This is a genomic window from Rhodococcus sp. NPDC047139, from assembly GCF_040643435.1.
In the GTDB taxonomy this organism is placed as follows: Bacteria; Actinomycetota; Actinomycetes; order Mycobacteriales; family Mycobacteriaceae; genus Rhodococcus.
Map to the genome: position 1 here is coordinate 1 of NZ_JBEYUH010000016.1, position 115,275 is coordinate 115,275.

97 protein-coding genes and 7 tRNA genes are annotated in these 115,275 nt (G+C 67.0%); 47 read left to right on the forward strand and 57 right to left on the reverse strand.

Going from position 1 to position 115,275, the window contains the following annotated elements:
- Nucleotides 1–777: 777 nt before the first annotated feature.
- From ABZ789_RS18355 to ABZ789_RS18380, 6 genes are all read right to left on the reverse strand, one after another.
- Nucleotides 778–945, reverse strand: a complete 168-nt coding sequence (locus ABZ789_RS18355; RefSeq protein ID WP_358426549.1) for a hypothetical protein — start codon at nt 943–945, stop codon at nt 778–780.
- A 133-nt stretch (nt 946–1,078) separates the two neighbouring features.
- Nucleotides 1,079–2,356 (reverse strand): ATP-dependent Clp protease ATP-binding subunit ClpX, encoded by a 1,278-nt coding sequence (gene clpX / locus ABZ789_RS18360; protein WP_358426552.1) that lies wholly within the window; start codon nt 2,354–2,356, stop codon nt 1,079–1,081.
- Nucleotides 2,357–2,585: 229 nt separating this feature from the next.
- Nucleotides 2,586–3,248, reverse strand: coding sequence for an ATP-dependent Clp protease proteolytic subunit (locus tag ABZ789_RS18365; protein WP_358426555.1), 663 nt, complete (start codon nt 3,246–3,248; stop codon nt 2,586–2,588).
- Nucleotides 3,249–3,294: 46 nt separating this feature from the next.
- Nucleotides 3,295–3,921 carry an ATP-dependent Clp protease proteolytic subunit gene (locus ABZ789_RS18370; protein WP_308196961.1) on the reverse strand — a complete coding sequence of 209 codons (627 nt, stop codon included), beginning with the start codon at nt 3,919–3,921 and terminating at the stop codon, nt 3,295–3,297.
- A gap of 143 nt (nt 3,922–4,064) precedes the next feature.
- Entirely contained in the window at nt 4,065–5,441 is a 1,377-nt protein-coding gene (gene tig, locus ABZ789_RS18375) for a trigger factor (RefSeq protein ID WP_358426558.1), read from the reverse strand.
- A gap of 72 nt (nt 5,442–5,513) precedes the next feature.
- Nucleotides 5,514–5,590, reverse strand: a tRNA-Pro gene (locus tag ABZ789_RS18380).
- Nucleotides 5,591–5,729: 139 nt separating this feature from the next.
- Here ABZ789_RS18380 and ABZ789_RS18385 point away from each other — a divergent pair.
- From ABZ789_RS18385 to ABZ789_RS18410, 6 genes are all read left to right on the forward strand, one after another.
- Nucleotides 5,730–5,803 (forward strand) — tRNA-Gly (locus tag ABZ789_RS18385).
- A gap of 586 nt (nt 5,804–6,389) precedes the next feature.
- Complete coding sequence (locus tag ABZ789_RS18390) at nt 6,390–7,616, forward strand: glutamate--cysteine ligase (protein WP_358426561.1); 1,227 nt, start codon at nt 6,390–6,392, stop codon at nt 7,614–7,616.
- Nucleotides 7,617–7,707: 91 nt separating this feature from the next.
- Nucleotides 7,708–8,856, forward strand: a complete 1,149-nt coding sequence (locus ABZ789_RS18395) for a zinc-dependent alcohol dehydrogenase (protein ID WP_358426564.1) — start codon at nt 7,708–7,710, stop codon at nt 8,854–8,856.
- 11 nt (nt 8,857–8,867) lie between these two features.
- On the forward strand, nt 8,868–9,461 hold the full coding sequence (locus tag ABZ789_RS18400) for a hypothetical protein (protein WP_358426567.1): 594 nt from the start codon (nt 8,868–8,870) through the stop codon (nt 9,459–9,461).
- A 100-nt stretch (nt 9,462–9,561) separates the two neighbouring features.
- Nucleotides 9,562–10,683, forward strand: a complete 1,122-nt coding sequence (locus ABZ789_RS18405) for a wax ester/triacylglycerol synthase domain-containing protein (protein WP_358426570.1) — start codon at nt 9,562–9,564, stop codon at nt 10,681–10,683.
- Nucleotides 10,684–10,738: 55 nt separating this feature from the next.
- On the forward strand, nt 10,739–11,521 hold the full coding sequence (locus ABZ789_RS18410; RefSeq protein ID WP_358426573.1) for a DUF1542 domain-containing protein: 783 nt from the start codon (nt 10,739–10,741) through the stop codon (nt 11,519–11,521).
- 29 nt (nt 11,522–11,550) lie between these two features.
- On the opposite strand, the gene ABZ789_RS18415 is transcribed toward ABZ789_RS18410, so the two are convergent.
- The 3 genes from ABZ789_RS18415 to ABZ789_RS18425 form a co-directional block, all read right to left on the reverse strand.
- Nucleotides 11,551–12,348, reverse strand: coding sequence for a zinc finger domain-containing protein (locus ABZ789_RS18415; RefSeq protein ID WP_358426576.1), 798 nt, complete (start codon nt 12,346–12,348; stop codon nt 11,551–11,553).
- 3 nt (nt 12,349–12,351) lie between these two features.
- Nucleotides 12,352–12,831 carry a ribose-5-phosphate isomerase gene (locus ABZ789_RS18420; RefSeq protein ID WP_358426579.1) on the reverse strand — a complete coding sequence of 160 codons (480 nt, stop codon included), beginning with the start codon at nt 12,829–12,831 and terminating at the stop codon, nt 12,352–12,354.
- Between the two features lie 165 nt (nt 12,832–12,996).
- Nucleotides 12,997–13,629, reverse strand: a complete 633-nt coding sequence (locus ABZ789_RS18425) for a DsbA family protein (protein WP_358426581.1) — start codon at nt 13,627–13,629, stop codon at nt 12,997–12,999.
- 160 nt (nt 13,630–13,789) lie between these two features.
- Between ABZ789_RS18425 and ABZ789_RS18430 the strand changes: the two genes are divergently transcribed.
- Both ABZ789_RS18430 and pepN read left to right on the forward strand, forming a co-directional pair.
- Nucleotides 13,790–15,031 (forward strand): FAD-dependent oxidoreductase, encoded by a 1,242-nt coding sequence (locus ABZ789_RS18430; RefSeq protein WP_358426584.1) that lies wholly within the window; start codon nt 13,790–13,792, stop codon nt 15,029–15,031.
- A 64-nt stretch (nt 15,032–15,095) separates the two neighbouring features.
- Entirely contained in the window at nt 15,096–17,678 is a 2,583-nt protein-coding gene (gene pepN, locus ABZ789_RS18435; RefSeq protein WP_358426587.1) for an aminopeptidase N, read from the forward strand.
- A gap of 88 nt (nt 17,679–17,766) precedes the next feature.
- Here pepN and ABZ789_RS18440 read toward each other — a convergent pair whose 3' ends face one another.
- The 3 genes from ABZ789_RS18440 to ABZ789_RS18450 all read right to left on the reverse strand — a co-directional run bounded on the left by ABZ789_RS18440 (nt 17,767) and on the right by ABZ789_RS18450 (nt 19,221).
- On the reverse strand, nt 17,767–18,240 hold the full coding sequence (locus ABZ789_RS18440; protein WP_358426590.1) for a DUF5130 family protein: 474 nt from the start codon (nt 18,238–18,240) through the stop codon (nt 17,767–17,769).
- A complete protein-coding gene (locus ABZ789_RS18445) occupies nt 18,227–18,499 on the reverse strand; it encodes a hypothetical protein (RefSeq protein ID WP_358426593.1) in 273 nt (90 codons plus the stop codon). The genes ABZ789_RS18440 and ABZ789_RS18445 overlap by 14 nt, the downstream gene beginning before the upstream one ends.
- Nucleotides 18,500–18,591: 92 nt before the next feature.
- A complete protein-coding gene (locus ABZ789_RS18450; protein WP_358426596.1) occupies nt 18,592–19,221 on the reverse strand; it encodes an HNH endonuclease in 630 nt (209 codons plus the stop codon).
- 185 nt (nt 19,222–19,406) lie between these two features.
- Between ABZ789_RS18450 and ABZ789_RS18455 the strand changes: the two genes are divergently transcribed.
- Nucleotides 19,407–19,799, forward strand: coding sequence for a globin (locus ABZ789_RS18455; protein WP_358426599.1), 393 nt, complete (start codon nt 19,407–19,409; stop codon nt 19,797–19,799).
- A 47-nt stretch (nt 19,800–19,846) separates the two neighbouring features.
- On the opposite strand, the gene ABZ789_RS18460 is transcribed toward ABZ789_RS18455, so the two are convergent.
- A complete protein-coding gene (locus ABZ789_RS18460) occupies nt 19,847–20,266 on the reverse strand; it encodes a cupin domain-containing protein (RefSeq protein WP_358426602.1) in 420 nt (139 codons plus the stop codon).
- A gap of 92 nt (nt 20,267–20,358) precedes the next feature.
- Between ABZ789_RS18460 and ABZ789_RS18465 the strand changes: the two genes are divergently transcribed.
- Complete coding sequence (locus ABZ789_RS18465) at nt 20,359–21,957, forward strand: glycoside hydrolase family 13 protein (RefSeq protein ID WP_358426605.1); 1,599 nt, start codon at nt 20,359–20,361, stop codon at nt 21,955–21,957.
- Between the two features lie 125 nt (nt 21,958–22,082).
- On the opposite strand, the gene ABZ789_RS18470 is transcribed toward ABZ789_RS18465, so the two are convergent.
- The 7 genes from ABZ789_RS18470 to ABZ789_RS18500 form a co-directional block, all read right to left on the reverse strand.
- The gene (locus tag ABZ789_RS18470; RefSeq protein ID WP_358426608.1) at nt 22,083–22,538 is read right to left on the reverse strand and encodes a TerB family tellurite resistance protein; all 456 of its coding nucleotides are present in this window, start codon (nt 22,536–22,538) and stop codon (nt 22,083–22,085) included.
- A 113-nt stretch (nt 22,539–22,651) separates the two neighbouring features.
- Nucleotides 22,652–23,314 (reverse strand): hypothetical protein, encoded by a 663-nt coding sequence (locus ABZ789_RS18475; RefSeq protein WP_358426810.1) that lies wholly within the window; start codon nt 23,312–23,314, stop codon nt 22,652–22,654.
- A 28-nt stretch (nt 23,315–23,342) separates the two neighbouring features.
- On the reverse strand, nt 23,343–23,777 hold the full coding sequence (locus ABZ789_RS18480) for a thioesterase family protein (protein WP_358426611.1): 435 nt from the start codon (nt 23,775–23,777) through the stop codon (nt 23,343–23,345).
- Nucleotides 23,778–23,780: 3 nt separating this feature from the next.
- Nucleotides 23,781–28,589 (reverse strand): NAD-glutamate dehydrogenase, encoded by a 4,809-nt coding sequence (locus ABZ789_RS18485; RefSeq protein WP_358426614.1) that lies wholly within the window; start codon nt 28,587–28,589, stop codon nt 23,781–23,783.
- Between the two features lie 101 nt (nt 28,590–28,690).
- Nucleotides 28,691–29,110, reverse strand: coding sequence for an acyl-CoA thioesterase (locus ABZ789_RS18490; protein WP_358426616.1), 420 nt, complete (start codon nt 29,108–29,110; stop codon nt 28,691–28,693).
- Entirely contained in the window at nt 29,103–30,776 is a 1,674-nt protein-coding gene (gene ettA / locus ABZ789_RS18495; RefSeq protein ID WP_358426619.1) for an energy-dependent translational throttle protein EttA, read from the reverse strand. The genes ABZ789_RS18490 and ettA overlap by 8 nt, the downstream gene beginning before the upstream one ends.
- Nucleotides 30,777–30,858: 82 nt before the next feature.
- Nucleotides 30,859–31,992, reverse strand: coding sequence for a lipase family protein (locus tag ABZ789_RS18500; protein WP_358426622.1), 1,134 nt, complete (start codon nt 31,990–31,992; stop codon nt 30,859–30,861).
- Nucleotides 31,993–32,088: 96 nt separating this feature from the next.
- On the opposite strand from ABZ789_RS18500, the gene ABZ789_RS18505 reads away from it, so the two are divergent.
- Entirely contained in the window at nt 32,089–32,943 is an 855-nt protein-coding gene (locus tag ABZ789_RS18505) for a tryptophan-rich sensory protein (RefSeq protein WP_358426625.1), read from the forward strand.
- A 105-nt stretch (nt 32,944–33,048) separates the two neighbouring features.
- On the opposite strand, the gene ABZ789_RS18510 is transcribed toward ABZ789_RS18505, so the two are convergent.
- The gene (locus tag ABZ789_RS18510) at nt 33,049–35,082 is read right to left on the reverse strand and encodes a cytochrome c oxidase assembly protein (RefSeq protein ID WP_358426628.1); all 2,034 of its coding nucleotides are present in this window, start codon (nt 35,080–35,082) and stop codon (nt 33,049–33,051) included.
- 200 nt (nt 35,083–35,282) lie between these two features.
- Here ABZ789_RS18510 and ABZ789_RS18515 point away from each other — a divergent pair, with 200 nt between their 5' ends.
- From ABZ789_RS18515 to gdhA, 3 genes are all read left to right on the forward strand, one after another.
- Nucleotides 35,283–35,990, forward strand: coding sequence for a DedA family protein (locus tag ABZ789_RS18515; protein WP_358426631.1), 708 nt, complete (start codon nt 35,283–35,285; stop codon nt 35,988–35,990).
- Nucleotides 35,991–36,049: 59 nt separating this feature from the next.
- Nucleotides 36,050–36,123 (forward strand) — tRNA-Arg (locus ABZ789_RS18520).
- A gap of 205 nt (nt 36,124–36,328) precedes the next feature.
- Nucleotides 36,329–37,672 (forward strand): NADP-specific glutamate dehydrogenase, encoded by a 1,344-nt coding sequence (gene gdhA, locus ABZ789_RS18525; RefSeq protein WP_358426634.1) that lies wholly within the window; start codon nt 36,329–36,331, stop codon nt 37,670–37,672.
- A gap of 99 nt (nt 37,673–37,771) precedes the next feature.
- Here the strand turns inward: gdhA and selB are convergent, their stop codons facing one another.
- The 3 genes from selB to ABZ789_RS18540 form a co-directional block, all read right to left on the reverse strand.
- The gene (gene selB / locus ABZ789_RS18530) at nt 37,772–39,514 is read right to left on the reverse strand and encodes a selenocysteine-specific translation elongation factor (protein ID WP_358426637.1); all 1,743 of its coding nucleotides are present in this window, start codon (nt 39,512–39,514) and stop codon (nt 37,772–37,774) included.
- Nucleotides 39,514–40,818, reverse strand: coding sequence for an L-seryl-tRNA(Sec) selenium transferase (selA, locus tag ABZ789_RS18535; RefSeq protein ID WP_358426640.1), 1,305 nt, complete (start codon nt 40,816–40,818; stop codon nt 39,514–39,516). The genes selB and selA overlap by 1 nt, the downstream gene beginning before the upstream one ends.
- A gap of 32 nt (nt 40,819–40,850) precedes the next feature.
- Nucleotides 40,851–40,945 (reverse strand) — tRNA-Sec (locus ABZ789_RS18540).
- A 58-nt stretch (nt 40,946–41,003) separates the two neighbouring features.
- On the opposite strand from ABZ789_RS18540, the gene selD reads away from it, so the two are divergent.
- The 5 genes from selD to ABZ789_RS18565 all read left to right on the forward strand — a co-directional run bounded on the left by selD (nt 41,004) and on the right by ABZ789_RS18565 (nt 48,720).
- Entirely contained in the window at nt 41,004–42,026 is a 1,023-nt protein-coding gene (selD, locus tag ABZ789_RS18545) for a selenide, water dikinase SelD (protein WP_358426643.1), read from the forward strand.
- Nucleotides 42,027–42,134: 108 nt separating this feature from the next.
- A complete protein-coding gene (gene fdh, locus ABZ789_RS18550) occupies nt 42,135–45,461 on the forward strand; it encodes a formate dehydrogenase (RefSeq protein ID WP_358426646.1) in 3,327 nt (1,108 codons plus the stop codon).
- On the forward strand, nt 45,458–46,372 hold the full coding sequence (locus tag ABZ789_RS18555; protein ID WP_358426649.1) for a 4Fe-4S dicluster domain-containing protein: 915 nt from the start codon (nt 45,458–45,460) through the stop codon (nt 46,370–46,372). Before fdh ends, ABZ789_RS18555 begins: the two co-directional genes overlap by 4 nt.
- Complete coding sequence (gene nrfD, locus ABZ789_RS18560; RefSeq protein ID WP_358426652.1) at nt 46,369–47,388, forward strand: NrfD/PsrC family molybdoenzyme membrane anchor subunit; 1,020 nt, start codon at nt 46,369–46,371, stop codon at nt 47,386–47,388. Before ABZ789_RS18555 ends, nrfD begins: the two co-directional genes overlap by 4 nt.
- 24 nt (nt 47,389–47,412) lie before the next feature.
- Complete coding sequence (locus ABZ789_RS18565; protein ID WP_358426655.1) at nt 47,413–48,720, forward strand: OFA family MFS transporter; 1,308 nt, start codon at nt 47,413–47,415, stop codon at nt 48,718–48,720.
- A 45-nt stretch (nt 48,721–48,765) separates the two neighbouring features.
- Here the strand turns inward: ABZ789_RS18565 and ABZ789_RS18570 are convergent, their stop codons facing one another.
- The 3 genes from ABZ789_RS18570 to ABZ789_RS18580 are packed head-to-tail and all read right to left on the reverse strand — an operon-like array spanning nt 48,766 to nt 51,217.
- Nucleotides 48,766–49,011 (reverse strand): hypothetical protein, encoded by a 246-nt coding sequence (locus ABZ789_RS18570; RefSeq protein ID WP_358426658.1) that lies wholly within the window; start codon nt 49,009–49,011, stop codon nt 48,766–48,768.
- A complete protein-coding gene (locus tag ABZ789_RS18575; protein ID WP_358426661.1) occupies nt 48,989–50,245 on the reverse strand; it encodes an acyl-CoA desaturase in 1,257 nt (418 codons plus the stop codon). The genes ABZ789_RS18570 and ABZ789_RS18575 overlap by 23 nt, the downstream gene beginning before the upstream one ends.
- A 42-nt stretch (nt 50,246–50,287) precedes the next feature.
- Nucleotides 50,288–51,217 carry an iron-sulfur cluster-binding domain-containing protein gene (locus tag ABZ789_RS18580; protein WP_358426664.1) on the reverse strand — a complete coding sequence of 310 codons (930 nt, stop codon included), beginning with the start codon at nt 51,215–51,217 and terminating at the stop codon, nt 50,288–50,290.
- A 343-nt stretch (nt 51,218–51,560) separates the two neighbouring features.
- On the opposite strand from ABZ789_RS18580, the gene ABZ789_RS18585 reads away from it, so the two are divergent.
- Nucleotides 51,561–52,217 (forward strand): TetR family transcriptional regulator, encoded by a 657-nt coding sequence (locus ABZ789_RS18585; protein ID WP_358426667.1) that lies wholly within the window; start codon nt 51,561–51,563, stop codon nt 52,215–52,217.
- 81 nt (nt 52,218–52,298) lie between these two features.
- On the forward strand, nt 52,299–53,132 hold the full coding sequence (locus ABZ789_RS18590) for an alpha/beta hydrolase (RefSeq protein ID WP_358426669.1): 834 nt from the start codon (nt 52,299–52,301) through the stop codon (nt 53,130–53,132).
- A gap of 28 nt (nt 53,133–53,160) precedes the next feature.
- On the opposite strand, the gene ABZ789_RS18595 is transcribed toward ABZ789_RS18590, so the two are convergent.
- A complete protein-coding gene (locus ABZ789_RS18595) occupies nt 53,161–53,736 on the reverse strand; it encodes a TetR/AcrR family transcriptional regulator (RefSeq protein WP_358426672.1) in 576 nt (191 codons plus the stop codon).
- Nucleotides 53,737–53,823: 87 nt separating this feature from the next.
- On the opposite strand from ABZ789_RS18595, the gene ABZ789_RS18600 reads away from it, so the two are divergent.
- Nucleotides 53,824–54,645, forward strand: a complete 822-nt coding sequence (locus ABZ789_RS18600; protein ID WP_358426675.1) for a thioesterase family protein — start codon at nt 53,824–53,826, stop codon at nt 54,643–54,645.
- Nucleotides 54,646–54,735: 90 nt separating this feature from the next.
- The gene (locus ABZ789_RS18605) at nt 54,736–55,623 is read left to right on the forward strand and encodes an SGNH/GDSL hydrolase family protein (RefSeq protein WP_358426678.1); all 888 of its coding nucleotides are present in this window, start codon (nt 54,736–54,738) and stop codon (nt 55,621–55,623) included.
- 10 nt (nt 55,624–55,633) lie between these two features.
- On the opposite strand, the gene ABZ789_RS18610 is transcribed toward ABZ789_RS18605, so the two are convergent.
- A complete protein-coding gene (locus ABZ789_RS18610) occupies nt 55,634–56,965 on the reverse strand; it encodes an MFS transporter (protein WP_358426681.1) in 1,332 nt (443 codons plus the stop codon).
- Between the two features lie 94 nt (nt 56,966–57,059).
- On the opposite strand from ABZ789_RS18610, the gene cmrA reads away from it, so the two are divergent.
- Nucleotides 57,060–57,866, forward strand: a complete 807-nt coding sequence (cmrA, locus tag ABZ789_RS18615) for a mycolate reductase (protein WP_358426684.1) — start codon at nt 57,060–57,062, stop codon at nt 57,864–57,866.
- Between the two features lie 31 nt (nt 57,867–57,897).
- On the opposite strand, the gene ABZ789_RS18620 is transcribed toward cmrA, so the two are convergent.
- Entirely contained in the window at nt 57,898–59,439 is a 1,542-nt protein-coding gene (locus ABZ789_RS18620; RefSeq protein WP_358426687.1) for a helicase HerA-like domain-containing protein, read from the reverse strand.
- 269 nt (nt 59,440–59,708) lie between these two features.
- Here ABZ789_RS18620 and ABZ789_RS18625 point away from each other — a divergent pair, with 269 nt between their 5' ends.
- The 4 genes from ABZ789_RS18625 to ABZ789_RS18640 all read left to right on the forward strand — a co-directional run bounded on the left by ABZ789_RS18625 (nt 59,709) and on the right by ABZ789_RS18640 (nt 62,484).
- The gene (locus ABZ789_RS18625; protein WP_358426690.1) at nt 59,709–61,178 is read left to right on the forward strand and encodes an NAD(P)/FAD-dependent oxidoreductase; all 1,470 of its coding nucleotides are present in this window, start codon (nt 59,709–59,711) and stop codon (nt 61,176–61,178) included.
- A gap of 70 nt (nt 61,179–61,248) precedes the next feature.
- Complete coding sequence (orn, locus tag ABZ789_RS18630) at nt 61,249–61,848, forward strand: oligoribonuclease (protein WP_358426693.1); 600 nt, start codon at nt 61,249–61,251, stop codon at nt 61,846–61,848.
- Between the two features lie 85 nt (nt 61,849–61,933).
- Nucleotides 61,934–62,006 (forward strand) — tRNA-His (locus ABZ789_RS18635).
- Between the two features lie 115 nt (nt 62,007–62,121).
- Entirely contained in the window at nt 62,122–62,484 is a 363-nt protein-coding gene (locus ABZ789_RS18640) for a hypothetical protein (protein WP_358426696.1), read from the forward strand.
- Between the two features lie 70 nt (nt 62,485–62,554).
- Here ABZ789_RS18640 and ABZ789_RS18645 read toward each other — a convergent pair whose 3' ends face one another.
- Both ABZ789_RS18645 and ABZ789_RS18650 read right to left on the reverse strand, forming a co-directional pair.
- A complete protein-coding gene (locus ABZ789_RS18645) occupies nt 62,555–63,640 on the reverse strand; it encodes a lipase family protein (protein ID WP_358426813.1) in 1,086 nt (361 codons plus the stop codon).
- 77 nt (nt 63,641–63,717) lie between these two features.
- Nucleotides 63,718–64,875, reverse strand: a complete 1,158-nt coding sequence (locus ABZ789_RS18650; protein WP_358426816.1) for an Ig-like domain-containing protein — start codon at nt 64,873–64,875, stop codon at nt 63,718–63,720.
- A gap of 321 nt (nt 64,876–65,196) precedes the next feature.
- Between ABZ789_RS18650 and ABZ789_RS18655 the strand changes: the two genes are divergently transcribed.
- Nucleotides 65,197–65,269 (forward strand) — tRNA-Lys (locus ABZ789_RS18655).
- Between the two features lie 144 nt (nt 65,270–65,413).
- On the opposite strand, the gene ABZ789_RS18660 is transcribed toward ABZ789_RS18655, so the two are convergent.
- Complete coding sequence (locus tag ABZ789_RS18660; protein WP_358426699.1) at nt 65,414–65,638, reverse strand: DUF3618 domain-containing protein; 225 nt, start codon at nt 65,636–65,638, stop codon at nt 65,414–65,416.
- Nucleotides 65,639–65,727: 89 nt separating this feature from the next.
- Between ABZ789_RS18660 and bcp the strand changes: the two genes are divergently transcribed.
- A complete protein-coding gene (gene bcp, locus ABZ789_RS18665) occupies nt 65,728–66,201 on the forward strand; it encodes a thioredoxin-dependent thiol peroxidase (RefSeq protein WP_358426702.1) in 474 nt (157 codons plus the stop codon).
- Between the two features lie 8 nt (nt 66,202–66,209).
- On the opposite strand, the gene ABZ789_RS18670 is transcribed toward bcp, so the two are convergent.
- Entirely contained in the window at nt 66,210–67,580 is a 1,371-nt protein-coding gene (locus ABZ789_RS18670) for a dipeptidase (RefSeq protein WP_358426705.1), read from the reverse strand.
- 196 nt (nt 67,581–67,776) lie between these two features.
- Here ABZ789_RS18670 and ABZ789_RS18675 point away from each other — a divergent pair, with 196 nt between their 5' ends.
- Nucleotides 67,777–68,559, forward strand: coding sequence for a TetR/AcrR family transcriptional regulator (locus tag ABZ789_RS18675; protein ID WP_358426708.1), 783 nt, complete (start codon nt 67,777–67,779; stop codon nt 68,557–68,559).
- 15 nt (nt 68,560–68,574) lie between these two features.
- Here the strand turns inward: ABZ789_RS18675 and ABZ789_RS18680 are convergent, their stop codons facing one another.
- Together ABZ789_RS18680 and ABZ789_RS18685 are read right to left on the reverse strand one after the other, a co-directional pair.
- A complete protein-coding gene (locus ABZ789_RS18680; RefSeq protein ID WP_358426710.1) occupies nt 68,575–68,976 on the reverse strand; it encodes a holo-ACP synthase in 402 nt (133 codons plus the stop codon).
- A gap of 46 nt (nt 68,977–69,022) precedes the next feature.
- Nucleotides 69,023–78,304, reverse strand: a complete 9,282-nt coding sequence (locus tag ABZ789_RS18685) for a fatty acid synthase subunit beta domain-containing protein (protein WP_358426713.1) — start codon at nt 78,302–78,304, stop codon at nt 69,023–69,025.
- A 444-nt stretch (nt 78,305–78,748) separates the two neighbouring features.
- Between ABZ789_RS18685 and ABZ789_RS18690 the strand changes: the two genes are divergently transcribed.
- The 3 genes from ABZ789_RS18690 to ABZ789_RS18700 all read left to right on the forward strand — a co-directional run bounded on the left by ABZ789_RS18690 (nt 78,749) and on the right by ABZ789_RS18700 (nt 79,696).
- Nucleotides 78,749–78,836 (forward strand) — tRNA-Leu (locus tag ABZ789_RS18690).
- 69 nt (nt 78,837–78,905) lie between these two features.
- Nucleotides 78,906–79,322, forward strand: a complete 417-nt coding sequence (locus tag ABZ789_RS18695) for a transcriptional regulator (RefSeq protein ID WP_358426716.1) — start codon at nt 78,906–78,908, stop codon at nt 79,320–79,322.
- A complete protein-coding gene (locus tag ABZ789_RS18700; RefSeq protein WP_358426719.1) occupies nt 79,319–79,696 on the forward strand; it encodes a DUF3817 domain-containing protein in 378 nt (125 codons plus the stop codon). Before ABZ789_RS18695 ends, ABZ789_RS18700 begins: the two co-directional genes overlap by 4 nt.
- 66 nt (nt 79,697–79,762) lie before the next feature.
- Here ABZ789_RS18700 and ABZ789_RS18705 read toward each other — a convergent pair whose 3' ends face one another.
- From ABZ789_RS18705 to ABZ789_RS18715, 3 genes are all read right to left on the reverse strand, one after another.
- Entirely contained in the window at nt 79,763–80,203 is a 441-nt protein-coding gene (locus ABZ789_RS18705) for a response regulator (protein WP_358426722.1), read from the reverse strand.
- Entirely contained in the window at nt 80,200–81,765 is a 1,566-nt protein-coding gene (locus ABZ789_RS18710; RefSeq protein WP_358426819.1) for a CHASE3 domain-containing protein, read from the reverse strand. The genes ABZ789_RS18705 and ABZ789_RS18710 overlap by 4 nt, the downstream gene beginning before the upstream one ends.
- Before the next feature lie 70 nt (nt 81,766–81,835).
- Nucleotides 81,836–83,026 carry a fused response regulator/phosphatase gene (locus ABZ789_RS18715; protein WP_358426725.1) on the reverse strand — a complete coding sequence of 397 codons (1,191 nt, stop codon included), beginning with the start codon at nt 83,024–83,026 and terminating at the stop codon, nt 81,836–81,838.
- Between the two features lie 127 nt (nt 83,027–83,153).
- On the opposite strand from ABZ789_RS18715, the gene ABZ789_RS18720 reads away from it, so the two are divergent.
- A complete protein-coding gene (locus ABZ789_RS18720) occupies nt 83,154–83,540 on the forward strand; it encodes an STAS domain-containing protein (RefSeq protein ID WP_358426728.1) in 387 nt (128 codons plus the stop codon).
- A gap of 28 nt (nt 83,541–83,568) precedes the next feature.
- A complete protein-coding gene (locus ABZ789_RS18725) occupies nt 83,569–84,051 on the forward strand; it encodes an ATP-binding protein (RefSeq protein ID WP_358426731.1) in 483 nt (160 codons plus the stop codon).
- Nucleotides 84,052–84,136: 85 nt separating this feature from the next.
- Here ABZ789_RS18725 and ABZ789_RS18730 read toward each other — a convergent pair whose 3' ends face one another.
- Complete coding sequence (locus ABZ789_RS18730; RefSeq protein WP_358426734.1) at nt 84,137–85,378, reverse strand: oxygenase MpaB family protein; 1,242 nt, start codon at nt 85,376–85,378, stop codon at nt 84,137–84,139.
- A gap of 56 nt (nt 85,379–85,434) precedes the next feature.
- On the opposite strand from ABZ789_RS18730, the gene ABZ789_RS18735 reads away from it, so the two are divergent.
- Complete coding sequence (locus ABZ789_RS18735) at nt 85,435–86,058, forward strand: TetR/AcrR family transcriptional regulator (RefSeq protein ID WP_358426737.1); 624 nt, start codon at nt 85,435–85,437, stop codon at nt 86,056–86,058.
- Between the two features lie 116 nt (nt 86,059–86,174).
- A complete protein-coding gene (locus tag ABZ789_RS18740; protein ID WP_358426740.1) occupies nt 86,175–86,663 on the forward strand; it encodes a DUF3349 domain-containing protein in 489 nt (162 codons plus the stop codon).
- Here the strand turns inward: ABZ789_RS18740 and rdgB are convergent.
- The 7 genes from rdgB to clpS form a co-directional block, all read right to left on the reverse strand.
- Nucleotides 86,660–87,277 (reverse strand): RdgB/HAM1 family non-canonical purine NTP pyrophosphatase, encoded by a 618-nt coding sequence (gene rdgB / locus ABZ789_RS18745; protein ID WP_358426743.1) that lies wholly within the window; start codon nt 87,275–87,277, stop codon nt 86,660–86,662. The two genes, ABZ789_RS18740 and rdgB, sit on opposite strands and share 4 nt — an antisense overlap.
- Nucleotide 87,278: 1 nt before the next feature.
- Nucleotides 87,279–88,067 carry a ribonuclease PH gene (rph, locus tag ABZ789_RS18750; RefSeq protein WP_358426746.1) on the reverse strand — a complete coding sequence of 263 codons (789 nt, stop codon included), beginning with the start codon at nt 88,065–88,067 and terminating at the stop codon, nt 87,279–87,281.
- A 34-nt stretch (nt 88,068–88,101) separates the two neighbouring features.
- The gene (locus ABZ789_RS18755) at nt 88,102–88,863 is read right to left on the reverse strand and encodes a cyclic nucleotide-degrading phosphodiesterase (RefSeq protein ID WP_358426751.1); all 762 of its coding nucleotides are present in this window, start codon (nt 88,861–88,863) and stop codon (nt 88,102–88,104) included.
- Nucleotides 88,864–88,984: 121 nt separating this feature from the next.
- The gene (locus ABZ789_RS18760; RefSeq protein ID WP_358426754.1) at nt 88,985–89,611 is read right to left on the reverse strand and encodes a rhomboid family intramembrane serine protease; all 627 of its coding nucleotides are present in this window, start codon (nt 89,609–89,611) and stop codon (nt 88,985–88,987) included.
- An 83-nt stretch (nt 89,612–89,694) separates the two neighbouring features.
- A complete protein-coding gene (locus ABZ789_RS18765) occupies nt 89,695–90,825 on the reverse strand; it encodes a P1 family peptidase (protein ID WP_358426757.1) in 1,131 nt (376 codons plus the stop codon).
- Complete coding sequence (locus tag ABZ789_RS18770; protein ID WP_358426760.1) at nt 90,786–91,361, reverse strand: DUF2017 domain-containing protein; 576 nt, start codon at nt 91,359–91,361, stop codon at nt 90,786–90,788. Before ABZ789_RS18770 ends, ABZ789_RS18765 begins: the two co-directional genes overlap by 40 nt.
- A 24-nt stretch (nt 91,362–91,385) precedes the next feature.
- On the reverse strand, nt 91,386–91,718 hold the full coding sequence (gene clpS / locus ABZ789_RS18775; RefSeq protein WP_358426763.1) for an ATP-dependent Clp protease adapter ClpS: 333 nt from the start codon (nt 91,716–91,718) through the stop codon (nt 91,386–91,388).
- A gap of 81 nt (nt 91,719–91,799) precedes the next feature.
- On the opposite strand from clpS, the gene ABZ789_RS18780 reads away from it, so the two are divergent.
- Genes ABZ789_RS18780 through ABZ789_RS18790 form a run of 3 tightly spaced genes read left to right on the forward strand, consistent with a single transcriptional unit; the run spans nt 91,800 to nt 95,768 of the window.
- Entirely contained in the window at nt 91,800–93,119 is a 1,320-nt protein-coding gene (locus tag ABZ789_RS18780; protein ID WP_358426822.1) for a nicotinate phosphoribosyltransferase, read from the forward strand.
- 5 nt (nt 93,120–93,124) lie between these two features.
- A complete protein-coding gene (locus ABZ789_RS18785; RefSeq protein ID WP_358426766.1) occupies nt 93,125–93,715 on the forward strand; it encodes an isochorismatase family protein in 591 nt (196 codons plus the stop codon).
- A 25-nt stretch (nt 93,716–93,740) separates the two neighbouring features.
- On the forward strand, nt 93,741–95,768 hold the full coding sequence (locus tag ABZ789_RS18790; RefSeq protein WP_358426769.1) for an ATP-dependent DNA helicase: 2,028 nt from the start codon (nt 93,741–93,743) through the stop codon (nt 95,766–95,768).
- Nucleotides 95,769–95,785: 17 nt separating this feature from the next.
- Here ABZ789_RS18790 and glgP read toward each other — a convergent pair whose 3' ends face one another.
- On the reverse strand, nt 95,786–98,365 hold the full coding sequence (gene glgP, locus ABZ789_RS18795; protein WP_358426771.1) for an alpha-glucan family phosphorylase: 2,580 nt from the start codon (nt 98,363–98,365) through the stop codon (nt 95,786–95,788).
- Between the two features lie 520 nt (nt 98,366–98,885).
- On the opposite strand from glgP, the gene ABZ789_RS18800 reads away from it, so the two are divergent.
- The 3 genes from ABZ789_RS18800 to ABZ789_RS18810 are packed head-to-tail and all read left to right on the forward strand — an operon-like array spanning nt 98,886 to nt 104,588.
- On the forward strand, nt 98,886–100,904 hold the full coding sequence (locus ABZ789_RS18800) for an alpha-1,4-glucan--maltose-1-phosphate maltosyltransferase (RefSeq protein WP_358426774.1): 2,019 nt from the start codon (nt 98,886–98,888) through the stop codon (nt 100,902–100,904).
- A 2-nt stretch (nt 100,905–100,906) separates the two neighbouring features.
- Complete coding sequence (gene glgB / locus ABZ789_RS18805) at nt 100,907–103,111, forward strand: 1,4-alpha-glucan branching protein GlgB (RefSeq protein WP_358426825.1); 2,205 nt, start codon at nt 100,907–100,909, stop codon at nt 103,109–103,111.
- A 28-nt stretch (nt 103,112–103,139) separates the two neighbouring features.
- A complete protein-coding gene (locus ABZ789_RS18810) occupies nt 103,140–104,588 on the forward strand; it encodes a metallopeptidase (protein WP_358426777.1) in 1,449 nt (482 codons plus the stop codon).
- A 58-nt stretch (nt 104,589–104,646) separates the two neighbouring features.
- Here ABZ789_RS18810 and ABZ789_RS18815 read toward each other — a convergent pair whose 3' ends face one another.
- The 3 genes from ABZ789_RS18815 to ABZ789_RS18825 all read right to left on the reverse strand — a co-directional run bounded on the left by ABZ789_RS18815 (nt 104,647) and on the right by ABZ789_RS18825 (nt 107,304).
- Nucleotides 104,647–105,534 (reverse strand): tetratricopeptide repeat protein, encoded by an 888-nt coding sequence (locus ABZ789_RS18815; RefSeq protein ID WP_358426828.1) that lies wholly within the window; start codon nt 105,532–105,534, stop codon nt 104,647–104,649.
- 117 nt (nt 105,535–105,651) lie between these two features.
- A complete protein-coding gene (locus ABZ789_RS18820; protein ID WP_358426780.1) occupies nt 105,652–106,011 on the reverse strand; it encodes a DUF3817 domain-containing protein in 360 nt (119 codons plus the stop codon).
- A gap of 102 nt (nt 106,012–106,113) precedes the next feature.
- Complete coding sequence (locus ABZ789_RS18825) at nt 106,114–107,304, reverse strand: acetyl-CoA C-acetyltransferase (protein WP_358426783.1); 1,191 nt, start codon at nt 107,302–107,304, stop codon at nt 106,114–106,116.
- Nucleotides 107,305–107,407: 103 nt separating this feature from the next.
- Here ABZ789_RS18825 and mce point away from each other — a divergent pair, with 103 nt between their 5' ends.
- A complete protein-coding gene (mce, locus tag ABZ789_RS18830; protein WP_358426786.1) occupies nt 107,408–107,893 on the forward strand; it encodes a methylmalonyl-CoA epimerase in 486 nt (161 codons plus the stop codon).
- A gap of 82 nt (nt 107,894–107,975) precedes the next feature.
- Nucleotides 107,976–109,265: a hypothetical protein gene (locus tag ABZ789_RS18835; RefSeq protein ID WP_358426789.1), complete on the forward strand. Its 1,290-nt coding sequence runs from the start codon at nt 107,976–107,978 to the stop codon at nt 109,263–109,265.
- A gap of 46 nt (nt 109,266–109,311) precedes the next feature.
- Here ABZ789_RS18835 and ABZ789_RS18840 read toward each other — a convergent pair whose 3' ends face one another.
- Nucleotides 109,312–109,635 carry an ATP/GTP-binding protein gene (locus ABZ789_RS18840; RefSeq protein WP_358426792.1) on the reverse strand — a complete coding sequence of 108 codons (324 nt, stop codon included), beginning with the start codon at nt 109,633–109,635 and terminating at the stop codon, nt 109,312–109,314.
- Between the two features lie 2 nt (nt 109,636–109,637).
- On the reverse strand, nt 109,638–110,312 hold the full coding sequence (nucS, locus tag ABZ789_RS18845) for an endonuclease NucS (protein ID WP_358426795.1): 675 nt from the start codon (nt 110,310–110,312) through the stop codon (nt 109,638–109,640).
- A gap of 42 nt (nt 110,313–110,354) precedes the next feature.
- On the opposite strand from nucS, the gene ABZ789_RS18850 reads away from it, so the two are divergent.
- A complete protein-coding gene (locus ABZ789_RS18850; RefSeq protein WP_358426798.1) occupies nt 110,355–111,902 on the forward strand; it encodes an adenylate/guanylate cyclase domain-containing protein in 1,548 nt (515 codons plus the stop codon).
- Nucleotides 111,903–111,914: 12 nt separating this feature from the next.
- On the opposite strand, the gene ehuA is transcribed toward ABZ789_RS18850, so the two are convergent.
- From ehuA to ehuB, 4 genes are read right to left on the reverse strand one after another with little or no spacing between them, the layout of a single operon-like run.
- Nucleotides 111,915–112,679 carry an ectoine/hydroxyectoine ABC transporter ATP-binding protein EhuA gene (ehuA, locus tag ABZ789_RS18855; RefSeq protein ID WP_358426831.1) on the reverse strand — a complete coding sequence of 255 codons (765 nt, stop codon included), beginning with the start codon at nt 112,677–112,679 and terminating at the stop codon, nt 111,915–111,917.
- Nucleotides 112,680–112,737: 58 nt separating this feature from the next.
- Complete coding sequence (ehuD, locus tag ABZ789_RS18860) at nt 112,738–113,382, reverse strand: ectoine/hydroxyectoine ABC transporter permease subunit EhuD (protein ID WP_358426801.1); 645 nt, start codon at nt 113,380–113,382, stop codon at nt 112,738–112,740.
- Nucleotides 113,379–114,113 (reverse strand): ectoine/hydroxyectoine ABC transporter permease subunit EhuC, encoded by a 735-nt coding sequence (gene ehuC / locus ABZ789_RS18865; RefSeq protein WP_358426804.1) that lies wholly within the window; start codon nt 114,111–114,113, stop codon nt 113,379–113,381. The genes ehuD and ehuC overlap by 4 nt, the downstream gene beginning before the upstream one ends.
- 16 nt (nt 114,114–114,129) lie before the next feature.
- Nucleotides 114,130–115,023 carry an ectoine/hydroxyectoine ABC transporter substrate-binding protein EhuB gene (ehuB, locus tag ABZ789_RS18870; RefSeq protein WP_358426807.1) on the reverse strand — a complete coding sequence of 298 codons (894 nt, stop codon included), beginning with the start codon at nt 115,021–115,023 and terminating at the stop codon, nt 114,130–114,132.
- Nucleotides 115,024–115,275: the final 252 nt, after the last annotated feature.

The window sequence follows — 115,275 nt, forward strand, 5'->3', positions numbered from 1 at the left end:
AGAATCAACGCCGCCGGGTACGGTGGGCCTGCACTCGACGGTCACGTCGGGTCGCATCCAGCCGGCGCCAATGCCACTGCTAACTGCGAAGAGCCCCTAATCTCTCGTACCTCGCTATCCTGACCTGGGTCGCTCAGCCGCCGGGGCCCGGAGTTTCTGGGTTTCGCCAGTTCTGCCGCGCGAGCGCTGGGCACTGACATCTTCGCGCGCTCGAAGTCGTGCATGTTTCCGAGCCGCATCGACTTGAGGAGGATCGGCGCAACCGGGTCGATGACCGAAGCTCCCCGATATGACCGTGAGCGTATTCGGCGTCGGGATCGCGCTCATTTCCGACATCGTTCAAGGCAAGAGGTTCCGCTCCCGCGGGATATTCGCACTTTTGCACGGCCGCGAAGTGCCCGGGCCGCCCCTGTCGAGTGGCATCGCGGCGATGGTCGTCGGCAATTAGGGGTGGCTGTCGGGTTGGTCGCTCTTGATCTGTTCGACCCCCTCGGCGCAGCGCCCCGGTCGTGGTGACCGCGACGACACTCGTGCTCAGGTGGCGGCACCTCGTCGGAGCCGACGGAGCGGAGCAGCTGAATGCAATCGTGCTGATGGGCGCTACGCTGACTTTCGTACCGGTCGTCGGTGGCTGGGTGCGACGGCGACCACGTTTGTTGTACTCAAGGGGTTTTGGGGCTGATGAGGCAGTGAAGAACAAGACCATCTACATACCGGAAGTTGATGCTGATCGGACGAAGTCCGTGCCGTTGTGTATGTACACACCCACGTGTTCCCCTACCCGCACACACCCGCACCTGCCAGATGTTGGGCGAGACGATTCGAGTCGGCATCGAGTTCGCGGTAGGTGAGCTGCCCATCCCCGCACACGATCACTTCGAACAGGTCCGCGAGGTTCAGCGACAGCGAGTTTCCTTCCGACACAGTGGCATGAGGTGCAGCCAAGTGCCACCTGTCACTTCACGCGTCTTCGCAACTCTCGGCGAGTGAGACCGGAGTACATCACACTCGGCGTCGGAACGATCAACGCCCCGGTGCGTTTCGCACCGGGGCGTTCGGATACATCTCCGCCTTCGGGTCAGGCGCTCTTGTCGCGACGCTCCCGATCCGCCTTGCGAGGCACGATCGTCGGGAGCACGTTGTCGTTGACGGTCTCGGCCGTCACGACGACCTTCGCCACGTCGTCGCGGCTCGGGATGTCGTACATCACGGGCAGGAGCACTTCCTCCATGATGGCGCGCAGGCCACGGGCACCGGTTCCTCGGAGGATCGCCTGGTCGGCAACCGCTTCGAGTCCGTCCTGCGTGAACTCCAGTTCGACGCCGTCCATCTCGAACAGACGCACGTACTGCTTGACCAGAGCGTTCTTGGGCTCCGACAGGATCTGCACGAGCGAATCCTTGTCGAGATTCGTCACCGACGCCAGAATCGGCAGACGGCCGATGAATTCGGGGATCAGGCCGAACTTGATCAGATCCTCCGGCATGACGTCGGCGAAGTGATCGGTGGTGTCGATCTCGGCCTTCGACCGCACCTCGGCGCCGAATCCGATACCGCGCTTACCGACACGGTCGGACACGATCTTCTCGAGGCCGGCGAACGCCCCCGCGACGATGAACAAGACGTTGGTCGTGTCGATCTGGATGAATTCCTGGTGCGGATGCTTGCGACCACCCTGCGGCGGGACGGAGGCCTGGGTGCCCTCGAGGATCTTCAGCAGTGCCTGCTGCACCCCTTCACCGGAGACGTCGCGGGTGATCGACGGGTTCTCGCTCTTCCGGGCGATCTTGTCGACCTCGTCGATGTAGATGATGCCCGTCTCGGCGCGCTTGACGTCGTAGTCGGCGGCCTGGATGAGCTTGAGGAGAATGTTCTCGACATCCTCACCGACATAGCCGGCCTCGGTCAGGGCGGTCGCGTCGGCGATGGCGAAGGGCACGTTGAGCATCTTCGCGAGAGTCTGCGCGAGATAGGTCTTGCCGCAGCCGGTCGGGCCGAGCAACAAGATGTTGGACTTCGCGAGTTCGACGGTCTCCCCGCGGGAGTCGCGGCCCTTGTCGCCGGCCTGAATGCGCTTGTAATGGTTGTAGACCGCTACGGCGAGTGTGCGCTTGGCGGCGTCCTGGCCGATCACGTAGTTGTCGAGGAAGTCACGGATCTCGGCCGGCTTGGGCAGCTCGTCGAGTTTGACCTCACTGGTCTCGGCGAGTTCCTCCTCGATGATCTCGTTGCAGAGATCGATGCACTCGTCGCAGATGTAGACACCGGGGCCCGCAATGAGCTTCTTGACCTGCTTCTGGCTCTTTCCGCAGAAGGAGCACTTGAGCAGATCTCCGCCGTCACCGATACGTGCCATCAGTCAGGTCCCTACTTCCTCGTGTACGTGCAACCGATCCCGCGACCACCGTTCGAAGAGGTCCCGGGGAGCGGGCCCTTTGATCGACCGTACCCGGATCCCGGCGCGCAGGTCGACTGGTTCTGCGCGTTTCGGATCATATTTGTACAGCACCGCCTGTGGCGGCGATCACAGTCCCGGCGGCGGCGGTCCCGAGGGAAGACCTTCCCCGGGACCGCCCGCGTCGTCGCTACTTCTGGGCCGAGAGCTTCCGGTACTCGAGGACCCGGTCGATCAAGCCGTACTCGACGGCCTGTTCCGCGGTGAGGATCTTGTCGCGGTCGGTGTCCTTGCGGATCTGCTCGGGTTCCTTGCCGGTGTGCTTCGCGAGCGTCGTCTCCATGAGGCTGCGCATGCGCTCGATCTCGGCGGCCTGGATCTCCAGATCGGAGACCTGGCCCTGGATTCCACCCGTCGCCGGCTGATGGATCAGCACGCGGGCATTCGGCAGGGCCAGACGCTTGCCGGGGGTACCGGCGGCCAGCAGAACGGCCGCGGCGGACGCCGCCTGCCCGAGGCACACCGTCGTGATATCGGCACGCACGTACTGCATGGTGTCGTAGATCGCCATGAGGGACGTGAACGAACCGCCGGGCGAGTTGATGTACATCGTGATGTCACGGTCGGGATCGAGCGACTCGAGCACGAGCAGCTGCGCCATCACGTCGTTGGCCGACGCGTCGTCCACCTGGACACCGAGGAAGATGATGCGCTCTTCGAAGAGCTTGTTGTACGGGTTGGACTCCTTGACGCCGTAGCTCGAGTGCTCGATGAACGACGGGAGGATGTAGCGGCTCGCGGGCGAGGCAGGAGCGGCGCCGCCGAGCTGACGCGGATCGAACATGTTGGTCATCGCTTCTCCAAGAATTCGGTGGGGTGAGGGCAGATCGGGCGACGGACTAGTTGCCGGTGCCGCCGGCCTGCTGTGCCCGGGACACGACGTGGTCGACGAAGCCGTATTCGAGCGCCTGCTGCGCCGTGAACCAGCGGTCGCGGTCGGAGTCCTTGGTGATCTGCTCCACCGTCTGGCCCGTGTGCTCCGCGATGAGCTCGGCCATTTCGCGCTTGGTGTGCGCGAACTGCTCCGCCATGATCGCGATGTCGCTCGCCGTACCACCGATACCTGCGGACGGCTGGTGCATCATGATCCGCGCGTGCGGAAGGGCGTAACGCTTGCCCCGGGTGCCGGCCGACAACAGGAACTGGCCCATCGACGCGGCCAGACCCATCGCGAAAGTCGCGACGTCGCATTCGACGAACTGCATCGTGTCGTAGATCGCCATGCCGGCCGTGACCGAACCGCCCGGCGAGTTGATGTACAGCGAGATGTCGCGGGTGGGGTCCTCGGCCGACAGCAGAAGGATCTGCGCGCACAGCTTGTTCGCGATGTCGTCGTCGACCTGGGTGCCCAGGAAGATGATGCGCTCGCGGAGCAGGCGTTCGTACACCGAGTCGCTGAGGTTCAGCCCAGCGGTGGCCGAGGTCATCGTGGGACCGATGGATGTCGCCGGATTCTGAGGAGTCACGGGTACCTGCCTTCTCGTCGATCGTGGATTGCTGACACTGACACTAACGAAAGGGGGCGGCACCGGATGCCCGGTGCCGCCCCTCTTCGCTCAAAGCGGAAATTCGCGTCGGTCGACTCTCGGATCTCCGCGGAACGTTCCGACTACTCGGAGGCCGAGTCCTCGGTGGTCTCCGCCTCGGCGTTCTCCTCGTCATCCTTCTTGGTGCCGAACAGCTCGCTGGTGTCGACGGTCGCGCCGGTGGTGTCGGTCACGGTAGCGCGATCGACGACGGTGCCGAGGGCCTTACCACGGCGCACGTCGGCAAAGACGGCTCCGAGCTGGTTGGCCTGGCTGATCTGCTGGATGAACTGCTCCGGCGGGATGCCGTAGCGCTGCGCCTGGAAGAAGATGCGCTCGGTCAGCTCCTGCTGCTCGACCGTGGTGCCCTCCGCTTCCGCGATCGCATCGAGAAGCAGCTGGGTCTTCACCGAGCGCTCGGCGGACTCGCGTGCTTCCTTGTCGAACTCCTCGCGGCTCGAACCCTGGGCCTCGAGCAGCTCGTTCAGCTTGCTCTCGTCGTGGTCGAGCTCGTGGATCGCGTCGTGCAGCGCGCTGTCGACCTCGGCCTTGACAGCAGCCTCGGGCACCGGGATCTCGACCTTCTCGAGGAGCTCCTCGAGCACCTTGTCCCGGATCTGCCCGGCCTGCTCGACCTGCTTGACGCGCTCGACCCGCTCACGCAGGTCGGCCTCGAGCTCGGCGATGGTGTCGAACTCGCTCGCGAGCTGAGCGAACTCGTCGTCGGCCTCGGGGAGCTCGCGCTCCTTGACGGTGTTGACCTTGACGGTGACGACGGCTTCCTTCCCGGCGTACTCACCGGCGACCAGCGTGGAGGTGAACTCCGTCGACTCGCCCGCCGACAGGCCGATGATCGCCTCGTCGAGACCGTCGATGAGCTGGCCCGAACCGACCTCGTGCGACAGCCCCTCGGTGGCGGCCTCGGGAACCTCGTTGCCGTCGACCGTCGCGGACAGGTCGATCGAGACGAAGTCGCCGTCCTGCACCGGACGCTCGACACCGGTCAGGGTGCCGAAACGCTGACGCAGCGAGAGCATCTGCTCGGCGATGTCCTCGTCGGTGATCTCGACGGGATCGACGGTGACGGCGATCTCGGAGAAGTCCGGGAGAGTGATCTCGGGACGGACGTCGACCTCGGCGGCGAACACCAGCTCGACGTTGTCCTCGAGCTTGGTGACGTCGATCTCGGGCTGGCTGATGACCTTGACGTCGTTCGCGGTCACGGCCTCGGTGTAGCGGCTCTGGATGGCTTCGTTGATCACCTGATCCAGCACGGCGCCGCGGCCGATGCGAGCCTCGAGGATCTTGCGGGGAGCCTTACCGGGACGGAAGCCCGGGATACGGACCTGGCCGGCGAGGGCCTGGAAAGCGCGGTCGAAATCAGGCTGGAGCTCCTCGAAGGGCACCTCAACATTGATACGGACTCGCGTCGGGCTCAGCTGCTCGACGGTGCTCTTCACGGACGTGCTCCTTCTGTCGTGCTCTCTTGTCGGTCGTTCGTTCACTACTGAGCGCGCTGACGCTGTTCGATCTGGTCGGGATGACAGGATTCGAACCTGCGACCCTCCGCTCCCAAAGCGGATGCGCTACCAAGCTGCGCCACATCCCGGTCGTGAAGGCACCCGCAGTCGATCCGCGGGACCCATCGCAGAATCCTACGGCCCCCCGATTATGAAATCCAAAGCGAGGTCCGGTACAGTCTCATCTCGCAAGCCGCAGCACCGGTTGATCACCGGCGCCGCAGCCTTGGGGATGTAGCTCAATGGTAGAGCCCCAGTCTTCCAAACTGGCTACGCGGGTTCGATTCCCGTCATCCCCTCCACGCCCACCCTCGGGTGGGGACAACGCCCCCGACCTGCCGCGACAGGCTCGGGGGCGTTGCTCGTTCCGGGGGCTTCGACGAGGTGACCGCGGGCCGGTACCGACATTCCCTCGACACCTCACCCGATCGATGAGATCATGCGAACGAGGTTGAGAAGCAGCCGCCACGAGTCGTTCGAATGCGACCTCGGCTGCAGTCCGCCTCGATCGATGTACCGGCGCAGACGCCGGGCACCACGCGGATCGCCCGACTCGTCTTCCGAATTCCGAACGACCACGTGGGTCACCGCCCCACGACGCCGCGTCGCGTCCACGCACGCGACCCGAATGCGGGTGGGTGGTCGTCGGGTGGCACCGCAGGGGGGTGCCCGGGAACCGGCACCGTCCCACCCTCCGGCCGACCGGAGTCGGATCGTTCGGCTCCGGTCGGTCCGGGTTCTTCGATTCTCGAGGCGAGCGGCGCGAGTTTCGGCCATCGTAGAGAAGGGAAACCCATTCGACGCGGCACAGGTCGGTCGAGAAGGCGTCGAGGTCGCCCCGACGACGTCCACCCGTGCCGAAGCGCCTCATGAGCAAGGGAGGCGGCGATGACGCGGCGCCCGAGACGGCGTTCGTTCGCACCTGCCACGGCCAGGAAATCCGGACCAGCGAACACCTCGCGCGCCGATCCCGGCCCGACGGTAGGAGTCGAGGAAGAGTTCTTCCTCGTCGACCCGGCAGCCGAGCGGCTCGCCGAGAGCAACGAACTCGTCATAGCCGCCGGGAAGCTGCTCGGGGCCCGGATCGGCCACGAACTCAAGCGTATTCAGGTCGAAGTCGATACGCCGGTCTGCCGTACCACCGCCGAACTCCGGGCCCGCGTGCTCGAAGGACGCGCCACCGCGGCTGCCGCAGCCCTGCAACATCGGATGGGGTTGCTTGCGTCGGGGGTCTCACCGACGGTTCAACCGCTCGCGCTCGTGACGGATGAGCCCCGGTACCGCGCAATGGCCGATCGTTACGGGCAACTCGTCGACGAGCAGGAGGTCTGCGGCTGCCACGTACACGTCGGCGTGGCAGACCGTGAGACAGCGGTACAGGTCTGCAATCACGTCCGGTTGTGGTTGCCCACACTGCTGGCGTCGACGGCGAACTCGCCGATCTACCGGGGCCGTGACACCGGATATGCGAGTTGGCGGGCGATCATCGCCGGCCGCTGGCCGTGCTCGGGTCCTCCACCTCATTTCACGTCGGCGGCTCACTACGATGCCGTCACCGCCATGATGCTCGACAGCGGCAACATCCTCGATGCGGGCATGATCTATTGGGATGTACGTCCGTCCGCGCATCTGCCTACTGTCGAGGTGCGGGTGAGCGACGTTCCGGCTTCGGTCGACGAAACCGTCCTTCTGGCGATCTTCGTCAGGGCCCTCGTCGCCACCGCCGAACGGGCTGTCCGAGGGGGCGTGACCGCTCCCCCGGTCCCGGACGACGTCGTTCGCGCCGCCTATCTGTGTGCAGCGCGCGAGGGGCCGACCGGCCGTGCGATAGACGTGGTCACGGGGCGGATGACGAGCGCCCCGCATTCCTTGCGCGCCCTCCTTCGGCACGTCCGCCCACAGCTCGAGGAGACGGGCGACTACCGGCGCACGGTGAAAATGATGGAGACGATCCTCGCTCGCGGCACCGGGGCGGTGTGGCAGCGGCGCGCCTTCGGAGAACGCCGCAATCCTGCCGACATCGTCGAAGTCCTGACACGGCAGTTCGTCACGGAGTCGTGGACGCGAACGGTCCCCGGCGGTAGCCGACCCACCCCGGACGTCCCGGCCGTCTGAGTAACCGGCACAGCCAGGTGTGCCGGACTCGTCGTTTGGTCGCTTCGACGCCGGGTACCCGCGACGACACGAACCACGACGAGGAGCACGCATGCGCGCGATGGTCTATCGCGGCCCGTATCGGGTCCGCGTCGAAGAGAAGGACATCCCCCGGATCGAACATCGGAACGACGCGATCGTACGCGTCGAACTCGCAGCGATCTGCGGATCCGACCTGCATCTCTACCACGGGATGATGCCCGATACCCGCGTCGGTACGACGTTCGGACACGAATTCGTCGGGGTCGTCCACGAGGTGGGCTCATCGGTGCAGAACCTGAAACCCGGCGACCGGGTGATGGTGCCGTTCAACGTCTACTGCGGGTCCTGTTTCTTCTGCGCGCGTGGTTTGTACTCGAACTGCCACAACGTCAATCCGAACGCCACGGCGGTGGGCGGTATCTACGGCTACTCGCACACGTGCGGGGGTTACGACGGCGGCCAGGCGGAGTTCGTACGGGTGCCGTTCGCAGACGTCGGTCCCACCCTCATCCCCGACTGGATGGACGGCGAGGACGCCTTGATGCTCACGGACGCGCTCGCGACCGGATATTTCGGGGCCCAACTCGGCGACATCATCGAGGGCGACACCGTCGTGGTCTTCGGCGCCGGTCCGGTGGGCCTCTATGCTGCGAAATCCGCCTGGTTCATGGGCGCCGGACGGGTCATAGTGATCGACCACCTCGAGTACCGATTGCAGAAGGCGCGGACCTTCGCGCACGCGGAGACCTACAACTTCGCCGAGTACGACGACATCGTCGTCCACTTGAAGAAGATCACCGACCATCTCGGGGCGGATGTCGCCATCGACGCGGTCGGCGCGGAAGCGGACGGCAACTTCCTGCAGCACGTCACCGCCGCGAAACTGAAGTTGCAGGGCGGGTCTCCGGTGGCACTGAACTGGGCGATCGACAGCGTCCGCAAGGGCGGCACCATCTCGGTGATGGGTGCCTACGGCCCGATCTTCAGTGCCGTGAAGTTCGGCGACGCCATGAACAAGGGGTTGACCCTGCGGATGAACCAGTGCCCGGTCAAACGCCAGTGGCCCCGATTGTTCGAGCACGTCCGCAACGGCTATCTGAAGCCGAACGACATCGTCACGCACCGCGTACCGCTCGAGCACATCGCGGAGGCCTACCACATGTCCTCGTCGAAGCTCGACGGGTGCATCAAACCGATCATCGTCACCGACGGGAACTGAGGGGATTCACCATGGCCTACACCGCAGAGAAGCCCGGACCCCGTGCGACCTCCGACCAGTTGCGCGCGCGTATCCCCGGGTGGGGAGTCGACCTGGATCCGAGGGACCGACCGTCCGTCCCGAAGGAACGGTTCGCGCCCGAGGTGACCGGCGCCCATTGGGACTTTCCCGAACGTCAACCCGGGTACGACACCCGCGAACGCTCGATCGAGCACGCCTTCGTCACGCCGGTCTTCGGCACCGCGGCACCGCTGAAAGGGCTGTCCGGTGCCGTTCGCAGGTACGCCTATCGGCGATACAGCGAAGGCCGTGCCGCGCACTGGCTGCTCCTGATCGGTGCCGATCGCATCGACGTCGTCGAGAGCCGCATCCGTGCCGTCCTACAGGGCAAGCCGGACAATCCCGTGACGGAGAGCGGCCTCCGCTCCGAGATCACCGGACACGGTGGATCGGCGCGACGCCGCAGTCCACGCGCCGACGTCAAACACCAGTGGCTCGATCCATTCGTCTCCGGAGCACCGTGGATCGCCGCTGCAGGATTCGTTGCGGCGGCCGTGGGACGCAGGAAGACCCGAGCACAGAAACGAGAGGATGCCCGTGGCTAGCCCCGGAACCGAGAACGTCGTATCACCTTTTCGGCTCGATAGTGCAAAGCGAGAGCAAAGCACCGGAGTTCGGGGTTCACAATATGAGACGGTCCCTCATGTGAAGGACGCCTCCGATGGTTCCGCGCGGCCGCATGCCGCCGGTTCCTCGGTGGCCGCTGCCGTCCTTCTCGATGCGAGCCCGGACTGGGATCGGATCGCAGAGGTACTCACACCCGGCAACCACGAGTGGCCTGTTTTCCGACACCGCGTGGTCGAACTCCCTTTCGGGCTCGACCCGCCGCGCCGGCCGGGAGATCCGGTTTCGGATCCACCGTGGCATCTCGAACGGGTCACGTTGCCCGCGCCGGCGAGTTTCGGGGAAGCGCTCGCCTTCGCACGGTCGGCAGCCGAACCGACCGACCTGCAGAATCCGGGATGGGAAGTGACCCTGCTGGACGGCCTGGACGGCGGGCAGTCGGCACTGGTGATCCGGCTCCGCCACCTCGGTTCCGCGCTGAGCAAAGATCAGTCCGATTCGATGTTGTCGTGGGCGAAGTCGGTGTCCGAACAGAGTGCCGACTCGTTCCGCACTGCCGCGAGCGTGTTCACCTCGCTCGGTACCGGGCTGGTCAGGGCCCTGCTCGGGCGTTCCGACGCGGGTGGCGACAAGCCCAGGCACCGGATCCCACGTCTGCACGTGCTCGACGCTGATCTCGACGCACTGCGACGCACCTGCGAGCGGGCCGGTTGCCGCGTCTCGAGCGGGGTGACTGCGGCGATGGTCCTCGCCTGCACCGAATATCGCCGCCGCCACGGACGCACGCTCGACGCCGGCCTGCGAGTCGTCGTTCCGGGACCGGACGGCGGGGCAATCCCGGGGCTCTCCGACCACCCGGCGGAGCTCGGCGCCCACGGCGCGGTCGATCTCATGCAGCGCATCGACATGTCGTTTCCGTCCTCCGACCGAGGGCCGTCGGCCGACTCCGACCTTTCCATCGGCCCGCGCGACCTGGTGGTATCCACGCTTCCCGGCTCCCACACACCGCTCTATGTGGGTGGCGCGAAGATCGAGCGGTACTACGGTTTCGGTACTGCCGACGGCGCCATGCTCACTGCATCGGCGATGTCCTATCGGGACACCTGCTGCATGGGCCTGACGGTGGATCCGACCGCCGTCCCGCACCGCGAATCGTTCGACTCCTGCCTGCAGGAAGCGATGCGCGCAGTTCTCGGGGAATGACCCGCGCATCGGTACGCTGGAGAACAGGAAACTCCCCCGACCGGAAGGATCGGCAGTGGAACTTCTGCTCATCATCGCGGCCGTCGGTGCCGTGGTGTATTTCGTCTCCCGGTCTCAGAAGAGCACCACGCGTCATCGGACCGACACCCTCGACGACGCCAAGGCCGACGCGCGGCAGGCCATCGAGCGCCTCGGTGGACAGATCTACAACCTCACCGGCACCGACGACGCGTCACGCCAGGCGCTCGCCGACGCCTCCGAGCGTTTCACCGCCGCAGGCTCCCAGATCGAGCAGGCCACAACTCCGATGCAGGCGCGACTGGCCAAGCAGACGGCTCTCGAAGGCCTCTACTACATCCGGGCAGCCCGTACCGCGATGGGAATGGATCCCGGCCCCGAGATCCCCACACTCGACGGACAGAAGTCGGCCGGGGAGGTCACGGAGAAGCGCACCGTCGATTTCGAAGGCCGCACGATCGCCGCGTCACCGTCGCCCTCCTCCACGACTCCGAACTATTATCCCGGCGGCCGGGTCGCGGGCCGGCCTGTCCCCGCGGGCTGGTACTCGGAGCCCTGGTGGAAACCCGCTCTCGTCGCGGGCGCATGGGGTGTCGGCTCGATGCTGCTCTTCTCCTCGCTGTTCGCCGGGATGGCCGGTGTGCCCTACGACGCGCAGGCATTCGAGTCCGGCGCAGGTGATGCGGGAGCCGACGCCGGTGGAGACTACGGTGGGGACGAATACGGCGGCGGTGAAGAATACGGCGGGGACGATCTCGGTGGCGACAGCTTCGGCGGCGGAGACTCCGGCGGTTTCGACTTCGGTGGCTTCGACTTCTGAGCCCGGCCACCGTCAGCGGGGCGGACGCCTCAGGACGGCTGACAGACCGGGCACCAGAACAGGTTCCGTGCCTGCATGACCAAGTGGAGCACGGAAGTGCCGCATACGCGGCAGGGTTCGCCGGTGCGGCGGTAGACGTACGTCCGGGGCCTGTTCTTCGCGTAGGCCGGAGCGCCATGGTCGTGTTCCGGTCGGACGACATGCATGCGCCCGTGCTTCACCCCGATATTCATCAGCTCGACGAGATCTGCCCAGATCGCATCGAACTCCTTGTGGGACAAAGCATTTCCGGGACGTTCCGGATGAATTCCGTGACGGAACAACACTTCGGCCCGGTACACATTGCCCACCCCGGCGATCACCGCCTGGTTCATCAACAACGAACCGATCGCAGTGCGCGACTTCCCGATCCGGCGCCAGGCCTGTTCCGGATCGGCGTCGGGACGTAACGGGTCGGGGCCGAGCCGCGCCTCGATCGCGTCGACCTCCCCCTCGGTGAGCACCTCACATGCAGTCGGCCCGCGCAGGTCACTGCCGTGGCAGGCCCCGATCATCCGCATGCGCACTTGCCCGACGGGTTCACCCAGAGGCAGCTCCCGGTCGGTGAACTCACCGTAGATCCCGAGATGAACGTGGACGGCGAGACCGCCCTCGTAGTGATGGAAGAGATGCTTTCCCCACGCGTCCGCGTGGGTCAGGACGCGCCCGTCCACGGCGGCAGCGCCGTCGTCGAACCGGCCCTGAGGGCTGGACACCCGCACCGGCGCACCCGAGTACCACTCGTGGTGCAACCGGGCGAGCCGGTGCAGGATGTGTCCTTCGGGCACGGATCAGGCGGGTGTGCCGGGCACTGCCGGTGCCTGACCGGTCTTCTCGTACTCGGCGAGAATGTCGATCCGGCGCTGGTGACGCTCTTCGTTCGACCACTCGGTCGACAGGAAGGCATCGACGATCGCGAGAGTCTCCTCGAGGCTGTGCATGCGACCGCCGATACCGATGAGCTGCGCATTGTTGTGCTCGCGCGCGAGCTTCGCAGTATCCACGCTCCACGCCAGAGCGCAGCGGGCGCCCGGCACCTTGTTGGCGGCGATCTGCTCACCGTTACCGCTGCCGCCGAGCACGATGCCCAGGCTGCCCTCGTCGGCCACCGTGCGCCGCGCGGCCTCGACGCAGAACGCCGGGTAGTCGTCGAGGGCGTCGTACTCGAAAGCACCGCAGTCGATCGGCTCGTGGCCGGTCTTCTTCAGATGCTCGATGATCTCATTCTTCCGTTCGAAGCCCGCGTGGTCGGCTCCCAGGTAAACGCGCATGAGCAGAGTCTATCGAGGACGGCCCGCCCGCCCGCACCGGCCGCACGACTGCAGGAGTTCGGCCACACATCACCGGCCGCCTTCCGAGATCGTGCACCGTTGCGGGCAGACCATCCGACCGTCGCTCGGGTCACGACGCTCCGTCGTGTGCCGCGCGCTGCTCCGTCAGTCGAAGGTGGGCTCCTCGTCACGGCTGCGCTTGAGTTCGAAGAAGTGCGGATAGGACGCGAGGGCGACCACGCCGTCCCACACCTTTCCGGCCTCCTCACCGCGCGGGATCTTCGAGAGCACGGGACCGAAGAAGGCGATGCCGTTGACATGGATGGTGGGGGTGCCGACGTCCTGGCCCACCTTGTCCATGCCCGCATGGTGGCTCGCGCGCAACGCCTCGTCGTAGTCCTCGCTGGTCGCCGCGCCGGCCAAGGCAAGGTCCAGGTCGAGTTCGGCGAGCGAACCGGCGATCACGTCCGCGAAATCCTTGTTGCCCTCGTTGTGGATGCGGGTACCCATCGCCGTGTACAGGGGGGACAGGATGTCGTCTCCGTACTTCTCGGCTGCGGCGATCGCCACGCGCACGGGCCCCCACGCCTTCTTCATCGCCTCTGCGTACTCCTCGGGCAGATCCCGCCCTTCGTTCAGCACTGCCAGGCTCATCACGTGGAATCGCGCCTCGATGTCGCGCACCTTCGTGACCTCGAGGATCCAGCGTGAGGTGATCCAGCACCAGGGACACACGGGGTCGAACCAGAAGTCCGCGGTGTCCTTGCCGGACGAGGACGCGGTAGTCAGGTCGCTCAAGAAGATCTCCTCACAGAGTTCGGTACGAATCCGGACGGCTACGGAGCCGTGCAACACGGATCCGTCGCCGATTCTTCCCGAACCCGGACCGGGCATGTGCAGTACCCGTACCGTCGGGACAGAGAAGTAGGTCCGGCACGCACGCAGTGGAGGCACCACGATGTCGGGTGAGGAAACGTTTCTGATCGTCGGCGCCGGTCTGGCCGGAGCCAAACTGGCAGAGGAACTGCGAGCCCGGGACTTTCCGGGACGGATCCTGCTGTTCGGCGCGGAAGAGCATCTGCCGTACGAGCGGCCACCGCTGTCGAAGGACTACTTCGCCGGGCGTAAACGACTCGCCGATTTCACCGTGCACGGCGGCGACTGGTACCGGGACCACCGCGTCGAACTGCAACTCGGTACGACCGTCACTGCACTCGACCCGGCCGCGCACCGCGTGACGTTGCCGGACGGTTCCACGCAGCGCTACGACAAGCTGGCACTCGCGACCGGCTCGACTCCCCGGACGCTCCCGCTCCCCGGTGCCGATGCCGCCGGCGTGCACGTCCTGCGCACGGTCGAGGATTCCGATGCGTTGCTCGCCGCTGTACACGGCGAGACCGACCACGCGGGGTGGCTGGCCATCATCGGGGCGGGATGGATCGGCATGGAGATCGCCGCGAATGCCCGCGGTCGCGGTGCCGGAGTGGTGCTCGTCGAGTCGGCGAGAGAACCGCTGCTCGGCTCACTCGGCGAGGAGATGGGCTCGGTGTTCGCCGACCTGCACCGCGCGCACGGTGTCGATCTGCGGACGAACACCTCGGTGCGCGAGATCGTCGCCTACGACGGTCGCGCGAGCGGCATCCGGTTCGGCGACGACAGTGTGGTGCCCGCGGACGCCGTGCTCGTCGCGGTCGGGGCGCGCCCGAACGTCGACCTGGCCCGCGATGCCGGGCTCGCGGTCGACGACGGCGTGCTCGTCGACGCATCGATGCGGACGAGCGATCCGGACATCGTGGCCGTCGGCGACATCGCGTCCGCAGAGCACCCGCTGCTCGGTACCCGGGTGCGCGTCGAACACTGGGCGAACGCCCTGAACCAGCCGGCCGTCGCGGCCGCGACGATGCTCGGGCGCGAGGCGACCTACGACCGGCTCCCCTATTTCTTCACCGACCAGTACGAGCTGGGAATGGAGTATCTCGGGCTCGCTCCCCCTGATGCGCGGGTCATCACCCGCGGCGACGTGTCCGGCCTGGAGTTCCTCGCGTTCTGGCTCGACGACGAGCGCCGCGTCCGCGCGGGGATGAACGTCGATATCTGGGACGCCGGCGACGACATCCGCGCTCTGGTCACTTCCGGCCGCCCCGTCGACCCCGACAGGCTGGCCGACCCTGCGGTGCCGTTGTCCGACGTCGCTCCGTGAGCGCCCGTCGATCATGATGGGATGGACGTCGACCGGCATTCCGTCGTGAGAAGGAGTTCATTCCGTGGCACCACCGAATCTGACCCGTGAGCAGGCCGCCGAACGGGCCGCGGTCCTGTCCGTCGACAACTACAGCATCGAACTGGACCTGACCGACGGTGCCGGCGCCCCCGGCTCGACGACATTCCGGTCTGTCACCACCGTCCGGTTCGACGCGACCGAGGGCGCCTCGACCTTCATCGATCTCATCGCCCGGACGGTGCACTCGGCGACTCTCAACGGCGAACCCGTGGACGTCTCGGGGTACAGCGAGGAGACCGGAATCGCCCTGACCGGGCTCTCCGCCCACAACGAACTCGTCGTCGACGCCGACTGCCTCTACACCAACACCGGTGAAGGCCTGCACCGCTTCGTCGACCCCACCGACGGCGCGGTCTATCTGTACTCGCAGTTCGAAACTGCCGACGCCAAGCGCATGTTCGCGTGCTTCGATCAGCCCGATCTCAAGGCCACCTTCGACCTGACGGTCACCGCGCCGCAGGACTGGGCGGTGATCTCGAATGCAGAGACCGTCGAGACGGTGGCAGCGCAACCCGGCACCCACATCTTCCGTACCACCCCACGGATGAGCACATATCTTGTCGCGCTCATCGCCGGGCCGTACGCGGTATGGTCCGACGAGTACACCGACGAGCACGGCACCATCCCGCTCCGGATCTTCTGCCGCGCGTCCCTGGCCGAGTACATGGACGCCGACCGGTTGTTCACCGAGACCAAGCAGGGCTTCGGTTTCTACCACGCCAATTTCGGAATTCCCTACGCCTTCGGCAAGTACGACCAGTTGTTCGTGCCCGAATTCAATGCGGGCGCGATGGAGAATGCCGGCGCGGTGACCTTCCTCGAGGACTACGTCTTCCGGTCCAAGGTCACCCGCTATTCGTACGAGCGCCGCGCCGAGACGGTTCTGCACGAGATGGCCCACATGTGGTTCGGCGACCTCGTCACCATGCGCTGGTGGGACGACCTGTGGCTCAACGAGTCCTTCGCGACGTTCGCGTCGGTGCTGTGCCAGGCTTCGGCCACCGAGTACACCAACGCGTGGACGACCTTCGCGAACGTCGAGAAGTCGTGGGCGTACCGACAGGATCAGTTGCCGTCGACGCACCCGATCGCCGCCGATATCCCGGATCTCGCGGCGGTCGAGGTCAACTTCGACGGGATCACCTACGCGAAGGGTGCTTCGGTGCTCAAACAGCTCGTCGCGTACGTGGGTCAGGAGCCCTTCCTCGCCGGTCTGCGTGAGTACTTCCGTGACCACGCCTACGGCAACGCGACATTCGACGACCTGCTCGCCGCACTCGAGAAAGCCTCCGGCCGTGACCTGTCGGACTGGGGCGCACAGTGGCTCAAGACCACCGGCCTGAACATCCTGCGACCGGAGTTCGAGGTCGACGAACAGGGACGCTTCACGCGTTTCACCGTCGTGCAGGAAGGTGCCACGCCCGGTGCCGGCGAGTTCCGCGTGCATCGCCTCGCTATCGGTGTGTACGACGACGACGGTTCCGGGAAGCTCACGCGCAGCCATCGCGTGGAGATCGATCTCGACGCCACCGAGCGCACCGACGTCCCCGAGTTGATCGGTGTGCCACGCGGTGCATTCGTGCTCGTCAACGACGACGACCTGACGTACTGCTCGGTGCGGCTCGACGAGGACTCGCTCGCCACCGTGATCGCCCGGGTGGGCGACATCGCGGAGTCCTTGCCGCGCACCCTGGTGTGGTCGGCGGCGTGGGAGATGACTCGCCAGGCCGAGATGAAGGCCCGCGATTTCGTCGCACTCGTCCAGCGCGGTATCGCGGCGGAAACCGAGGTCGGTGTCGTCCAGCGCCTGCTCCTGCAGGCCCACACCGCGCTGGAAAGCTATGCCGACCCGGTCTGGGCCGCAGAACACGGCCGGTCGGATTTCGCCAACCGGTTGCTCGAACTGGCCCGTGAATCCGAACCGGGCTCCGACCATCAGCTCGCCTTCGTCAACGCGCTGACCACCGCAGCTCTGTCCCCCTGGCACACCGAAGTGCTCGAGGAACTGCTCGGCGGGGATCCGGCGACGGTCGGTCTCCCGGGACTCACGGTCGACACCGATCTGCGCTGGCGGATCGTCCAGGCCCTCGCTGCCGCGGGAGAGGTCGACGCGGAAGGCGTCGAGTCACCCTTCATCGACGCGGAAGCCGAGCGCGACCCGACGGCCGCCGGTGCCCGCCAGGCCGCAGCCGCTCGTGCGGCGCGACCGCAGGAGGCTGTCAAGGAGCAGGTGTGGCAGACGGTCGTGCACGACGACAGCGTCCCGAACATCACCGCGCGTGCGGTGATCGGCGGCTTCGCTCCGGCCGGGCAGAGTGAACTCCTCGAGTCCTATGTGGCGCGCTACTTCGAAGAGGTGCCGGGAGTGTGGGCGCGCCGATCCAGCGAGGTCGCGCAGACCGTGGTGATCGGTCTCTACCCGTCGTGGTCCATCAGTGAGCAGTCGGTGGCGGCTGCCGACGAATTCCTCGCCGGTGAGCACCCGCCGGCTCTGCGTCGGCTCGTCGTGGAGGGCCGCGCCGGCGTCGTACGCTCGTTGAGAGCACGCGCGTTCGACGCGTCCTGACGAAGTACCGCACCCGCAAGACGACCGTGGCCCGCTGCCACTCCTGTCAAGGAGCGGCAGCGGGCCACGGGAGTCGTGGGCTACGAGCCTAGGGAGCGATCATCGCATTCGCGATGACGCGGACGGCGCTGGTGATGCCGTCGAGCAGATTCCCCTGACCGAACGACGAGACCGCCGCCGTCACGCCGAGCTGGAGCACCCGGTCGGTGGCGCGATCGGCCGCAGAGCTGCCCGAGCGGATCTCGATGCTCCGCTGGTTCGGGTAGACCGCGATGAGGACGGAGTCGGCGGCATCCGGCGTGGTCGGCAGCAGGGCGTCGGTCGCCGCGGCAGGATCGGCGGCGTCGCCGATGTACACCGTGAACCGCACGCCGGTCGCGCGAAGAGCGCCGGTGAGCGTGTCGTCGAGGGTGATGAGGTCGCGGTCCTTGAAGGGCGCGCCCGTGAACGGCTGACCGAGACCGCGCACCGTGGAGATACGCCCGCTCGAGGTGATGGCCGCGCCGTGCGGCAGATCTTCCGGTGCGACGACCGGACGCTGGATCACGTCACCACTTGCCACTTGCGGTACCTCCGATCAACTCCGCCGAGGTCAGTGCGGCATGACCGTGACCAGCATGCGGGTATTTCCAGGGATGGGTCGATTCGTCCGTCGCCGTCCACAGGAGTGGCTCGTGCTCCCATTTCCGGTCGAGCGTGTACGGGTCGTCCGAGGGGGTCGAGCCCGGGTACTTGCTCATGACGAAGGACAGCCCACCGAAGACCAAGACGATCAGCAGCGGGATGCCGACGAAGATCAGGGTTGTCTCGAGAATGCTCACAGCCAAACGTTATCCCAGGCGGCCCGGAAAGGCTGCATACGCCCCGAAAACGAACCGCCGGAGGCCGGCGGTCCGCGAGCACGGCTTCTGCGTCAGGCCGCACCCTCACCGAGATAGGGCAACCACGTCGGGTGCAGTTCCGGCAGGGTGGCGAGCAGGCGCCAGTGCCGGCCCTTGGGCGGATTCGGCACCACACGCAGGGTCCATCCGAGTTCGACGAGCAGTTTGTCGGCTTTGCGATGGTTGCACGGCGCACAGCACGCGACGCAGTTCTCCCAGCTGTGCTCGCCGCCGCGACTGCGCGGAACGACGTGGTCGATCGTCTCGGCCTTGCCTCCGCAGTAGGCGCATCGGTTTCGGTCCCGGTGCATCAGCGCTGCTCGCGTCAGCGGGACTCGCGCATGGTAAGGGACGCGCACGTAGGTGCGGAGGCGGATCACGGAGGGCAGTTGAACGGACCATTCGGCCGACCGCACGAGCGGGGCGCCCGGATCGTCGTGCACGGTATCGGCCTTGCCTCCTGCCATGAGGATCACGGCTCTCCGTGCAGGCAGGGCTGTGAGCGGCTCGTACGTCGCGTTGAGCAGCAACACCCGACGTTTCAACCACTCGGGTACGGTCGCGGTGCTGTCGTGCACCATGCGCAGTGTGGTGGCCCCCGGCGCCCCCTCGAGGGCATCCGCGGGCGGGAGTTGTCGATGCGAGCTGCTGCGGTGCTTCATACGACCTCCGAAAAGACTGGGAACAGTGGACCACGGATACTCCACAAACGCACCCCGAATCAGTGGACCGATCGAGGTCGGCCCGGTGAACATCCGGTGGCGGCGGGCCCGGTACGGCTCGCCGGGCGGCGCGCGCCCGGGAGCGGGCACAATGGACGGTCGAGAGGGATGGTGAACGAAGACAGATGAGTGACGAGCAGACCTTCTACGACGCGGTCGGCGGCGCCGAGACGTTCCGTCGGCTGACGGCGCGATTCTACGAAGAGGTGGCACGGGACGAGATCGTCCGGCCCCTGTATCCCGAGGAGGATCTGGGTCCGGCCGAGCGGCGCATGCGGATGTTCCTGGAGCAGTACTGGGGTGGTCCGCGTACCTACTCCGAGGAGCGTGGGCACCCCCGCTTGCGCATGCGTCACCATCCTTTCCGGATCGGACCGCTCGAACGCGATGCCTGGTTGCGCTGCATGCACACCGCGATCGCGTCGATCGACGAGGCGACGCTGGACGACGAGCACCGTCGCCAACTGCTCGGCTACATGAACATGGCCGCCGACTCGATGATGAACTCCCCCATCTGACGGCGCGACGGCACCGGAGGGGCGCCCGGCCGCACGCGGCCGGGCGATCAGCGGTTCAGCACCGACCGCAGGCGATCCTCGACCCGCTGGACGAAGCGCGTCGCGGGCGACAGGTTGCGGCGCAGGATCGCGTGTTTGCGCACGTACTCGGGTACCTCCCACAGCGAGGTGGTCCCGGCGCGGAAGAGCGCCGCGTCCCCGGCCCGCAGCATGCGGGGTTCGGTGTCTGCCGACGAAACGATCACCGAGCCGTCCACGATGTGGACGATCTCGTCGACACCGAAATGCCAGTCGAATCGACCGGCAGTGCAGTCCCATACGTGAGTGGTGGTGGACCGGTCGGCGCTGGTCGACCACTGTCCACTGCGCGCGAGCGGGGTTCCCTCACGGATCCACGCCGGATCGATCGGATCTTCGCGCAGCTCCACGTCGTCCAGTCGTACCGCGACGATCGATGTCGTGTTCATGCCGTTCGTCCTATCATGCGGCAGGGCGGCAGGGGAACGTGCGTGCGTCGTTCACCGGGTCCGTCGACCGGCGGTCTGTCACGATGGCTGACGTGTCCCAGCCTGCATCGCCCCCCGGCCGCCCCGGCCCGTCGCCGTGGTGGCGGAGCGCCGTCTTCTACCAGGTCTATCCCCGATCCTTCATGGACTCGAACGGTGACGGAATCGGCGATCTCGCGGGTGTCCACAGCCGTCTCGGCTATCTCGAACTCCTCGGGGTCGACGCGATCTGGCTCAACCCCGTGATGCGCTCGCCGATGGCCGATCACGGCTACGACGTATCCGATCCCCGGGACATCGACCCACTCTTCGGCGACGCGGCCGACTTCGACGCACTGGTCGAAGCGGCACACGCACGCGACATCCGCGTCGTGATGGATCTCGTACCGAACCACGTCAGCACCGAGCATCCCTGGTTCCGGGAAGCGCTGCGCGCCGGTCCCGGAAGCCGCGCTCGGCAGCGCTTCCATTTCCGGGACGGACGCGGCCCGGACGGCGGCGAGCCGCCGAACAACTGGCCGAGCCTTTTCGGGGGTCCCGCCTGGACCCGCATCACCGAACCCGACGGCACGCCCGGCCAGTGGTATCTGCACGTATTCGCGCGCGAGCAGGCCGACCTGAACTGGGACGACGAGGACGTCGCCGACGACCTCGAAAAGACCCTGCGGTTCTGGCTCGACTGCGGCGTCGACGGGTTCCGCATCGATGTCGCCCACGGCATGGCGAAGCCGCCGGATCTTCCCGACCACGAGGCATGGGAGACCAACGAACTGCTCGGGCACTCCCCCTCCGACCCGCGCTTCAACAACCCCGAGGTCCACGACATCCACCGCCGGATCCGCCGGGTGCTCGACGCATACCCCGATGCAGTGGCGATCGGCGAGATCTGGGTCGACAACCACGAATTGTTCGCGGAGTACCTGCGCCCGGACGAACTCCACCTCGCGTTCGATTTCCACCTGACACTCGCCGGCTGGGACGCCGATGCAGTGCGGGTCGCGATCGAGAAGGGCCTCGCGGCTGTGGCATCAGTGCAGGCTTCGCCCACCTGGACCCTGTCGAACCACGACGTCGACCGCGAGGTCACGCGCTACGGTGGCGGCGCGGTGGGGACGGCGCGAGCCCGCGCGATGATGCTCGTCGCTCTCGCTCTTCCGGGAGCGGTGTTCGTCTACAACGGTGCCGAACTTGGTCTGCCGAACGTCGATCTGCCCGACGACGTGCTGCAGGATCCGGTCTGGGAACGATCCGGGCACACCGAACGTGGACGTGACGGTTGCCGAGTACCGCTGCCCTGGGAGGGAAAGACCCCGCCGTTCGGCTTCACCTCCGCGGCGTCGACGTGGCTCCCGCAACCCCCGGAATGGTCGGCACTCACCGTCGAGAAGCAACTCGAGGACGTCGATTCGACGCTCTCGCTCTACCGACGTGCGATCGAACTCCGAAGCGAGCAAAAGGAATTCGCAGGAGACGAAGTCGGCTGGTACGGCAGCCCGCCCGGCTGTCTCGCGTTCCGCCGCACCGGCGGTCTCACCTGTGTCCTCAACGCGGGCGACCGGCCGGTCGAATTGCCGGAGGGCACGTTACTACTCGCGAGCACGCCACTCACCGGACGACAGTTGACCCCCGATGCCGCAGCGTGGCTGATCTGACAGCTGCCGACCCGACGACCGGGGTCCGGCACGTGCTCCCCACGCAGCCCTCGAGACCACCGCCCCGGCCCCCTACGAGGGGACCGGGGCGGTCGAGCTACGCGCAATCTCGTCGCGCAGATCGGTCAGAGATCGAACTCTGCGGGGTCGATACCGACGGCATGAGCGGCACTCCGAACAACTGCCTTCTCGTCGTCGTCGAAGAATCCGTCGGCACCTCCGATGATGATGCCGATCTGGATGACCGCGCGCGCTTGATCCTGCCGTGTTCTCAGCTTCGCGATCGTGGCGGTGGCCTCGACCTTGCCGAAGTCGAAGTCGGATTCGAATTTGCTGCAGTACCAGTCGAACTTCTCACGAAGCTCGTCCGGCGGGAACACCGAGAGGATGTCGTTGCTCATGATGAGCGCAGCAGTCTTCCGGCGCTCGCTGGGATCGATGCTTCCGTCGGCCGCCGCGATCAGCGCGCACATAGCCATGCTGGCGTTGGCGAACTCCTTGTTGCGGAACTGATCCGTCTTCGTCTTGAGCTGCGCGCTCAGCTCGGTGGTCTTGGCCTTGAGCTGGTCCCAGAATGCCATCGTCGCCCTTCGGATCGAGTGTCGTAGGTTGTGCACTGTCACTGTGTCACGCGAGGACGGTTGCGCTTCTTCCAGGTCGGAGGTTGCGTGATGTCGCTCGTTCGCGGCGCGCCCTAATGCACGACGCTCAGACCGAGTCCGCCACCCCGCCGCAGATAGACCGAGCCGTACCGCGCGTCCAGACGTGTCCACGTCGCCGCGGCGCGGACTCTGACCACCTCGGCCGGGTCGATACCGGCCGAGTCGACGGTGTCGCGACCGGCACCCGGCACGAAACCCATTGCACCGAGCGCGAAGACCATGCGCATCGGCACCCCCACCGTGGTTCCGGCGCCACTCACCTCGAGAACCTCCTGGGCGAGCAGCGAGGCCGGTGGTCCCTGTGCCCCGTGCTCGCGGGTCAGCGCGACTCCTCGCTGCGCGAGGTCGACGAGGACACGCGCCGGCACGTCGTCGACGTGGACGTATCCATCGTGCGGCGGCAACGCTCCTCGCCACAGCGAGTCCATCGCCCAGCCCGGGTCGACCTCGGTCCGGGTTTGCGCACCGGCGAGGAGGGCGCCGCGCAGCGCGTCGGCGGCCACACACGTGTCGGCCGGGGTGATGCTTCCGCGGACGACACGTCCGGCCAGCACCTCGAAACCGGTACGGGTCCACACACCGAGCAAGCCGTCCCCGTGTCGGCGCAACCGCACCACTGCGGCCTCGTCTAGACGCGCAGCCCTGCCCAGGAAGGCGGCGAGATCGACGCAGTCGTCCGTTGTGGCGAGGCGCAGGCGCCTCTCTGTGTAGCCGGCCCCGTCGTCAGTCACGACGCCACTGCTGCAGGTACGTGCGCTCGTCCTCGGTGAGCCGGCGCAAGCGCTGGGTTTCGATGTCGAACGCCGCGATCTGCGTGGAGGCGACCACCGCCGGCGCCGAGTCCGTCGGCGCGCCGTTCGGACGCACCTCGTAACCGATCGTGAAGTCGACCGCCCGCACCTTCTCCGTCCACATCAGCACGTCGAGCGGACCGTCGTCGTGACGCAACTGCCCGCGATAGCGAACATGGAGATCCGCGATGACGGCCCCTTCACGTAGGTCGCGGGTCGGGCGGCCGTCGGCGAACAACCACGGGATCCGTGCTTCTTCGAGGAGAGTGACCATACGCGCGTGGTTGATGTGCTGGAAGACGTCCATATCGGACCACCGCACCATCACCTCGGTGTGGAAACCGAACTGTTCGCCCGCACCGCTCACTCGTTACCTCCGATCGGGTGCGCCGGTGCGCACCATGCCCCTGATCTGTCGTGCCGCCACCGAGAGGGTGGCGAGGTCCAGACTTCCAGACGCAAAGATCTCCTCGAGCGCCGCCCTCGCGCGCACGAGCTTGGATCCGTTGGACGACTCCCAGTCCTCGAGCATCTCCTCGGTCGACTCCCCCGGTTCGGCGCCGGCAAGCACATCGAGGACGAGCGAACGCAGCGAGCCGTACAGATCGTCACGCAGCGCCAGTCTCGCCAGCGAATGCCAGCGGTCGCCCCGTTCGAGACCCGAGACCGCTGTGAGCAGGCGGTCGACGCCGAGATGTGCGTCGAGGGCGTAGTAGAGCTCCGCGACCTCGGTCTCGGCACGTTGGGTGATATCGGCGATGTCGACGACGTCGAGCAGCGGGAACTGGTCGAGGAGCCGGAAGACGTTGCCCGTCAGCTCCTCCGGAGCACCTCGATCGAGCAGCGGTCGGGTTCGCCGGTCGAAATCCTCGACGTGATGCCCGCGCATCCACTGCGCCACCTGTGGGGCGAGGCGAGCGAAACCGTCACGGTAGCGGCTGATCTCGGCGCCCACCGCGAGAGGCTGAGGACGGGTGGAAAGGAGGCGACGTGAGGCCCGGTCGAGGACCCGGCGGGATTCGAGCACCAGATCGTCCTCGAGGTGGACGGGCAGCCCCGCCACGCGAATCGCCTCCCAGAGATCGGGTAGACCGAAGATGGTGGTGACGGCGGCGTACGCCCGGATGGCGTCGGTCGCCGACGCACCCGTTTCCTCGGCCAGACGGTATACATAGGTGGGTCCACCGTTGTCCACGGTCGTGTTGGACAGCAGCGTCGCGACGATCTGCCGGCGCAGCGGGTGCGCCCTGATCCCGGATCGGAACCGATCACGCAGAGCCTGCGGGAAATAGGCGGGCAGAGCGGCGGCGAAGGTTTCGCTGTCGGGCAGGTCGGTGGCGAGCAGGTCGTCCACGAGTGCGAGTTTGACGTGGGCGAGGACCTGCGCCAACTCCGGCGAAGTCAGCCCCTCACCTGCGGCTGCGCGCCGGTCGAATTCGGCGTCGTCGGGTAGCGCTTCGAGGTCACGATCGAGTTCCCGATCGAGTTCGAGGGCCGCGATCAGTCGGCGGTGCACCCCGAGCATGGCCGGCGCGACGGTCCGCTCGAGGCCCAGCACCGCGTTCTGGTCGATGTTGTCGGCGAGGACGAGTGCGGCTACGTCGTCCGTCATCGAGGCGAGCAGCGGGTTGCGGTCCTGCTCCGCGAGTTCACCGGCGGTGACCATGGCGTCGAGAAGGATCTTGATGTTGACCTCGTGGTCGGAACTGTCGACGCCGGCGGAGTTGTCGATCGCGTCGGTGTTGATCTTCCCACCTGCACGGGCGAACTCGATGCGCCCTCGCTGTGTGACCCCGAGATTGCCGCCTTCGCCGACCACCCGCGCCCGCAATTCGTCTCCGTTGATGCGCACCCCGTCGTTGCCCTTGTCCCCCACCTCTTCGTCCGTTTCGGTCGACGCTTTGACGTAGGTGCCGACCCCGCCGTTCCACAGCAGGTCGACCGGGGCACGCAGAATTGCGCGGATCAGTTCGGGTGGTGGCAGTTCGGTGATGTCGTCGGGCAGGTCGAGGGCGGACCGCACCTGAGGACTGACGGGCACGGATTTGCTCGTCCGCTCCCATACTCCACCTCCCTCGGACACGAGATCAGCGGAGTAATCGTTCCACGAGGACCGAGGAAGCTCGAACAGTCGGCGACGCTCCTCGAACGAACGCTCGGGATCGGGATCGGGATCGAGGAAGATGTGCCGGTGGTCGAAGGCCGCGACGAGCTTGATGTGCCTGCTGAGCAGCATGCCGTTGCCGAAGACGTCTCCGCTCATGTCGCCGATACCGACGACCGTGAAATCGTCGTTCTGCGTGTCGGATCCCAGTTCGCGGAAGTGCCGCCGGACGCTCTCCCACGCGCCGCGCGCGGTGATACCCATCTCCTTGTGGTCGTAACCTGCGGACCCACCCGACGCGAACGCGTCGCCGAGCCAATAGTTATATTCCGCAGCAACGGAATTCGCAAGATCCGAGAAAGTCGCGGTGCCCTTGTCCGCAGCCACCACCAGATACGGATCGTCGCCGTCGTGACGCACGACCCGCGGTGGCGGTAGCGCCTCGTTGCGGGCAGCGTCGAGATTGTCCGTGATGTCGAGCAGACCGGCGATGAAGCTGCGGTAACAACGTTCGCCGCGCTCGCGGACGGCGCGGCGGTCCGTCTCGGGGTCGCCGGTCGGGCGCGGAGCGTGCTTGACGACGAACCCGCCCTTGGCGCCGACCGGCACGATGACCGCGTTCTTCACGGCCTGCGCCTTGACCAGGCCGAGCACCTCGGTGCGGAAGTCCTCCCGGCGATCCGACCAGCGCAGACCACCACGGGCGACGGGACCGAACCGCATGTGGACGCCCTCGACATCGGGCGCGTAGACGAACACCTCGAAAGCCGTTCGTGGCTCGGGTAGTTCGGCGATTCTTCTCGGATCGAACTTGAGCGACAGCACCCGGCCGTCCGGCTTCTCGTCTCCGATCCCGCCCCGCACGTGAAAGTTGGTACGCAGCGTGGCCCTGACGAGGGAGAACAGCCCTCGCAGAATCCGATCGGTGGCCAAGGCCGTGACCTCGGCGATCGCGGCGGTGAGTTCGTCGACGATCTCGCTCTCGCGCTCGGCGGATGCCGTGTCCGGATCGAACCTCACCTCGAAGAGTTCGACGAGCAGGGCCGTCGTCCGCGGAGCACCGAGCAGCACACCTGCGATGTTGTACTGGCTGTAGGGAAAGTCCGTCTGTCGCAGATACTTCGAGTATGCACGGAGCAGCACGACCTGCCGCCAGGTCAACCCGGCACGCAGTACCAGCTGATTGAATCGGTCCGTCTCCACCGCTCCCCGCCATGCCACGGTGAAGGCTTCGGTCAGGCGCCGCGCCAGCGTCGGGTCGGTCCCGAAGATGTCCGGCTCAACATCTTCGGGCAGGCACAGTCCGAAATCGTATATCCAGCAGTCGATTCCGTCCGATCTCGGCAATCGGTAGGGTCGCTCGTCGACGACCTCGACACCGAGGCTCTGCAGGACGGGGAGGATCCGGCCGAGCGTGACCGTCTCGTCTGCCGCGTAGAGGGTGAAGCGCAACGACAGCGGATCACCGGCATCCGGCCGGTACAGGTGCGTATCGAGATCGCCCGAATCGAGCGCTTCCAGACGCCGCAGGTCCGACAGGGCGCGCTCGGAACCGAAGTCCTCCTTGTAGGCCTCGGGCACGACATCTGCATAACGCTGGACCAGCATCGGGTCGAGATCTCCGGCGGCGGAAGCCGCTTCGGCGAGACGATCGGCCCAGTTGCGCGTCACCTCGGCGAGCAGGTCCTGGATCCGCTGACGGTTGCCCTCCGAGGTGTCGACCTCCCGCCGTGCACGTCCGGAGAAGCGGATCGTCACATGGAGCAACGCGAGGTCGCGTTCGGAGACGCGAGCGGTGTAGTCGAGCACTCCCCCGCCGAACTCTCGAAGCAGGATGTCCTGGATCGCGATACGCACCTTTGTCGTGTACCGGTCGCGCGGCAGGTAGACCAGGCACGAGATGTACCGGCCGTAGGTGTCGACGCGGACGAACAATCGAACCTGCCTGCGGATGTCCACCACTGCGGTGACGGTCTCGTAGAGGGTGTCGGTGCTCATCGAGAACAGTTCGGCGCGGGGCACTGTCTGCATGATCTCGAGCATCGCCTGCCCGCTGTAGGACGACAGGTCGACCCGCGCCCGCGCGACGACCTCTTGCACCCGGCGCGACACCAGGGGTATGCCGAGGATGTTCTCGTGCAGCGCCGTCACGGTGAGCACACCGAGGAAACGATCCTCACCGACGACCGCACCGTGCGTGTCGAACCGGGCGACGCTCACGAAGTACGGATATACGGACCGGTGCACCGTGGCGGGCAGCGCACCCTGGGTGAGCACGAGAAGTGGGCGACGGCCGGAGCCGACCTCACCGGGCAGGTCGAGGGGATCGCCGACCGTCGCGTCGGTCCGGAGAACTCCTCTGCCGCTGCCGGGAAGGGGCATGGCGTGGACCTTGTCGCCACCGGGTTCGGTGACGAAGTCGTAGCGCCGGTAGCCGAGCAGGGTGAAGTGCCCGCCGCTGAACCAGCGCAGCAGGTCGGCGGTCTCGGCGAGTTCACCGGCGGTGTACTGCGAGGGGGGATCGGCGGAGAGCGCGTCGAGAGCATCGGCGAGCTCACGCTGCAGAGCGTGCATCTCCTCCGAGTCCGAGGCCACCTGCCGTACGTCGGACAGGACGCGTCGCAACCCCTGCTCGATCTCGTCCACCGTCTCGTCGTCGATCGGCCCGCGTAGTTGAATGTGCATCCACGACTCGGGGGAACCGTCGGAGATGCTCTCCCCCTCGTCGGCGAGAGACGCGAGTTCGCCCTCGGCGGTTCGGCGCGCCGGCAGGACGGGATGGATGACTGCTCCCACCGCCACGCCCAGTCGCGAGAGCAATGCCAGCACGGATTCGACCAGCAGCGGCATGTCGTCCGTCACGATCTGGACGGCGGCACCGAGTGGTTCGGTGCGATGCACACCGAGGACGGCGGTGCCCGGGACGCGGCGACGGCCGACCCCCACGTGCTCCAGCGCGGCCGCGGCGGGGTCGGTCACGGATTCTCCGGAACGCTCGTAGATCCGCTCGAGGATGATCTCGGGAGAGACCCCATTGTCTGTCGAATTTTTCTGTCCCACAGCCGGATCGACCATCGATACCCCTCCTGCTCTGGGGGCGGATACACCGCGCGCCGCGGACGGACTCATGATCGAGCCTATCCGCGGCGCGCAGTCGAGGGGTCGGAACCGGAGACTCAGCCGGGCGTCAGGGCACGGTAGTTGTCGAGTACTTCGCGTTCCTTGTCGCTCAGCCGACGAGCGGTATCGTTCGCGGGGTCGAAGCCCACGAGCACTGCGTCACCGAAGGCACACACCGAGCCGTGACGGTCGGCGATCGTGTGCCGGATCGTGAAGGATGTCGTACCCACATGCAGGACCGAGACCTCGATCCGGAGTGGCGCCGACGAATCCTTGATCGGCCGCAGGAACTCGGCTTCCATCTTCCGGACCGCGACCGCAGTGCGGGACGGCAGGTGGTCGCGGAAGAACTTGATCCGAGCTTCCTGCATGTACTCGACGACCTTGGCGTTGTTGACGTGCCCGAGCCGATCCGAGTCGCCCCAACGCACCTCCACCGAGCAGGTGAAGGCCCGCTGGTCGCCGGGCTCAGTCACGCGTGAGCTTCCGGTGCGTGACGCGGTGCGGGCGTGCCGCATCGGCCCCGAGGCGCTCGACCTTGTTGGCCTCGTAGGCCTCGAAGTTGCCCTCGAACCAGAACCACTTTCCTTCTTCCACGTTGCCCTCCCACGCCAGGATGTGGGTACAGGTGCGGTCGAGGAACCAGCGGTCGTGCGAGATCACGACGGCGCAACCCGGGAACTTCTGCAGCGCGTTCTCGAGCGAGGACAGGGTCTCGACGTCGAGGTCGTTGGTCGGCTCGTCCAGCAGGATCAGGTTGCCACCCTCCTTGAGGGTCAACGCGAGGTTGAGGCGGTTGCGCTCACCGCCGGAGAGCACACCGGCAGGCTTCTGCTGGTCCGGCCCCTTGAAACCGAACGCGCTCACGTAGGCACGCGAGGGCATCTCGTTCTGTCCGACCTCGATGAAGTCGAGTCCGTCGGAGACCACCTCGAAGACCGTCTTGCTCGGGTCGATGTTCGCGCGGTTCTGGTCGACATAGCTCAGTTTGACGGTCTCGCCGACCTTGACGGTGCCGCTGTCCGGCTGCTCGAGCCCGACGATCGTCTTGAACAGGGTGGTCTTACCCACACCGTTGGGACCGATGACACCGACGATGCCGTTGCGCGGCAGCGTGAACGACAGGTCCTTGATCAGGACGCGGCCGTCGAAACCCTTGTCGAGGTGCTCGACCTCGACGACGACATTGCCCAGACGCGGCGGCGTCGGGATCTGGATCTCCTCGAAATCGAGCTTGCGGTACTTCTCGGCCTCGGCAGCCATTTCCTCGTACCGGGCCAGACGCGCCTTGTTCTTCGTCTGCCGGGCCTTGGCGCCGGAGCGGACCCATTCGAGTTCCTCACGGAGCCGCTTCTGCAGCTTCTGGTCCTTCTTGCCCTGCACCTCGAGGCGCTCGGCCTTCTTCTCCAGGTAGGTGGAGTAGTTGCCCTCGTAGGGGTGCAGCTTGCCGCGGTCGACCTCGCAGATCCACTGCGCAACGTGGTCGAGGAAGTACCGATCGTGGGTGACGGCCAGCACGGCGCCCGGGTACGAAGCGAGGAACTGCTCGAGCCACAACACCGACTCGGCGTCGAGATGGTTGGTCGGCTCGTCGAGGAGCAGCAGGTCGGGCTTGCTCAGCAGCAGCTTGCACAGCGCGACACGGCGACGCTCACCACCGGACAGGTGGGTGACGGGCTCGTCCGGCGGAGGGCAGCGGAGCGCGTCCATGGCCTGCTCGAGCTGAGAATCGAGATCCCACGCGTTGGCGTGATCGAGCTCCTCCTGGAGCTTGCCCATCTCCTCCATCAGCTCGTCGGAGTAGTCGGTGGCCATGAGTTCGGCGATCTCGTTGAACCGGTCGAGCTTGACCTTGATCTCGCCGAGGCCCTCCTCGACATTCTCCCTGACCGTCTTCTCCTCGTTGAGGGGCGGCTCCTGCTGGAGGATGCCGACGGTGGCCTCCGGATCGAGGAAGGCCTCACCGTTGCTGGGCTGGTCCAACCCGGCCATGATCTTGAGAATCGACGACTTGCCCGCGCCGTTGGGTCCGACGACGCCGATCTTGGCGCCGTGGTAGAAGCTCATGGTGACGTCGTCGAGGATGACCTTGTCACCGTGCGCCTTGCGCACCTTCTTCATCGTGTAAATGAACTCCGCCATGACGACCAGCGTATCCGGCGACGGGCGATAACCCACATCGCGCGCGGCGAACCGCCCCCGGGGCGCTCGAGCGGAAGCCGGGTCAGGGCCGGAGCAGGCCGGAGACGAACCCCGTGGTGTCGGGCAGCGACGCGAACATGGTCTCGGAATGGCCTGTCGGATACGTCCGGAACTGCGCGTTCGCTCCACCGGCCCACAGATCTGCGACCAGCTTGAACGCGAGGGGTGCGGGCACTGTGGTGTCACGCAGTCCCTGAGCGAGGAACAACGGCCGGTCGTACCCGCCGGTGGGCACGGCGAGATAGTCGGTGAACGCCGCGCGGAACTTCTCGTCGCTCAGTGGGCGGGCGAGGATCTCGCCGATACCGACTTCGCCGTAGCGGTCGATCAGTTCGTCGTAACACAGCTGTTCGGCAGCGTCGACCACCTGCTGTCCGAGCTCGGTGAGATACGCGTCGACGTCGACTCCGGGGTCGGCATCGCGCAGGCCCGCGAAGATGTAGGCGGCGAAAGCGGTGAGCCCTTCGAGACCGAGATCCGGAAAGCCCAGGAATCCCAGCGGAAAAAGGTGTTCGAGGTTGGACGGCGCGCCCGTCGTGAGGGCCCCGCGGAAGTCCAGTTCAGGTGCGCGGGTGGTGGCGACGTGCGCGGTGTGCAGACCCGCGTGCCCTCCTTGCGACTGTCCGATCACCACCCAGCGATCCGACAGGGCAGGCTCGACAGCGCGTCCGGCCCGCACGATGTCGACCGCGCTGTTCGCAGCACTCTGCCCGTCCAGATAGCGGTGCAGTCCCTCCGATCCGAGGCCCGGATAGTCGGGTGCTGCCACCGCGTAGCCCTGCGCGAGCCAGTGCTCGAGATAGGCGGCATCGCGTGGGGTGCGCGGTAACCGCGACGGCGCACACGAGTCGGCGAGACCGACGGTGCCGTGCGCCCACGCGACCACGGGCCACCCGCCTTCCGGTGCTGTGCCCTGAGGGAGGAACAACGCACCGGTCGCTCTCGCGGGAGTGCCGTTGCGCCACTGCGTCGCGTAACTGAGCACCCGGGCGGAGGACGCGCCGGGAAGAGAGAGTTGCCCGTCGATCGTTGCGACCTCGAAGACGGTTCCCGGTGCCGGACGAGCGTCCGCGGCCGGGGGCGACAGGAAGGTGGTCGCCAGCGCCAGCGCGCAGGTGAGCAACAGGGCGGGTACGACGCGCGAGGTCCGGGTCACGCCGTGCACGATACGACGCCGGTCGGTCTTATTGTCCGCATTTGGGTGTTTGCCGGACCATGATTGGGTGGTCCACAGCGCGGGCACCCCGGGAATATGACATCCCCCACATATGGCTCCGCTCGTGCTTCGTCCTCCTCGGCGCGCACCGGCCGCGACATCGCACGGGTAATAACCGTCGCAGTGAGCGCTCCGGTCGCCGTCGTGGTGTCCTTCTTCGGTTCGGGTGCGGCGGGCGGGACACCGGTCGCGGAGGCGGCGGGGGGTGCACTGTCGGCAGATGCCACGGCGGTCGCCCCCGGCGGTCCGGCCTTCACGATCTGGAGTCTGATCTACGCGGGCCTCCTCGCGCTGGCAGTGTGGCAGGCGCTGCCCGCGAACCACACCGACGCGCGTCAGCGCGCCGCGGGCTGGTGGATTGCGGCGTCGATGCTGCTCAATGCCGCGTGGATCACGGCGGTCCAGTTCGATCAGGTCTGGCTGAGCGTCGTGGTGATCGTCGCGTTGCTCGCCGTACTCGTCCGCGTGTTCCTGATCTTCACGCGCGCCCTGCCTTCGAGCCGGCTCGAAGCGGTCGTCGTCGACGGCACGATGTTCGTCTATCTCGGCTGGGTGTCGGTGGCGACCGTCGCCAACACCTCGGCTGCGCTGCGTTACGAGGAGATCGACCCGTTCGGGTGGGGAGCCGACGTGTGGGCGATCATCGTGCTGGCGGTCGTGGCTGCCGTGTCGGTCCTGCTCGCACTCGTCGGCCGCGGACGGCTGGCCGTGACGGGCGCGCTCGTCTGGGGACTGGCATGGATCGCTGTCGCGCGCACGAGTGACGACGGCCTGACATCCACTCCCGCAGCGGTGTCCGCGGTGACCGCAGCGGTCGTCGCAGTGGTGGCCACGGTCGCGGCACGGATCAGCGCCGAGCGGTCACCAGCGCACGCGACGGCAGCCGCCTGACCGTCCGCCCCAGGTCACCGGTCACTTCGCACGTGCCGGATGCACATCTCGTCGTTTCGCGTGGCGGGGCACGACGGGATGTGCACGTCCGCGGCGGCAGTGCGCCTACCGGCCCTCCCGATCACGGCGCGCGAGTTCCGCGAACATCGCGTTGTGGGCCGCGAGGTCGGCATCGTCGTCACGATCGGCTGCTCGGTCGACACGGCGTGCGGTGCGCTTGTCGCTGCGCGACCACTGCACGAGCAGAGCGAGCATCACGAGCACGAGCGGGATCTCACCGGCCGACCACGCGATGCTGCCTCCGACCTTCTGATCGGAGAACAGGTCGTAATTCCACGGCAGACCGAGGCCGCGGTAGTAGCTCTCGGCCATCACCGTCCCCATGCTCATGAGCGTCACGCCGAAGAACGCGTGGAACGGGAGCGAGCCGAAGACCATGGCCAGTTTCGTCACCGGCTGCAGATCGCGCGGTGACGGATCGACACCGATGACGACCCAGTAGAACAGGTACCCGCTCATCAGGAAGTGCAGGTTCATCAGCACGTGGGCGGTATGGCTGTCGATGAACGCGGTGAAGATTCCGCCCAGGTACAGGGCGTAGAAGCCGCCCACGAACATGACCGACGCGACGAGCGGATGGGTGAAGAATCGGGACGGCGGGCTGTGCAGGAACTCGAGGATCCATTCGCGGGGGCCGGGAGGTGCATTGCGTCCGGCGGGCCGGAAGGCCCGCAAAGCGAGTGTCATCGCCCCACCCAGCGCCAGCAGCACAGGCGCGAGCATCGACAGTGCCATGTGGGCACCCATGTGCACGCTGAACATCGCCGGCGAGTACATCCCCACACCGGAACTGGTGGCGACGAACAGCACGAAGCAACCCGAGAACCATGCGATCGACCGGCCGACAGGCCACGAGTCACCGCGCTTGCGCAAGGTCCACAGGCCGACGGCGTAGGCGACGGCGAGCACCAGAGCAGCCGTACCGAAGATCAGATCGAATCGCCACTGCCCGAGGAACAGGCTCGCGAAGGACGGGGGCACGTCGAGCTGGTATCCGAGTTCGACCTCTTGGACGGTCGGTACCGAACTCGGGGCCGGCGGAGGTGTCCGGCCGAGGCCCACCGCCAGGCCGATCGTGGCTGAGAGCACAAACGCTTCGACGGTGGTGAACCGCACCAGGGCGGAACGGCTGGTCGGGTCCGCTTCGAGGGCCGGCAGCGCCCGGCGGCGCTGTGCCCAGCCGAATACACCGAGGACGGTCAGGGCGACGATCTTCGCGAGCAGCAACCTGCCGTAGGTGGTCGTGGTGAGGTCGTCGAACGACACACGGACCGCGGCGTTGATCACGCCGCTGACGGCCATGACGACGAACGCGAGACCGGCCACGAAGGAGAATCGCCGGGCGGCGAGGTCGGTGTACTCCCCTCGTCGCAGCGAGTGGACGAGCAGAGCGAACAGGCCACCCGCCCAGACGGACGCCGCGACGAGATGGAGTACGAGGCTGTTGGTGGCCATGTCGTGTGAACCACCCGACGACGAGTGCCCGGTCAGTGCGATCGGCATGAGAGCCACGATCGAGAGCAGCAACAGATAGGGCGTCCAGGACCAGCGCACCGCCAGGCGGATCAGCAGGGCCGCGATCAGGGCCAGCACCGTCGTCCAGGCCCAGGCCAGCGAGACCTCCACCTGGCCGAGCGCCGAGAAGAGATTCTCCGGGCGGATCGCCTCGCTCAGCGGGCTGCCGGACGTGTCCGACAAGGTCAGCGGCACCATCAGTGCAGCGCTGACCGCCCACACCGTCGCCGCAACCCCGGCCGTCCGGACGGCACGATAACCGCCGACGTCGAGCACACCGTTGCGCTGCGGAGGCACGAGGAAGGCCGCGAAGAACAGCGACCCGACGGTGATGACGGTTGCGACCTCGGAGATCGCGCGGACCGCGGGCAGCCCGTAGGTCGTGAGCGGACCGGGGTCCGGAATACCGAGCAACACCAGAGCCTGCGCAGCGGACAGGCCGACCACGAGCGCGGCGACTATCGCTGCGAGAAGACCGAAGAGGATCAACAGTGCCGACGGATTTCCCCTCGCAGGGGCGGGCGCCGGAGGCAGCGCGGCGGGCGCGAGCTCGGATGTTGCCATGCCTACCAGGGTAGGACCTCCATGCCATCACCTACGACACGGCGTCGGAGTCCGTCGCCGCCACCGCCGGCAGGTGGCAACCCCGAAGCGTGGATCGACGCGGCCGAACGGACGATCCGGACCGTCCGCCATTTCTCCCCACGGCGGGCGGGCCGTGACGTCGCCCTCGTCGGGAGCCTGTGACGCCGCGAACGGATAACGTGGAAGCACCAGCCGATCCGGCGGACGCGACGGGAGCAGCACGCACATCCATGAACGTGATCAACGAATTCATCATCGGACAGGCCGCTGCTCTGTGGGTCTACCCCCTGCTCTTCGCCGTGTGCATCCTCGACGGCTTCTTCCCACCCGTCCCCAGCGAGACCATCCTTGTCACGCTGTCGTCCCTCTCGGGCTCGACCGGCCGGCCTTATCTGTGGCTCGTCATAATTCTCGCGGCGCTCGGCGCGATCATCGGTGACAACATCGCCTACACGATCGGACGGAAGGTCGGCACGGAGAGGTTCCGGTGGATGCGGCGACCGAAGGCGCGTGCAGCCTTCGCGTGGGCGCGGCGCGGACTGGACAAGCGGGGTGCCGCTGTCATCCTCACAGCCCGCTACATCCCGATCGGCCGTATCGCCGTGAACATGACCGCCGGCGCGACCCGCTATCCGCGGCAGAAGTTCGTCCCGCTCACGATCCTCGGCGGTACGACCTGGGCGCTGTACTCGGCGATGGTAGGGCGCCTGGTCGGGGGATGGTTCGAATCGCAGCCCCTGTTGGGCGCCGCAGTGTCCATTTGTGTTGCGGTGGTCCTGGGCATCGGAATCGACCACATCCTCCAGCGGTTCAAGACCGGGCAGGTGGACGTTCCTCGCGCCGAGTCGAGCGCCGACGACGATCGCGGTACAGCGCTCGAGCGGTGAGCCATCGACGGAGAGGGTGCGTGCAGCCCCGCTGCGGCACCCGCTAAGATTCTGGCCGCGCCTCCGTAGCTCAGCTGGATAGAGCAAGAGCCTTCTAATCTCTAGGTCGCAGGTTCGAGTCCTGCCGGGGGCACATTCGATCCGTCGGCCGTCCTGCTCACCACGAAGCTGGACATCCTAACCTCTCCGAGGGCGATCCGCCCGATTCACACGCCGGTCCAGCCGTGTGTTTCTCATCCCAACTCGCCCTCACGGTTAACACCTGCTAAGCACCACGCCCTATAGTCCTGTACGTAAAACCCGTGTTACGGAATCCTCACAGAGTCAGGTAGGTGGGCGTGTCGACTTCGGACCGCATCGAAGAGATCTACGAGCAGGTCAAGGCCCGCAACGCAGGTGAGCCCGAATTCCATCAGGCTGCGGCCGAAGTGTTCGAGTCTCTCCATGTGGTGCTCGATCGGCACCCCGGTTACTTCGAGTCCGGGCTCATCGAGCGCCTCTGCGAGCCCGAGCGGCAGATCATCTTCCGGGTTCCGTGGATCGACGACAACGGAAACGTGCATGTGAACCGCGGCTTCCGCGTGCAGTACAACAGCGTGCTCGGCCCCTACAAGGGTGGTCTGCGGTTCCATCCGAGCGTGAACCTCGGCATCGTCAAGTTCCTCGGCTTCGAGCAGATCTTCAAGAACGCCCTCACCGGCCTGCCCATCGGTGGCGGCAAGGGTGGCTCCGACTTCGACCCCAAGGGTCGCTCCGAGCAGGAGATCATGCGCTTCTGCCAGTCGTTCATGACCGAATTGCACCGGCACATCGGCGAGTACACCGACGTCCCCGCTGGTGACATCGGCGTCGGCGGCCGCGAGATCGGCTATCTGTTCGGCCAGTACAAGCGCCTCACCAACTCCTACGAGTCCGGCGTCCTCACCGGCAAGGGCCTGACCTGGGGTGGTTCGCAGGTCCGTAAGGAGGCCACCGGTTACGGCGCGGCCTACTTCGTCAACGAGATGGCCAAGACCGCGGGCACCACGCTCGACGGCCGTACCGCGGTCGTATCGGGTTCCGGCAACGTGGCGATCTACGCGATCGAGAAGATCCACCAGCTCGGCGGCACCGTGATCGCGTGCTCCGACTCCTCCGGCTACATCGTCGACCGCAAGGGCCTCGACGTCGACCTGCTCAAGGAGATCAAGGAGGTCCGCCGCGGACGCATCTCCGAGTACATCGACGAGCGCGGCGATGCCGAGTTCTTCCCTGGCGGCAACATCTGGAACGTGCCGTGCGACATCGCACTGCCGTGTGCCACGCAGAACGAGCTCGACGACGAATCGGCGAAGACGCTCGTCAACAACGGCGTGAAGTTCGTCGCCGAGGGCGCCAACATGCCCACGACTCCGGGCGGCATCAACATCTTCCGTGACGCCGGCGTGGCCTTCGCTCCCGGCAAGGCCGCCAACGCCGGTGGTGTGGCGACCTCCGCACTCGAGATGCAGCAGAACGCCTCGCGCGACTCGTGGCACTTCGACTACACCGACGAACGCCTCGCCGGGATCATGGCCGACATCCACGGTCGCTGCATCGACACCGCTGCCGAATACGGCAAGCCCGGCGACTACGTCCACGGCGCCAACATCGCCGGCTTCGTGAAGGTCGCCGACGCGATGTTCGCACTCGGCGTCATCTGACGAACGACGCTCCACACGAAGGGCGGGTACCGGCGAATCCGGTACCCGCCCTTCGTGTTTCGAATGACGTCCACACTTTCCGGACGTGCCGACGGCGCCCTACCGGACGACCTCACGCCGGTCGTCGGCCAGCCGCCGCGTGCGTCCGGCTCTGTCGAGTCTGTCGAGCAGCGGAAGGACGACCCGCCGAGTCGTCCCCAACCGCTCACGCGCCGCGCTGGTCGTGAAGGGTTGTTCCAACTCCCGCAACCGTGCGACGGCTGTATCGGCGGCGTCGGGAAGCAGCACTATTCCCGGACCCACCCGCCACAGCCGACCGCTGCGCTCGGCTGCTCCCAGCGCCCGCTCGTCGAGGCCGAGTTCGCGGAGGCGGTCGGCGGTCGGTGCGGCGAAGGGAGCTGCCAGCAGGTCGCTGCGAACCATCTCGACGGCCTTCCGGACCTTGCTCGGCAAGGCATCGGCGCCGGGAGCGATCACCCGGCCTCCGACCACCGTCAGGGGTGGCCGCACCAACGCCCGGACCAGATCGGGGGTGGGAAGTCGCAGCTGCGCGGACAGAACGCTCAACGGGGCGGCCGGATCCAGCGGATGCGCCCGCGCATGCTCCTGCACGAGTGCCGGCAACCTGTCGGCGACGGCCCGCGCGAAAGCGGGCGCGACGAGCCACGGCCCGACGACCAGGTGATCGCCCTCCTCGCGAGGGATGCCCAGTTGTCGCAGACGTTCCTGATGCAGGAGTCCGCGACGACGGAGTTCGTCGGCCAGGCGCGGCGTGCCGTCGGCGCCGGCGAGTTGCAGAGCACGGCGGGCCGCGGCGCCGCGGCGGCGAAGGCGTGGGGGATCCGGATCGAGGACGTCGGCGCGCCAGATCATCCGGCGGCCGGGGTCGCGCAGCAGGATGCGATCGCCGATCCGGAGAGGCAGCGGCCTGTCGAGGGTGAGCCTGACGAGATCGTCGCCGAGCGGACGGCAGCGGACGCCGACGTCCGCGGCCCCGACATGCAGCACGGGCGCGAGAGGGGGCCGGTCGTCCCCCGTGATCCGTATGTCCACGACGGTGGTGTGATGCCATGCGCCGGGTGTCACAAGCGCACTGCCCCGGGCTACATCGTCGACGCGGCCCGTGAGGTTGAGAGCGACCCGGGCCACGCCGCGCACTGCCGCCCGGTCGTGGCCGAGTGCCTGGATGCCGCGCACCCGCAGCGGTGTGTCGCCGAGGGCAAGGGTGTCGCCGACACGGACCGTTCCGGCGGGAAGTGTCCCGGTGACCACCGTCCCGGTGCCGCGCACAGTGAATCGGCGGTCCACCCAGAGACGGACGTCGGCCTCCGGGTCCGGTGCCGGTAGTGCGGCGACCATCGTGGCCATAGCCGCGCGGAGGTCGTCGAGCCCCGTTCCGGTGTGGGCGCTCACGGCAATGACGGGAGCCCCCGCCAGACTGGAGCGGGCGACCTCCGCCGCGGCCCGCGCAGCAGCCGGGCCCGGATCGGCGAGGTCGGCGCGGGTGATCGCCACGACCGCGTGCCGTACGCCCAGCGCATCGAGAGCGGCCAGATGTTCGGCCGCCTGCGGCATCCACGGGTCGTCGGCAGCAACGACGAACAGGACGGCCGGGACGGGCCCTATCCCGGCGAGCATCGTGGTCAGGAAGCGTTCGTGGCCGGGCACGTCGACGAAGGCGACCTCTCCGACCTCCGGCCAGGTAGTCCAGCAGTAGCCGAGTTCGATGGTCAGTCCGCGTCGCCGTTCCTCGGCGAGCCGATCGGGATTGGTACCGGTGAGCGCTTCGACCAGCGTCGACTTGCCGTGATCGACGTGCCCGGCTGTCGCGACGACGTGCATCAGCGTTCTTCGCTGCGGGCGACGCGCACCACGGCGTCGATCAGATCGTCGTCCTCTTCGGGGTCGACCGCGAGCAGGTCGAGGAGCAATCGTCCGCGCTCGACCCGTCCGACGACCGGAAGCTCGCCGAGACGCAACGGACCGGCGAGACGGTCGGGCAGCGAGATCGCGACGCTGGGCAGGATCACGTCGGGAGCACCGCCGCCGCCGACGACGCCGCCCGAGTCGACCACCACGGGTTCCAGGACGGGAGGGAGAGCCGCGCAGATCGCCCGCGCTCGGACACGGAGATCCTCCGGGCGGACGGCCAAGGCTGCCGTCACCGGCGGCATCGGTCCGGTCAGGGTCGCTTCGAGCGCCGCCAGGGTCAGTTTGTCGACGCGCAGTGCACGAGCGAAGGGGTCACGGCGCAGTCGCTCCACCAGGCCGGCTTCACCGAGCAGCAGGCCTGCCTGCGGCCCTCCGAGCAGTTTGTCACCCGAGGCGGTCACCAGGTCGGCGCCGGCGCGCAGTGCCGTGGTCGCATCGGGTTCGTTCGGCAGCCGAGGATGAGGGCTCAGCAGTCCCGACCCGATGTCCACCACCACGGGAACACCCAATTCCTTCAGCTCCCGCACCGACACCGACGACGTGAAGCCGCTGACCGTGAAGTTCGAGGGGTGCACCTTGAGAACGAAGGCGGTGTCGTCGCCGATCGCCGCGGCATAGTCGCTCGGGCGGACCCGGTTGGTGGTGCCGACCTCCCGCAGCCGCGCCCCCACCGATTCGAGCAGCTCAGGTATCCGGAAGCCGTCGCCGATCTCGACCAGCTCTCCACGTGCGATCACCACCGAGCGGCCGCCGCGGGCGAGCACCCGGGTGACCAGTGCGAGCGCGGCTGCGCCGTTGTTGACGACGTGGACGGCGCCGGCATCGGGCACCCGGGCGGCGAGGGCTTCGAGAGCGCCGCGTCCTCGCCGGCCGCGTCGGCCCGTCGCCAGGTCGAGTTCGACATCCGTAGCACCGGCCGCCGTAGTCACGGCGTCGACCGCCGCGCGTGAGAGTGGGGCGCGGCCGAGATTGGTGTGCACCACCACACCTGTCGCGTTGACGACGCGGCGCATGGTGGTCGCCCGCATCGGCAACGATGCGACCGCGACGTCGACGACGGCTGCCGGCTCGATCTCGCCGTCGCGGCACCGCTGCTGTGCCGCGACCACCGCCTGTTTGACTAGGCCGGCGCCGAGCCGGCCTGTGGCCTCGCGCAGGCGCGGATCGGCCAGGACCTGGTCGGTCCGGGGAACTTCCCGCCTCGGATCCGGCACGCGCCTCCTCATCCCACGGACCACGGAAAACTTGGCGGAGGCGGACGGGAATCGAACCCGCCTGACCCAGCTACTGGGCCACAACGGTTTTGAAGACCGCGACCGTCACCAGACGAGAACCACCTCCGCGCTCACCTTAACCCGAAGCCGGGCCGGTTCTGCGCCACGGCCGTATGTTGACGTACATGACCGCACATCTCGACCTCCCCGAAGGCGCATACCGGCTCACCCAGTACGCCGCCGGCGGTGGCTGCGCCTGCAAGGTTCCGCCCGGCGAGCTCGAACGCGTGCTCGGCGGTCTGCAGAGCGGCCGCGCCTCGGGCGACCTGCTGGTCGGTGTGGAGAACGGTGACGACGGCGCGGCGGTCCGGATCGAGCCCGGCCCCGACGGGAGGGGCCGGGCGGTGATCGTGACCGCCGACTTCTTCACGCCGGTCGTCGACGACCCCTACGACTGGGGACGGATCGCCGCGACCAATGCCATGTCCGATGTCTACGCGATGGGCGGCACCCCACTGGTCGCCGTCAACCTGCTCGGCTGGCCGCGCGAGATCATCCCCTTCGAACTGGCGGCCGAGGTCATGCGTGGTGGCGCCGACGCGTGTGCCGAGGCCGGCGCCCATCTCGCCGGCGGTCACAGCATCGACGACCGCGAGCCGAAGTACGGGCTCGCGGTCACCGGGCAGGGCGACCCGGATCGCCTGCTGCGCAACGACGCTGCCGAACCCGGCCTGCCACTCACCCTCACCAAACCCCTCGGCCTGGGCATCCTCAACAACCGCCACAAGGCCACCGGCGAGCGCTTCGAGGAGGCTGTCGCGGTGATGACCACCCTCAACCGCGACGCCGCGCAACTCGCCCACGCCGCCGGGGTCCGTGCGGCCACCGACGTGACCGGGTTCGGCCTGCTCGGCCACCTCATGAAGATGATGCGCGCGAGTGGCACCACCGCCGTGCTCGACGCCGCGAGCGTGCCGTACGTCGCCGGGGCACGGGAGTCGCTCGCGGACGGTTTCGTGCCGGGCGGGAGCCGCCGGAACCTCGAGTGGGTGCGCAACGAGGTGGACTCCGCACTGGGCGAGGACGAACTGCTCCTGCTCGCCGACGCCCAGACCTCCGGCGGCCTCCTGGTCGTCGGGGAGCTGCCGGGGCACCCGGTGATCGGGGAGGTCGTCCCGGGCGGTGCGCACGCTGTACGGGTGCGCTGAGCTCACTGCCCAGGAGACATTCCGGCCGACCTGCACGAAAGCGAATATGCGGCACCGAGCGGATTCAGCCGGTAACTTTGTGACCGACAGCGCACCGCAGGAGGTTCCATGGCAGAGAAGGGCACGTCCCTCCCCTGGCCCGTGCTGCGCCAATTCCTCGGCAAGGACCTGCTCGGGCGCGGCAAGGCGGCGCGTTCACGGCGTACCGACGAGGTCGAACCGCGCACCTCGACGGCAGATCGGGTCGCGCGCAGCGTGTGTCCCTATTGCGCGGTCGGATGCGGCCAGAAGATCTTCGTCAAGGACGAGAAGATCGTCCAGATCGAGGGTGATCCGGACAGCCCGGTGAATCGCGGACGACTGTGCCCGAAGGGGTCCGCGAGCAAGAACCTCGTCACCAGCGAGCTGCGCGAGACGCGGGTCCGCTACCGCCGGCCCTACGGCACCGAATGGGAAGACCTCGACCTCGACACAGCAATGGAGATGGTCGTGGACCGGGTGCTGCAGACCCGGCGCGAGACGTGGCAGGAGCTCGACGAGAAGGGTCGCCGCGTCCGGCGCACGATGGGTATCGCCAGCCTCGGCGGTGCCACGCTGGACAACGAGGAGAATTACCTCATCAAGAAGCTGTTCACGGCGATGGGGGCGATCCAGGTCGAGAACCAGGCCCGTATATGACACTCCGCCACCGTCCCCGGTCTGGGGACCAGCTTCGGGCGCGGCGGTGCCACCGGCTTCACAGCCGATCTGGCGAACGCTGACTGCATCATCATTCAGGGCTCCAACATGGCCGAGGCCCACCCAGTGGGCTTCCAGTGGGTCGTGGAGGCCCAGAAGCGTGGTGCCCGCGTCATCCATGTCGATCCACGTTTCACCCGCACCAGCGCGGTGGCGGACAAGCACGTGCCCATCCGGGTCGGCAGCGACATCGCCTTCCTCGGCGGCATCGTCAACTACGTGCTGAGCAACGAACTGGACTTCCGCGAGTACGTCGTCAACTACACCAATGCTCCGATGCTCGTCAGCGAAAAGTTCGTCGATACCGATGATCTCGACGGCCTGTTCTCGGGCTTCGACCCCGACAAGAGGATCTACGACCCGACGAGCTGGCAGTACGACGTCGAGGACGAGCCGGGCGAACTACACGAGTCTCAAGCGGACGACGCCGAGGACCATGCCGAGCACCGGGCGACCGCTGCGGGGATGCAGCACGAGGCGCACGGAATCCAGACCGCCGGCCACCCGCGCCGCGACGACACGCTGCAGCATCCTCGCTGCGTCTACCAGATCCTCAAGCGACACTTCGCCCGCTACACCCCGGAGATGGTGGAGCAGGTGTGCGGCGTCTCGCAGAATGATTTTCTCGAGATATGCCGGGAATGGACGGAGAACTCCGGGCGGGAACGGACGACCGCGCTCGTCTACAGCGTGGGCTGGACCCAGCACAGCGTCGGTGTGCAGTACATCCGCACGGGTGCGATTCTTCAGCTGTTGCTCGGCAACATGGGCCGCCCCGGCGGTGGCATCATGGCGCTGCGCGGCCACGCCAGCATCCAGGGCTCGACCGACATCCCCACTCTGTACAACCTTCTCCCCGGCTATCTGCCGATGCCGAATCCCGATGAGCACGGGTCGTTCTCGGACTGGATCGACTCCGTCCGCAAGCCCGGCAGCAAGGGTTTCTGGTCGAAGGCCGAGGCGTACGCGGTGAACCTGCTCAAGGCGTACTGGCGCGACGCAGCCACTGCGGACAACGACTACTGCTACGACTACATGCCCAAGATCACCGGCGACCACGGAACCTACCGCACGGTGCTCGACATGATCGACGGAAAGGTCAAGGGCTACTTCCTCCTCGGCCAGAACCCGGCCGTAGGGTCCGCGCACGGTCGGGCTCAGCGCCTCGGGATGGCGAATCTCGACTGGCTCGTGGTGCGCGACCTGTTCGAGATCGAGAGCGCGAGCTTCTGGAAGGACTCACCGGAGGTCGAGACCGGCGAGATCGTGACCGAGGAATGCGGCACCGAGGTCTTCCTGTTTCCCGCCGCCTCCTACGCTGAGAAGGAAGGCACCTTCACACAGACCCAGCGGATGCTTCAGTGGCGTGAGAAGGCTGTCGAGCCTCCGGAGGACTGCCGCTCGGAGCTGTGGTTCTTCTATCACCTCGGGCGCATGATGCGAGAACGCCTGGCCGGGTCCACAGACGAGCGCGACCGCCCGCTCCTCGACCTGAACTGGGACTACCCCGTACACGGTGAACACGACGAGCCCAGTGCCGAAGCGGTGCTGATGGAGATCAACGGCTACGACCTCGCGACCCGTCGGCCACTGTCGTCGTTCACCGAGATGAAGAACGACGGGTCCACACTGGGTGGTTGCTGGATCTACACCGGCGTGTACGCCGACGGCGTCAACCAGGCCAACCGTCGCAAGTCGCGTCACGAGCAGTCTTTCGTGGCCCCGGAGTGGGGCTGGGCGTGGCCGATGAACCGACGCATCCTCTACAACCGGGCGTCGGCCGATCCCGAGGGCAGGCCGTGGAGTGAACGCAAGGCCTACGTGTGGTGGGACGCCGACGCCGGCAAATGGACCGGTGCCGACGTGCCCGACTTCGAGAAGACGAAGCCGCCGAGTTACCGCTCACCTCAGGGTTCCGAAGGCATCGAGGCGATCGAGGGTATCGATCCGTTCATCATGCAGGGGGACGGCAAGGGCGCTCTCTATGTACCGCAGGGCCTCGTGGACGGCCCTATGCCGACGCATTACGAGCCGGTGGAGTCTCCGTTCCGCAACCCGCTCTACGGGCAGCAGGGGAACCCGACGCGCCTGGAATACCGTCGCGACGACAACCCGATGAACCCTGCACCGCCGGAGGAACACACCGACGTCTTCCCCTTCGTGTTCACCACCAGCCGGCTCACCGAGCACCACACCGCGGGCGGCATGAGCCGTTACCTCGAGCACCTCGCCGAACTGCAACCGGAAATGTTCGTGGAGGTCTCTCCCGCGCTGGCCGCCGAGCGCGGACTCGAGCACATGGGCTGGTGCCACGTGATCACCGCCCGCTCGGCTGTCGAGGGCCGAGTGCTGGTCACCGACCGGCTGCGCCCGCTGAAGATCGACGGTCGCATCGTTCACCAGCTGTGGATGCCCTACCACTGGGGCGGCGGCGGGATGGTGACGGGCGACTCGACGAACGATCTGTTCGGCATCACGCTGGACCCCAACGTTCTCATCCAGGAAAGCAAGGTCGGAACATGCGACGTCCGCGCGGGACGGCGGCCTACCGGAGCGGCCCTACGAGAATATGTCGAGGGATACGTGCGCCGGGCCGGGGTAACCGATGACGCACGCCCGCCCATCGTCACGGTCGCGAGCGACGCTACCGACACCGTCTCGGACGGCGCACCCATCCCGGAGGAGGACGACGAGTGATCGGCCGCAACAGCCTTTTCGGACCGCTCGACCCGGCTCCCGATGCCGGCTACGAGGATTCACCGGCGCGGAAGGGCTTCTTCACCGATACCAGCGTGTGCATCGGCTGCAAGGCCTGTGAAGTCGCCTGCAAGGAGTGGAACGACGTTCCCGAGAACGCCTTCGCGATGCTCGGAACCTCTTACGACAACAGTCATTCGCTCAATGCCAACCAGTGGCGTCACGTCGCCTTCATCGAGCGGCCGGCAGCAGAACAGGCACCCGTGTCGCTGGGCATGCCCACCGTCGGCGCAGCACCGAGCGACCATCCGGACGAGGAGAAACCCGACTTCCGGTGGCTGATGTCCTCCGATGTCTGCAAACACTGCACCCACGCCGCCTGCCTCGACGTGTGCCCCACCGGATCCCTGTTCCGCAGCGAATTCGGCACGGTGGTGGTTCAGGACGAGATCTGCAACGGCTGCGGTTACTGCGTGGCCGCCTGCCCGTACGGCGTCATCGATCGTCGCAAGGGGCCCGAGGGAGACCCCAAGGTCGGCATCGCCCAGAAGTGCACGCTCTGCTACGACCGGCTCACCGACGGCCAGACTCCCGCGTGCGCGCAGGCATGCCCCACCGAGTCGATCCAGTACGGCGACGTCGAAGAGTTGCGCGCACGCGCCGACGAGCGGTTGGCCCTGCTGCACGAGCGGGGGGTGGCCGAGGCGCGACTGTACGGCAACGACCCCGAGGACGGGGTCGGCGGAACCGGCGCCTTCTTCCTGCTCCTCGACGAGCCCGAGGTCTACGGTCTGCCACCGGACCCGGTGGTGACCACCAAGGACCTTCCGGAGATGTGGAGCCGGGCCGCTGTTGCCGCGGTCGCCATGCTGGCGGGAGCCGCCGTGTCGTTCCTGAGGAGGCGCGGGTGACGCAAGTGCAGCACGGCGGCAGCCCGGGCGGCCCCCACCGGTCCGGTGCAGGTCGTGGTGGCGACCGGGTGATGGTGCCGGAAGCCGACTTCGAGTCCTATTACGGACGGCAGATCGTGAAGCCCGCTCCATGGGAGCACGACATCGCCGTCTACCTGTTCACCGGAGGCGTAGCGGCCGGTTCCTCACTGCTCGCCGCAGGTGCGGACCTGACCGGCCGGCCTGCGCTGCGCCGGGTCGCTCGGTTCGGCTCGCTCGCCTCCCTGCTCGTCAGCGTCGGTGCACTCGTCCACGATCTGGGTAAACCGAGCCGCTTCCTCAACATGCTGCGGGTCGCCAAACCGACCTCGCCGATGTCGGTCGGTACCTGGATTCTGTCGCTGCACGGCCCGTTCGCGGGCGTCGCAGCGGTAGCGGAGATGGCCGGAATGCTGCCCCGCCGATGGCAGCGCGGACCGGTCCGGCTCCTTCTCACCGTGGGCCGCCCCGCCGGAATCGTCGGGGCTCTGACCGCGCCTCCCGTCGCTGCCTACACCGGAGTTCTGCTCTCCGACACCGCCACCCCGGCCTGGCACTCCGCATACAGAGAGATCCCCTTCGTGTTCTGCGGGTCTGCAGCTGCTGCGGCCGGTGGTCTCGGCCTCCTGGGAGCGCCGGTCGCCGAAGCCGGTCCGGCACGTGCGTTCGCCGTCGGCGGCGCTCTCGTCGAACTCGCGACCGAGCAACGGATGGAACAGTCGATGGGCCTGCCGGCCGAGACGCTCCACATGGGACGCGCCGGACGCTTCATGAAGGCCAGCAAGGCATTGACCGTGGCCGGTGCCGTCGGCGCCCTGCTCGGCCGCCGTAGCCGAGCGCTGTCGATGCTGTCCGGTGCCGCGCTCATGACCGGTTCACTGTGCACTCGTCTCGGTATCTACGAAGCGGGCATCGCCTCGGCGAAAGACCCCAAATACACCGTCGTTCCCCAACGTCAGCGAGTCGATCGGGGCGAACCCGTGCGCCACCGGAACTGAACCGGCAGAACGAAGGAGAACGGCATGAACTCCGAGAAGGCCACGCACGACCGACGTGAAGCCGTCGTAGGGGATGGAGATCCGCCGGGCTCCTTCCGCTGGTTGCTGGTCGTCGGAGCTCTGCTCCTGCAGTTCTCGATCGGTGCGGTCTATGCCTGGTCGGTCTTCGGCGGAGCACTCGAGAGCGCCGAATCCTGGCAGCTCAGTACGGTTCAGGCATCGCTGCCGTTCACCGTCACCATCGGCATGATCTTCATCGGCACCTACGCCGGTGGCCGGTTACAGGACCTGAAGGGTCCTCGCGTCGTCGCTCTGATCGGCGGCGTCGTCTACGCCCTCGGCATCCTGCTCGCATCGTTCACCGCCGGCGCCGACGACTACTGGTTGCTCATCCTCGGATACGGCATCATCGGCGGCCTCGGCCTGGGCTTCGCGTACATCGTCCCGATCGCCATGTTGCAGAAGTGGTTCCCCGACAAGACCGGGCTCATCACCGGTCTGGCCGTGGGTGGTTTCGGATTCGGCGCAGTGCTCACCTCCCCGGTCGCCCAGTGGCTCATCGACGAGAACCCGGAGGATCCCACCAGCGCCTTCCTTCCGCTGGGCATTGCCTACATGCTGATGTCCATTGCCGGCGCAGCGCTCTTCCGTAACCCGCCCGAGGGCTACACCGTGCCGGGTTTCGAACCCGTGGCAGGGAGCACCGATAAACCGGTCCACGGAAAGGAGTACACCCAGGGCGAGGCGTTGCGGACACCCCAGTGGTACCTGTTGACCTCGATCCTCACTCTCAGCGTCGCCGCAGGCATCTCCCTGATCTCCCAGGCCAAACCCAGCGCCGTCGACATCGCGGGCTTCAGCGTGACCGGTGCGGCGGCCCTGGTGGGTGCGCTCGCGATCTTCAACGGAGCCGGCCGGATCGTCTGGGCTGCGATATCCGACTACATCGGCCGGATGAAGACGTTCACTGCCATTCTCGCGCTGCAGGGCGTCTGCTTGATCGTTCTGCCCCACGCCGACAGCGTGGTGTTGTTCTCGATTCTCGCCGCAATCGTTTATCTGTGTTACGGCGGCACTTTCGGCACCATGCCCGCCACCGCCGGCGACTTCTTCGGAGTGCGCAACGCCGGTGCCATCTACGGGCTGATGCTCATCGGCTGGAGCCTGGGCGGCATCATCGGCCCTATCATCGCGTCCAGCCTGATCGGTGAGGACAAGGCCTACACCCTCGCCTACACCACCATCGGCATCATCGCTCTGGTGTCGGTGGTGCTGACGCTGGTCACCAAGGTGCCTGCGGCACGACGGGACTCGTCGGCCATCCGATCCTGAGGCGAACCCGTCGCAACGTCGCGGCGCGACGGGATCCGCCCCTCGTCATCCCTCCGACGGCGCGGAGGTGCGCCGTTCCGGTGTCGTCGGCCTCTCGGCACCTTCATCGTCGTTGCGTGCGGCGCGAGCCGCCTCCCGCATCTCGATCGCGTCGGTGATCAATTCACCGACCTCGCGGGTGACGTCCCGGACCGCGGTGGCGATGATTCCGGCGATCGCCCCGACTCGGGTGGCTGCGGACTCGGTGACCTCTTGGATCGCGTCCTTGTTACGCTCGAACCTGCCGACCATGTTCGACCCCCTCGGTTGTCTCGTCCGCGAGAATACCCGCAACCCCCTCCGGGTAGTCCGTGGCGCGGTGGCGTTCGATGACCACCCGCGACTCGGGCTCGGCAGATGTCCATCCCGGCGGGAGCGCAAGCTCGAAGATCTTCTTCCACACCGAGCCAACCTGGGCGGTGAACCCACCCGTGTTGTAGGGCAGACCGTGCTTGTCGCACAGTTCGCGAACCTTCGGCGCAAGCTCGGGGTACCGGTGAGCAGGAAGATCCGGGAACAGATGGTGCTCGATCTGATGCGACAGATTGCCCGACATGATGTGGAACAGGGGCGAACCGGTGATGTTCGCGCTGCCGAGCATCTGCCGTACGTACCACTCGCCGCGCGTCTCGTCGGCGGTCTCCTCCTCGGTGAAGGACTGCACCCCGGACGGGAAGTGCCCGCAGAAGATGATCGAGTACGCCCACACGTTGCGCACCAGATTGGCAGTGACGTTACCGAGCAGCGTCGGCACGAACATCGGACCGCTCAGCACCGGGAACGCGATGTAGTCCTTGAGCACCTGACGCCGCGCCTTGCGCCACCACCCCTTCGCGATCGGAATCACGTCGCGCCACGAACGTCGGCCGGCGACGATCCGATCGACCTCCGCGTCGTGCATCATCACGCCCCACTCGAACAGGAGCATGAGGGCGGTCGCATAGACCGGGTTGCCGAGATAGTAGGGATGCCACTTCTGGGCCGGATCCATGCGGAGTATGCCGTACCCGATGTCGCGGTCCTGGCCGAGGATGTTGGTGTAGGTGTGATGTACGTAGTTGTGCGAGTGGCGCCACTGGTCCGACGGGCAGACCGTGTCCCATTCGAACACACGCGAATTCAGCGACGGTTCACGCATCCAGTCGTACTGGCCGTGCATCACGTTGTGCCCGATCTCCATGTTGTCGAGGATCTTCGACACACTCAGCGCCGCGACGCCCGCCACCCATGCGGGCGGAAAGAAGCCGACGAACAGAAGGCCGCGCCCGGCGATCTCGAAACCCCGCTGCGCCTTGATGATCCGGTAGAGATACTCGCGGTCCTCGTCGCCGAGGGACGCGAGTGTCTCCTCCCGCAGGGCATCTAGTTCGCGGCCGATCTCCTCGACGGCGTCCCGGTCGAGCACGAGCGGTTCGGTCTCGGCGGGGGTGGAGCGGCCGGAGAGGAAGGGAAGGAACGGAATGGTGGGTAGGGACAATCCGAACATGAAGTCCTCCGATGGTTTCAGGAGATCGCCGGGGCGATCCGGTCAGAGTTCGACGACCACATCGCCGACGGGGGCATTCACACACACCTGGATGCGGCGCCCGGGTTCCGAATCGACGTCCCCGGTACGCACATCGCGCGTGCACCCCGACAACCGGACGGCGGTGCAGCTGTGGCAGATGCCCATTCGGCATCCGTGCTCGGGAGTCAATCCGGCGGCTTCCGCCTGCTCGAGCAGCGTCGATCCGGTGTTCGCGGCAACGACTCCCGATGCCGCGTAGGAAACTTCACCGCCGGCATCGCCCGGATTCAGGGCGACTGTGGGCAGCGTGAACTCTTCGGTCTTCACCATCGCGCCGGAACCGCGATCGGCGTAGACCTCGCGGACACGATCGACCAACTCCGACGGTCCGCAGACGTAGGTCGGTGTGTCCGCATACCACGGTGCGACAGCCGTGAGGTGAGCCGGATCGAATCGTCCGCGCAGCAGACCCGCGTCGGACCGGGTGTGCGCGTGCACGATCTCGACGTTCGGCAGCTCGGCCAGAGCGTCGAGTTCGGAGCGACGCGGAACGTGCTCGGGCGTGCGGGTGTAGTAGACCAGGACCGCAGAGCCGTCATATCCCTCGGCGGCGAGACCGGTGAGCATCGAGAGCACGGGGGTCAGGCCTGATCCTGCTGCGATGAACAGCAGTCGCCGAGGGCGCGGGTGCGGGAGCACGAACTCGCCGGCGGGGGGTCCGAGCTCGAGGACTCCCCCGACTTCGGCGTGCTCGTACAGATGACGCGAGACGGTGCCCTCCGGGTGCCGGCCGATGGTGAATCGCAGGTCCGGGCACCGTGCCGATGCCCCACCGACGAGCGTCGGCGAATAACAGCGCGTGTGGCGCACCCCGTTCACCCGCACCGAGACGGAGACGTGCTGCCCCGGAGCCGGCCTGCACGGCTGCGTGGGCTGCACCGTGATCGTCACCGAACCGAGGGCATTTCGGTCAACATCCGTAATCCGGGCAAAGTTCGCCGATGTGACCAGCAGCGGATCGGCTAGCTCCAGATAGCGGTCAGGATGATGCGGGTACGAGAGCACACTCAGCGCTCCTACCAGGATTTTCCGCAGCGTTCCCGGAAGTGGTGTCGATGCCGGACGGTCACGCACGATCATCTTCTGTCCGCCTTTCGGTAGACCTCGATGTTCCAGTGAACGGATGTGCACTGAAATCAGTGTGCCAGGCCCACTCACCCGACTGTCAAGGAAGATGTGACCTGAGTTACAGGGGCATCTTCGGCGGCGTCGGTGCCACGCCTAGACTCGGGGCGTGTCCACAGCTTCCGTCCCGCCCCCGACAACGCGCGCAGAACGCAAGGAGCGCACTCGGCAGGCACTTCTCGAGGCAGCGCTCGAACTGTCGTCGGATCGAGGCCTCGGAGCCGTGAGCCTGCGGGAGGTGGCTCGCCAGGCGGGCATCGTTCCCACCGCGTTCTACCGGCACTTCTCGTCGATGGACGAACTCGGAGTCACCCTGGCCGCCGACACGATGCGGGTGCTGCGCCACCTTCTGAGAGAAGCGCGGCGCACGCCCGGGCCGGCGGGCGCGCGTCAGTCCATCGACGTCCTGGTGCAACAGGTGCGGGCGCACAAGGCGGCCTTCCGGTTCCTGGCACGCGAACGTCACGGCGGGCTTCCCGAGGTCGCCGCGGCCATCTCTGTCGAGTTGCGCCTGCTGACCAGTGAGCTGGCAGCCGATCTGGGCCGGGCCCCCGGGCTCGAGGACTGGGAGTTCGACGATCTCGAGATGGCCGCGGACCTCCTCGTGACCGCGATGCTCGATTTCGTCCTCGACCTGCTCGCGGTCGAGCGCCCGGGAAGCGAGCAGGAAGCAGAAGTCGTCGCCCGCGGACAGAAACAGATGCGCCTGATCCTGCTGGGAGCGGCGGCATGGAGAACGAGACGGACACCCCACGACCAGCGGTGATGCCCTGGTCCGGAAGCTGTCTGTGGTCGAGGTGCTCGGGAAATCGTGTCGAAGGAACCCGCCTTCCGTAACGTGGATCTCATGGCAGACATCGGGCCGGCCGCATACGACGAGTTGACCTTCGACGTTCGTGTGGCAGGGCCGCGGAACGGCACACCGGTCGTACTCCTGCACGGATTTCCCCAGACTTCGAGGAGCTGGACCCCGGTGGCGCGGCTGCTGGTAGACCGCGGCTTCCGTGTGATCGCTCCCGACCAGCGTGGATACTCCCCCGGCGCCCGGCCCGCAGGGCCTGAGCACTACACGATGCCCTCGCTCACCGGAGATGTGCTCGGCCTGCTCGACGAGTTCGAGCTCGACCGGGCCCACCTTGTCGGACACGACTGGGGAGCTGCCGTGGCCTGGCATCTTGCCGCCCATCATCCCGACCGCATATCGACGCTCACGGCGCTTTCGCTGCCTCACCTCGCGGCCTACGGCTGGGCATTGCGCGAAGACGCCGAACAACGCGAACGCGCGTCGTACATCCGCGTCTACCGCGAGGAAGGCAAGGCGGAGGACCTGCTCCTGGCCGACGGCGCGCGACGCCTCCGCGAAATGTTCGCGCCCAGCGTGGGCAGCGACGCCGTGGATCACTACGTCGCGACGCTGTCCGCACCGGGTGCGATGACCGCCGCCCTGAACTGGTACCGCGCGATGACACGCGACCTCGATTCGACGCCCTCCATCCGGGTTCCCACGACCTATATCTGGAGCACCGGCGACATGGCGATCGCCCGGGCCGGAGCCGAACGCTGCGGCGAGTTCGTGGATGCGGACTACGAGTTCGTGGTCCTCCCCGGCGTCTCACACTGGATTCCGGAGGAAGCGCCGGTCGACGTGGTGCACGCGGTCGAGCGCCGCCGGGCCGACTGACCCCGGGAGCGCGAGCCGAAGCGCTCGGCTACTCGACCACCGAGCCGAGCAACACCTCGAGTTCGCCGACCACCGCATCGAGCGGTGCCGGGCTGCGCTGCGCCTGGGCCATCACCAATGCTCCCTCGAGGGCGCCGATCACCAGATTTCCCAGCGACCGCGCGCGCTGTTCGGGCACCCCTTCAGCAGCGAGCGAGCGTGCGATGACCTCGACGAATGCACCGAACGCCGCACCCGCCCGCGCGCGGGCCCTCGGCTCGGGACCGAGACCGGCAGCCACCACCGGGCATCCCGCGACGAAACCGCCGGCCACGAGGTCGTCGCGCCACTGGTCGACGATTGCACGCACCGTACCCACCACTCCGACGCCGTGGATCTGTGCGGTCAACGCGCGTTCGATCCGGGCGGCGGCCGTCTCGGTCGCTTCTTCGACGAGTTGGGCCTTGCCACCGGGAAAGTGGTGGTAGATCGAACCGCGCGGCGCACCACTGTGCTCGAGGACGTCCCTGAACGAGGTCGCCGCGACGCCTCGCTCCCGCATCAGCGCGATCGCGCTCGCAGTCATCGCCGCGCGCGGACCTTCCCGGCGTTCTGTTGCGCTCACCCGACCTCCGTCAGTGATGGTTGTCCCACCGTTCTATGTATGTTGTCATACAGATCGACACTCGCGAAATCTTCGAGGAGCCCCGTCATGACCGACGTCACGGTGACCACCCATGTCTTCGACGCTGCCGTCGAACTGTTCCACGTCCGGGACGATCACACCGAAGGTCACACCCACCCGGCCTACGCGAACATGGTGGGTCCGTTCGGCGGCATCACCGCGGCGACTCTGCTCCGCGCGGTCGAACGGCACCCCGACGTCCTCGGCATCCCGATCTCCCTGACGGTCAACTTCGCCGGCCCGATCGCCGACGGACCGTTCGACATCGCGGTACGTCCGGTGCGCACCAACCGGTCCACCCAGCACTGGTCGATCGAACTGTCCCAGGGCGGCGAAATCGCCACGACCGCGACTGCCGTCTTCGGCCTCCGACGCCCGACCTGGTCGTCGACCGAAGTGCAGGCACCTGCCGTCCCCACACACGACTCGCTCGACCCGACACCACTTCCCGATTTCATCGCATGGGCGCGCAACTACGAGATGCGCTACGCCGCCGGGGTCGTTCCCGACGAGGGAAGCGCGGAGGAAGCCGACTCGACCTCCACCCTGTGGGTACGTGACGTCCCTTCGCGTCCACTCGACTTCGCCGCGCTCACGGCCATGTGCGACATCTTCTACCCACGGGCCTTCCTGCGCCTGGGCCGAGTACTGCCGGCCGGCACCGTCTCGATGACGGTCTATTTCCACGCGGACTCCGAAACCGTCGCGGCCCAGGCCGATGCGCCCGTCCTCGCCACCGCACGTGCGCATCGCTTCGGTCACGGCTTCTTCGACCAGAGCGCACAACTGTGGGGACGCGAGGGGACTCTGCTGGCCACCTCCCACCAGCTCGTGTATTTCAAGGCGTGAGACGCGGACCCTCCCGCCCGGGCAGCGGCCCTGATCGCACGCACACCTGTAACCTCGAACACATCCGGCCACCAGAATGCGAGGTTCGCCGTGCCGTTGCCGACATCCTTCCGGCGGTCGGGGATCATCGCCTGCGCCGCAGTCCTGTTCTCCACCACGGGGGCGGCCTGCGCCGACACACCCGAGACGACGCCGGCTCCTGCCTACGATTCGTACGTCGCCCTGGGGGATTCGTTCACCGCCGGGCCCGGTATCCCTCCGCAGACCGAGGGGGATCCCTGCGGAAGGTCGGGGAGAAACTATCCCACCCTCGTCGCCGCCGACCTCGGCATCGAGGACTTCGTCGACGCGTCGTGCAGCGGCGCCGACACTCCCGATCTCTCGCAGCCGCAGATCGCTTTCGGTGGAGCGGCAGTGCCCCCGCAGTACGACTCGCTTCGCCCCGAGACCGACCTCGTCTCTGTGGGCATCGGCGGCAACGACATCGGTCTCGTCCAGTTGGCGCTCGGATGCGTCAATTTCTCGCCGCCACCGCAGGGCACATCGTGCGCGGTCACCAACACCTCCGGCGGCATCGACCGCGTGGATGCCGCCATCGACGCCTTCGCGCCCACCTACGCAGCGATTGTCGACGAGATCCGCAGGCGCTCACCGGATGCCCGCATCGTCCTCGTCGGCTACCCCACCGGCGTCCGCGACGGGGGTTGTTTTCCCCAGCAACCGATATGGCCCGAGGACGCGACCTACCTGCAGTCGAAGATCGACCGGTTGAACACTGTGATGCGCAAGCAAGCCGAGGCCTCGGACGTGGATTACGTCGACCTGCAGGACTCGACCCGCCTCCACGACGCCTGCGCCACTTCGGAAACCCGGTGGATGGAAGGTCTGCAGTTGGCCCCCGGATCGATCCCGCTGCATCCCAACGCGGCCGGGCACCGCAATGCGGCCGACCGGATAGCGGCCGAGCTCGACAGCTGAGTCGAGAGGTTCACATCTCCGTCGACGGCTCCGGTGACCGCACGGCCAGCAATGCCACCAGGCCTCCGGCGAGCACGATCAGCAACCCGACGATCCCGGCCCGGTCGGTGCCGAACCACCACGCGAAGAATCCGAACAACGTCGGCGCCAGGAACGAGACTGCACGTCCCGTCGTTGCGTAGAGACCGAACATCTGGCCTTCCCGGCCCGGCGGAGTCAGACGTGCCAGGAAGGTGCGCGCCGACGACTGCGCAGGTCCGACGAACAGACACAGGACGAGACCGAAGATCCAGAACATCACCGGCCCCGAGACGACGAGAAGCACGATGCCCGCAGCGATCATCGCGACCAGCGAACCCACGATCACCGCCTTGGGCCCGGCCTTGTCGTCCACCCGCCCGGCCGCGAGTGCGCCCAGCGCGGAGACGACGTTCGCGGCGACACCGAAGACCAGGACGTCGCCCGCCCCGATCCCGTAAACCGTGACGGCGAGGACCGCACCGAAGGTGAAGACACCGGCGAGGCCGTCCCGGAACAACGCCGACGCGCCGAGATACCAGATGATGCGACGATCCGTGCGCCACAGCCCGCTCAGGTCACGCCACAACACGCGGTAGGACTCGACGAATCCCGCCCGGCGAGCGAGGTCACCGCCCGCGACCGGCTTCTCCGGAACCGCGAGAAGCACCGGCACAGCGAAGATCGCGAACCACACCGCAGCGAACAGCGCGACGAGCCGGATGTTGGTGCCGGCCTCGGCGGATACCCCGAGGAATCCACGGGAGTCGCCGTCACCGGCAATGAACCCCGTGTAACACAACAGCAGCAGGACGATGCCACCGAAATATCCCATCGCCCAACCGAATCCCGACACCCGCCCGATGTCGTCCGGTGTCGACACCTGACGCAGCATCGAATTGTACGGAACCTGCGCGAGTTCGGCCGTCACCGAGGCCACGCCGAGCAGTAGTAGGCCCAGCCACAGATAGTGGTAGTCGTCGCGTACGAAGTACATCGACGCCATCGCGGCGACGGTCACCCCGGTGAGGATGCCCAGCGACCACTTCCGTCGTCCTGCGGCGTCGTAGCGCTGACCGGAGACCGGAGCGGTCACGGCGATGAAGAACCCGGCGATGCCGAGGGACCATCCGAGCCAGGTGCTCGCGGAGATGTCGCCCGGCAGGTCGTCGCCGACCGCATCGGTGAGATAGACGGAGAAGACGAACGTCAGGATCACCGCGTGGAACGCCGCCGAGCCCCAGTCCCACAGACCCCACGAGAAGACCTGCCGGCGCGCCGTCGCCTGCCCGGCTCCACTCGCCGCGTCCGTGTACGCACTCATGCCCCGGAGCCTATGCGGCACGAGCTCTCGCGGCACCGGCACAGCAGGAGACGCCCACACAGCGCCCGACGCTCTGCCGCTACGCTGGCGCACTGTGACTCTGCCGAATCCCCATCCCGATGCCCGTGCCGTCGTCACCGGAGCGTCCTCCGGCATCGGTGAGGCCCTCGCAACCGAACTCGCCGCCCGCGGCCACTCGCTCATTCTCGTCGCTCGGCGAGGTGAGGTGATGGAGGTCCTCGCCGAGACCCTGCGTGCGAAGCACGGCGTGACCGTCGAGGTCCGCGCGTGCGATCTGTCCGACCGGGACGCGCGAGCTCCCCTCGTCGAGGAACTCGGACGCCGACGCATCAGCATCCTGTGCAACAACGCCGGCATCGCCACCTTCGGCGCGGTCGCCGAACTGGATCCCGAGTACGAGCGGGCGCAGGTCGAACTCAATGCAGTCGCTGTGCACGACCTCACGCTCGCGGTGCTGCCGCAGATGGTGGCACGGAACTCCGGGGCGATCCTCATGGTCGGCTCGGCCGCGGGCAACATGCCCATCCCGAACAACGCCACCTACGCGGCGACGAAGGCGTTCGTCAACACATTCTCCGAGTCGCTGCGCGGCGAACTGAAAGGCACGGGCGTACACGTCACGCTGCTCGCCCCCGGCCCGGTGCGCACCGAGGAACCGGATCCCGCGGAAGCCTCGATCGTCGACAAGCTGGTACCCGATTTCCTGTGGATCTCGAGCGAGCACACCGCGAAGGTGTCGCTCGACGCACTCGCCGCCAACCGTATGCGCATCGTTCCCGGTGTGATCAGCAAGGCGATGTCGGTGGCGGGCCAGTTCTCACCGCGTTCGGTTTCCGCACCGATCGCCGGGGCGTTCTACAAGAAGCTCGGCGGTAGCTGAACACGATCCCCTGCGGCAGCAGGATTCGACGTCACCGCTTTCGGCGGCGTCCGGTGCCGAACAGGCTCCGGCCGATCTCGCGTCCGGCAGCGGACGCCGCCGACCGCACGAAACTACGGACCGCCGTACTGCCGAGGACCTGCTCGACGACCGAAGGTTCACCTCCGGTTGTGGTTTCCGGCGGCAACTCGGTGGCGGGTTCGACGTCCGTCGGTCCTACCACCGAGGCAGTGAGCTTCTCGTACGCCGATTCCCGGTCGATGGTGCGGTCGTACTTCCCGTAGAGGGGGTTCGCTTGGGCCGATGCGCGCATCGCGCTCTCCCCCACCGTGCCCATGAGCGAGCGTGGTGGACGCAATCGGGTCCAGGCAACCGGGGTGGGCGCACCGCTCTCGGACAGCACCGTCACGATCGCTTCGCCGGTCGCGAGGCCGGTCAGCACTTCGCCGAGGTCGTAGGCGTCCGTCTTCGGGAAGGTGCGTACCACCTTCGCGAGCGCGGCCTCGTCCTCGGGTGTGAATGCCCGCAGCGTGTGCTGCACCCGTGCACCGAGTTGTGACAGCACGCTCCGGGGAATGTCGGTGGGCAGCTGCGTACAGAAGACCACGCCGACCCCTTTGGAACGGATGAGCTTCACGGTCTGCTCGATCTGCTGAAGGAACGCCTTCGACGCGTCGGCGAAGAGCAGATGTGCCTCGTCGAAGAAGAAGACGAGCCGGGGCTTGTCGACGTCTCCGACCTCCGGCAGTGCCTGGAACAGGTCGGCGAGCAACCACATCAGGAACGTCGAGAACAGCGCAGGCCGGGTCGCTTCGTCACCGAGTTCGAGCAGGTTGATCGTTCCGTGGCCGTCGACCACCCGCAGCAGGTCCTCGGCCTCGAGTTCGGGCTCTCCGAAGAAGGTGTCGCCGCCCGCATTCTCGAGGTTGACGACGGCGCGCAGGATCACGCCGGCGGTCGCGGGTGAGACGGCTCCGATTTCGTCGAGGGCGGCGCGTCCTTCGTCGCTCGTCAGATGCCGGATCACCTGCCGCAGGTCGGGGAGGTCGAGCAAGGGCAGTCCGTTGCGATCGGCCCAGTGGAAGATCAGCCCGAGGGTCGATTCCTGGGTAGCGTTGAGACCGAGAACCTTCGAGAGCAGGATCGGGCCGAACGAGGTGACGGTCGCGCGGACCGGGATACCCACCCCGCCGGTGCCGAGCGAGTAGAAGGTCACGGGATATCCCGTCGGAGTCCAATCCTCGTCCCCGGTATCGGCAGCCCGGGTGAGCACCGCCTCGTCCGGCTCCCCGGCGGCCGACAGACCCGACAGATCGGATTTGACGTCCGCCATCACCACCGGAACCCCCGCCGACGACAGTTGTTCCGCCATGACCTGCAGTGTCTTCGTCTTGCCTGTGCCGGTCGCACCGGCGACGAGAGCGTGCCGGTTGATCGTGCCGAGTGGTATGCGCACCTGTGCGTCCGGATCCGCGACACCGTTCAGTACCACGGTCCCGAGTTCGAGGGCCTCGCCGGCCACCTCGTACCCCGACGCGATGGCCGCAGTCGGAGTCTCCGGCTTCTCGGTCATGGTCACCCCCTCCGGCGTCGACCTGCCCACCGCGACGGTACCCCGCCGAGGTCACGGAAAGACCATTTCTATCGGCTGACCTAATTGTCCTATTACAGTGATTCCCGTCACAGCTAGGGCGGCGTGATCTCGCCCGGCAGAACCCGCCTCCACCTGCGCATTCCCCTGAAAGAACCCGGGCTGCCGAAGGCGTGCGTGTCATTCGCAAGAACAACGACTTGTGTTAGCAACGAACTACGCAAAATTCCCACGAGCACAGGAGCCACGCCTTGACGCCCAAGATCGCCATCATCGGAGCAGGTCCCAGCGGACTCGCGCAGCTGCGCGCTTTCGAAGCAGCCCGAAGGGCCGGTCTGGAGCAGATCCCCGAGATCGTCTGCTACGAGAAGCAGCCCGACTGGGGTGGAATGTGGAACTACACCTGGCGTACAGGGCTCGACGAGAACAGTGAACCCGTCCACGGGAGCATGTACCGCTATCTGTGGTCCAACGGCCCGAAAGAATGCCTGGAATTCGCCGACTACTCGTTCGAGGAGCACTTCGGACGCCCTATCCCGTCGTACCCGCCGCGGGCGGTCCTGCTCGACTACATCATCGGCCGGGTCGAGAAGAGCGACGTGCGCAAGTACATCCGCTTCGGCACCGCGGTGCGATGGGTCGAGTGGTCGGACGACACGCAGAAGTTCACGGTGACGGTGATGGACCACAACCGCGGCGTCCTCGAATCCGACGAGTTCGACTACGTCGTCGTCGCGACGGGTCACTTCTCCACCCCGAACGTTCCCCACTTCGAGGGCCTCGACCACTTCCCCGGACGCGTGCTTCACGCCCACGACTTCCGTGACGCACGCGAATTCACCGGTAAGCGACTGCTTCTCGTCGGCAGCAGTTACTCGGCAGAAGACATCGGAACGCAGTGCATCAAGTACGGCGCCGAGCAGGTCACATTCAGCTACCGCACCGCACCGATGGGCCACGACTGGCCCGGGCAGTTCTCCGAGGTGCCACTGCTCACGCACGTCGACGGCAAGATCGCCCATTTCGAGGACGGCAGCACGCGTGAGATCGACGCCATCGTGCTGTGCACGGGGTACCGGCACCACTACCCGTTTCTGCCCGACGAACTCACATTGCGCACGAACAACCGGCTCTACCCGCGGGACATCTACAAGGGCATCTTCTTCCAGCGGAATCCGAAGCTGATGTACCTCGGCGCCCAGGATCAGTACTTCACGTTCAACATGTTCGACGCCCAGGCCTGGTACGCACGCGATTTCATGCTCGGCCGGGTCACCCTGCCCGACTTCGACGCCAGGGAGGAGGACATCGATCTCTGGCGGGCCCGGGAGGAGAAGCTGTCCTCGCCGATCAAGGAGATCGATTTCCAGGCCGCCTACATCCGAGATCTCATCGATCGCACCGACTACCCGGAATTCCACGTCGAACGCCAAGGCGAGGTGTTCAAGCAGTGGAAGAAGGACAAGAAGAACGACATCATGGGGTACCGCAACAAGAGCTACACCTCGACGTTGACGGGTACCCTCGCTCCGGCGCTGCCTGCCCCCTGGATGGAGATCCTCGACGACTCCCCCGAGTCCTTCCTGCGTCACGACTTCGCCGCTGCCTCCGACCCACGGGACGCCACCGGCGACGGCCGGACGCTCGATCGGGAGCGCGTCCGGGCCTCACGGTTCCCCGCCCGGCCGGCTGCGTCCCACATCGCCGCCGCCAAGGCCTGATGTCGCGTTTCGTCACCCGCTCGCGACGCCGCACCTCGTGAGTGCGGGCCGGATGGCTAGTCTGTCTGTCGTGCAGGACAAACTCGTATGGATCGACTGTGAGATGACGGGGCTGCGTCTCGGCAGCGACAAATTGATCGAGATCGCGGCGCTGGTCACCGACAGTGATCTCAACGTGCTCGGTGAGGGCGTGGACATCGTCATCCACGCGGATGACGACGCCCTCGCCGGCATGCCGGAAGTCGTGCAGCAGATGCACGAACGATCCGGGCTGACCGAGGAGGTGCGCCGCTCCACCGTCAGCCTCGCCGAGGCGGAGAAGCAGGTCCTCACATACATCCGCGAGCACGTCCCCGAGGCCGGCACGGCCCCGCTGGCGGGCAATTCCATCGCGACCGACCGCGCGTTCATCACTCGCGACATGCCCGAACTCGACAACTACCTGCACTACCGCATGGTGGACGTCAGCTCGATCAAGGAGCTGTGCCGACGCTGGTATCCGCGAATCTACTTCGGGCAACCGGAGAAGGGCCTGTCGCACCGGGCACTCGCGGACATCAAGGAGTCGATCCGGGAGCTGCGTTATTACCGACGCACGGCTTTCGTGGCTCCGCCCGGTCCCACGCCGAACGAGCTCAGCGCGGTCGTCAAGGACTTGGGGTCGGCCTGACCAGCCGATTCGTCTTTTTCGTGATCGTCAGGCTAGTATCTGTACCGCAGGCGCAAGCGACCGAAGGTTGCCGGCGAATGCGATGGTGAGTGTAGTTCAGTTGGTAGAGCACCAGGTTGTGATCCTGGCTGTCGCGGGTTCGAGTCCCGTCACTCACCCCGAAGGAATGCCCCTGACCAGTAGAAGTACTGGCCAGGGGCATTCTTCGTTCCACGCCATGCCCGCGTGAGGACGTCCTGTTGCCGGAAGCTTTTGGCCCCGTAGCGTTCGGGTATGCAAGACGAGACAGCACAGAGCATGCGGACCTCGGCGATCGTCGCAGTTCTCTCGGGACCGGTGGCCGCCGGAGTGACGGCTTCGGTGTGGCAGTTTCCGGTCGTCATGGTGGGTAACACCGGAGGAACACTCGGCGCTGTGTTCGGAGCAATCTTCTCGATGTTCGTATTCATGACGATCTTCTCGTTCCTCGGCGGAGCTGTTGCTGTCGCTCTGGTCGGGGCCGGGGCGGGTTACCTGGTGCGAGGACGATCCGTGAAGGCGCACGCCCTCGCCGGCCTCGCAGGGGGCGCCCTGGCAGCGCTGGTCGTGGCCGTCGCGGGCGCCTTTCTCGGCGCCGACGCGATATCGACGGATTGACGACGAACAGACTCCTGCAGCACAGGCCCTCGAGCGGATTTCCGAGCGGCGCTTTCTCGTTCCCGGTCCGCTACTCGAACCGGCGCATCACGAAGGCCGTCGCGTCCGCCATCGAGTGTCGCATCGTGGTGAGGTGTCCGGCCGTGTAGACCCGGTAGTCGACATCCACCCCCGCGGCCTTCATGTCCGCCGCCAGCGCAGCAGACAACGGAATCGGCACCATCGCGTCGTCCACGCCGTGCGCGAGGAATACCGGCCGGTCGTATCCGGTCGCCGGGACGGCGAGATAGTCCGAGAGCAGGGCGGGCATGGGGTCGGCGGCCAACGGGCGCGCGAGCAGTTCCCCGACCGCGACCTCCCGCACCGACTCGTCGAGGTCGACGTAGCACATCCCTTCGGCCCGATCGACGACTTCCCGGCCGACCGGCGTCAGATAACCCTCGACGTCGACCTCGGGGTAGGCATCGCGGAGCCCCGCGAAGATGTACGCGCTGAAACTCACCAGGCCCTGCAGACCGGGATCGGGAAAACCCGGCACGCCGATCAGGAATGCCCGCTCGAGGTTCGCCGGTGCGCCCGTCGCAACAGTTCCGCGGAAATCCAGTTCGGGTGCCCGCGAGGTCGCGATCGCGCCGGTGTGCAGCGCGGCATGTCCCCCCTGCGACTGTCCGATCACCATCCACCGCTCCGACAGCGGTGCTCCGGTGGCTCGGGCGGCACGGACGATGTCGACGACACTGTTCGCAGCGCTGGGTCCGTCGAGATATCGATGAAGCCCCTCCGAGCCGAGCCCCGGATAGTCCGCGGACACGACTGCGTAACCGGAATCGAGCCAGTGCCGCAGGTAGGTCCGTTCCAGATCCGAACGCGCAGTGCGGGTCGTAAGTGCGCAGTCGTCCCCCAGACCGGTCGTTCCGTGCGCCCATGCGAGGACGGGCCAGCCTCCCTCGGGCGCTTCACCGGAGGGAAGGAAAAGTGCGCCGGTGGCGACGGTGGGCTCTCCCGACCGCCACGCGGTGCGATATTCGAGCTTCGTGGCGGCAACCGCCCCCGGCACCGACAACTCGTCGGGCAGTGGCTGCTGCGAGACGATCGCTCCAGGAAGCTCCGCACCCGTCGACTCGGCAGGCGCGGCCACGCCCCCGGCAGGTAACAGTGCCGCGAACAGTACGGCGCCGCAGCACGACAGACTCGACCACCGCGCACGAGCGGACACTGCACCCCCTCTACGGGTCACGCCGAAGCGTTGCCGGCCTTCCACGTCGACCACGGAATGTTCCAGTCGCCGAGTCCGTCCGTGCCGGAGAGAGTGCCGCCGACGGTGTTCCGGACCACGACGATGTCGCCGCGCTTGGTGTTGTCGAAGATCCACTTGGCGTTGGCCGGACTCAGGTTCAGGCAACCGTGGCTGACGTTGCGGACCCCTTGGTCGCCGAGCGACCAGGGCGCGGAGTGGAAGAAGATGCCGCTGTAGGACATGCGCACCGCCCAGTCCACCGGGGTGCGGTAACCCTCGGCGGAATCGGCCGGAACGCCGTAGGTCGACGAGTCCATGATCAGGTTCTCGAACCGGTCGCCGATGATGTAGACGCCGTTGGGAGTGGGGGTGTCGTCCTTGCCGAAGGAGGTCGGCATCGTGATCACGTCGGCGCCGTTGCGGTTGACGGTGACCTGCTTGGTCACGTCGTCCGCCGTGATGATCACCGCATCGCCGACGGTGAAGGACGAACGGACGTCGGACTGACCGAACAGGCCGTCGCCGAGATCCTTGCCGTAGACGTTCACATCGACGGTTACCGCGGTGCCGGGGGCCCAGTAGTTCTCCGGCCGCCACCGCACCTCGCGGTTGTTGACCCAGAAGAATGCGCCTTCGACCGGCGGGGTGGTCGTGATGGCGATGGCCGCCTCGGCCGCGAGACGATCCGGGATGTCCTCGTCGAACTGCACCGCGATGGGCTGGCCGATACCGACCACCGATCCCTCGCTGGGCAGCACATAGGGCTGGGTGAGATTCGCCGGCGACGAGGTGGTGAACGATGCCACCGAAGTGCTCGCACCGCCCAGCCCGTACGCAACGGTCTCGAGCGTGTAGGAGCGGTTGTAACCGAGCGGCTGAGTGTTCACCCACGTGCTTCCGTCAGGGGCGAGTTCGCCTTCCACCGGCTTCCCGTCGGGATTGAGCAAGGTCACCGAGTCGAGCTTGCCGTTGAGGACCGAGACCGTGACGGGGTCGATCGGCGAGAAACCGACGGTGTCGTCGGCCACACTCGACGTCACCGAGGGCTTGATCAGGGCGGCCACAGGGTTCGAGTCGATTGGAACCTCCTCGGCCCCCGTACCCGACTCGCCTGCGCATCCGGTGACGAACGCCACAAGGCCGACGACGGCCATCCCGAGCGTCCCCCGGACGCGGCGGCTCCGGCGGTTCGTCGCACTCACTTCCGTCACTCTCACTCTCCGATCACGCCTCCCCCGAAGGCATCGAAAACGCACGTCACAACGCAGAACATAATGATGCCAGTCGCTCCTGCAACAGACGCGACACAATTCCCCCGTAGACCCATAACGTTCGAATGACAATCGCGCCGACGCCCCGCAACGTTACGGCCGAACAGCAAGGAAATCACGCTGACCAGGCGATTTGGCGCGTCGCGAGACGATGTGTAATGTTCTCCTCGTCGCCGGGACAACGGCCCGGAGACAAAACGCCAAGCGCCATTAGCTCAATTGGCAGAGCAGCTGACTCTTAATCAGCGGGTTCGGGGTTCGAGTCCCTGATGGCGCACAACACGAAGGCCGGATACCGGAAACGGTATCCGGCCTTCGTTGTTCGTGACCCTCGGCCGTGCTTACCCGGCCGCCCCTGAAACGGGCAAGGCACCCGCGCCGAGTTCGGCGGGGTGCCCTGTGAAAGCAGTAGGCCCGGAGATCAGCGCAGGACTCTGCGCAGCACCAGCAACCCGACCACTGCGCCGGCCGCGATCATCGCGTACCTCTTCACCTGCGGCTGGTTCACCTTCGCGACGATGGTCTGCTTCGTGCTCGCCACCAGATTCTTCGGGTTGGCTCGGACGCTCAGTTCGTCGAGTGTGCTCGCGAGCTGGTTACGGGCCTTCTCGATCTCCCGCTCGATGTCCTCGGTATCCCTACCCACGTGTCCTCCAGAAGGTCGCTGCAGTGTGCTGCGACCACGGTAATGGACGCACGCCGGGAATGGCTGCACGGTCTACTACTGTCGCCATCATGACGGAGAACAGCAGACTCGCCCCCGGCGATCCCGCCCCCGACTTCACGCTTCCGGACGCCGACGGCAACGACGTCTCGTTGTCGGACTATCGCGGCCGCAAGGTCATCGTGTACTTCTACCCGGCTGCGAGCACCCCGGGCTGCACGAAGCAGGCCTGCGACTTCCGTGACAGTCTGGCGGAACTGAACGAGGCAAGCCTCGACGTGATCGGAATCTCCCCCGACAAGCCCGCGAAGCTCGCGAAGTTCCGAGACTCCGAACAGCTCACCTTCCCGCTGTTGTCGGATCCGGACAAGAGTGTCCTCGAGGCATGGGGAGCCTTCGGCGAGAAGAAGATGTACGGCAAGACCGTCACCGGAGTCATCCGCTCGACCTTCCTCGTCGATGAGGACGGAAAGATCGAGGTCGCGCAGTACAACGTCCGCGCGACCGGGCACGTGGCGAAGCTGCGTCGCGACCTGTCGGTCTGACCGGAGCGCTATCGCGGCGCGAGCGAGATCAGCAACAGCGCTTCCGCCACGGCGAGATTCTCGATTTCGGTCGGGTCGACGCTCTCGTTGGGTGCGTGGATGACGCAGCGCGGTTCCTCGACGCCGATGAGGGCGATCTCGGCTCGCGGCACGGCACGGTGCAGTGCCGTGCACAGCGGGATCGAGCCGCCCTGCCCGGCGGTACCGACCTCTCGGCCGTAGGCGGCCTCGAGGGCGGCGCGCAGCGCGGCGTAGCCGGGGCCGTCGGTCGACGCGCGGAAGGGTTCGCCGAGCACATCGCGTTCGATGCGCAGGTGCGCTCCCCACGGCACATGCGCCTCGAGGTGCGCTACGAGTGCGTCCTGTGCGGTGCGTGCATCGACCCCGGGCGGCACGCGCAGGTTCAGCCGCGCAGCCGCCCGGGGCACGACGGCCGCCGCCGATCCGACGACGGGCGGAGCATCGATCCCGAGCACGGTGAGCGCGGGCCGTGCCCACACGGCGTCTGCCACACTGCCGGAGGTCGGCAGCGAGACCCCGTCGAGGACACCGGCGTCGGCGCGGAAGCGGTCCTCGGGGTACGGCACGCCGTCCCATCGGGCGGTGCAGTCGAGTCCGTCGACAACCGTGTTGCCGTGCTCGTCACGCAATGTGCCCAGCAGGTGTACGAGCGCGGCGAGCGCATCCGGGGCCGCTCCCCCGTACATTCCGGAGTGGACTTCACCCTTCAACGTCTCGACGTGGACGTCGACGTTCGCGATCCCCCGCAGCGTCGTAGTGAGGGTGGGCTGCCCGACTGCGGCGTTGCCACTGTCGCCGATGACGATGAGATCGGCGTCGAACAACTCGGGACGCTCTGCCACCAGATGGTCGAGTCCCGCGCCGCCCATCTCTTCCGACCCCTCGATCACGATGCGAACCCCGACGGGTAGCGGCCCGTCCTCGCGGAGGGCTCGGAGCGCGAGCAGGTGCATGACGACGTTGCCCTTGCAGTCGGCGGCGCCGCGTCCGTACCAGCGGCCGTCGCGTTCGGTGAGGGTGAAGGGCGGACTGTGCCAGAGCGATTCGTCACCCGGCGGTTGGACGTCGTAGTGGCTGTAGAACAGAACGGTGGGGGCACCTGCCGGCGCCGGGGTGTGCCCCAGCACGGCAAGTGAGCCGTCCGAGGTCTCGATCGTCTCGACATTCTCGATTCCTGCCGCGGCGAAGGCATCTCGCACCCAGTTCGCAGCACCGACACATTCCTCGGCCGGGAACTGCCGTGGATCCGCGACGGAGCGGAAGGCCACGAGGCGAGCGAGTTCGTCCCGAGCTGCCGGCATCGCCGCCCGGATCCACTCCCGGATGTCGTGTGTTCGGGCCGTGCCTGTCGATGTCATGTTCTGTCCTCCGCACGTCGGATGAGTACGTCGTTCCGGCCGGCAGTCGCCCAGACCGAATCGGAAGTCCCGTTCGTGCCACACGGCCGCATCGTCGAGGTCGGTCTCGTCGACGCGGAGCCCGCTGCACGATGTATGACACTCGGACTCACAGCAAGTATTCGGCAATGACATGCCGTGCGGCTAGCCTGGGGCCGTGGAGTCTGCAACGAACGGCCGCCGCGCCCCGCGCCGGATCGATCCGGCGCTCGAGGTTCAGGCCGAGCCCCAGGAGCTCGTGCCGCGTCGGCGGCCCACCCAGGAGCGGAGTCGCCGCAAGTTCGACGCCCTGCTGTCCGCCTCACGTGAATTGCTCACCGAGGTCGGCTTCGAATCGTTCACCTGCGAGGAGGTCGCGTCCCGCGCGGACGTCCCGATCGGCACGCTGTACCAGTTCTTCGCCAACAAGTACGTGATCGTGTGCGAGCTCAACCGCCAGGATCTCGTCGGGGTCCAGGAGGAACTCGCCAAGTTCAACGGCCGGATCCCGTCCGTCGACTGGTTGCGTTTCCTCAACAGTTTCGTCGATCATCTCGCGGGACTGTGGACCACCGATCCATCGCGGCGCGAGGTGTGGCTGGCGATGCAGTCCACCCCGTCGACCCGTGCGACCGGCGCCATCCACGAACGCGAGTTCGCCGAGCAGGTCGCACGGATGCTCGCGCCCCTGACGCCGGACACCCCGCGTCCGCGTCGCAAGCTCATGGCCGAGGTGCTCGTCCACATCGTGTACTCGATGCTGAACTTCTCCGTTCAGGACGACCAGACGCACGCGGACGCGGTGGTCGAACTCAAACGCATCATGGTCGCGTATCTGCAGGTCGCCGAACAGGATTCCCGCGCCCAGGCCAAGCGGCGCAAACGGCTCGAGGAATCCGAACGTAAGCGCGCAGAGCAGGAGACGGATCAGGCCGAGGAAGCTCCCGCTCCCTCGGCCTGATATCCGGTTCCTGTACTAGCAGCCGCCGACTTCGTCGAGCACGACGAATGCGCCGGCCATGTCACCGTCATGGGTCAGCGACACGTGGATTCGCATCCCGGTGAGTTGCTCCGCGACCTGCCGGTGCAACCGGATGCTCGGACGCCCCCATGCATCGGAGACCACCTCGATCTGCTGATGGATGGTCTCCTCGAGCACCGGAGGGCTCCCGAACAGCGAGGCCGACCACGCCTTGATCACCGCTTCCTTCGCTGCCCACCGGGCCGCGAAGTGACGGGCAGGATCGGAGCTGCGGGTATTCGCATCGCGACGCTCCCCGGGTGTGAAGTTCGACAGCATCGTCGTTCCCGTACGACTCAGCTGCTCGGCGAACTCCGGCACCGACACGAGGTCGAACCCGACTCCCGCAACTCCCATCCGCTACTGCTACCTCTCCCGTCGCTTCGCTCGTGCCCCGGCCGTGCTACTTGCAGCCGGGCAGACCCGAGCGGTACACCTCGTCGTCACCGAGGCGTGCCTGCGGCGAGAGCAGCACGTCGGCCTCGAGCTGTCGCGACGCCTGCGCCGGCAGACTGTCGCCGCCGAGACGGCGATCCGCAGGCCGCTGGTAGAGCGATGCCCCACCGGTCATCGCGTTCGCCAGGCGACGCTTGCCGGCAACGGAGCGCTCGGCAGCCTTGGCCAGATATGCCTCCCGACGGTCGGCCGGGATCGCCGCGACGAACGCCTGGGGATGGACCACCGCGATCAGGCCCGATACGTGCCCGAACCCGAGGCTCGTGAGCAGACCTGCCTTGAGCGGGAACTGCTCGCCGAAACGGATCGGCGTGCGCGGCCACACCAGATGCTCGAACTCCGCCATCTTCTCGTCGACACAGTCGAGGCTGCGATTCGGCGGCACCACACCCTGTGCGAGGACCTGGCACAGTCCGATCAGCTGGAAGGCGGCAGCGCCACCCTTGGCGTGACCGGTCAGCGACTTCTGCGAGATCACGAACAGCGGATTGCCCTCGCTGCGACCGAGGGCGCCGGCGAGACGTTCGTGCAGCTCCGCCTCGTTCGGGTCGTTCGCTGCGGTCGACGTGTCGTGCTTGGAGATCACGGCGATGTCGTCTGCGGCGACGCCGAGCTTGCGCAGCTCCTTCGCCATACCCGACTCGCGTCCACCGCGACCCGCACCGAGCGCACCGATGCCGGGCGCCGGAATCGAGGTGTGCACGCCGTCGGCGAAGGATCCGGCCCAGGCGACGACACCGAGGACGGGCAGGCCCATCTCCAGTGCGACCTCGCCGCGGGCGAGCAGAACCGTACCGCCACCGGCCGATTCGACGAATCCACCGCGACGACGGTCGTTGGCGCGGGAGAACCGGCGATCGCTGATGCCTTTGGCCTGCATGTCCTCCGACTTGGCGGTCGCGGACATGTCACCGAAGCCGACGATGCCTTCGATGCCGAGATCGTCGAAGCCGCCGGCCACGACCAGATCGGCCTTGCCGAGCTTGATCTTGTCCACGCCCTCCTCGACGGAGACCGCAGCCGTGGCACACGCCGCGACCGGGTGCACCATCGCACCGTAACCGCCGACGTAGGACTGGACGACGTGCGCGGCGATGACGTTCGGCAGGGCCTCCTGCAGGATGTCGTTCGCCCGGGCCTCGCCCAGCAGCGTGTCGATGTAGAGCGACCGCATCGAGGTCATGCCGCCCATACCCGTGCCCTGCGTGTTGGCGACCATCGACGGGTGCACCCAGCGCAGCAGCTCGGACGGGGTGAAGCCGCCGGTCAGGAAAGCGTCCACTGTGGTGACGATGTTCCACAGACCCACCCGGTCCACCGAGTCCGCCATGTCGGCCGGTATGCCCCACTTCGTGACGTCGAAGCCGGTCGGGATCTGGCCACCGACCGAGCGGGTCAGCTTCATCTTGCGCGGCACGCGAATCTCGGTGCCGGCCTTGCGGGTGACCGTCCAGTCGCCCGACTCGGCGTCGATCGAGGCGACCGTGTTCTCCGGATCGGAGTCGACGAACGCCCGGGCCTCGGCCTCCGAGCCGACGACGAAGGACAGATCCTTGTCGAGGAATACCGAGGTCAGCAGCGGCGCAGCGTTGTCGACCATCGCACCGTCGTCGGCGTAGCGGCGGATACCGCAACGCTCGACCACCGCGTCGTGGTAACGGTCGGCGATCTCCGCCTCGGGCACCAGCTCACCGGTCTCGGTGTCGTAGAAGCCCGGTTTCGGATCGTTCTCCCAGCCGATCAGGCCCGTGACCCACGCCAGTTCGAGCACACCCGCCGCCGACAGTTCCTCGTCGACCTCCATCTCGAAACGGGTGCGAGCCGAACCGTAGGGGCCGAGCTCCCCGGCACCGACGATGACGACGGTGTCCGCGAGGTCGGCGGTGACCGTGCCCCACTCGGGCGTCGGCAGCGACTCGGCGCGCGGAGGCTCGGGCAGCGCCGCGATGGTCGCGGTGTCGTCCTCGCTCTCCTCGACGGCGTCGTCCGCCTCCTGCGCCTGCTTCGCGAGCGCCGGCAGATCGACGTCCACCTCGGACAGGCCACCGGTCAGGTCGGCGACGAGCGGTGCGTCCGCAGCGAGGCGCTCGGCTTCCGGTCCGACCAGCTTCAGCAGCTCGTCGGCCATCTCGTCCGTCGACCACGTGCGCACACCGGCCGCTTCGACCGCCTCGACGAGCGGGTCGTTGCCGCCCATCAGTCCGGTGCCGCGCACCCAGCCGATGAGGGCATGGGCGAGAGTGACGCGCTCGGCCCAGGTGCGCTCGGCGCTCCACCGGTTGATGATCGCATCGAGTGCGGCCTTGGCCTCACCGTAGGCACCGTCGCCACCGAACTTGCCGCGGTTCGGCGAACCGGGCAGCACGACGTGCAGGTGGGTGTCGACGTCGCGGTCGTACCCGATCTTCGACAGTCCGGCGATCAGCCGCTCGACCGACCACAGCAGTACCCGCATCTCCATCTCGGCGCGCGCACCGGCGTCTGCGAGCGATCCCGCCACGCGGGGCGCGGCGAACGGGAAGAGCAGCGTCGGGGTGAGCGCGTCCTTGATGAGCTTCTTCGCGCCACCGGCTACCTCGACGGTCTCGGTGCCGATCCACTCGATCAGAGCATCGACATCGCTGTAGGACGCCATGTTCGCGGGAACCACCCACAGGGCCGCACCGGCGCGAGCGTTGCGTGCGTACAGCTCCTTGTAGAAGCCCAGGCGGCTGTCGTTCAGCGAGGATGTGGTGACGACGACCGTCGCACCGCCGGCGAGCAACTTCGCGGCGACGGCTGCGCCGATACCGCCCTTGCTGGCGCCGGTGACCACGGCGACCTCGTCCGCGTACTCGGCACCCTCGGTGACGACGGCGTTCTCGGCGATCGCGGCGTAGGTCTGTGCGAGCTCCGTACGACCGGCCTCGGTGGCCTTGCGGCCCCAGAACTCGGCGTGCGCAGCCACGGTGCGGCCGGCACCGGTGAAGCGCTCGACCTCGAGCTGCTCACCGAGCCAGACGCGGGCCAGGTCCTCACGGGCGGTGGCCCAGCGGTCGTCGATCAGGACGGCCTTGCGCTCGTCGAAGGCAGGTGCGACCAGGCGCGGCCAGTCGGAGCCGAGCTCCGCGGAGACCAGGTCGACAAGTTCGTCGTCGGCCTTGTCGGCCAGGCCCGAGACCTGCTCGGTGTGGCCGAGTTGCTCGAGCACGAGGCGTGCGGCACTCGCGAGCACGCCCTCGCGGCCGGTGATCTGCTCGGCGAACTCGCCGAGGGCAGCGGCGTCGACCGTCGCTCCCCCGCCGCCACCGGCGGACGGCATCGACACGGCGATGCCGCGACGCGAGGCCACCGACTGCACGGCGGCGTCGATCAGCTTGTCGACCGAAGCGGCATCTGCCAAGGCACCGTCGCTCAGGCCGCCCAGGTCGCCACCGCGGACGGACGAGCCGTCGCGGCTACCGAGAGCAGCTTCGGCGGTCACGTGCGACGCCCAGCCCTCGCCCAGGCCCCACACCTTGGTGACGCGGTCGGCGATGTAGGCGGGACGTTTGCCCGACGGGCCGAAGACCTTCCGCAGGTGATCGTTGATCGAGTCCGTCAGCACCGGGCCGAACGGGCGATAGGTGCGAGCGAGACGGTCGACCGTGCCGGCGAGGGCACCCATGTCGGCGTCGGCGGCACCGTCGATCGCACCGAGCGAGAGCTCGGAGCCGAGGTCGACGAGCAACTGGTTGCGGCGCGAGGACACGCCGTCGCACAGCGCCTCGATCGTGTCGGCGGGGCCGATCTGATCCGGGCGCAGCTTCGTCCACAGGGCGATGAGCACCTTGGTGGCGTCGGCGGCCTTGAACGCGATGTCGTCCGGGGTGGGCCCACCGGCCGGCGCGGCGGGAGCCGCGGCGGGTACCGGGGCCGCAGCAGCGGCGGGAGCAGCCTCGGCTGCCGGTGCGGCCGGCTCGTCGTCCTCGATCGGAGCGGGATCGGTGTCGGTCGAGTACACGATCGACGCCTCGCGCTCGATGTTGAGCACCTCGACGGGCTGACCGAAACGGCCGGGCAGCTTCAGCGTCTGCGACGCGAGGTTCGCGACGGTGGGCGCACCACCGAGGCCGACCTCGACGAACCGCTCGACACCGAGACCACCGTCGGCCTCGTCGGCGAACAGCAGGTCCTGCGTCTCGATCCAGCGCACCGGCGACGCGAACTGCCAGGCCAGGAGCTCGGCGAGCACCACGCGGGTGAGCTGGACCGGCTCGGCCGACCAGTTGTCGAAGTCCGCGAGGACGTCGGCGAGCGGCTGCGACGGCACCAGGTCGGCGATCTCCTGGATGAACTCGCGGCCCAGGTTGAACGGCTTGGGCACGAGGTTCGGGATATACCGGCCGATGAGGATGTTCGGGTCGATCTCCTGCGGCAGCAGGGCGAGCAGACGCTCACGGAAATCGTCGACACCGCCGCGCAACACGGTCGAGTGGAACGGCACGTCGATGCCCGGGACGAGGATGAATGCGCGCTTGCCACCGAACTCGGCAACCTTGCGCTCGATCACGGACTCGAGCGCTTCGAGGCCTGCGACCGTACCGGCGATCGCGTACTGCGATCCGCGCAGGTTGAGGTTGACGATCTCCAGGAACTCCCCGGTCTCCTCGGCGACACCGGCGACGAAGGCCTGCAGGTCCGCATCGTCGATACCGAACTGGGACGGCCGGATCGCGGCCATGCGGTAGTTCGAGCGGCCGTGCTCGTCGCGCGGCACCAGAGCATGCATTGCGGAACCGCGCTGGAAGACGACCTCGAGGACGGCTTCGAGCGGCAGCACCCCGGCGACCGCGGCAAGAGCGTTGTACTCACCGACCGAGTGACCGGCCAGGAAGGCGTCCTCGACGAACGCGCCGGACTCCTTCAGCTCGGCGATCTGCGCGACACCGAGGGTCGCCATCGCGACCTGCGTGAACTGCGTCAGGTGCAGCACACCGTCGGGATGCTTGTGGGTCACTCCGCGGGCCTTGAGCACCGTCGGGTTGTCGCGGACCACGGCGAGGATCGAGAAGCCCAGGGCCTCGCGGGTGTGCTTGTCGGCCCGCTCCCAGATCTCACGGGCGGCCTTCGAGCGGGCGCGGGCGTCGAGCCCCATGCCGGGGCGCTGGATGCCCTGGCCCGGGAAGGCATAGACCGTCTTCGGCGCGGCGATGCGGCCGGTCGCGACCATCACCAGGTCGCCATCGACGCGGCAGCCCACCTCGACGATCTCGGCACCACCGTCGGTGGCGATGCGATCGACCCGCACGTCGATCTTCGCACCCGGGCGGACCATGCCGAGGAAGCGTGCCGTCCAGGAGGTCAGACGGCGGACCGGCAGCGTCGCGTCCTGCTCTACCGCGGTGACGACCTGCTGGGCCGCAGCCGACAGCCACATACCGTGGACGATCGGCGTCCCCAGTCCTGCGAGCAGCGCGGCATTGCCGGAGGTATGGATCGGGTTGTGATCGCCCGAGACCCTCGCGAACGCGCTCATGTCGGTCGGGGCGACAATCACGGCGTCCCGGCGACGGCGGCGTGGCGTGTCGGTGACGGCATCGCTCAGTGCACCACCGGCGCGGACCGGATCGGCGAGTTCGGCAGTGCCTGTGCGGCCACGGATCGCGAAGCGCTCGGCGAGCGTCGCCACGACCCGGTCGCCCGAGCCGTCACCGCTGTCCGCGGTGATGACCACCTCGACCTCGACGACGCGACCCAGATCGGTATCGGACACGCCGGTGACCTCTGCCTTCACACCCAGGAAGGCCGGATCGGTGGGCAGACCGTTCTTGACGTCGATCGCGTGGTCCAGGTGGACCAGGTCGAGCATGCCCTCGATGACGGAGAGACCGGTGCCGGTGCGGGCGGCACCCAGCGACGCGAAGACGGCCGGCCAGCACGCCCCCACGAGTACATCGGGCACACCGTTACCGCTCGGCGTCAGGTTCTGCGGCAGACCCGAACCGGTGACACCGGCATGATCGGCGATCTTCTCCGGCAGCCAGCCCAGGGTGATGCGGGCAGCGCCGCGCTTCACCTCCGGCAACTCCTGACCGGCAGCGACTCCGAGGAGAGCCGACATCGATGCCTCCGCGTCGGCTTCGGTGACGACGGGCGCGCCGCCCGAGGCGACCGAGGCGGGCACGGTCAGTCGGATCTCGACTGCCCTGTCGCGCACCAGCGGCACACGCAGACCCACGTGCTCGTCGTCGAGGATCGTCAGGGTCGCACCCGTCGGGGCGTGCGAGGCAGCGGTCTCGGACTCGACGGTCCACTCGTCCAGATCGCCGAGGCGGTGGATCGGGTTGCGGGTGTGGCGACCGGCCCACGACACGTCGGGCGAGGACAGCACTGCATCCAGCAATCCCGGAGCGATGTCGCGATGACGGCGAGCAGCGAGCTTCACCGGCTCTGCGCCCTCGGCGACGAGTTCGTCGGCGGTCGCCTTCTCGAAGCGGTCGAGGAGTTCACCGACCGGCTCGTCCACACGAGTGATACCGGCGACCGCGACGGTGCCGGGGATCACGCAGACCTGGTCTGCGGAGTAGCGCGCATCGTGGGCCTGCCACAGCGAATCCGAACGCCACCAGCGGCGTACGTCCTGATCGACCACCGGAACGAAGTTGACGGGCTTGCCGGGAGTGCGGCAGAGCGACACGAAGAACGGCACGTCGGCCGGGTGCAGCACGACCTCGCCCGCGTCGGGGTACTGGGCCGTGAGGGCCTTGACCGCGGCGTACGGGCGTTCGAGTACCGCGTCGTCGTCGAAGAGGGTGGGGATCGGACCCCGGCAGACGGGATGAAGACGCGCCTCGGCACGCTGCAGCATGTCGCGGAAACGTTCCCGCCACGAGACATCCAGCCACGGGCTGGTGTGTGCCTCTGCCAGGATGTCGCCGAGGTCGCTGCCGCAGTCGAACTCTGCTGCCTTGTCTGGGCCGACCGCCAACTCGAGATAGCGCGAGAGCCACTGCAGGTAGGTCATGGAGTCGAGGTCGCCGAAGTACGGCTTCGCCGTTCCGTTCAGTGCCTCGATGATCTCGTCGCGGCGGGCGGCGACGGCGTCGGCGTCACCGGCGACCTCGTCGAGCAGGCGGCCCGTGCGCGAAGCGGCGTTGTCGATCTCGTGGATGTCGGCGCCGAGCTGGCTGCGGCCCGAGGCCATCCCGCCGGTCGCGGTGCCGGCGGCGACCCAGTCGGGGGTGCCGGGGGTGTCGACGAGAAGCTGCTTGACCTCGGGCGCGGTCGTGGCCTCGAGAGTCGCCATCGCCGCAGTGCCGACGAGGATGCCGTCGAGCGGCATGGCCGGGAAACCGTAGACGGTGGACCAACGACCCGTCAGGTACTCGGCCGCCTTCTCGGGCGTGCCGATGCCACCGCCGACGCACAGCACCAGGTTCGGGCGCGTACGCAGCTCGGCGTAGGTGTCGAGGAGTAGATCGTCGAGGTCCTCCCACGAGTGGTGCCCACCGGCGCGGCCACCTTCGATGTGGGCGATGACCGGGTAGTCGGGAACCTCGTTCGCGATGCGGATCACCGAACGGATCTGCGCGACCGTTCCCGGCTTGAACACAACGTGCTCGATGCCGGCTTCCCGCAGGTCGGAGATGATCTGCACGGCCTCATCGAGTTCCGGGATACCGGCGGTGACGACGACACCGTCGAAGGGCGCTCCGGCCGCGCGGGCCTTGGGCACCAGGCGCTTGCCGCCCACGTGCAGTTTCCACAGGTACGGATCGAGAAACATCGAATTGAACTGGACCGCACGACCGGGCTCGAGCAGCTCAGTCAGCTCTGCGACGTGATCGGTGAAGATCTGTTCGGTGACCTGGCCGCCGCCGGCGAGTTCGGCCCAGTGCCCTGCGTTGGCGGCCGCGGCGACGATCTTCGGATCGACGGTCGTCGGGGTCATGCCGGCGAGCAGGATCGGTGAGCGGCCGGTCAGTCGGGTGAAGGCCGTCTCCACTGCGATGCGACCGTCGGGCAGCGCGACCGGCTTCGGTGCGAACTCCGACCAGGCGCGCGGAACCTCGGGTTCGGCGCCCGGGGTGAGCAGGTTGCGCTGTCCGCCGCGGGTCGCGGCAGCGATGATGCCGACGCCCTGGCCGCGCAGGCCCGAACTCGTCATGCGAGTGAGGAGCTCGCCCGGACCGAGATCGAGAATCCACGAGGCACCGGATGCGACGGCGCCGTCGACCTGTTCGACCCAGTCGATCGGAGCGACGAGGATCGCGTCGGCGAGGGAGCGGGCGAGAGCGGTGTCGAGTTCGCACCGCGCAGCCCAGTCGGCAACCTGCTCGACCGCGTCGGCGAAAGCGGGGTGATGGAAGCCGACCTCGGCGGCGACGGGCTCGAAGGTCGGGGCGAAGACCGCACCGCCACGCTTCTTCGCTTCACGCTCGCGGGTCTCCGCAGCCGAGATCTGCTCGCAGCGCTGCTGCACGCGCTCGAGTGCGGCGGGCGGGCCGGACAGCACGACGCGTCGGCGACCGTTCCGGATCGCGACCACGGCGCTGCGCTCAGGATCCTGGCCGTCGAACACCTCGGCCACGACGGCACGCAGTCGCTCGGGGTCGACGTTGGCGACGGCGAGCATCGGATACCTGCCCGCCCCGGAGATCAGACCGCGGCGACGGCCGATCAGGGTCGCTGCGGCGCCGATGAGCTGAGCGATCGCCAGGATCTCGGCGTCCTTGCGACCGGCAGCGGCCACGGATTCGACGGCGAGGACGCCCTGCGAGTGGCCGATGACCGCGCTCGGTGCGACGGAGTCGATGTCGAGGCCCTGGTTCGCGAGCGCGCGCAGGGCAGCGACCTGGGTGAGGAAGACGCCGGGCAGCGACACGGCGGCGGAGGTGAGGGCAGCTTCGGACGGGCCGGCGGGCGCGTCGTCCTCGTCGGCGAGTTCGTTCTCGAGGATCCAGGCGACGGGGTCGAAGCCCGTCGGCCGGACGACGACGAGGTCACCCGCGACCGGGGCCAAGCGGTTGGCGGCACGGTTGACCAGATCGGTGAGAACCGGTTCGAGTCCGTTGTCGCGGCTGAGCTCCTCGAGCGAGGTGAGCCAGGGAGCGCCCTGACCGCCGAACGCGAGTGCGTAGGGCTCCCCCGCGAGAAGCTTGTCGATCAGCGCACGTGCCGGAGCGGCTGCCGTGGACCGATCAGTGGTGCGTCGTGATGCCTTCGAGTTCCGTCCGTTGTCGCCTGGTGTGGTCTCGTCGATCGTCACGCGTGTGGTTCCTCTCCTGAACACCCCGGCGTCGAGGCGTCGATGGTTCAGCGCTGCGCGCGCCGGTGTGCTGCTGGACTAGTGGTCCGCTGTTCGGGCACGCCCAGGTTCGCACAAAATCATGAGGGGTTCCTCATGTTTTGTTTCGCGGAGTTTGCCCGACACCCTCCTCAACAGTGATTTCACTCACAGAACTGCGCGAAAGTGACTGGGCGGTAACCTCGATCAGCCCTGGCTGCGCCGATGCGTGGACGTCCATGAACCCGAGGAAAACCTCACGTTTTTCGTTATCGAATCGTTACCTATTGACGTGAGGTGCGATCGCGTGCATTCGGCGGCCGCGCGGGGCCGGAGGATCGGGACAACCTCTCGCCCGAATCGAATGCGCATTCGACATGGGGGTAGGGAGGATTCCGGACGTTCGTGACGTATTGTGGCCGTGACGCGCGAGTGGCGTAATTCGGCAGCCGCGCCAGGTTTAGGTCCTGGTGTCCTTACGGACGTGGGGGTTCGAGTCCCCCCTCGCGCACCATCGTGACATCACCCACGGTGCACCGACCGTCTTGGCAGGTCGGTGCACCGCTCGGGTACCGTCGAGAGCGTGTCCGAGCATCGCCCTCCCCGCCGGCTGGCCCTGATCGTCCTGGTTCTGGTGGCCGCGACCGGATGCCTCGGCCTCGGCTACTGGCAATGGACGGCGTTCGAAGCAGTCGGCGGCACTTACCAGAACCTCGGCTACGCCCTCCAGTGGCCCGCCTTCGCCTTCTTCTGCGTCTACGCCTATCGGCGCTTCGTCCGCCTCGAAGCCGAGGAACAGGAAGCGGAGGGTACGAGCGCACGGCGCGCGTCCGAATCGGACGAGCCCACCGAGATTCCCGAGGAACTTCTGCCCACCCGTCCCCGCACGCTCGGCGAAGCCCGGGCCGAGGAAGCAGGCGATCCCGAGGCGCAGCAGATCAACGAGTACAACGAATACCTCGCGCAACTCGCGCGCAGGTCCGATAGGAGCGCTCAGTGAGCACGACCCCCGAGCAGGCGTCCGGCCAGGCCACCACTCCGCGCATCGTCAGTGATGCCGATCGGAAGAAGATCCGGTCGGCCCTGCTGCGCTACCGCGTGCTCGCGTACGCGACAGGTATCTGGCTGCTGATCCTCACCGGCGAGATGGTCGCCAAGTACATCATCGGCATCGAGAACGTGCCTGCCTGGATCGCGATCGTCCACGGATGGGTGTACGCGATCTACCTGGTGCTCACCTTCGATCTGTCGATCAAGGTGCGCTGGCCCATCGCCCGGACGGTGTGGACGCTTCTCGCGGGCACCATTCCGTTCCTGTCGTTCTTCGTCGAACACAAGCGCACCCAGCAGGTCAAGGCAGACTTCGGCGTCTGAACCCCGAAGACGAATCGGGCGGATCCTCGGAAGGATCCGCCCGATTCGTCTGTGCTGCCTGTGAACTCAGCGCCCCGGCAACCTCACCACCTGAACGAAGAACTCGTCGATCTGACGCACCGCACGGATGAACTGATCGAGGTCGACCGGCTTCGTCACATACGCATTGGCGTGCAACTTGTAGCTGCGCAGGATGTCCTCCTCCGCAGCCGAAGTGGTGAGGACCACCACGGGAATGTCGGTGAGCTCGTCGTCGGACTTCACCTGCTCGAGGACCTGTCGTCCGTCGTACTTGGGCAGATTCAGATCGAGCAGGATCAGGTCGGGCCGGGGGGCATCCTTGTGCTGCCCCCGCCTGTACAGAAAGTCGAGTGCTTCCTCGCCATCACGCACCACATGCAGGGTGTTGCCGATCTTGTTGTCCTCGAACGCTTCTCGCGTCATCAATTCGTCGCCGGGGTCGTCCTCCACGAGGAGTACGTCGATCGGCCGCCCGGAAACGCTCATGCAAATGCCCCTTTCAGAGCGACTTCGGTGGCAGACATGTCGTCGCCTGCCTTCGGAATCGTAAAACAGAACCGGCTGCCCTCTGTGTACTCGAGGTCGAGCCAGATCTCCCCACCGTGATACTCGACGATCTTTCGGCAGATCGCCAGACCGATGCCGGTACCGGTATAGACGTCCCGCCCGTGCAGGCGCTGGAAGATCACGAACACCTTGTCCGCGAACTCCTCGGCGATACCGATACCGTTGTCCTGCACGGAGAACAGCCAGGACGAATCCTCCCCTTCACCGAATTCCTCGCACTCGACGCGGATCTCCACATCCCGATCCTCGCGCCGGAACTTGATCGCGTTCCCGATCAGGTTCTGCCACAGCATGATCATCAACGTGGGATCTCCCACGATCGTCGGCAGAGAATCGGGACGAACGATCTTCGCGCCGGAATCCTCCACGGCATGAGAGATGTTCGTCAGCGCCGCGTCGAGCGTCACGTCGAGATCGGTGCGGACGTGCGCATCGCTGACGCGTCCGACCCGCGAGAACGTAAGCAGGTCGTTGATGAGCACCTGCATGCGTTTCGCGCCGTCCACCGCGAAGGCGATGTACTGGGTGCCACGCTCGTCCAGCTTGTCGCCGTAGCGCTTTTCGAGAAGCTGGCAGAAGGAGGCCACCTTTCGGAGCGGCTCCTGCAAGTCGTGGGATGCAACATAGGCGAACTGCTCGAGTTCGGAATTCGAGCGTCGCAGCTCCGTCGCCTGGCTCTCCAGCTGCTCTTCACGATCGTGTGCGACCTGTAGTTCGCGCACGATTCGTGCCCGCATGTCCTCGACATCCTGCGCGAGGGCACGAATGTCCGCAGGGCCCTGCGGTTCGATCTCACGCTCGAAATTCTCGCCGGCGACGACATTGCGCGACGCCTGCCGCAGACGCTGGAGCGGCCGCACGACGATCAGCTGAAGCAGAGCAGCCAGGCCCACGGACGTGAGAAGGAAGACCACCACCATGCCGGCGAAGATCCGATCGCGGGCGATCCTGGTGTCCTCGAGGATTGCGACGCCGGCTTCCCTGGCCTGCGCGAGATTGGCATTCTGAATCGCGAACGCGTCGCGGAGCCGATCGAAGGCCACACGGCCCGATTGGACCGCGGTCGGGTCCACGAACTGAGGCTGTCCCGGAGTCACAGCACCGACGAGCGGCTCGGCGTACACCCGTCGCCATTCCCCCGCATGCTCTTCGATCGACTCGAGATCGGCAAGCAACTGCTCGTCGTCCCCGATCAACGCCCGCAGCTCCGCAGCGGCCGCGGCTTCGTCCTGCCGCCCCTGCTGGTACGGGCCGAGGAATTCCGGGTCCGCAGCCAGGATGTATCCCCGTGCGCCGGTCTCCTGGTTCAGGAGCGCACCCTGGAGCCGGTAGGCCTCCGCCCTCGCGGGCTGGATGCGGTCGCGCACGTAGTTGGAGACCTCGGTGGTTTCGCGCAGATAGTGGCTGCCGACGACCGTGCCGAGCACCACCAGCAACCCCATCACGCTCAGTACGGCCAGGAACCACCCTTGGACGGTCATGCCCCGAGTCGACGAGCCGCGCGCGTCGCTCGTATCCGCCGTTGCGTCGCTCTTCGTCATGCGGTGGTGATCACTTCCTGTTCCATTGCACGTGGACGACTGCCACGTCGTCGGACAACCCGCCCCTACTGTCCGCGAGCTTCTCGGCACCGTCGATGAGCGCATCGACGAAAGCTGCGGCCGACAGCTCCGCGTGTTCGCGCGCGAGTTCGAGGAGTCCGTCTTCGCCGAGCCGTTCGGGTCCCGGACCGCAATGGCCTTCGAAAAGGCCGTCGGTGAAGAGCACGACCGCGCCGCCTTCGGGCAGTTCGACTTCGTGAACGGGCCAGGTGGCCGATCCCGGCACGAGACCGAGGGCGGGGCCGCCGGGGGCTTCGACCCATTCGACGCTACCGGCGTGGCGGAGCAGCAGGCCGGGATGTCCGGCCCTCATGACCTCCACGGCACGCCGGTGGGGAGGCATGGTCAGGTTGGTCACGGATGCAAAGAACCTGTTCTCGGTTCGCTCGGCGACGAGCAGTTCTTCGAGTCGTTGCAGGCGCCTCGGACCGGTCACCCCGGTGAGCACGAGCGTGCGCCACGCGATGCGCAGGCCCACCCCGAGCGCCGCTTCGTCAGGGCCGTGGCCGGAAACGTCGCCGATGAGGACGTTCACCGTGCCGTCCTCGGTCTGCACCACATCGTAGAAGTCGCCGCCGAGCAGCGCGGACGACCGCCCCGGTCGGTACCGGGTGACGACGTCGAAGTCCTGCCCCTTGTGCAGCAAGGGCGACGGAAGCAGTCCACGCTCGAGACGAGCATTCTCCTGCGCGTGAAGCCGGCTCGCCTGGAGTTCCGCGGCGGCGATCTCGGCATGCTTTCGCTGGATGGCATAGCGGACGGCACGACCGAACAGGTCCGGTTCGACGCGTCCCTTGACCAGATAGTCCTGCGCCCCGACCGACAGGGCAGCAAGACCGGTCTGCTCCTCGGCGAGACCGGTGAGGACGACGATGGGTACCGAGTCGGTGACTTCCTGGATACGGGCGACCGCCTCGAGGCCGCTCGCATCGGGCAGATGGAGATCCAGAAGCACGCAATCGGGAGCCGATGTGGCCAATTCGCCGAGCGCGTGCGTGAGTGTCTGCACCCACACGACCTTCATCTCGGGTGCGCTGTCGACGACGAGTTCCTCGACGATCAGCGCGTCACCGGGGTCGTCCTCGATGAGGAGCAACGATGGCGGCTCGGCCGACTCGGCCTGTACCCGGTGCACGTCCACTCGGTCTGCCCTTCCATCCTGGTCCAAGAAACTCTACAGAGCGCGCACCACCACGGTCGCGCGGGTCACTGCGACGACGGAGAGACCGATATGTGCATCTTTCGGCACGATCTTGCATGATGACAAGGTGAACGATCCACTGACCGCGCATCCACATATGACCCTGTCGACGGCACGTCAAGGCTCCGTAGCGGTGCTGTCCGTGAACGGTGAAGTCGACATGACGAGCGCTCCGCTGCTCGAGAAGGAAGCCCTCGGGCTCCTCGACACCGACGTCACCGGGATGGTCATCGACCTCAGCGGTGTTGATTTTCTCGCCTCGATGGGTATCGCTCTGTTGGTCGAGTTGTCCAAGCGTGCTGCCGGCTCCGTCGGTTTCGCCGTCGTCGCACACGGAAGTGCAACGGCCCGCCCGCTCGAACTACTCGGCCTCGGAGAGGTTCTGGCGATCCATCCGAAACTCGACGACGCGCTCGTCGGTCTCGGCGGCGCGCCTGAGGGCGTCTCCGAATAGGCCGCCGTATCCGACGAACCGAGGAGCCATGTCGTCTGCGCCTGAGGAGTCAGCAGCGTACTTCCCCGACGGGATCCGATCGTCGGGTGTTCGAGCCGACCCGACCGAGATTGCAGGCCTGCGGGTTGTCATGAGGCGATGGCTGGCGAAGCTTCCCCTGAGCGAGGACCGGCGGCAGGACATCCTGCTCGCGAGTTACGAAGCGCTCGCCAATGCTGTCGAGCATGCATACGCGCCCGGAGATACGCATGGGACGCTCGACTTCGAGGCGATATTCCAGCCTCACGAGAGTGAGGTGCTCGTGCGCGTCACCGATCACGGGGCGTGGCACGAGGCGGTGAAGAGCGACGCCCGGCGTTCACGCGGTCACGGGCTGACGTTGATTCGCAATCTGGCCAGCGACGTCCACGTCTCGGCCGGTCCCACGGGGACCGTCATCGAGATGCGGTGGGTGCTCGACGAGATGGACAAGACCGAAGACGGCGAACTGTCGTCGCACGACGCGAGCTGATCTGCGCGGTAGGCGCGTGTCGCCGTTCCCTGAGTGACGAAACGGCTGTGGGAGGAGCATCGATGCTCCTCCCACAGCCGTTTCGTCACACCTCGAGCGCGCCGACCCCTGGTCTCACGCTGCCGAACCGAAGTGCCAGTTCGCGTCGTGCCGCACGGTCGCCGAGATGCTCGAGCAGCCGGCGTCCGGGAGCAGATCTGTTCACAACCTTCGACTTGACGACGTTCTTCGTGATCACCGGGACGACCGCCCAGGGCAGAGTCACCGGCAGTCCGAGATCGTGAAGCCCCTGTTCACCGAGAAAGAAGCGCAGCATGCTCAGCAACCGGCGTCGCTCGTAAGCACCTCGAAGCCGGGCAAGCCGTCCGTAATCGAGGGTGCGTTGTCCGTCCACGAGTGCACGGGACAACGCCGCACCCGCGGGCGTGACATCGTCCTGGACGAGCACCACGTGATAGTTGAAGCGGTGTTGTTCGCGCTCGGAATCGAACAGCCATTCCTCGTCCACGCCCATGAGCCAGCCGACGTACTTCCACAGATGCATCACGGCGCGTGCTTCGTCGCGGCTCACGACGTAGCCGAGGGCACGAACACCGAGGAGCAGCGTGCCGTTGAACAAGCCCAGGGTGGCAGCCTGATCGGTCTGGTTGATCGGCAGACCCCAGCGCTCGACGTCCCACCGGCCGTTGTTCTCGAATCGGTGGTTGACGAGCGCGTGCATCGCGCGCACGTGCACGGTGAGTTTGAATCCGTCCCCGTTCCGGCGCATACCACCCGGCTCGCCGACAGCGGTGCCCCACTTCTGGGTCTCTCCGAGCCTGCGCATCGCGGTGGTCCCGGTAAGACCGCCGGTCTCGACGAGCAGGTCGGGTGGGCCACCGAACCGATAGCCGCCTATGAGCGACAACTGGAGCAGCACGTCGTTCCGGGTACGGCCCATGCGCCGGAACGCGCGAGCGCCCTTCTCCAAGAGATCCCAATCCACCCAGTCGGGGACGGTCTCGACGACGGCGAAGTACTCGCGCAGTGCGTCCGGCGCCTCGGCTACCGAGTCGATGCCGTGTTCGAGCGCCCGATGGAACTGTTTCATGGTGACGCGTTCCGGATCGTCACGATCACGACGCATGGCGCGTACCAGCGCGGCCCCCACTTCGTCGCGGGCGAACATCCTGCGGCCGATGCGGTCCAGCAGTTCCTGATCCACTTCGTGGATCCGGGCGAACCGCTTCAGCGGTTTCCCGATGCGCTCGTTACGAGGCCGATTGCCCTCGTACCGAGTGGGATACGGGCGTGTGCTCTCACCCCGTACCAACTCCTGTGTCACCATGCAGCGATGCTGACACGAGCGGTAACTCGCGTTCAATTCGCGTTTCCGGTGGGGCGATGAGCACGAACGAGCGCCTGCGGCGGCGCATTCCACAGCAGGACCGGTCCCGTGCGATGGTCGAGCGCATCATCGCAGCAGGCCACACGGTTCTCCTGGAGAACGGCTACGAGGGTGCATCGACGAACCGGATCGCACGAACTGCAGGCATCAGCCCGGGCTCCGTGTACCAGTACTTCCCCGACAAGGACGCCATCGTGGCGGAAGTCGTGGACCGCTGGACCGATGCGCTGCATGCTCGCATTTCGTGCGTGTTCGCGGAGGCCTTGGACGGACCTGCAGACCAGCTGTCCGTCCGCGTCGTCATGGGCGAGCTCCTCGACGCACTCGGCGAGAATCCGCGCCTGCTGCGGGTGCTCATCGAGGAACTGCCGCGCTCACCCGACAGCCGTCTCGCTGCCTTCGAACGCCGGATGGACGACCTGCTCACCGTGTGGCTGCGTTTCCATCTGCGCGGACATGATGCGCCTCCTGTGGGCGCGATCGCGTGGATGCTCGTGCGTACGGTCGAGAATGTCGCCATCTCCTACGTTCTGGATCGACCTCCCGTCGAGCGGGACATCGTGGCAGACGAACTCACCGCCATGGTGACTGCCTATCTGAGAGACATCAGCCTGCCCTGACAGGTCGACGCAGGTGTTCATCGCTATCGTGACGGGAATCCTGCGACTCGGACAGGGAACCCGCCGAGTACTTCGGACTCGAAGTTCTCGGCGGGGACATGAGTGAGGAGACGACGATGACGCGGTGGAACCCACGTGCGGTACTGGACTGGTTGCGGGCGGGATACCCCGAGGGGATTCCGGCCAAGGATCACTTCGCGTTGCTCGCAGTTCTCAAACGCCGTCTCACGGATGAGGAGCTTTTCGAAGCGATCGAGACGGCGGCAGCGACCGCATCCGAACACCCGGAACGGAAGGTCGACCACGACCTCCTGCGCCGGATCGTGGCAGGGGTTATCCACGAGGACCCGGATCCTCAGGACGTCGAGCGGGTTCGTGACCATCTCGTAGCCGCGGGGTGGCCCGTGGTGGGCGGTGAACTCTCTCGCGGGGACGAGTCCGCCGAACCGATCGAACCGGGTGCTCCTGTGCAGGTGTCGCCCGACACGACCGTGCAGGTGTCGCCCGACACGACCGTGCCGGTGGCACCCGGCGTGACCGCGCCGACGAACGCCGGTGCTGCGGATCCGGCCCGAGAGGAAGCGGGACGGATCCGCGTGCGTTAGACCGTCTCGGCAAGCGCGCCGAGGGCGGGCACGAGCTGGGCGAGTGCCCGTCCTCGATGCGACTGCGCGTCCTTCTCCTCTGCGGACAGTTCCGCGGCCGTGCGTTCCTCGCCCTCGGGCAGGAAAACAGGGTCGTATCCGAACCCGTTCTCGCCGCGCGGTTCGCGCACGATGCTGCCACGCCACTCGCCGCGCACGACGGTCGTGGTGAATCCGTCCTTCGCGGGCACCACCAGTGCGCAGGCGGACACGAATGCCGCACCCCGCCGGTCGTCGGGCACGTCCTGCAGCTGTCCGAGCAGCAGTGCGGTGTTGGCCGGATCGTCGCCGTGGCGTCCGCTCCAGCGTGCGGAGAGCACACCCGGCATGCCGCGGAGGGCGTCGACCTCGAGACCGGAGTCGTCGGCGACGCACGGCATCCCGGTTGCGGCGGCGCCGTCCTTCGCCTTGGCTGCGGCGTTCGCTTCGAAGGTCTCCCCCGTCTCCGGCGCTTCCGGGTAGGGCGGCACGGTGTCGAGTCCTACCAGTTCGATGCCGGCGATCCCGGCCCGGTCGAGCACGCGCTGCAGTTCGCGCAGCTTCTTGGCGTTGCGGCTCGCGACCAGTACGCGCACGTCAGACTCCGAACTTCTTCTTGACGATCTCAGGACCGACAGGTTCGGGGAGTGCGCCGGGGTACGGTTCGGCGAGCACCTCACGCTGGATCCGGCACAGTTCCTCGACACCGGCGAGCGCAGAATCGAGCATCGTATCGAGCGTGGAGCGCGGGAAGGTCGCACCTTCACCGGTGCCCTGAACCTCGACGAGGGTGCCCGTTTCCGTGGCCACGACGTTCATGTCGACCTCGGCGCGCACGTCTTCCTCGTACGGCAGGTCGAGACGGACACGGCCGTCGACCACACCGACGCTGACGGCAGCGATCTGGCACGAGATGGGCTGCGGGTCGGCGAGACGGCCCGCCGCACGCAGATAGGTGACCGCATCGCACAGTGCGACATAGGCGCCCGTGATCGCTGCGGTCCGCGTGCCTCCGTCGGCCTGCAGCACATCGCAGTCGATCGCGATCGTGTTCTCGCCGAGGGCAGCGAGATCGATGCACGCCCGCAGCGACCGGCCGACCAGACGGCTGATCTCTTGGGTGCGGCCGCCCAGCTTCCCCTTCACCGACTCACGTCCGCTGCGAGTGTGGGTGGCAGCGGGAAGCATTGCGTACTCGGCGGTCAGCCAGCCGAGACCGGAGCCCCTGCGCCACCGCGGCACGCCTTCTTCGGCGCTGGCGGTACACATCACGCGGGTCTGACCGAACTCGACGAGCACGGAGCCCGCGGGATGGTTGGTGAAACCGCGGGTGATGCGAATGGTCCGGAGTTCGTCGTCCGCTCTGCCGTCTTCTCGTGTCGTCACTCGTCCGAGCCTAGGCGATCCCGCGAACGGCCTCTCAGATGCGGTACACGTCTCCTGCCGAGACGGCGTGGACCGGGCCGGAGTACTCGCTCTTCGCCTCCGCGATGACGTCCTCGCGAGAGGTCCACGGCGGGATGTGCGTCAGGAGGAGTTCCCCCACGCCCGCGAGAGCTGCGACGCGACCGGCTTCGGTGCCGGACAGGTGCACCCCTTCGGGGCGCTCTCCGGGGGCGTGCGTCCACGATGCCTCGGCCAGCAACACGTCGGCACCACGCGCAAGTTCGACGACCGAATCACACATGCCGGTGTCGCCGGTGTAGACGAGGGTGCGTCCGGAGTCGCTGGTGATGCGGAAACCGTAGGCTTCGGGCGGATGGTGGACACGCCCCGGACATATGGTCAGGCTCCCGAACCGGATCTTCTGGCCGTCGTCGAGAACCCGGACGTCGAGGGTGTCACTGATGTCGTCGACCTCGCCGGGGATCTCGGCAGATGCCGCCCCGATACGGTGGGCGGTGCCCGCCGGACCGTAGGTGACGACCCGTCCCTGCGGCGGAGACGGCGAGTAGCGGCGCCAGACCAGCAGCCCCGGCAGGTCGAGGCAATGATCGGCGTGCAGATGGGACAGCAGAATCGACACTTCACCGGGATCGGCATGGCGTTGGAGTGCCCCGAGGACACCGGGACCGAAGTCGATGACCAGGGGTGGGGTGTCCGGTGCCGTCAGCAGGTAGCCGGAAGCTGCGGAATCCGGCCCGGCCACACTTCCCGAGCACCCCAGAACGGTCATGCGCATACAGGTCATGCTGCCATGCCGAAGGTCCCTCGATGAAGCCAACGCCCGGATTGCGGCGCAGACTCACAGCAGCCGCAAAGGTGTGACGCGCGGATCCTTCGGGCCCGCTGCGCCGGGACGGTCAGCGCGGAAGGACCGATGTGGTGGTGCGGCGCGCTCGGCGGTCGCCGGCGGACAACACCCACGCTGCGAGGATGCCGCCGACCGCGCCGAAAAGGTGCCCTTCCCAGGAGATCCACGGTTCGCTCGGCAGCACGCCCCACAGCATCCCGCCGTAGAGGAGCAGAACCACGACGCCGATCAGGATCTGACCGCCCTTGCGAGTGAACACCCCGCGCACGATGAGGTATGTGAGCCAGCCGAAGATGAGACTCGATGCTCCGATGTGGGTTTCGCCGGACCCTGCGATCAACCACGTCCCTAGCCCGGCGACCACCCAGATGATCGCGGTCGCCGCGAGCCCGCGCGCGATCCCCGAGAGCAACACGAGGAAGCCCAGGACGAGGGCCGGAACCGTGTTCGCGGTGAGATGGGCCCAGTCGGCGTGCAGGATCGGCGCGAACAGGATGCCCCACAACCCGTCGGCCGTGCGCGGTTCGACACCGGCCGCGTCGAGATCGGCCGGAAGCACCGTGTCGGCAGCTTCGATGCCGTAGAGCATCGCAACGAATCCACCGACCCACAGACCGGCACGCTGCCAGATCGGACGCGGTCGGGTGGGGGCGCCGGTACCGATGGGAGTCGTCATGTGACCATTCTGCCGTGTCTGCAGGTCGGGATGTCGCCCGACGAAGGCTGCCTCGCAGTCGGCGCCCGAAGTCCGTCTGCTGGTCAGCGCCCGAATACCGACGGAAACACGTCGCGATAAGTGGGGATGCCGGCCACCGGGGTCGCGGACAGGATCGCGTCGACGATCGCGCGTTCGACCACCACGGCCGCGGCCTCGCACACCCCGGCGAGGATCGGCAGTTCGGTGGCGAACGCCGGGATCGACGGCCGGTCGCGGAGCGCCTCCGAGACGTCGGCGGTGCCGGTCGACAGGGCGAAGATCGTGTCGCCGTCCAGAGGCGAATGCGCGGGACGGACCGCCCGGCCCAGACCGTCGTGGCCGGCGACCGCGACCCTACGACATGCCGCCTTCGACAGCGGCGCATCGGTCGCGACCACCCCGATCGTGGTGTTGAGAACGGTGCCCTTGTCGACGAGTGCCCGCGCTGCAGCCAGATCCGACTGCGAAGGGGACGACAATCCCAGCTCCTCGGCCCGGGCGGCGTCGAGACCCCACGGAAGACCCGTCGCGCTGTCGAAGACCGACCCGACCGGGTTGGCGACCATCAACGCCGCCACGGTGACACCTGCGGCAGGACCGTCCGTGATCCGCACGCTCGCCGATCCGAGCCCGCCCTTGAGCGCTCCGGCCCGGGCCGCGGTGCCGGCTCCGACGCTGCCGCGCGCCGAGTCGTTCGAACTCGCGGTGGCGGCTGCGGTCCACCCGGAATCGGCGGTCGGCCTCACCGACCACTGCCCCACCGGCAGATCGAAGATGACGGCACCGGGGACGATGGGGACGACCGCACCGGGTGCACCCATCGGTATTCCCTTGCCGCTCTTCTCCAGATAGCTCATCACTCCGTCGGCGGCGGCGAGTCCGTATGCACTGCCACCGGTGAGGAGAATCGCGTCGACACGTTGCACCGAATGGCCGGGTTCGAGCAGGTCGGTTTCCCGCGTGCCGGGGCCGCCACCGCGTACGTCCACCGACGCCACCGCCGACGGATCGGCGAGCACGACGGTGCATCCGGTGGCGGCACCCGTCCCGGGGACCTCATGTGTGCCCACCGTGACCTCGGAGTCCAGACGTTGCCAGTGGCCGACCTTCAGACCCGCGACATCGAGCAGCGAGTCGGTCGGACCGGGAACGATCACGGTTGGAGCGCCTGCACGAGGGAGTCCTGCATCCATGTCAGCCAGTGGTAGACGTCGAGGTGCGGGGCACGCGGATCGTCGTCGTCGAGGACGTCGGGAGTGTCGTCGTCGATATCGAGGGTCGCTCCGAGCGCGAGTCGCACGTCGTTGAGGCCGTACAGCCATGCTTCGGCCTGTTCCGGGGTGAGCACCACCTTGCCGCCGCTCTCCGGCACGGTACGCAGGATGACCGCGCCGGCCGCGAGTTTGGCATCGATGATGTTCGGTTCGTGCAGGCTCCGCATCGCGCCGTTGAGGTCGGCGGGGTCGTCGAGGTCGGCGGCGGATTCGGGGTCCGGGCGATGGAAGTCGGGAAGGAGCCGCCGCAGCGCCGGGATCTCGGGCGGATTCGCGTTACCGGTGCGCAGTCCGGTCAGCGCCGCGAGGTCGTCCTGAGGAGTCGCTCCGGCGCGCTCGTCGAGCATGCCGAGCACGGAAGCCACCAGCGACCGCAACACCGACGCCTCATGGGCGTCCATCTCGGACCGGAGCTTGGGGCCGCTGAGCGAGTTCTTCCTGGTCCACTGCCGCACGTCGGTCGGGTCCTCCTGTGGGGGTCATTCGTCGCGTTGCATCGTCGCCCACAGACCGGCGGCATGCAGACGCTGCACGTCGTGCTCCATCTTGTCACGCGACCCGCTGGAGACGACGGCCTTGCCCTCGTTGTGGACCTTGAGCATGAGTTCGGTGGCCTTGGCCTTGCTGTAGCCGAAGAGCTTCTGGAATATGAACGTCACGTAGTGCATGAGGTTGACGGGGTCGTCCCAGACCACGGTCACCCATGGCCGGTCGACCGCTTCGACTTCCTCAACGATTTCGGCTTCGGCGGGAACGGCCTGTCCTGCCATCAACTGGACGTCGAGCGGAGTGTTCGTGCTACACGGCGCCATGGTCCCAGGGTACGACTTCGGAGCACCGTGAAAAACCCGCCCCGCTGCGCGTGGCTCTACAGTGTTCGAGTGCCCGAAGCCATGCTCCCTGCCGGTCGCTCCGGCACCGCGCTGTTCACCGACAAGTACGAGCTGACGATGCTCGAGGCTGCCCTGACGGACGGTTCGGGCGACCGGCCGTGCGTCTTCGAGGTCTTCGCCCGGCGGCTTCCGGCCGGCCGGCGCTACGGCGTCGTGGCGGGCACGGGCCGGTTGATCGAAGCACTCTCGTCGTTCCGCTTCGGCGAAACCGAACTCGCACTCGCGGCCGGTTTCCTGCGGCCGCGAACCGTCGAATGGCTGCGCGACTTCCGGTTCTCCGGTGACATCGACGGTTACCGCGAGGGCGACTTCTACTTCCCGGGGTCACCGATTCTGTCGGTGAGTGGCACCTTCGCCGAGTGCGTGCTGCTCGAGACGCTGGCTCTGTCGATCTTCAATCACGACAGTGCGGTCGCATCCGCGGCGGCACGCATGGTCGGCGTCGCCGACGGTCGCACTCTCATCGAGATGGGTTCGCGCCGCACCCACGAGGAAGCCGCGGTTGCGGCCGCGCGCGCCGCCTATCTCGCCGGCTTCGACTCGACTTCCAATCTGCAGGCCGCGCAGCGGTACGGTATCCCCGCCGCGGGAACAGCCGCGCACGCGTTCACGCTGCTGCACACGACGACGGAAGGCCGCGACGAGGCGTCCGCCTTCCGCAGCCAGGTCGAGAGCCTCGGGGTGGACACCACCTTGCTGGTGGACACCTACGACATCACCGAAGGCGTGAACACCGCGGTGGCGGTGGCCGGCCCCGAACTCGGCGGGGTGCGGATCGATTCGGGTGACCTGGGTGTGCTCGCCCGCCAGGTCCGGCGGCAACTGGACGGACTGGGTGCGACCCGCACGAAGATCGTGATGTCCGGCGATCTCGACGAGTACGGAATCGCCGGCCTGCGCGCCGAACCGGTCGACGCGTACGGGGTGGGCACCTCGGTGGTCACCGGTTCGGGCGCTCCGACCGCAGGAATGGTCTTCAAGCTCGTGGAGGTCGACGGGCTTCCGGTCGAGAAGCGCAGTGCGGCGAAGGAATCACGGGGAGGCGCGAAGAAGGCCGTGCGGTACGCGCGCAGGACGGGCACGCTCGTCGAGGAGGTCGTCTACCCCGCGAGCGCCCAACAGGTTCCGCCCGGCGAGGGTTCGCAGGTGCACCCGTTGATGGTGCCACTGGTCCGCGGCGGCGAGCCTGTCGACGGCCTGCCTACGCTGGAGGAGAGCCGGGAGTTCCTCCGGCAGGGCATGGTGAGACTGCCGTGGGAGGGTCTGACGCTCTCCGCCGGGGATCCCGCGATCCCCACCCGTTTCGTCCGTGAGGGGTGATTCCGATGCGCGCACTGCTGGTCGTCGATGTTCAGAACGATTTCTGCGAGGGTGGTTCGCTCGCCGTGACGGGTGGGGCGGCGGTGGCGGCGGCGATCACCCGACTGCTGCGCTCGTCCGGTGGCGACTACGCGCACATAGTCGCGACGCGCGACCATCACATCGATCCGGGAGCGCACTTCTCCGACGCACCCGATTTCGTGGATTCGTGGCCTCCGCACTGCCGGGTGGGCACCCCAGGCGCCGACTTCCATCCCGATCTGGCGACGGACCGGTTCGAGGCCGTCTTCTCGAAGGGCGCCTACGCGGCGGCCTATTCGGGTTTCGAAGGTACCGACGCCGATGCCACTGCCCTGGCGGCGTGGCTACGTGAACGCGCTGTGACCGATGTGGACGTCGTCGGTATCGCCACCGACCACTGTGTGCGGGCCACCGCGCTCGATGCGGTGACGGAGGGCTTCCGTGCGCGCGTGCTCCTGCCGTACACGGCGGGGGTGTCGGAGGCGACGACCCGCGCCGCCCTCGACCGTCTCCGGGAGGCCGGCGTCGCTCTCGTCACCGAAGTCACAGGTAGCGGGGTCGCAGACCGAACGTGACGGTGGGGCCCGATACCCTGTGCCGGTGCCGGATCTCCCCGAAGTCCCCGAATTGTTGCGAACCGCGGTACAGACGCTGGGTGGCAAGGAGCGGCGTAATCAGTTGACGATGGCCTCGGCCGTGGCGCACAGCATCGACACCGGCGAGCACCTCGCGGTGCAGGCCGGCACAGGCACCGGCAAGTCGCTCGCCTATCTCGTGCCGAGCATCCGGTACGCGGTGAAGACGGGCCGCACGGTGGTGGTTTCGACCGCGACCATCGCGTTGCAGCGACAGCTCGTCGAGCGCGACCTGCCGCGGCTCGCGGAGGCGCTGGCCGACGCCCTCGGGCGTCGTCCCCGGTTCGCGATCCTGAAGGGTCGCGGAAACTATCTGTGCCTGAACAAAATTCACACCGGGCTCGCGGAGGAGACCCCGGACGCAGAACTGTTCGACGCATTCGCCCTGTCGCGCATCGGCCGCGAGGTGCGGAGGGTGACCGAGTGGTCGTCCACCACCGAGACCGGCGATCGCGACGACCTCTCCCCCGGAGTCTCCGATCAGGCGTGGCGCCAGCTCAGCGTCACAGCGCGCGAATGCCTCGGAAAGTCGCGGTGCCCGGTGGGCGAGGATTGCTTCGCCGAGATCGCACGTGCCGAGGCGGCACAGGTCGACGTGGTCGTCACCAACCACGCCCTCCTCGCGATCGACGCGATCACCGGCATTTCGATCCTCCCCGAACACGATGTCGTGGTCGTCGACGAGGCGCACGAACTCGTCGATCGGGTCACGAACGTCGCCACGGCCGAGCTGTCGTCGGGAACGGTGTCCGCGGCCGCGCGCCGGTGTCTCAAACTCGTCGAGGACGAGGAGATCGACCGTCTCGAGAGCGCCGCCGAGAACTGGGAGTCCTTTCTCGAGGATCTGCCACCGGGTCGCTGGGACGAACTGCCCGAAGGCGCCGCCGCCGCGCTGGCATCGATCCGCGACGCCGCGTGGGCGGTGCACACGGCGATCGGCCCGGCGAAGCCGGGCACCGATCCCGAGGTCGCCGCCGCACGCAGTCAGGCCCTGGCGGAAATCGACGAGGTGCACGACTGTGCGGTCCGCGTGCTCACCACCTTCGAGCAGCGCGATCCCTCGCAACGACCGGACGTCGTGTGGCTCGCTGCGGACGAGTTCCGCGGCAACGTCCGCCGCACGGTGCGGGTCGCACCGTTGTCGGTCGGCGGGTTACTGCGCAGCCGGCTGTTCGGCGAGTCCACCGTGATACTCACGTCGGCGACGCTCACGGTAGGCGGATCGTTCGACGGTCTCGCCGTCAACTGGGGTCTGCCGCCGCAGTCGCCGTCGCGCAGCGACACCACCTCCGCGTCCGGCGCCGAACCGCCCTCGGACAAGGGCGAGATCGCGTGGAACGGCATCGACGTCGGATCACCGTTCGACCACGCCAAATCCGGGATCCTCTACATCGCAAAGCATCTGACGCCCCCGGGGCGCGACGGCCTGGCCCCCTCCCATCTCGACGAGATCGCCGAACTCGTCACCGCTGCGGAAGGACGGACACTCGGACTGTTCTCCTCCATGCGTGCCGCCAAGGCCGCCGCCGAGGCCCTTCGGGAGCGTCTCGACACTCCGATCCTGTGCCAGGGCGACGACGCGACCGGTGCGCTGGTCGAGAAGTTCGCGGCCGACGAAGCGACGAGCCTGTTCGGCACCTTGTCGCTGTGGCAGGGCGTCGACGTCCCGGGCCCGTCGCTGTCACTGGTGATCATCGACCGGATTCCGTTCCCGCGTCCCGACGACCCACTGCTGGTCGCCCGGCAGCGTGCCGTCGAGGCGCGCGGGGGCAACGGGTTCATGGCCGTCGCCGCGAATCATGCCGCCCTGCTGCTGGCCCAAGGGGTCGGACGGTTGCTGCGCAGCACCGACGATCGGGGCGTGGTGGCGATTCTCGACTCGCGCCTTGCGACGGCCAGGTACGGCGGATATCTGCGCGCGTCGCTGCCACCCTTCTGGGAGACGGCCGACCCGGCAGTGGTCCGCCGGGCACTCACGCGTCTGCGCGGTTGAGCACCCGGCCGGACCTGCTACTGGGGTAGGGCGACCATGCCCAGTTCGGCAGGTGTTGCGAGCAGATCGTGCTTGGGCAGTACCCGCACGGTGTAGCCGACCGCCCCGGCGAGCGGCAGCGGCACCGTCGCGGTGAATTCCTCGCCGAGCACGTCACTACCGGTGTGTTCCATCGGCACGGTGACGGGATCGACGATCACGTCGTCGGGGCCGACACGACCGACGACGGCCTGCACCTCCACATCCTGCGGGGTCAACTCCCCGAGTTGCACGTGGGCGGTCAGACCCAGCGGCAGTCCGATCCGCGGTACTTCGGGAATGGGAGTCGAATCAACCTGCGCGACACGCACTCCCGGCCACGCCGCATCGATCCGGTGCCGGTACTCGGCCACCGCCCGTGCTCCCGCGAAGTCGTCGGCGGTCACCGCAGCGGCCGCGGCTGCTGCGGGGAAGTAGTAGTCGACGGCGTAGTCGCGCACCATCCGTGAGGCGAGCACCTTCGGACCGAGATTCTCGAGAGTATGACGCACCATCTCGACCCAGCGGGCCGGCACACCGTCCGGGTCGCGATCGTAGAAGCGCGGCAGCACAGAGCGCTCGAGCAGTTCGTACAGGGCGGCGGCCTCGAGATCGTCGCGGCGGGCATCGTCGACTCCGTCGGCGGTAGGGATCGCCCAGCCGTTCTCGCCGTCGAACATCTCGTCCCACCAGCCGTCCCGGATGGACAGGTTGAGTCCGCCGTTGAGCGCCGACTTCATGCCGGAGGTGCCGCACGCCTCGAGCGGCCGCAGCGGATTGTTCAGCCAGACGTCGCATCCCCAGTACAGATAACGGGCCATCGACATGTCGTAATTGGGCAGGAACACGATGCGGTGCCGCAGGTCGTAACGGTCGGCGAACCGCACGACCTGCTGAATGAGCGCCTTACCACCGTCGTCGGCAGGATGACTCTTGCCTGCCACGACGAGTTGGACGGGCCGCTCGTCGTCGAGCAGCAGCGCCCGCAACCGTTCGGGATCGCGCAGCATCAGCGTCAGGCGCTTGTAGGTGGGCACACGCCGCGCGAAGCCCACCGTGAGCACATTCGGATCGAAGACCGACTCGATCCAGCCGAGTTCGGCTTCGGTCGCGCCGCGTTCGAGCCACGACTCGCGTAACCGGCGTCGCACTTCCGCGACGAGTTGGGCGCGCAGTTCGTTACGGGTCGCCCACAGCTCCCTGCGGTCCACGGTCTGCAGCAGTTCCCAGCCGCGCGCCTCCTCGACGCGGTCGGGTCCGGCGAGCCGATTCGCGAGCGCCACCCATTCGCGCGCGGCCCAGGTCGGGGCGTGCACGCCGTTGGTGACCGATCCGATGGGCACCTCGGCGGCGTCGAAGCCGGGCCAGAGCCCTTCGAACATGCCGCGGCTGACCTCGCCGTGCAGTTTCGACACGCCGTTGCAGCGTTGCGCAAGGCGCAGACCGAGGTGCGCCATGTTGAACACGTTCGGATTGCTCTCGCGACCGAGGGCGAGGATGCGGTCGACGGTCAGACCGGGTAGCAGCGCCGACTCGTTCTCGCCGTTGGTGCCCGAGAAGTAGTGCCGCACGAGGTCTATCGGGAAGCGGTCGATGCCCGCCGGCACGGGCGTGTGTGTCGTGAAGACGGTACCGGCCCGCACCGCCGCGAGTGCTTCGTCGAATTCGAGTCCGGAACCCGTCACGAGTTCGCGGATACGTTCGGCACCGAGGAAGCCCGCGTGGCCCTCGTTCATATGGAAGACGTCCGGCTCGGGAAGAGCGTGGATGCGCGTATAGGCACGCACTGCACGCACCCCGCCCACGCCGGCGAGAATCTCCTGCTTGATCCGGTGATCCTGATCGCCGCCGTAGAGGCGGTCGGTCACTCCGCACAACTCTTCGTCGTTGGAGGGAAGGTCGGAATCGAGCAGCAGCAACGGCACGCGTCCCACCTGGGCGATCCAGATCCGCGCGTCGAGCGTTCGCCCTCCCGGAACGGCGACGTGCACGAGCGCGGCACTGCCGTCCGCCTCGGTGAGCAGTCGGAGCGGCAGACCTTGCGGGTCGTAGGAGGGATAGTGCTCCATCTGCCAGCCGTCGGCGCTGAGCGACTGCCGGAAGTAGCCGGAGCGGTAGAGCAGGCCGACGCCGATGAGCGGCAGACCGAGATCGGAGGCGGCCTTGAGATGGTCGCCGGCGAGGATGCCGAGTCCGCCGGAGTAGTTCGGGAGCACCTCGCTCACACCGAACTCCATCGAGAAGTAGGCGATCCCGTTGGGCAGTTCCGTGCGGCGCTGCTGTTGCTCCTGATACCAGCGGGGACGCGTGAGGTAGTGCTCGAGGTCCGCAGCCGCCGCGTCGAGCCGGGCGAGGAATTCGCCGTCCTCGGCGAGTGCGTCGAGTCGCGACGGTGGCACCTCACCGAGCAGGCGGACCGGGTCGTTGCCGTATCTACGCCAAAGATCCGGATCGACGGATTCGAACAGATCCTGGGTGGGGGGATGCCACGACCACCGCAGGTTCGCGGTCAGGGCTCCCAGCGCAGCCAACCGCTCAGGAAGATGGGCTCGTACGGTGAACCGGCGCAGTGCTTTCACGGGGGGAACACTACCGATCATCGGCGGCTCGTGACGGGTGTGGCGGCACATCCGGCGCAGGTCACTTCCGCGACCGGTCGCGCGGAGCCGCCCGGAGGTGCGCCGGGCGATGGCGAGCGCACACGAAAAGCCCCGCGGTGTGCACACCGCGGGGCTTCCCTTCCGATGGCCGACCCCCCGTCGGCCGGCGGATCAGAGTCCGCCGAGAAGCAGATGCAGAAGGCTTCCGACGACCTCGATCAAACCGGCAACCAAACCCATACTTTCATCCTTTCGCCGTGCCTCTGCCGAGGCTGTTGTTGTGTTGCAGAACAAACAGTAGGAGGTCCGGTGTTGCCTTCCGGTCAACGGAAGTGAACGCTGAGTTACAGATACTTTCGGTTCGGCACAGGGGATCCTGCGCGGGTCCCGCCGCACGTACAGCCGTGCGGCGCCACCTCCATTACGGTGGTGCGAGACAAGGCCGTTGCCCACATCGGCCCTGCTCGTCCACTACGGACCCGCACGGAACGGAGCTAGCGTGACAGGTCGGCTCGCCATCGACGACGTACAACCCTCCATCGACGGAGGTCGTTATCCGACGAAGGCGGTCGTCGGGGAGGTGGTGCCGGTCTCCGCCGTCGTGTGGCGTGAGGGCCACGACGCCATCGCCGCGACACTCGCCGTCCGAGGACCCGCCGACGACCCGGAATCCGCAGGCAGGCTGGTGCGCATCCCCATGGTCCCGGGCGACCTACCGGATAACTTTCATGCCACTTTCTCGCCCACGAGTGTGGGTATGTGGACCTACCGGGTCGAGGCATGGAGCGACCCGGTGGCGACCTGGCGCCATGCCGTCACCGCCAAGCTCGACGCAGGACAGGACGCCACCGAACTCGCGAACGACCTCGAGCTCGGCGCACGGATCTTCGAGAAGGCCGCGAAGGGCGCCCCCCGCGGCAGTCGTCCCGCGCTGCTCGCCGTCGCCCTGTCGTTGCGCTCGGAACGCTCGCTACCCGAGCGCGTGGCCCCGGCCTTCTCCCCTGACGTGACGGAAATCCTCCGCGCCCATCCGCTCCGCGAACTGGTCACGCGCGGAAAGGCGTTCACGGCGCTCGTCGACCGTCGCCGCGCGCTGTTCGGTTCGTGGTACGAGTTCTTCCCGCGCTCCACCGGAGGCTGGCACGAGGACGGAACCCCCCGGCACGGCACCTTTGCCACTGCCGCAGCCGACCTGCCGCGCATAGCGGCGATGGGCTTCGACGTCGTCTATCTCCCCCCGATCCACCCGATCGGCAGAGTCAACCGCAAAGGGCCGAACAACACCCTCGTCGCCGGCCCGGACGACGTCGGATCGCCGTGGGCTATCGGCTCCGACGAAGGCGGACACGACGCCATCCATCCCGAACTCGGAACCGAGCAGGACTTCCGCGATTTCGTGACGCGCGCGAAGGAACTCGATCTCGAGGTCGCGCTCGACCTCGCGCTGCAGTGCGCTCCCGACCATCCGTGGGCCCGTGAGCATCCGGAATGGTTCACCGTGCTTCCCGACGGCACCATCGCATACGCGGAGAACCCACCCAAGAAGTACCAGGACATCTATCCCATCAATTTCGACAACGACCCCGACGGTATCTACGCCGAGGTCCTGCGCGTGGTCCGCCATTGGATCCGATCGGGTGTGGAGATCTTCCGCGTCGACAACCCGCACACCAAACCGCCGAGTTTCTGGGAACAACTCATCGCCGAGATCAAGCGGACCGATCCGAACGTACTGTTCCTGTCGGAAGCGTTCACCCGACCGGCCCGCCTGTACGGGCTCGCGCGTCGCGGATTCACGCAGTCCTACACGTATTTCACGTGGCGGATAGCGAAATGGGAGCTCACCGAATTCGGTAACGAGATCGCCGCGAAGGCCGACGAGGCAAGACCGAATCTGTTCGTCAACACCCCCGACATCCTGCACGAATCACTGCAGCACGGTGGGCCGGGAATGTTCGCCCTGCGAGCGGCGCTCGCCGCCACGATGTCGCCGTCCTGGGGCGTGTACTCGGGGTACGAACTGTACGAGCACGTCGCGGTCCGGCCCGGCAGCGAGGAGTATCTCGACTCGGAGAAGTACCAGCTGCGACCGCGGCGTTTCGACGAGGCCCGCCGCCGCGGCGAATCGCTCGAGCCGTGGCTGACGACCCTCAACCGCATCCGTCGTGCCCACCCGGCTCTGCAGCAACTGCGCAATATCACCTTCCATCACGTCGACAACGACGCCCTGATCGCCTACTCGAAGTTCGATCCGTCCTCCGGCGACTGCGTGCTCACGGTGATCAATCTCAACCCGTACGGAGCCGAACAGGGCACCGTGTGGCTCGACATGCCGCAACTCGGACATGACTGGCACGACCGCTTCTCCGTTTACGACGAGGTGAGCGGGGAACAGTACTCCTGGGGACAGGCCAATTTCGTGCGTCTCGAACCATGGCGGGCGGTGGCGCACATCCTGGCACTGCCCCCGATCGGTATCCCCACCCGCACAACGCTCGCCTACAGGAGGCAGTCGTGACCGTGCCGCCCCCGACCTCGGGCGCCGATGCGCCGCGCCGACGCCACAGTCCCCGGCCGGAGGATCTTGCTCTGCTCGCCGCCGGCGAGCACCACGATCCCCACGCGGTGCTCGGTGCCCACCCGCATCCGGAGGGGACGGTCATCCGGGCGTTGCGACCCGGAGCGGAGAAGGTCGCCGCACGTATCGGTGGGCGCGACCATCCGCTGGAGCCGGTCGGCGCCGACGTCTTCAGCGCATTGATCCCGGTGTTCGATCTCGCCGACTACCGCCTCGTGGTGACTTATCCGTTCGATCACGTCGAGATCGTCGCGGACGGCTATCGGTTCATGCCGACGCTGGGCGAACTCGACCGGCACCTGCTGAGCGAGGGCCGCCACGAACGTCTGTGGGAGGCCCTCGGCGCGCATCCGCGGACCTACGAGACTCCGGACGGTCCGGTGACGGGCACGTCGTTCGCCGTCTGGGCGCCGGGCGCACGAGGGGTCACGGTCGTGGGTGACTTCGACGGCTGGGGTGGACGCACCGCCCCGATGCGTGTGCTCGGCTCGAGCGGCGTCTGGGAGGTCTTCGTACCCGGCATCGAACCTGGCGCACTCTACAAGTACCGGGTGCACGGCCGCGACGGTTCGATCCGCGACAAGGCCGATCCCATGGCATTCGCGACGGAGGTGCCACCGGCGACGGCGTCCAAGGTCACCGAGAGCCGGTACGTCTGGCACGACGAGGATTGGATCGCCGCCCGCGAGAGGTCACAGCCCTGGCAGGAACCGATGTCGGTCTACGAGGTGCACCTCGGGTCGTGGCGTCCGGGCCTGAACTATCTCGAACTGGCCGACCAACTCGCCGAGTACATCCTCGAGACCGGTTTCACACACGTCGAGTTGCTGCCGGTCGCCGAGCATCCCTTCGGCGGTTCATGGGGATACCAGGTCACCTCCTACTACGCTCCCACCGCACGATTCGGCACTCCCGACGAGTTCCGGGCCTTCGTCGACCGGCTCCACGCCGCCGGGATCGGCGTGATCATGGACTGGGTGCCGGCTCATTTCCCGAAGGACGAGTGGGCCCTCGCGCGGTTCGACGGCAGCCCCCAGTACGAACATCCCGACCCGCGCCGCGGTGAGCAACTGGACTGGGGCACCTACGTGTTCGACTACGGCCGGCCGGAGGTCCGCAACTTCCTCGTGGCCAACGCGCTGTACTGGATCGAGGAGTTCCACATCGACGGCCTGCGCGTCGATGCCGTCGCCTCGATGTTGTATCTCGACTACTCACGTCCCGAGGGTGGCTGGACCCCCAACATCTACGGTGGCCGGGAGAACCTCGAGGCCGTGGCGTTCCTGCAGGAACTCAACGCCACGGTGCACAAGCACTATCCGGGCATCGTCACCGTCGCCGAGGAGTCGACGTCGTGGCCCGGCGTGACGCGCTCGACGAACGTCGGGGGACTCGGTTTCAGCATGAAGTGGAACATGGGCTGGATGCACGACACGCTCGGCTATCTCCGCCGCGACGCGGTCCACCGCACCTACCACCACCATGAGGTCACCTTCTCCCTCGTGTACGCGTGGAGCGAGAACTTCGTACTGCCGATCAGCCACGACGAGGTCGTGCACGGCAAGGGCACGCTGTGGACGCGACTACCCGGCGACGATGCGACTCGCGCGGCGGGTCTGCGTTCGATGCTCGCGTACATGTGGGCCCATCCCGGTAAGCAGTTGCTGTTCATGGGTCAGGAGTTCGGGCAGGTCGCCGAGTGGTCGGAGGAACGCGGACTCGACTGGTGGCAGCTCGACGAGCCACTCCACGCCGGCATCCGTCGCCTGATGTGCGACCTGAACGGCATCTACCGCTCGCATCCTGCGCTGTACACCCTCGACACGACTCCGGGTGGCTTCTCGTGGATCGACGCGAACGACGCGCACAACAATGTCCTGTCCTTCCTGCGCTACGGCAGCGACGGTTCGGTGCTCGCGTGCCTGCAGAACTTTTCGGGCACCACCTACGCGGACTATCGTGTCGGATTGCCCGAACCGGGCACGTGGGAGGAAGTCCTCAACACGGACGCGACCGACTACCAGGGAAACGGAGCGGGCAACTTCGGCGCCGTGGAGGCGGAGGAACATTCGTGGCACGGACGTCCCGCGTCGGCTCGGGTGACCTTGCCTGCGCACGGAGCGATCTGGCTCTCGTTGCGAAGGTGACGCTGCCCGACGACAGGAGCACCACGAGATGGGACGGACTCACCGGTTCACGCGACTGGTGGTGCCCGCACTGACCGTCATCCTGCTGGCGGGTTGCGCCCAGCAGATCGAAGGAACGGCGGTTTCGATCTACGACAATCCGTTCACGGTGGCGGGCCTGCCCGTCACCTCCGGAGCGTCCGGTCCGCGCAGCGGCGTCCCCGATGCGGACGTGGACATCGAGAACACCGACGGTGGTCCCGTCGACATTCTCGCCGGCAACGCGATCGCGGACATCGAGGAGTACTGGCGACAGGAGTTCGGTTCCGTCGCCCGGGGCGCCTTCCGTCCGGTCGACACGATCATCTCGTGGGATCCTTCCGAACGGAGGGGGCCGCGATTCTGCGGCAACCCCACCTTCGACTTCGTCAACGCGGCCTACTGCAGTGGTGGCAATGAGATCGGATGGGACCGCACAGTCCTCATGCCACAATTGATCGACAATTTCGGTCCGATGGCGGCGGTGACCGTCCTGGCGCACGAATACGGGCACGCCGTCCAGCACTCGGCGGGACTGGTTGCCGAGGACGATCCCGGCATCGTCTTCGAGCAGCAGGCCGACTGCTTCGCCGGTGCCTTCATGCGGCACGTCGCGGAAGACCGGGCAACGCACTTCCGGCTCGACACCTCGGACGGCCTCAACAACGTACTCGCCTCGATGGTGTTCTTCCGCGACGTCGATCCGAATGATCCGGACTCGATCCACGGCTCGGCCTTCGAACGCGTCACGGCCGTGCAGATCGGATTCACCGACGGAGCGGCCGCGTGCGCGCGCATCGACGCTGCCGAGATCGAGTCACGTCGCGCCGATCTGCCGCAGTACGGCACCGGCGAGGACGACGGTGAGCTCCCGGTCACGGGCGAGGCCGTCGAGATGATCTTCGAATCGTTCCACCAGGTATTCGACCTCGAGCCCCGCCCCCGGCTCGACATGACCGGCGTCGACCTCGACTGTCCCGACGCCCGGGCAACCTCGCCTGTGTCGTACTGCCCCGCGACGAACACGGTGAGTGTGGACCTCGAGGCGCTTACTGAGCGGGGTGAGGCCGCCTCCGAGGGCGGCGGGTCCGATTCCGGCGTACGCGGCGATTACAACGCCTACGTCCTCGTCGCCTCCCGGTACGCACTCGCGGTGCAGAAGGAAGCGGGTCAGTCGCTCACCGAACCCCGCACCGCCCTGCGGGCGGCCTGCCTGTCGGGGGCGATCAGCGCGGCACTGAGTCCGGGGAGCACCGTTACGTCGAAGGTCGACCCTTCCGAGGTGCTGGTGTGGTTATCCCCCGGCGACCTCGACGAAGCGGTCTCGGGCCTGCTCACCGATGGTCTCGCGGCGAGCGACCTCAACGGCAACACCGTGCCGAGCGGCTTCTCCCGGGTGGATGCCTTCCGCTCCGGGGTGCTCGGTGGCGAAGCCGCCTGCACAGGCCGTTACCGCTGAGACCGAACCGGCCGCCCCCCATCGCGGGCGAGCGGCCGGTACAGCCTTCTACGGACCGTCAGTACAGTGCCAGGGCGAGCTTGCGACGTGACGCCACCACGACGGGATCTGCTGCGTCGAACAACTCGAAGAGTTCGACGAGCCGGGTGCGAGCGGCGGTCCGCTCGTCTCCGGCGCTGCGACGCACGAACTCGATGAGACGGCCGAATGCCGCCTCCGGCTGCTGTGAAAGCAGTTCGGCGTCCGCCGCCACGAACTGTGCCTCGAGGTCGCCGGGCGCGGCATCTGCGCGCTCGATCGCATCGGCCGGTGCGTTGCTCGCCCGGGCGAGGAAACGCACCTGGCGCAGCGCAGCCTGCGCCTCGGTGTTGCCGGGTTCGGAGTTCAGGACGAGCTGGTAGGCCGCCTCGGCACCCTCGAAGTCACCGTTCTCGAGGGCTTGTTCGGCGGCTTCGAAACGCGGATCGGCGGGCTGTTCCTCGGGCTCGGCGCCGGGAGGACCCGACAGCTTGCCGGCCACGGCATTCTGGATGGCATCGAGCCACTGTCGCAGCGCCGGTTCGGGCTGGACACCCTGGAAGTCGGCGAGCGGCTGCCCCGCTGCGATCGCGACCACCGTCGGTACCGACTGGACACCGAAGGCCTGGGCGATACGCGGGTTCGCGTCGACGTCGACCTTCGCGAGAACCCACGAGCCGCCTGCCTCGTTCGCGAGTTTCTCGAGGACGGGCGAGAGTTGCTTGCACGGCTCACACCAGGTCGCCCACAAGTCGACTATCACGGGCACCTGCATGGATCGCTGCAGCACCTCGGTCTCGAACGTCGCTTCGGTGACGTCCACGATCGGGGCGAGGGCGCCGGGGGCGGCGCCGTCGCCACCGGGCGGAGGCGGAGGCGGCGCGGCGGCTCTCTCCTTGAGCGGTGAGAGATCCACCGCGCCGGACATCGCCGCGGCAACGGCGGCAGAACGTGCGGGGCGGGAACCGGGTCGAGTCACGTCCACCAGTTTGTCACGAGTGGTGGGCATCGCGCTGTGCGGTCCGGCAGCAGACCGCGGGCGAGGTCAGGCGGTCGCTGCGACTTCTTCGCGGGTTCCGGGAGCGGACAGCTCTGCGAGGCGGCCGGTACGCACCGCCCAGCGTTCGAAGACGATCGTGCCGAAGGGAGGCACGCTCGAGACGAGCGCGAGGAAGGTCGTCTTCAGGTCCCACTTCAGCGCGAAAGCAGTGACGAACGAGATGAGCACGAACGGGATGAAGCCGGCCACGCCGTGCACCATGCCCGGAATCGCGATTGCTTCCTCGTAGCCCAGCACCCACTTGAAGAACATGGCGATCAGGAGGGCGAGCCAGGTCACAGCCTCCCAGATGGCAATCAGTCGAAAGCGCTTCGCGGGGGTGGACACGTCGAGGATTCTGGTCATGCCGCCATTGTGCCGAAAGGTCTACGACACCCCGTAGTTCCGTGAGATACATCACGGCCCCGGCGCGTTTGCGCCGGGGCCGCGATCCGCTCTACGGGCGGATCAGTTCTCGGGAACCCGCACGATGAGCGCGTCGCCCTGACCGCCACCCCCGCACAGGGCGGCAGCACCGACGCCGCCACCGCGACGCTTCAACTCGAGGGCGAGGTGCAGCACGATGCGCGCACCCGACATGCCCAGCGGGTGGCCGAGCGCGATCGCGCCGCCGTTGACGTTCACCTTCGCGGGATCGATGCCCAGTTCGCGAGCGGACACGATGCCCACCGCAGCGAACGCCTCGTTGATCTCGACGAGATCGAGATCCTTCGGATCGATGCCCTCACGCTCGCATGCCTGTGCGATCGCCCGTGCCGGTTGCGACTGCAGCGTCGAGTCCGGTCCGGCGACGACGCCGTGCCGGCCGATCTCCGCGAGCCAGCTCAGCCCGAGTTCTTCTGCCTTCGCCTTGCTCATGACCACGACCGCGGCCGCACCGTCCGAGATCTGGGAGGCGGAACCGGCGGTGACGGTGCCGTCCTTGGAGAAGGCCGGCCGCAGGGCACCGAGGGACTCGGTGGTGGTCTCCGGGCGGATGCCTTCGTCGGCGGCGAATACGATCGGGTCGCCCTTGCGCTGCGGGATCGATACCGGCACGACCTCGTCCTCGAACAGGCCGTCCTTCCAGGCGCGGGCGGCATTCTGGTGCGAGGCTGCAGCGAAGGCGTCCTGCTCCTCGCGGGAGACGAACCGGTCGCCGGAGTTGGCCGACTCGGTGAGGTTGCCCATCGCCTGGTCGGTGAAGATGTCGTGCAGGCCGTCGTAAGCCATGTGGTCGCGCAGGGTCACGTCGCCGTACTTGAAGCCGGCGCGGGACTTCTCGAGCATGTGCGGTGCCTGGCTCATCGACTCCTGGCCGCCGGCGACGACGACGTCGAACTCGCCCGCACGGATGAGCTGATCGGCCATCGCGATCGCATTGATGCCGGACAGACACACCTTGTTGATAGTGAGCGCCGGGACGTCCATCGGGATACCGGCGGCGACCGCTGCCTGACGGGCCGGGATCTGACCGGCACCGGCGGTGAGGACCTGCCCCATGATCACGTATTCGACCTGCTCAGGAGCCACACCGGCGCGCTCGAGCGCACCGGCGATCGCGACGCCACCGAGATCGGATCCGGAGAAATCCTTGAGCGAGCCCTGCAGGCGCCCCATGGGCGTACGGGCTCCGGCGACGATGACAGAACTGCTCACGGGACATTCCTCCGGGAGATCGGCATTTGTTCGGGAACTCCACTCGGGTATCCACCTGAATCCCGATAGGAGTGCACCCAACGGTACCGCTACCGTCTAGAGCATGACCGAGACCTCTCCCACATCATCTTCGGCAGCACCCGTCCTCGCTTCCGGACTCGTCACTGCCATCGATCACGTCGGCATCGCGGTTCCCGATCTGGATGCAGCACTCACCTGGTACGCCGAGAACCTCGGCCTCGTCTCCACTCATGAGGAGGTCAACGAGGAGCAAGGCGTGCGTGAGGCGATGCTTGCCGTCCCGGGCAGCCCGGAGGGCGCTACGCAGATCCAGTTGCTCGCTCCCTTGAACGAGAACTCGACGATCGCCAAGTTCCTCGACCGCAGCGGCCCCGGCCTGCAGCAGCTCGCCTACCGTGTGTCCGACCTCGACGCGGTCTCCGCGGCATTGCGCGAGCGCGGTGTCCGGTTGCTGTACGACGCCCCCCGTCGCGGCACCGCGGATTCGCGCATCAATTTCGTGCACCCGAAGGATGCGGGCGGCGTTCTCGTCGAACTCGTCGAACCCGCAGCGCATCCCGCTCACTGACAATCCGTCCCGGTGCGCCCCGCCCGTGTATCGGTCGGGAGCGCACCGGCTCGTACCCACATCCAACGGGTAGATTGTCTCCATGGTCTTCGATCGTGATCGCGTACCCAGCCACCTGCCGTTCTCCATCGTGCGGAAGGGCTTCGACCGCGACGAGGTGACCAACTACTTCGCCCGCTTCGAAGCCGAACTGCGCGTAACCGCCACCGACCGCGATGCAGCCGCTGCGCAGGCACGGGATCTGGCGCGCCAGCTCGAGAACGCCCGCAACGAGATCGACGAGCTGCGTAAGGACGTCGACCGGCTGTCCGTGCCTCCCACCACCGCCGAAGGGATGAGCGACCGCATCTCCCGGATGCTGCGTCTCGCGTCCGACGAGGCGTCTGAGCTGCGTGCCCGTGCCGAAGCCGACGCTGCCGAGATGATCTCGCTCGCAGAGCAGGAAGGCATCCGTCTTCGGGGCGACTACGAGAAGAAGCTCGCCGAGCTCGAGGACACCCGTGTCGCCTTTGCTGCGGAACACGAACGAACGATGACCGCAGCCCGCGCCGAGGCCGACCGGATCGTGGCCGCAGCCCGTGCAGAGGCGGAGCGTCTCGCCGCCGAGGCCGCGGACAAGCGTGAGCAGGTACAGCAGGACTTCGAGATCACCATGGCCGAACGCCGCTCCAAGCTGCTCGGTGCTCTCGACGAGCTCGAACGGACGAGCAAGGCCGAAGCCGAGCGCCGCGTCGAACAGGCGACGCAGGAGGCAGAACGGCGGCTCACCCGCGCCACCGAGCAGTCCGAACGCAAGGTCGCAAACGCGCGCGACCTCACCGAGGAACTGCGTGTGCTGCGCGGACGTATCCTCGGCCAGCTCCATGCCGTTCGGGAACAGCTCGACGACGTGCCGACGCTGCTCGCGGCGATCAACCGCGAAGGCGAGTTGCTCGATCGGGATATTTCGCTCGACGAGCCTCGCACGACGGTGCTCGGCGCTCCGCGCGATAAGAAGGCCTCCGAGGATGACGGACCCACCGAAGCCGAAACCACAGATGCCGTGAATGCAGGCGAGGTGGACGCGGACGAAACTCCGCGCCCGCAAACGAACGAGACTGCTCGCGTGCCACAGGCAGACAAGACCGCACAGATGCCACAGGCAGACAACACCGCACGACGTCCGCAAACCGGCAACCCGCGGCCGGGTGAGGACCGGAACCGCCGACCGGGCTCGACCGGCGGGCCGAACGCGGCAGCACAACCGAACACCGCGCAGGGCTCGGCGCCCGGCCCCCGCACGCCGAATGCCGCAGCGCCGAACCGCCCGTCAGCGGTGGGTGCCGGTGCTCAGGGTCGATCGCCCGCGGTGGCCAGCAAAGTTCGCAACTGACGGTGCCGACCGGTCCGCGCCGCGTCCGCCGACAGTTCTGCGGCGACTACGACCAACGTCGGGTGGGGCGGCGCGTTCCCCTGCCCGACCAGCACCCGTTGTGCCAATGCCGGCGGTCTTCCGCCCCACCGAGGGCGTCGGTCGGCCATGCGACGACGTGCGGCGTGCCCGGCGCGATCTCGTGATCGCAGCCCGGGCATCGATACGGTTTGGTAGCGCGTGAGCCCGGAACGGTCCGCACCGTGAACCGCTCCCCCTCTGCGCCCGCGGGGCCGTTCTCCGTGCGAGCCGTCGCCCCGATATAGGTCGGGGGATCGGCGGAGTTTCCGGCGCGCTTGCGACCGGTGCGGGATCTGTTGCGGCGCGGCACGATCAGAACAATCTGAACTCGGTGCTCTCGGTGCCGCGCAGTGCCTCGTAGTCGAGAACGAGACAGCGGATGCCACGATCCGTGGCCAAAGTCCGTGCCTGCGGCTTGATCTGCTGGGCTGCGAATACGCCGGTGACCGGAGCGAGCAGCGGATCCCGGTTGAGGAGCTCGAGGTAGCGGGTGAGCTGCTCCACGCCGTCGATCTCGCCGCGACGCTTCACCTCGACCGCGACGGTCGCGCCGTCGGCGTCCCGGCACAGCAGGTCCACCGGTCCGATCGCCGTCGGGTACTCCCGCCGGATCAGCGTGAACCCGCTACCCAGGGTTTCCACGTGTTCGGCGAGCAGCTCTTGAAGGTGCGCCTCGACGCCGTCTTTGATCAGCCCGGGATCCACACCGAGTTCGTGACTCGAATCGTGGTCGACCTCTTCGAGAGTGATCCGCAGCTGCTCGCCGGCCTTGTTCGTGACCACCCATAGAGCCTCGGCATCTTCGGCCGATTCCTCCTCGAGCCAGCAGGGTGGGCTCATCCAGTTCAGAGGCTTGTAGGCGCGGTCGTCGGCGTGAACGCTCACCGAACCGTCGGCCTTGACCAAAAGGAGACGTCGGGCCGTCGGCAGATGAGCCGTCAGGCGTCCGATGTAGTCCACACGGCAACGGGCAATCACAAGACGCACACAGCCACCCTAGAGGATCGACTCGACTAGTCTCGAACGACCATGCCCACACGCAGTCGTCACGCGGCCCCGCTCGGTTCGGTGCTCCTGGGAGAGCCTGCCGAACCGATCCGGCGCCAACGCATCAGGATCCAGACCCTGCTGACGTTGTCGCTGATCGGCACGCACCTCATCGGCGCTCTCATCGTGGCAGCGCTGATCAACGTCGTGATCCCGGGTCCGTCCGTGCTGACAACCGACTTCCTCGTCGTCACGGCGGTCCTCGCTCCGGTCTACGTGATCTCGGCCGTCGTGATCGGCTCGGTCTTGGGCACACGAGCGACCCTCCGCAGGCTGCGCTGGGCGCTCGAGAATCGCCCTCCCACCCCGCAGGAACAGCGAGTCGCACTGCGCATGCCCTGGCGTACCACCCTTCAGCAGGGCGCACTGTGGTTCGTCGGTCTGATCCTGTTCACCACGAGTTTCGGGGTCATCGACCCGCAGACGATCCCGAAGGTCGCGTTGACGATCACTCTCGCGGGCGTCACCGTGTGCGGATTCGCCTACATGTTCACCGAATTCGCGCTGCGCCCGATCTCTGCTCGGGCCCTCGAGGCCGGCACACCTCATCGTCCCCGTCTCGCCGGCACCACAGGACGGGTCATGCTCGCATGGGCGCTCGGTAGCGCTGTGCCTGTCGTCGGCCTGATCGTCATCGCGGTGTTCAGCTTCATCCGTCCCGTCACCTCCGTGCGACTGGCGATCACGATCCTCGCTATCGGTGGTCTGGGTCTGCTCACCGGTTCGCTACTGATGTTCCTCACCATCCGGTCGACCATCGCACCGATCGAATCCGTACGTGCCGGTATGAAACGCATCGCAGCGGGCGACTTCGACACCGCGGTCGTCGTGTACGACGGAACCGAACTGGGGCAGTTGCAGACCGGATTCAATCGGATGGCCGAGGGGCTGCGCGAGCGCGAAAGGTTGCGCGACGTGTTCGGTAGACACGTCGGGCGGGATGTCGCAGCCGCGGCACTGGCCAATCCGGGCGTCCTCGGCGGAGAGGAACGAGACGTCGCGGTGTTGTTCGTGGACATCGTCGGTTCCACCGCGTTGGCCGCCAGTCGCCCGCCCACAGATGTCGTGGCCCTGCTCAACCGGTTCTTCGCTGTCGTGGTCGAGGAAGTGCACGCCGCCGACGGATTCGTCAACAAGTTCGAGGGCGACGCGGCGCTCGCGATCTTCGGGGCACCGGTCGCCCTCGACAACGCCGCCGGTTACGCGCTCGGTGCCGCGAGGAGGATGGCGCGGCGTCTGGCCGAGGAGGTGCCGGAGTGCCGCGCGGGCATCGGCGTCACGGCCGGTCGCGCAGTCGCCGGAAACATCGGTGCGCAGGAGCGCTTCGAGTACACGGTGATCGGTGATCCGGTCAACGAAGCGGCGAGACTGTCCGATCTCGCGAAGACCATCCCCGGATACGTGGCGGCATCGGCGCGCACAGTAGATCTCGCCCCGGACGACGAACGGATCCGCTGGAAATCAGGCGAGGAGGTCGTCCTGCGCGGCCGGACCGAGCCGACACTGCTGGCAGTTCCTCGCGAGGATTGACGTTCCTCCACCTCACTCGTTTGCCAGTACCGCGTCGAGGAACTTTCGGGTGCGCTCTTCCCGCGGGTCGGTGAAGATCCGTTCGGGAGTACCCTCTTCCACGATGCGTCCTCGATCGAACATCAGCACACGGTCGGAGACGTCCCGGGCAAATTGCATCTCGTGCGTCACGATCAGCATCGTGATGTCCGTCGTCTCGGCGATCGTGCGGAGAACATCCAGCACGTCTGCGACGAGTTCGGGATCGAGTGCCGACGTGACCTCGTCGAGCAACAGGATCTCGGGATCCATCGCGAGGGCACGCGCGATCGCGACCCGCTGCTGCTGACCACCCGACAAATGTGTGGGATGCGCGTTCTCCTTGTCGGACAGACCGACCATCGCGAGCAGTTCCCGTGCACGGTCCTGTGCGTCGGACTTGCTGCGGCCGAGCACGTGAACCGGCGCCTCGGTGAGGTTCTCCATGACATTCATGTTGGGGAAGAGGTTGAACTGCTGGAAGACCATGCCGATGCTGCGCCGCCTCGACCGGAGATAACGCTCGGATGCAGGAACCAGACGTGAACCCTTCAGCTCGTGCGTAAGTGGTTCACCCTTTACCCACACCACACCGTCGTCGATCTTCTCGAGCGTCATGAGCAGGCGGAGAATGGTCGTCTTTCCCGACCCGCTCGGACCGATCAAGGTGACCCGCTCGCCCGCCGTCACGGTGAAGTCGAGGTGGTCGAGGACCACATGGTCGCCGTATCGCTTGACGACGGAATCGAATCGGATCATCGATCCGTCCGATGTGGCTGCGTGCCGGGGCCCCTCGGCGACGGTTTCCTTGTTCATCTCAGTAGGCAAGGCGACGCTCCAATCGGCGGACGAGCAACGACGTCGGGTAGCTGGCGACGAGGAAGATCAAGCCGGCCAAGGTGAGTGGTTCGAGATACTGGAAGTTGCGCGCCCCGAACTGCTGTGCGGCCGTCACCATTTCCACCACGGAGATGGTGAACAGGAAGGGCGTGTCCTTGAACAGGGAGATCGCATAATTGCCCAGTGCAGGTACGACCCGGCGCACGGCCTGCGGGAGGATCACCGCCCGCCAGGTGCGCAGCGGTGAGAGCGACAGCGCACGGCAGGCTTCCCACTGCCCCTTGGGCACCGCGTCGATGCCCGCCCGGTAGACCTCTGCCATGTACGTCGAGTAGTGGATTCCCAGTACGGTGATTCCGATCTGGAGCGCACTGAACTGCGGAAGCAAGTAGTAGACGAACAGCAGCTGCACCACGAGTGGCGTGAGGCGAATGAACTGCACAACGGCGGACAACGCGGAGGCGAAGACCTTCGGAAGCGATCGACGGGCGATAGCGACGACCAGCCCGAGAATCGCGGCCACCACGAACCCTAGAACCGTGGCCAGCAAGGTGATCCGGAAACCCTCGAGCAGCACCGGAAGTGCTTCGGCCGCTCGCTCCCAACTCCAATCGACATTCATGTCCGCGCCCCCACCGGTTCGTCGAATACGGGAGCAAGACCGAAGATCTCACGCAGCGTCGGCCCCGTGCCGAGGCGACTCTTGGCCCGCACCTCGAGTGCGTTCATGAGCAAGGTCAGCACGTAGCCGAGCACGAAGTACAGAACCAACCCCACACCGAAAGCGAAGAGCGTGTCGCCCGTCCCCCGGCGAAGCTGCTCGACCTGGAATGTGAGGTCCTGCAAGAGGATATAACTGGCCAGGGCCGTACCCTTGAGCAGCTGGATGAGCAGGTTCGTCAGGGGCGGAATCATCTCTGCCCAGGCCTGGGGGAAGATCACTCGCCGCATTCGTTGCCAGTAGCCGAAGTTCAGCGCCGTCGCTGCCTCCCACTGTGGCTTCGGGACCGATGCGATCGCGCCACGCACCACCTCCGCCCCGTAGGCGCCGTAGTTCAGCGCCAGCGCAAGGATCCCGCACACGATGGGTTCGAGCCGATATCCGAACAACGGCAGAACGTAGAAGAGCCAGAACAGTTGCACGAGAAGCGAAGTGCCCCGGAAGAACTCGATGACGACGCGAGCACTCCCACGAAGGACGATGTTCCGTGCACCTGCCGACAACCCGAGCGCGACAGCCAGCAGAAACGCGAATACGGCACTCCCGACGGTCAATTCGGCCGTGACCAGCAGACCGTCGAGCAACTGCGGGACGGAATCCCACAGGAACCCGAGTTGGGATACGAAATCCATGACGGCTCGATCCGGCTCAGGAATTGCCTTCGCAGAGTATCTCGGTCGTCAGATTCGGATCGGGCAACTCCGCTTCCGTGAACCCGAAATCCCCGACGATCGACAGATACTTCTGGGGGTCCGACGTTATCTTGGCGAGTTCCTCGTTGTATGCGTCGCGCAGTTCGGTGTCCTCCTTACGGAAGACCGTTCCGCCGGCCCCCACCTGAGGTTCACCGTCGATCTCCGCGACGAACGATTCCGTGACATCGACCGGAGCGCCCTCGTTGTTCTGTTTCATCCAGTTGAGAGAGATGCCGGTGAGCGCGAAGACGTCGGCTCGTCCGTTGACGACTGCATCCATGCCGGCCTGTGGAGACGGTACCTGCATCGCGTCGATACCGAGTGCGGATGCGTAGTCGGCTTCGATCGCACCGGTGAGCACGGCCATCCGGACGTCGCTGTCGGCGATGGATTGCATGTCGTCGAGCTGCCCGGGGTTCCCTCGAGGAACCATGAGCGCGGTCGTGTAGTTGAACTCGGGCTCGCTGAACAGCGCCTGCTCACAGCGTTGCGGCAGAATCGACATGCCTGCACTCACTACGTCGAACCGCCCCGCTTGCAGACCGGGAATGAGCGCACCGAACTCGGTGGACACGCCTTCGACGTTGTCGATTCCCAGGTTCTTGAAGATCTCGCGGTGCAGAGCGACCGTTGCGCCGGTCAGCTCGCCGTTCTCCATGAAGCTGTAGGGAGCCTCGCCGGCGAATCCGACCGTGACGGTGCCGTTCTCTCGCAATCGTTCGAGTGTGGATCCCCCGCCTTCGGTGTCGACGCTTGTGCAGCCCGTAGCCGCCGCTCCGAGAAGCCCCAGGCCGGCGACCACCGCCGTCATCCTGCTTGCTGCGCTCGTTCCCGTCGACTTCCCCATCGCTACGCCCCCTTCTCGTCGTCCGCGACTGCTCGATCGAGCGCCACCGCCGATATCGGCACGAACCGTACGGATCGTGCATGTGCGGACGTTACCCACATCTCGGGGGTAAGCCGGGAGCAGAGAGGTCTTGTTACCATCTCGTGATCTGATATTCGGCTCTTCGCAGTTGGTAGGGGCAGGTGTCGACCGACCCCGTTGCCGTGTCGGTGATTGAAAAAGGGCCCGCGCCCTTGTGAGCTGGGTGTTCTC

Bases quoted from the DNA above. Each gene is read 5' to 3' on its own strand.
- ehuA (WP_358426831.1), bottom strand. From the start codon at position 112,679: ATGATCCGATTCGATTCCGTCGTCAAGCGATACGGCGACCATGTGGTC.
- ABZ789_RS18510 (WP_358426628.1), bottom strand. From the start codon at position 35,082: ATGGCAACATCCGAGCTCGCGCCCGCCGCGCTGCCTCCGGCGCCCGCC.
- ABZ789_RS18740 (WP_358426740.1), top strand. From the start codon at position 86,175: ATGACGCGGTGGAACCCACGTGCGGTACTGGACTGGTTGCGGGCGGGA.
- ABZ789_RS18575 (WP_358426661.1), bottom strand. From the start codon at position 50,245: ATGTTCGGATTGTCCCTACCCACCATTCCGTTCCTTCCCTTCCTCTCC.
- ABZ789_RS18710 (WP_358426819.1), bottom strand. From the start codon at position 81,765: ATGACCGTCCAAGGGTGGTTCCTGGCCGTACTGAGCGTGATGGGGTTG.
- selD (WP_358426643.1), top strand. From the start codon at position 41,004: ATGACCGCACATCTCGACCTCCCCGAAGGCGCATACCGGCTCACCCAG.
- bcp (WP_358426702.1), top strand. From the start codon at position 65,728: ATGACGGAGAACAGCAGACTCGCCCCCGGCGATCCCGCCCCCGACTTC.
- ABZ789_RS18765 (WP_358426757.1), bottom strand. From the start codon at position 90,825: ATGGATGCAGGACTCCCTCGTGCAGGCGCTCCAACCGTGATCGTTCCC.
- ehuC (WP_358426804.1), bottom strand. From the start codon at position 114,113: ATGGATTTCGTATCCCAACTCGGGTTCCTGTGGGATTCCGTCCCGCAG.
- ABZ789_RS18820 (WP_358426780.1), bottom strand. From the start codon at position 106,011: ATGACCAGAATCCTCGACGTGTCCACCCCCGCGAAGCGCTTTCGACTG.
- ABZ789_RS18570 (WP_358426658.1), bottom strand. From the start codon at position 49,011: ATGGTCGGCAGGTTCGAGCGTAACAAGGACGCGATCCAAGAGGTCACC.
- clpX (WP_358426552.1), bottom strand. From the start codon at position 2,356: ATGGCACGTATCGGTGACGGCGGAGATCTGCTCAAGTGCTCCTTCTGC.
- ABZ789_RS18455 (WP_358426599.1), top strand. From the start codon at position 19,407: ATGAGTGACGAGCAGACCTTCTACGACGCGGTCGGCGGCGCCGAGACG.
- mce (WP_358426786.1), top strand. From the start codon at position 107,408: ATGACCGAGACCTCTCCCACATCATCTTCGGCAGCACCCGTCCTCGCT.
- ABZ789_RS18620 (WP_358426687.1), bottom strand. From the start codon at position 59,439: ATGACCGAGAAGCCGGAGACTCCGACTGCGGCCATCGCGTCGGGGTAC.
- ABZ789_RS18705 (WP_358426722.1), bottom strand. From the start codon at position 80,203: ATGAGCGTTTCCGGGCGGCCGATCGACGTACTCCTCGTGGAGGACGAC.
- ABZ789_RS18650 (WP_358426816.1), bottom strand. From the start codon at position 64,875: ATGGCCGTCGTCGGCCTTGTGGCGTTCGTCACCGGATGCGCAGGCGAG.
- ABZ789_RS18400 (WP_358426567.1), top strand. From the start codon at position 8,868: ATGGCCTACACCGCAGAGAAGCCCGGACCCCGTGCGACCTCCGACCAG.
- ABZ789_RS18365 (WP_358426555.1), bottom strand. From the start codon at position 3,248: ATGACCAACATGTTCGATCCGCGTCAGCTCGGCGGCGCCGCTCCTGCC.
- ABZ789_RS18760 (WP_358426754.1), bottom strand. From the start codon at position 89,611: ATGACGACTCCCATCGGTACCGGCGCCCCCACCCGACCGCGTCCGATC.
- ABZ789_RS18600 (WP_358426675.1), top strand. From the start codon at position 53,824: ATGACCGACGTCACGGTGACCACCCATGTCTTCGACGCTGCCGTCGAA.
- ABZ789_RS18450 (WP_358426596.1), bottom strand. From the start codon at position 19,221: ATGAAGCACCGCAGCAGCTCGCATCGACAACTCCCGCCCGCGGATGCC.
- ABZ789_RS18395 (WP_358426564.1), top strand. From the start codon at position 7,708: ATGCGCGCGATGGTCTATCGCGGCCCGTATCGGGTCCGCGTCGAAGAG.
- ABZ789_RS18670 (WP_358426705.1), bottom strand. From the start codon at position 67,580: ATGACATCGACAGGCACGGCCCGAACACACGACATCCGGGAGTGGATC.
- ABZ789_RS18460 (WP_358426602.1), bottom strand. From the start codon at position 20,266: ATGAACACGACATCGATCGTCGCGGTACGACTGGACGACGTGGAGCTG.
- ABZ789_RS18420 (WP_358426579.1), bottom strand. From the start codon at position 12,831: ATGCGCGTTTACCTGGGAGCCGACCACGCGGGCTTCGAACGGAAGAAT.
- ABZ789_RS18780 (WP_358426822.1), top strand. From the start codon at position 91,800: ATGCTCCCTGCCGGTCGCTCCGGCACCGCGCTGTTCACCGACAAGTAC.
- ABZ789_RS18815 (WP_358426828.1), bottom strand. From the start codon at position 105,534: ATGTCCGGCGCGGTGGATCTCTCACCGCTCAAGGAGAGAGCCGCCGCG.
- ABZ789_RS18505 (WP_358426625.1), top strand. From the start codon at position 32,089: ATGACATCCCCCACATATGGCTCCGCTCGTGCTTCGTCCTCCTCGGCG.
- ABZ789_RS18725 (WP_358426731.1), top strand. From the start codon at position 83,569: ATGTCGTCTGCGCCTGAGGAGTCAGCAGCGTACTTCCCCGACGGGATC.
- ABZ789_RS18485 (WP_358426614.1), bottom strand. From the start codon at position 28,589: ATGGTCGATCCGGCTGTGGGACAGAAAAATTCGACAGACAATGGGGTC.
- ABZ789_RS18610 (WP_358426681.1), bottom strand. From the start codon at position 56,965: ATGAGTGCGTACACGGACGCGGCGAGTGGAGCCGGGCAGGCGACGGCG.
- ABZ789_RS18470 (WP_358426608.1), bottom strand. From the start codon at position 22,538: ATGGCATTCTGGGACCAGCTCAAGGCCAAGACCACCGAGCTGAGCGCG.
- ABZ789_RS18565 (WP_358426655.1), top strand. From the start codon at position 47,413: ATGAACTCCGAGAAGGCCACGCACGACCGACGTGAAGCCGTCGTAGGG.
- ABZ789_RS18810 (WP_358426777.1), top strand. From the start codon at position 103,140: ATGGGACGGACTCACCGGTTCACGCGACTGGTGGTGCCCGCACTGACC.
- ABZ789_RS18590 (WP_358426669.1), top strand. From the start codon at position 52,299: ATGGCAGACATCGGGCCGGCCGCATACGACGAGTTGACCTTCGACGTT.
- ABZ789_RS18785 (WP_358426766.1), top strand. From the start codon at position 93,125: ATGCGCGCACTGCTGGTCGTCGATGTTCAGAACGATTTCTGCGAGGGT.
- selB (WP_358426637.1), bottom strand. From the start codon at position 39,514: ATGCACGTCGTCGCGACAGCCGGGCACGTCGATCACGGCAAGTCGACG.
- ABZ789_RS18735 (WP_358426737.1), top strand. From the start codon at position 85,435: ATGAGCACGAACGAGCGCCTGCGGCGGCGCATTCCACAGCAGGACCGG.
- ABZ789_RS18755 (WP_358426751.1), bottom strand. From the start codon at position 88,863: ATGCGCATGACCGTTCTGGGGTGCTCGGGAAGTGTGGCCGGGCCGGAT.
- ettA (WP_358426619.1), bottom strand. From the start codon at position 30,776: ATGGCGGAGTTCATTTACACGATGAAGAAGGTGCGCAAGGCGCACGGT.
- ABZ789_RS18730 (WP_358426734.1), bottom strand. From the start codon at position 85,378: ATGGTGACACAGGAGTTGGTACGGGGTGAGAGCACACGCCCGTATCCC.
- ehuD (WP_358426801.1), bottom strand. From the start codon at position 113,382: ATGAATGTCGATTGGAGTTGGGAGCGAGCGGCCGAAGCACTTCCGGTG.
- ABZ789_RS18640 (WP_358426696.1), top strand. From the start codon at position 62,122: ATGCAAGACGAGACAGCACAGAGCATGCGGACCTCGGCGATCGTCGCA.
- ABZ789_RS18430 (WP_358426584.1), top strand. From the start codon at position 13,790: ATGTCGGGTGAGGAAACGTTTCTGATCGTCGGCGCCGGTCTGGCCGGA.
- ABZ789_RS18835 (WP_358426789.1), top strand. From the start codon at position 107,976: ATGGTCTTCGATCGTGATCGCGTACCCAGCCACCTGCCGTTCTCCATC.
- clpS (WP_358426763.1), bottom strand. From the start codon at position 91,718: ATGGCGCCGTGTAGCACGAACACTCCGCTCGACGTCCAGTTGATGGCA.
- ABZ789_RS18680 (WP_358426710.1), bottom strand. From the start codon at position 68,976: ATGGGAGTTGCGGGAGTCGGGTTCGACCTCGTGTCGGTGCCGGAGTTC.
- ehuB (WP_358426807.1), bottom strand. From the start codon at position 115,023: ATGGGGAAGTCGACGGGAACGAGCGCAGCAAGCAGGATGACGGCGGTG.
- ABZ789_RS18850 (WP_358426798.1), top strand. From the start codon at position 110,355: ATGCCCACACGCAGTCGTCACGCGGCCCCGCTCGGTTCGGTGCTCCTG.
- ABZ789_RS18390 (WP_358426561.1), top strand. From the start codon at position 6,390: ATGACGCGGCGCCCGAGACGGCGTTCGTTCGCACCTGCCACGGCCAGG.